Annotated in this window: 124 protein-coding genes and 1 tRNA gene (2 of these 125 running past the window's edge); 52 read left to right on the forward strand and 73 right to left on the reverse strand. The window is 64.0% G+C overall.

Annotated elements, in window-relative coordinates; all coding sequences use genetic code 11:
• Together AAFG13_RS06315 and AAFG13_RS06320 are read right to left on the reverse strand one after the other, a co-directional pair.
• A protein-coding gene (locus AAFG13_RS06315; protein WP_342711468.1) for a dipeptidase crosses the window boundary here: on the reverse strand, positions 1-863 show its 5' portion. Its footprint begins 259 nt before the window's first position; 863 of the gene's 1,122 nt are visible here — the first part of the coding sequence; the start codon lies at positions 861-863; its stop codon lies off the left edge, out of view.
• A gap of 87 nt (positions 864-950) precedes the next feature.
• Positions 951-3,224 (reverse strand): PAS domain S-box protein, encoded by a 2,274-nt coding sequence (locus AAFG13_RS06320; RefSeq protein WP_342711469.1) that lies wholly within the window; start codon positions 3,222-3,224, stop codon positions 951-953.
• 336 nt (positions 3,225-3,560) lie between these two features.
• On the opposite strand from AAFG13_RS06320, the gene AAFG13_RS06325 reads away from it, so the two are divergent.
• Positions 3,561-5,855 (forward strand): NF038122 family metalloprotease, encoded by a 2,295-nt coding sequence (locus AAFG13_RS06325; RefSeq protein ID WP_342711470.1) that lies wholly within the window; start codon positions 3,561-3,563, stop codon positions 5,853-5,855.
• Between the two features lie 63 nt (positions 5,856-5,918).
• On the opposite strand, the gene AAFG13_RS06330 is transcribed toward AAFG13_RS06325, so the two are convergent.
• Positions 5,919-6,689: a gamma-glutamyl-gamma-aminobutyrate hydrolase family protein gene (locus tag AAFG13_RS06330; protein ID WP_342711471.1), complete on the reverse strand. Its 771-nt coding sequence runs from the start codon at positions 6,687-6,689 to the stop codon at positions 5,919-5,921.
• A gap of 276 nt (positions 6,690-6,965) precedes the next feature.
• Here AAFG13_RS06330 and AAFG13_RS06335 point away from each other — a divergent pair, with 276 nt between their 5' ends.
• Positions 6,966-8,129: an AI-2E family transporter gene (locus AAFG13_RS06335; protein WP_229168347.1), complete on the forward strand. Its 1,164-nt coding sequence runs from the start codon at positions 6,966-6,968 to the stop codon at positions 8,127-8,129.
• On the opposite strand, the gene AAFG13_RS06340 is transcribed toward AAFG13_RS06335, so the two are convergent.
• The 5 genes from AAFG13_RS06340 to AAFG13_RS06360 form a co-directional block, all read right to left on the reverse strand.
• Entirely contained in the window at positions 8,122-8,358 is a 237-nt protein-coding gene (locus AAFG13_RS06340; RefSeq protein WP_212314924.1) for a hypothetical protein, read from the reverse strand. The genes AAFG13_RS06335 and AAFG13_RS06340 overlap by 8 nt on opposite strands.
• 44 nt (positions 8,359-8,402) lie before the next feature.
• On the reverse strand, positions 8,403-9,620 hold the full coding sequence (locus tag AAFG13_RS06345) for a GGDEF domain-containing protein (RefSeq protein WP_212314926.1): 1,218 nt from the start codon (positions 9,618-9,620) through the stop codon (positions 8,403-8,405).
• Positions 9,621-9,866: 246 nt separating this feature from the next.
• A complete protein-coding gene (gene rpsI, locus AAFG13_RS06350; RefSeq protein ID WP_092114692.1) occupies positions 9,867-10,343 on the reverse strand; it encodes a 30S ribosomal protein S9 in 477 nt (158 codons plus the stop codon).
• Positions 10,343-10,807 (reverse strand): 50S ribosomal protein L13, encoded by a 465-nt coding sequence (gene rplM / locus AAFG13_RS06355; RefSeq protein WP_050405657.1) that lies wholly within the window; start codon positions 10,805-10,807, stop codon positions 10,343-10,345. Before rplM ends, rpsI begins: the two co-directional genes overlap by 1 nt.
• A 153-nt stretch (positions 10,808-10,960) precedes the next feature.
• The gene (locus tag AAFG13_RS06360) at positions 10,961-11,389 is read right to left on the reverse strand and encodes a PaaI family thioesterase (RefSeq protein WP_092114693.1); all 429 of its coding nucleotides are present in this window, start codon (positions 11,387-11,389) and stop codon (positions 10,961-10,963) included.
• 70 nt (positions 11,390-11,459) lie between these two features.
• Here AAFG13_RS06360 and AAFG13_RS06365 point away from each other — a divergent pair, with 70 nt between their 5' ends.
• The 8 genes from AAFG13_RS06365 to nadC all read left to right on the forward strand — a co-directional run bounded on the left by AAFG13_RS06365 (position 11,460) and on the right by nadC (position 19,378).
• A complete protein-coding gene (locus tag AAFG13_RS06365; RefSeq protein ID WP_212314928.1) occupies positions 11,460-12,287 on the forward strand; it encodes an enoyl-CoA hydratase in 828 nt (275 codons plus the stop codon).
• A 106-nt stretch (positions 12,288-12,393) separates the two neighbouring features.
• Positions 12,394-12,978 carry a CoA-binding protein gene (locus tag AAFG13_RS06370; RefSeq protein ID WP_342711473.1) on the forward strand — a complete coding sequence of 195 codons (585 nt, stop codon included), beginning with the start codon at positions 12,394-12,396 and terminating at the stop codon, positions 12,976-12,978.
• Positions 12,979-13,126: 148 nt separating this feature from the next.
• A complete protein-coding gene (locus AAFG13_RS06375; RefSeq protein WP_212314932.1) occupies positions 13,127-14,407 on the forward strand; it encodes an O-acetylhomoserine aminocarboxypropyltransferase in 1,281 nt (426 codons plus the stop codon).
• Between the two features lie 156 nt (positions 14,408-14,563).
• Positions 14,564-14,968 carry a hypothetical protein gene (locus AAFG13_RS06380; protein ID WP_212314934.1) on the forward strand — a complete coding sequence of 135 codons (405 nt, stop codon included), beginning with the start codon at positions 14,564-14,566 and terminating at the stop codon, positions 14,966-14,968.
• A gap of 14 nt (positions 14,969-14,982) precedes the next feature.
• Positions 14,983-15,942, forward strand: coding sequence for a hypothetical protein (locus tag AAFG13_RS06385; RefSeq protein ID WP_212314936.1), 960 nt, complete (start codon positions 14,983-14,985; stop codon positions 15,940-15,942).
• Between the two features lie 54 nt (positions 15,943-15,996).
• Complete coding sequence (gene nadA / locus AAFG13_RS06390) at positions 15,997-16,983, forward strand: quinolinate synthase NadA (RefSeq protein WP_342711474.1); 987 nt, start codon at positions 15,997-15,999, stop codon at positions 16,981-16,983.
• A complete protein-coding gene (locus tag AAFG13_RS06395; RefSeq protein WP_342711475.1) occupies positions 16,980-18,530 on the forward strand; it encodes an L-aspartate oxidase in 1,551 nt (516 codons plus the stop codon). The genes nadA and AAFG13_RS06395 overlap by 4 nt, the downstream gene beginning before the upstream one ends.
• Entirely contained in the window at positions 18,527-19,378 is an 852-nt protein-coding gene (gene nadC, locus AAFG13_RS06400) for a carboxylating nicotinate-nucleotide diphosphorylase (RefSeq protein ID WP_342711476.1), read from the forward strand. The genes AAFG13_RS06395 and nadC overlap by 4 nt, the downstream gene beginning before the upstream one ends.
• 4 nt (positions 19,379-19,382) lie before the next feature.
• On the opposite strand, the gene AAFG13_RS06405 is transcribed toward nadC, so the two are convergent.
• Positions 19,383-20,468 (reverse strand): COX15/CtaA family protein, encoded by a 1,086-nt coding sequence (locus AAFG13_RS06405; RefSeq protein ID WP_342711477.1) that lies wholly within the window; start codon positions 20,466-20,468, stop codon positions 19,383-19,385.
• A 192-nt stretch (positions 20,469-20,660) separates the two neighbouring features.
• Between AAFG13_RS06405 and AAFG13_RS06410 the strand changes: the two genes are divergently transcribed.
• Positions 20,661-20,870 (forward strand): DUF2842 domain-containing protein, encoded by a 210-nt coding sequence (locus AAFG13_RS06410; RefSeq protein WP_342711478.1) that lies wholly within the window; start codon positions 20,661-20,663, stop codon positions 20,868-20,870.
• Here the strand turns inward: AAFG13_RS06410 and AAFG13_RS06415 are convergent.
• Positions 20,867-21,931, reverse strand: a complete 1,065-nt coding sequence (locus tag AAFG13_RS06415; RefSeq protein WP_342711479.1) for a polysaccharide deacetylase — start codon at positions 21,929-21,931, stop codon at positions 20,867-20,869. The genes AAFG13_RS06410 and AAFG13_RS06415 overlap by 4 nt on opposite strands.
• A 132-nt stretch (positions 21,932-22,063) precedes the next feature.
• On the opposite strand from AAFG13_RS06415, the gene AAFG13_RS06420 reads away from it, so the two are divergent.
• Positions 22,064-23,257, forward strand: a complete 1,194-nt coding sequence (locus tag AAFG13_RS06420; protein WP_212314943.1) for a GNAT family N-acetyltransferase — start codon at positions 22,064-22,066, stop codon at positions 23,255-23,257.
• A gap of 3 nt (positions 23,258-23,260) precedes the next feature.
• On the opposite strand, the gene AAFG13_RS06425 is transcribed toward AAFG13_RS06420, so the two are convergent.
• Entirely contained in the window at positions 23,261-24,199 is a 939-nt protein-coding gene (locus AAFG13_RS06425; protein WP_212314945.1) for a LysR family transcriptional regulator, read from the reverse strand.
• A gap of 333 nt (positions 24,200-24,532) precedes the next feature.
• Here AAFG13_RS06425 and AAFG13_RS06430 point away from each other — a divergent pair, with 333 nt between their 5' ends.
• Entirely contained in the window at positions 24,533-25,861 is a 1,329-nt protein-coding gene (locus AAFG13_RS06430; protein ID WP_312011639.1) for an MFS transporter, read from the forward strand.
• A gap of 86 nt (positions 25,862-25,947) precedes the next feature.
• On the opposite strand, the gene AAFG13_RS06435 is transcribed toward AAFG13_RS06430, so the two are convergent.
• Entirely contained in the window at positions 25,948-28,284 is a 2,337-nt protein-coding gene (locus AAFG13_RS06435) for a Wzz/FepE/Etk N-terminal domain-containing protein (protein WP_342711480.1), read from the reverse strand.
• A gap of 175 nt (positions 28,285-28,459) precedes the next feature.
• Between AAFG13_RS06435 and AAFG13_RS06440 the strand changes: the two genes are divergently transcribed.
• From AAFG13_RS06440 to AAFG13_RS06455, 4 genes are all read left to right on the forward strand, one after another.
• A complete protein-coding gene (locus AAFG13_RS06440; protein WP_342711481.1) occupies positions 28,460-29,098 on the forward strand; it encodes a polysaccharide biosynthesis/export family protein in 639 nt (212 codons plus the stop codon).
• A 3-nt stretch (positions 29,099-29,101) separates the two neighbouring features.
• The gene (locus AAFG13_RS06445) at positions 29,102-30,241 is read left to right on the forward strand and encodes a glycosyltransferase family 4 protein (RefSeq protein ID WP_212314954.1); all 1,140 of its coding nucleotides are present in this window, start codon (positions 29,102-29,104) and stop codon (positions 30,239-30,241) included.
• Positions 30,242-30,356: 115 nt separating this feature from the next.
• On the forward strand, positions 30,357-31,892 hold the full coding sequence (locus AAFG13_RS06450) for an undecaprenyl-phosphate glucose phosphotransferase (protein ID WP_342711482.1): 1,536 nt from the start codon (positions 30,357-30,359) through the stop codon (positions 31,890-31,892).
• A gap of 143 nt (positions 31,893-32,035) precedes the next feature.
• Positions 32,036-33,304 (forward strand): O-antigen ligase family protein, encoded by a 1,269-nt coding sequence (locus AAFG13_RS06455; RefSeq protein WP_342711483.1) that lies wholly within the window; start codon positions 32,036-32,038, stop codon positions 33,302-33,304.
• On the opposite strand, the gene AAFG13_RS06460 is transcribed toward AAFG13_RS06455, so the two are convergent.
• Positions 33,276-33,770, reverse strand: coding sequence for a MarR family transcriptional regulator (locus AAFG13_RS06460; protein WP_342711484.1), 495 nt, complete (start codon positions 33,768-33,770; stop codon positions 33,276-33,278). The two genes, AAFG13_RS06455 and AAFG13_RS06460, sit on opposite strands and share 29 nt — an antisense overlap.
• Positions 33,771-33,897: 127 nt before the next feature.
• Between AAFG13_RS06460 and AAFG13_RS06465 the strand changes: the two genes are divergently transcribed.
• Positions 33,898-35,097, forward strand: a complete 1,200-nt coding sequence (locus tag AAFG13_RS06465) for an FAD-dependent monooxygenase (protein WP_342711485.1) — start codon at positions 33,898-33,900, stop codon at positions 35,095-35,097.
• A gap of 134 nt (positions 35,098-35,231) precedes the next feature.
• Here AAFG13_RS06465 and AAFG13_RS06470 read toward each other — a convergent pair whose 3' ends face one another.
• The 3 genes from AAFG13_RS06470 to AAFG13_RS06480 all read right to left on the reverse strand — a co-directional run bounded on the left by AAFG13_RS06470 (position 35,232) and on the right by AAFG13_RS06480 (position 38,204).
• Positions 35,232-36,407 carry a saccharopine dehydrogenase NADP-binding domain-containing protein gene (locus AAFG13_RS06470; RefSeq protein ID WP_342711486.1) on the reverse strand — a complete coding sequence of 392 codons (1,176 nt, stop codon included), beginning with the start codon at positions 36,405-36,407 and terminating at the stop codon, positions 35,232-35,234.
• Positions 36,408-36,534: 127 nt separating this feature from the next.
• Positions 36,535-37,317, reverse strand: coding sequence for a DUF169 domain-containing protein (locus AAFG13_RS06475; protein WP_298369196.1), 783 nt, complete (start codon positions 37,315-37,317; stop codon positions 36,535-36,537).
• Positions 37,318-37,409: 92 nt separating this feature from the next.
• On the reverse strand, positions 37,410-38,204 hold the full coding sequence (locus AAFG13_RS06480; RefSeq protein WP_212314969.1) for a YdcF family protein: 795 nt from the start codon (positions 38,202-38,204) through the stop codon (positions 37,410-37,412).
• A 66-nt stretch (positions 38,205-38,270) separates the two neighbouring features.
• On the opposite strand from AAFG13_RS06480, the gene AAFG13_RS06485 reads away from it, so the two are divergent.
• From AAFG13_RS06485 to AAFG13_RS06500, 4 genes are all read left to right on the forward strand, one after another.
• The gene (locus tag AAFG13_RS06485) at positions 38,271-39,212 is read left to right on the forward strand and encodes an acetamidase/formamidase family protein (RefSeq protein WP_342711487.1); all 942 of its coding nucleotides are present in this window, start codon (positions 38,271-38,273) and stop codon (positions 39,210-39,212) included.
• An 87-nt stretch (positions 39,213-39,299) separates the two neighbouring features.
• On the forward strand, positions 39,300-41,126 hold the full coding sequence (locus AAFG13_RS06490; protein WP_342711488.1) for an AMP-binding protein: 1,827 nt from the start codon (positions 39,300-39,302) through the stop codon (positions 41,124-41,126).
• 173 nt (positions 41,127-41,299) lie between these two features.
• Positions 41,300-41,500 (forward strand): hypothetical protein, encoded by a 201-nt coding sequence (locus tag AAFG13_RS06495; RefSeq protein ID WP_016844973.1) that lies wholly within the window; start codon positions 41,300-41,302, stop codon positions 41,498-41,500.
• Between the two features lie 48 nt (positions 41,501-41,548).
• On the forward strand, positions 41,549-42,016 hold the full coding sequence (locus AAFG13_RS06500; RefSeq protein ID WP_342713561.1) for a GcrA family cell cycle regulator: 468 nt from the start codon (positions 41,549-41,551) through the stop codon (positions 42,014-42,016).
• A gap of 83 nt (positions 42,017-42,099) precedes the next feature.
• Here the strand turns inward: AAFG13_RS06500 and AAFG13_RS06505 are convergent, their stop codons facing one another.
• Positions 42,100-43,062, reverse strand: a complete 963-nt coding sequence (locus AAFG13_RS06505; protein WP_212314974.1) for an SDR family NAD(P)-dependent oxidoreductase — start codon at positions 43,060-43,062, stop codon at positions 42,100-42,102.
• A gap of 239 nt (positions 43,063-43,301) precedes the next feature.
• On the opposite strand from AAFG13_RS06505, the gene AAFG13_RS06510 reads away from it, so the two are divergent.
• On the forward strand, positions 43,302-43,433 hold the full coding sequence (locus AAFG13_RS06510) for a hypothetical protein (RefSeq protein ID WP_283815120.1): 132 nt from the start codon (positions 43,302-43,304) through the stop codon (positions 43,431-43,433).
• A 143-nt stretch (positions 43,434-43,576) separates the two neighbouring features.
• On the opposite strand, the gene AAFG13_RS06515 is transcribed toward AAFG13_RS06510, so the two are convergent.
• Together AAFG13_RS06515 and AAFG13_RS06520 are read right to left on the reverse strand one after the other, a co-directional pair.
• Positions 43,577-43,756: a hypothetical protein gene (locus AAFG13_RS06515; RefSeq protein ID WP_249132447.1), complete on the reverse strand. Its 180-nt coding sequence runs from the start codon at positions 43,754-43,756 to the stop codon at positions 43,577-43,579.
• 431 nt (positions 43,757-44,187) lie between these two features.
• Positions 44,188-45,726 carry a porin gene (locus AAFG13_RS06520; protein WP_212314977.1) on the reverse strand — a complete coding sequence of 513 codons (1,539 nt, stop codon included), beginning with the start codon at positions 45,724-45,726 and terminating at the stop codon, positions 44,188-44,190.
• Between the two features lie 452 nt (positions 45,727-46,178).
• Between AAFG13_RS06520 and AAFG13_RS06525 the strand changes: the two genes are divergently transcribed.
• From AAFG13_RS06525 to AAFG13_RS06535, 3 genes are all read left to right on the forward strand, one after another.
• The gene (locus tag AAFG13_RS06525) at positions 46,179-46,691 is read left to right on the forward strand and encodes a MarR family transcriptional regulator (RefSeq protein ID WP_342711491.1); all 513 of its coding nucleotides are present in this window, start codon (positions 46,179-46,181) and stop codon (positions 46,689-46,691) included.
• A gap of 568 nt (positions 46,692-47,259) precedes the next feature.
• A complete protein-coding gene (locus tag AAFG13_RS06530) occupies positions 47,260-48,870 on the forward strand; it encodes an anti-phage dCTP deaminase (RefSeq protein WP_342711492.1) in 1,611 nt (536 codons plus the stop codon).
• 5 nt (positions 48,871-48,875) lie between these two features.
• Positions 48,876-49,070: a hypothetical protein gene (locus AAFG13_RS06535; RefSeq protein ID WP_342711493.1), complete on the forward strand. Its 195-nt coding sequence runs from the start codon at positions 48,876-48,878 to the stop codon at positions 49,068-49,070.
• 1 nt (position 49,071) lies between these two features.
• Here the strand turns inward: AAFG13_RS06535 and AAFG13_RS06540 are convergent, their stop codons facing one another.
• From AAFG13_RS06540 to AAFG13_RS06555, 4 genes are all read right to left on the reverse strand, one after another.
• On the reverse strand, positions 49,072-49,362 hold the full coding sequence (locus tag AAFG13_RS06540; protein WP_342711494.1) for a hypothetical protein: 291 nt from the start codon (positions 49,360-49,362) through the stop codon (positions 49,072-49,074).
• Between the two features lie 195 nt (positions 49,363-49,557).
• Complete coding sequence (locus AAFG13_RS06545) at positions 49,558-50,040, reverse strand: hypothetical protein (protein ID WP_342711495.1); 483 nt, start codon at positions 50,038-50,040, stop codon at positions 49,558-49,560.
• A 3-nt stretch (positions 50,041-50,043) separates the two neighbouring features.
• Complete coding sequence (locus AAFG13_RS06550; protein WP_342711496.1) at positions 50,044-50,553, reverse strand: glycoside hydrolase family protein; 510 nt, start codon at positions 50,551-50,553, stop codon at positions 50,044-50,046.
• Positions 50,553-50,768: a hypothetical protein gene (locus AAFG13_RS06555; protein WP_342711497.1), complete on the reverse strand. Its 216-nt coding sequence runs from the start codon at positions 50,766-50,768 to the stop codon at positions 50,553-50,555. The genes AAFG13_RS06550 and AAFG13_RS06555 overlap by 1 nt, the downstream gene beginning before the upstream one ends.
• On the opposite strand from AAFG13_RS06555, the gene AAFG13_RS06560 reads away from it, so the two are divergent.
• Positions 50,749-51,555 carry a GDSL-type esterase/lipase family protein gene (locus tag AAFG13_RS06560; RefSeq protein WP_342711498.1) on the forward strand — a complete coding sequence of 269 codons (807 nt, stop codon included), beginning with the start codon at positions 50,749-50,751 and terminating at the stop codon, positions 51,553-51,555. The genes AAFG13_RS06555 and AAFG13_RS06560 overlap by 20 nt on opposite strands.
• Here the strand turns inward: AAFG13_RS06560 and AAFG13_RS06565 are convergent.
• Both AAFG13_RS06565 and AAFG13_RS06570 read right to left on the reverse strand, forming a co-directional pair.
• Positions 51,552-52,541: a tail fiber protein gene (locus AAFG13_RS06565; protein ID WP_342711499.1), complete on the reverse strand. Its 990-nt coding sequence runs from the start codon at positions 52,539-52,541 to the stop codon at positions 51,552-51,554. The genes AAFG13_RS06560 and AAFG13_RS06565 overlap by 4 nt on opposite strands.
• A 4-nt stretch (positions 52,542-52,545) precedes the next feature.
• The gene (locus AAFG13_RS06570; RefSeq protein ID WP_342711500.1) at positions 52,546-53,244 is read right to left on the reverse strand and encodes a hypothetical protein; all 699 of its coding nucleotides are present in this window, start codon (positions 53,242-53,244) and stop codon (positions 52,546-52,548) included.
• On the opposite strand from AAFG13_RS06570, the gene AAFG13_RS06575 reads away from it, so the two are divergent.
• A complete protein-coding gene (locus AAFG13_RS06575) occupies positions 53,245-53,421 on the forward strand; it encodes a hypothetical protein (RefSeq protein WP_342711501.1) in 177 nt (58 codons plus the stop codon).
• Here AAFG13_RS06575 and AAFG13_RS06580 read toward each other — a convergent pair.
• The 14 genes from AAFG13_RS06580 to AAFG13_RS06645 all read right to left on the reverse strand — a co-directional run bounded on the left by AAFG13_RS06580 (position 53,394) and on the right by AAFG13_RS06645 (position 68,843).
• A complete protein-coding gene (locus tag AAFG13_RS06580) occupies positions 53,394-56,729 on the reverse strand; it encodes a hypothetical protein (RefSeq protein WP_342711502.1) in 3,336 nt (1,111 codons plus the stop codon). The two genes, AAFG13_RS06575 and AAFG13_RS06580, sit on opposite strands and share 28 nt — an antisense overlap.
• Positions 56,730-58,070 (reverse strand): hypothetical protein, encoded by a 1,341-nt coding sequence (locus tag AAFG13_RS06585; protein WP_342711503.1) that lies wholly within the window; start codon positions 58,068-58,070, stop codon positions 56,730-56,732. It abuts the gene before it with no gap.
• A gap of 126 nt (positions 58,071-58,196) precedes the next feature.
• The gene (locus tag AAFG13_RS06590) at positions 58,197-59,063 is read right to left on the reverse strand and encodes a tail fiber domain-containing protein (RefSeq protein ID WP_342711504.1); all 867 of its coding nucleotides are present in this window, start codon (positions 59,061-59,063) and stop codon (positions 58,197-58,199) included.
• Positions 59,063-59,473 (reverse strand): hypothetical protein, encoded by a 411-nt coding sequence (locus AAFG13_RS06595; protein ID WP_342711505.1) that lies wholly within the window; start codon positions 59,471-59,473, stop codon positions 59,063-59,065. The genes AAFG13_RS06590 and AAFG13_RS06595 overlap by 1 nt, the downstream gene beginning before the upstream one ends.
• Positions 59,457-59,765, reverse strand: a complete 309-nt coding sequence (locus AAFG13_RS06600; protein WP_342711506.1) for a hypothetical protein — start codon at positions 59,763-59,765, stop codon at positions 59,457-59,459. The genes AAFG13_RS06595 and AAFG13_RS06600 overlap by 17 nt, the downstream gene beginning before the upstream one ends.
• Positions 59,762-61,015: a hypothetical protein gene (locus AAFG13_RS06605; RefSeq protein ID WP_342711507.1), complete on the reverse strand. Its 1,254-nt coding sequence runs from the start codon at positions 61,013-61,015 to the stop codon at positions 59,762-59,764. Before AAFG13_RS06605 ends, AAFG13_RS06600 begins: the two co-directional genes overlap by 4 nt.
• A 227-nt stretch (positions 61,016-61,242) precedes the next feature.
• Complete coding sequence (locus AAFG13_RS06610; RefSeq protein WP_342711508.1) at positions 61,243-61,872, reverse strand: hypothetical protein; 630 nt, start codon at positions 61,870-61,872, stop codon at positions 61,243-61,245.
• A gap of 100 nt (positions 61,873-61,972) precedes the next feature.
• Positions 61,973-62,440 (reverse strand): hypothetical protein, encoded by a 468-nt coding sequence (locus tag AAFG13_RS06615; protein WP_342711509.1) that lies wholly within the window; start codon positions 62,438-62,440, stop codon positions 61,973-61,975.
• A 34-nt stretch (positions 62,441-62,474) separates the two neighbouring features.
• Complete coding sequence (locus AAFG13_RS06620; RefSeq protein WP_342711510.1) at positions 62,475-63,548, reverse strand: N4-gp56 family major capsid protein; 1,074 nt, start codon at positions 63,546-63,548, stop codon at positions 62,475-62,477.
• A 167-nt stretch (positions 63,549-63,715) separates the two neighbouring features.
• Positions 63,716-64,639 carry a hypothetical protein gene (locus AAFG13_RS06625; protein WP_342711511.1) on the reverse strand — a complete coding sequence of 308 codons (924 nt, stop codon included), beginning with the start codon at positions 64,637-64,639 and terminating at the stop codon, positions 63,716-63,718.
• A 126-nt stretch (positions 64,640-64,765) separates the two neighbouring features.
• Positions 64,766-65,416: a hypothetical protein gene (locus tag AAFG13_RS06630; RefSeq protein WP_342711512.1), complete on the reverse strand. Its 651-nt coding sequence runs from the start codon at positions 65,414-65,416 to the stop codon at positions 64,766-64,768.
• Positions 65,416-66,225: a hypothetical protein gene (locus AAFG13_RS06635; protein WP_342711513.1), complete on the reverse strand. Its 810-nt coding sequence runs from the start codon at positions 66,223-66,225 to the stop codon at positions 65,416-65,418. Before AAFG13_RS06635 ends, AAFG13_RS06630 begins: the two co-directional genes overlap by 1 nt.
• The gene (locus tag AAFG13_RS06640) at positions 66,225-66,644 is read right to left on the reverse strand and encodes a hypothetical protein (protein ID WP_342711514.1); all 420 of its coding nucleotides are present in this window, start codon (positions 66,642-66,644) and stop codon (positions 66,225-66,227) included. Before AAFG13_RS06640 ends, AAFG13_RS06635 begins: the two co-directional genes overlap by 1 nt.
• Positions 66,645-68,843: a phage portal protein gene (locus tag AAFG13_RS06645; protein ID WP_342711515.1), complete on the reverse strand. Its 2,199-nt coding sequence runs from the start codon at positions 68,841-68,843 to the stop codon at positions 66,645-66,647. It lies immediately after the preceding gene.
• Between the two features lie 420 nt (positions 68,844-69,263).
• Between AAFG13_RS06645 and AAFG13_RS06650 the strand changes: the two genes are divergently transcribed.
• Both AAFG13_RS06650 and AAFG13_RS06655 read left to right on the forward strand, forming a co-directional pair.
• On the forward strand, positions 69,264-69,389 hold the full coding sequence (locus tag AAFG13_RS06650) for a hypothetical protein (protein ID WP_342711516.1): 126 nt from the start codon (positions 69,264-69,266) through the stop codon (positions 69,387-69,389).
• A 14-nt stretch (positions 69,390-69,403) separates the two neighbouring features.
• On the forward strand, positions 69,404-70,315 hold the full coding sequence (locus tag AAFG13_RS06655; protein ID WP_342711517.1) for a hypothetical protein: 912 nt from the start codon (positions 69,404-69,406) through the stop codon (positions 70,313-70,315).
• A gap of 48 nt (positions 70,316-70,363) precedes the next feature.
• Here AAFG13_RS06655 and AAFG13_RS06660 read toward each other — a convergent pair whose 3' ends face one another.
• From AAFG13_RS06660 to AAFG13_RS06725, 14 genes are all read right to left on the reverse strand, one after another.
• Positions 70,364-71,689 (reverse strand): phage terminase large subunit, encoded by a 1,326-nt coding sequence (locus AAFG13_RS06660; protein ID WP_342711518.1) that lies wholly within the window; start codon positions 71,687-71,689, stop codon positions 70,364-70,366.
• A 35-nt stretch (positions 71,690-71,724) separates the two neighbouring features.
• A complete protein-coding gene (locus AAFG13_RS06665; protein ID WP_342711519.1) occupies positions 71,725-72,060 on the reverse strand; it encodes a hypothetical protein in 336 nt (111 codons plus the stop codon).
• Positions 72,060-72,695, reverse strand: coding sequence for a hypothetical protein (locus AAFG13_RS06670; RefSeq protein ID WP_342711520.1), 636 nt, complete (start codon positions 72,693-72,695; stop codon positions 72,060-72,062). The genes AAFG13_RS06665 and AAFG13_RS06670 overlap by 1 nt, the downstream gene beginning before the upstream one ends.
• An 11-nt stretch (positions 72,696-72,706) precedes the next feature.
• Positions 72,707-72,835 carry a hypothetical protein gene (locus AAFG13_RS06675; protein WP_342711521.1) on the reverse strand — a complete coding sequence of 43 codons (129 nt, stop codon included), beginning with the start codon at positions 72,833-72,835 and terminating at the stop codon, positions 72,707-72,709.
• Positions 72,832-73,026 (reverse strand): hypothetical protein, encoded by a 195-nt coding sequence (locus AAFG13_RS06680; RefSeq protein ID WP_342711522.1) that lies wholly within the window; start codon positions 73,024-73,026, stop codon positions 72,832-72,834. Before AAFG13_RS06680 ends, AAFG13_RS06675 begins: the two co-directional genes overlap by 4 nt.
• Positions 73,027-73,126: 100 nt before the next feature.
• Entirely contained in the window at positions 73,127-73,591 is a 465-nt protein-coding gene (locus AAFG13_RS06685; protein ID WP_342711523.1) for a terminase small subunit protein, read from the reverse strand.
• Positions 73,592-73,599: 8 nt separating this feature from the next.
• Entirely contained in the window at positions 73,600-74,037 is a 438-nt protein-coding gene (locus AAFG13_RS06690; RefSeq protein ID WP_342711524.1) for a hypothetical protein, read from the reverse strand.
• Between the two features lie 74 nt (positions 74,038-74,111).
• Entirely contained in the window at positions 74,112-75,035 is a 924-nt protein-coding gene (locus tag AAFG13_RS06695; RefSeq protein WP_342711525.1) for a hypothetical protein, read from the reverse strand.
• Complete coding sequence (locus AAFG13_RS06700; RefSeq protein ID WP_342711526.1) at positions 75,032-75,205, reverse strand: hypothetical protein; 174 nt, start codon at positions 75,203-75,205, stop codon at positions 75,032-75,034. The genes AAFG13_RS06695 and AAFG13_RS06700 overlap by 4 nt, the downstream gene beginning before the upstream one ends.
• The gene (locus AAFG13_RS06705; protein ID WP_342711527.1) at positions 75,202-75,498 is read right to left on the reverse strand and encodes a hypothetical protein; all 297 of its coding nucleotides are present in this window, start codon (positions 75,496-75,498) and stop codon (positions 75,202-75,204) included. The genes AAFG13_RS06700 and AAFG13_RS06705 overlap by 4 nt, the downstream gene beginning before the upstream one ends.
• Entirely contained in the window at positions 75,498-75,725 is a 228-nt protein-coding gene (locus AAFG13_RS06710; protein ID WP_342711528.1) for a hypothetical protein, read from the reverse strand. Before AAFG13_RS06710 ends, AAFG13_RS06705 begins: the two co-directional genes overlap by 1 nt.
• Positions 75,722-76,300, reverse strand: coding sequence for a helix-turn-helix domain-containing protein (locus AAFG13_RS06715; protein ID WP_342711529.1), 579 nt, complete (start codon positions 76,298-76,300; stop codon positions 75,722-75,724). Before AAFG13_RS06715 ends, AAFG13_RS06710 begins: the two co-directional genes overlap by 4 nt.
• On the reverse strand, positions 76,301-76,639 hold the full coding sequence (locus tag AAFG13_RS06720) for a hypothetical protein (RefSeq protein WP_342711530.1): 339 nt from the start codon (positions 76,637-76,639) through the stop codon (positions 76,301-76,303).
• A gap of 129 nt (positions 76,640-76,768) precedes the next feature.
• Positions 76,769-76,942, reverse strand: coding sequence for a hypothetical protein (locus AAFG13_RS06725; protein WP_342711531.1), 174 nt, complete (start codon positions 76,940-76,942; stop codon positions 76,769-76,771).
• 86 nt (positions 76,943-77,028) lie between these two features.
• On the opposite strand from AAFG13_RS06725, the gene AAFG13_RS06730 reads away from it, so the two are divergent.
• On the forward strand, positions 77,029-77,205 hold the full coding sequence (locus AAFG13_RS06730; RefSeq protein ID WP_342711532.1) for a hypothetical protein: 177 nt from the start codon (positions 77,029-77,031) through the stop codon (positions 77,203-77,205).
• 107 nt (positions 77,206-77,312) lie between these two features.
• Positions 77,313-78,020, forward strand: coding sequence for a S24 family peptidase (locus AAFG13_RS06735; RefSeq protein WP_342711533.1), 708 nt, complete (start codon positions 77,313-77,315; stop codon positions 78,018-78,020).
• A 28-nt stretch (positions 78,021-78,048) separates the two neighbouring features.
• On the opposite strand, the gene AAFG13_RS06740 is transcribed toward AAFG13_RS06735, so the two are convergent.
• Positions 78,049-78,285: a hypothetical protein gene (locus AAFG13_RS06740; protein WP_342711534.1), complete on the reverse strand. Its 237-nt coding sequence runs from the start codon at positions 78,283-78,285 to the stop codon at positions 78,049-78,051.
• Between the two features lie 152 nt (positions 78,286-78,437).
• On the opposite strand from AAFG13_RS06740, the gene AAFG13_RS06745 reads away from it, so the two are divergent.
• On the forward strand, positions 78,438-78,791 hold the full coding sequence (locus AAFG13_RS06745) for a hypothetical protein (RefSeq protein WP_342711535.1): 354 nt from the start codon (positions 78,438-78,440) through the stop codon (positions 78,789-78,791).
• Here AAFG13_RS06745 and AAFG13_RS06750 read toward each other — a convergent pair.
• Entirely contained in the window at positions 78,737-79,213 is a 477-nt protein-coding gene (locus AAFG13_RS06750) for a hypothetical protein (protein WP_342711536.1), read from the reverse strand. The genes AAFG13_RS06745 and AAFG13_RS06750 overlap by 55 nt on opposite strands.
• A 39-nt stretch (positions 79,214-79,252) precedes the next feature.
• Here AAFG13_RS06750 and AAFG13_RS06755 point away from each other — a divergent pair, with 39 nt between their 5' ends.
• From AAFG13_RS06755 to AAFG13_RS06800, 10 genes are all read left to right on the forward strand, one after another.
• Complete coding sequence (locus AAFG13_RS06755) at positions 79,253-79,564, forward strand: DUF6525 family protein (protein WP_342711537.1); 312 nt, start codon at positions 79,253-79,255, stop codon at positions 79,562-79,564.
• Positions 79,561-79,812, forward strand: coding sequence for a hypothetical protein (locus AAFG13_RS06760; protein WP_342711538.1), 252 nt, complete (start codon positions 79,561-79,563; stop codon positions 79,810-79,812). The genes AAFG13_RS06755 and AAFG13_RS06760 overlap by 4 nt, the downstream gene beginning before the upstream one ends.
• A complete protein-coding gene (locus AAFG13_RS06765) occupies positions 79,813-80,610 on the forward strand; it encodes an ERF family protein (protein ID WP_342711540.1) in 798 nt (265 codons plus the stop codon).
• Between the two features lie 3 nt (positions 80,611-80,613).
• Positions 80,614-81,672, forward strand: coding sequence for a hypothetical protein (locus AAFG13_RS06770; protein ID WP_342711541.1), 1,059 nt, complete (start codon positions 80,614-80,616; stop codon positions 81,670-81,672).
• Between the two features lie 9 nt (positions 81,673-81,681).
• Positions 81,682-82,290, forward strand: a complete 609-nt coding sequence (locus AAFG13_RS06775) for a lambda exonuclease family protein (protein WP_342711542.1) — start codon at positions 81,682-81,684, stop codon at positions 82,288-82,290.
• Positions 82,287-82,481: a hypothetical protein gene (locus tag AAFG13_RS06780; RefSeq protein WP_342711543.1), complete on the forward strand. Its 195-nt coding sequence runs from the start codon at positions 82,287-82,289 to the stop codon at positions 82,479-82,481. The genes AAFG13_RS06775 and AAFG13_RS06780 overlap by 4 nt, the downstream gene beginning before the upstream one ends.
• Positions 82,478-82,882, forward strand: coding sequence for a recombination protein NinB (locus tag AAFG13_RS06785; RefSeq protein ID WP_342711544.1), 405 nt, complete (start codon positions 82,478-82,480; stop codon positions 82,880-82,882). Before AAFG13_RS06780 ends, AAFG13_RS06785 begins: the two co-directional genes overlap by 4 nt.
• Positions 82,879-83,151, forward strand: coding sequence for a hypothetical protein (locus AAFG13_RS06790; protein ID WP_342711545.1), 273 nt, complete (start codon positions 82,879-82,881; stop codon positions 83,149-83,151). The genes AAFG13_RS06785 and AAFG13_RS06790 overlap by 4 nt, the downstream gene beginning before the upstream one ends.
• A complete protein-coding gene (locus tag AAFG13_RS06795) occupies positions 83,148-83,540 on the forward strand; it encodes an HNH endonuclease signature motif containing protein (RefSeq protein WP_342711546.1) in 393 nt (130 codons plus the stop codon). Before AAFG13_RS06790 ends, AAFG13_RS06795 begins: the two co-directional genes overlap by 4 nt.
• A gap of 216 nt (positions 83,541-83,756) precedes the next feature.
• On the forward strand, positions 83,757-84,824 hold the full coding sequence (locus AAFG13_RS06800) for a tyrosine-type recombinase/integrase (protein WP_342711547.1): 1,068 nt from the start codon (positions 83,757-83,759) through the stop codon (positions 84,822-84,824).
• Positions 84,825-85,147: 323 nt separating this feature from the next.
• On the opposite strand, the gene AAFG13_RS06805 is transcribed toward AAFG13_RS06800, so the two are convergent.
• From AAFG13_RS06805 to AAFG13_RS06840, 8 genes are all read right to left on the reverse strand, one after another.
• Positions 85,148-85,303: a hypothetical protein gene (locus tag AAFG13_RS06805; protein WP_342711548.1), complete on the reverse strand. Its 156-nt coding sequence runs from the start codon at positions 85,301-85,303 to the stop codon at positions 85,148-85,150.
• Between the two features lie 897 nt (positions 85,304-86,200).
• Positions 86,201-86,278, reverse strand: a tRNA-Pro gene (locus AAFG13_RS06810).
• Between the two features lie 98 nt (positions 86,279-86,376).
• The gene (locus AAFG13_RS06815; RefSeq protein ID WP_212314981.1) at positions 86,377-86,970 is read right to left on the reverse strand and encodes a MerR family transcriptional regulator; all 594 of its coding nucleotides are present in this window, start codon (positions 86,968-86,970) and stop codon (positions 86,377-86,379) included.
• A gap of 123 nt (positions 86,971-87,093) precedes the next feature.
• Positions 87,094-87,429, reverse strand: coding sequence for an integration host factor subunit alpha (locus AAFG13_RS06820; RefSeq protein WP_021079083.1), 336 nt, complete (start codon positions 87,427-87,429; stop codon positions 87,094-87,096).
• Positions 87,430-87,559: 130 nt separating this feature from the next.
• Complete coding sequence (locus tag AAFG13_RS06825) at positions 87,560-88,537, reverse strand: beta-ketoacyl-ACP synthase III (protein ID WP_212314986.1); 978 nt, start codon at positions 88,535-88,537, stop codon at positions 87,560-87,562.
• A complete protein-coding gene (gene plsX, locus AAFG13_RS06830; RefSeq protein WP_342711549.1) occupies positions 88,534-89,595 on the reverse strand; it encodes a phosphate acyltransferase PlsX in 1,062 nt (353 codons plus the stop codon). The genes AAFG13_RS06825 and plsX overlap by 4 nt, the downstream gene beginning before the upstream one ends.
• A gap of 335 nt (positions 89,596-89,930) precedes the next feature.
• Entirely contained in the window at positions 89,931-90,518 is a 588-nt protein-coding gene (locus AAFG13_RS06835) for a DUF177 domain-containing protein (protein ID WP_342711550.1), read from the reverse strand.
• Complete coding sequence (locus tag AAFG13_RS06840) at positions 90,515-91,066, reverse strand: ubiquinol-cytochrome C chaperone family protein (protein WP_342713562.1); 552 nt, start codon at positions 91,064-91,066, stop codon at positions 90,515-90,517. The genes AAFG13_RS06835 and AAFG13_RS06840 overlap by 4 nt, the downstream gene beginning before the upstream one ends.
• 137 nt (positions 91,067-91,203) lie before the next feature.
• Here AAFG13_RS06840 and AAFG13_RS06845 point away from each other — a divergent pair, with 137 nt between their 5' ends.
• Positions 91,204-91,683, forward strand: coding sequence for an outer membrane protein assembly factor BamE (locus AAFG13_RS06845; protein WP_249132392.1), 480 nt, complete (start codon positions 91,204-91,206; stop codon positions 91,681-91,683).
• 102 nt (positions 91,684-91,785) lie between these two features.
• Positions 91,786-92,793, forward strand: a complete 1,008-nt coding sequence (locus AAFG13_RS06850) for a tripartite tricarboxylate transporter substrate binding protein (protein ID WP_342711551.1) — start codon at positions 91,786-91,788, stop codon at positions 92,791-92,793.
• Between the two features lie 168 nt (positions 92,794-92,961).
• On the opposite strand, the gene AAFG13_RS06855 is transcribed toward AAFG13_RS06850, so the two are convergent.
• The 9 genes from AAFG13_RS06855 to glyA form a co-directional block, all read right to left on the reverse strand.
• Positions 92,962-93,117 carry a hypothetical protein gene (locus AAFG13_RS06855; RefSeq protein WP_171947607.1) on the reverse strand — a complete coding sequence of 52 codons (156 nt, stop codon included), beginning with the start codon at positions 93,115-93,117 and terminating at the stop codon, positions 92,962-92,964.
• A 167-nt stretch (positions 93,118-93,284) separates the two neighbouring features.
• Positions 93,285-95,405, reverse strand: a complete 2,121-nt coding sequence (locus tag AAFG13_RS06860; RefSeq protein WP_212315006.1) for a sodium-translocating pyrophosphatase — start codon at positions 95,403-95,405, stop codon at positions 93,285-93,287.
• Between the two features lie 223 nt (positions 95,406-95,628).
• Positions 95,629-96,630, reverse strand: coding sequence for a thiamine-phosphate kinase (gene thiL / locus AAFG13_RS06865; protein WP_342711552.1), 1,002 nt, complete (start codon positions 96,628-96,630; stop codon positions 95,629-95,631).
• A gap of 148 nt (positions 96,631-96,778) precedes the next feature.
• Positions 96,779-97,273 (reverse strand): transcription antitermination factor NusB, encoded by a 495-nt coding sequence (gene nusB / locus AAFG13_RS06870; protein WP_092114726.1) that lies wholly within the window; start codon positions 97,271-97,273, stop codon positions 96,779-96,781.
• A gap of 2 nt (positions 97,274-97,275) precedes the next feature.
• Positions 97,276-97,767 carry a 6,7-dimethyl-8-ribityllumazine synthase gene (gene ribH, locus AAFG13_RS06875; protein WP_342711553.1) on the reverse strand — a complete coding sequence of 164 codons (492 nt, stop codon included), beginning with the start codon at positions 97,765-97,767 and terminating at the stop codon, positions 97,276-97,278.
• Positions 97,768-97,969: 202 nt separating this feature from the next.
• A complete protein-coding gene (locus AAFG13_RS06880) occupies positions 97,970-98,578 on the reverse strand; it encodes a riboflavin synthase (protein ID WP_342711554.1) in 609 nt (202 codons plus the stop codon).
• Complete coding sequence (gene ribD, locus AAFG13_RS06885; protein ID WP_342711555.1) at positions 98,578-99,738, reverse strand: bifunctional diaminohydroxyphosphoribosylaminopyrimidine deaminase/5-amino-6-(5-phosphoribosylamino)uracil reductase RibD; 1,161 nt, start codon at positions 99,736-99,738, stop codon at positions 98,578-98,580. The genes AAFG13_RS06880 and ribD overlap by 1 nt, the downstream gene beginning before the upstream one ends.
• Positions 99,735-100,217 (reverse strand): transcriptional regulator NrdR, encoded by a 483-nt coding sequence (nrdR, locus tag AAFG13_RS06890; protein ID WP_050400938.1) that lies wholly within the window; start codon positions 100,215-100,217, stop codon positions 99,735-99,737. Before nrdR ends, ribD begins: the two co-directional genes overlap by 4 nt.
• A 26-nt stretch (positions 100,218-100,243) precedes the next feature.
• Complete coding sequence (gene glyA, locus AAFG13_RS06895) at positions 100,244-101,545, reverse strand: serine hydroxymethyltransferase (RefSeq protein WP_212315014.1); 1,302 nt, start codon at positions 101,543-101,545, stop codon at positions 100,244-100,246.
• Between the two features lie 622 nt (positions 101,546-102,167).
• Here glyA and AAFG13_RS06900 point away from each other — a divergent pair.
• Positions 102,168-104,447 (forward strand): TonB-dependent siderophore receptor, encoded by a 2,280-nt coding sequence (locus AAFG13_RS06900; RefSeq protein WP_342711556.1) that lies wholly within the window; start codon positions 102,168-102,170, stop codon positions 104,445-104,447.
• A 256-nt stretch (positions 104,448-104,703) separates the two neighbouring features.
• Here the strand turns inward: AAFG13_RS06900 and AAFG13_RS06905 are convergent, their stop codons facing one another.
• Positions 104,704-104,985, reverse strand: a complete 282-nt coding sequence (locus tag AAFG13_RS06905) for a hypothetical protein (RefSeq protein WP_342711557.1) — start codon at positions 104,983-104,985, stop codon at positions 104,704-104,706.
• Positions 104,986-105,453: 468 nt separating this feature from the next.
• Between AAFG13_RS06905 and AAFG13_RS06910 the strand changes: the two genes are divergently transcribed.
• The 6 genes from AAFG13_RS06910 to AAFG13_RS06935 form a co-directional block, all read left to right on the forward strand.
• Positions 105,454-105,828: a DUF2946 family protein gene (locus tag AAFG13_RS06910; RefSeq protein ID WP_212315020.1), complete on the forward strand. Its 375-nt coding sequence runs from the start codon at positions 105,454-105,456 to the stop codon at positions 105,826-105,828.
• Positions 105,829-105,885: 57 nt separating this feature from the next.
• Positions 105,886-106,890: a hypothetical protein gene (locus AAFG13_RS06915; RefSeq protein WP_212315022.1), complete on the forward strand. Its 1,005-nt coding sequence runs from the start codon at positions 105,886-105,888 to the stop codon at positions 106,888-106,890.
• A 2-nt stretch (positions 106,891-106,892) separates the two neighbouring features.
• Positions 106,893-107,243 carry a copper resistance CopC family protein gene (locus tag AAFG13_RS06920; protein ID WP_212315024.1) on the forward strand — a complete coding sequence of 117 codons (351 nt, stop codon included), beginning with the start codon at positions 106,893-106,895 and terminating at the stop codon, positions 107,241-107,243.
• A 39-nt stretch (positions 107,244-107,282) separates the two neighbouring features.
• Positions 107,283-108,230, forward strand: a complete 948-nt coding sequence (gene copD / locus AAFG13_RS06925) for a copper homeostasis membrane protein CopD (protein ID WP_249132390.1) — start codon at positions 107,283-107,285, stop codon at positions 108,228-108,230.
• A 189-nt stretch (positions 108,231-108,419) separates the two neighbouring features.
• Positions 108,420-108,653: a hypothetical protein gene (locus tag AAFG13_RS06930; protein WP_342711558.1), complete on the forward strand. Its 234-nt coding sequence runs from the start codon at positions 108,420-108,422 to the stop codon at positions 108,651-108,653.
• A 111-nt stretch (positions 108,654-108,764) separates the two neighbouring features.
• Positions 108,765-108,875 carry the 5' portion of a PRC-barrel domain-containing protein gene (locus AAFG13_RS06935; RefSeq protein WP_212315030.1) on the forward strand. It continues 279 nt past the right edge of the window, so the window shows 111 of its 390 coding nt (coding positions 1-111); it begins with the start codon at positions 108,765-108,767; its stop codon lies beyond the right edge, outside the window.

Genomic DNA, 108,875 nt, shown 5'->3' on the forward strand with positions numbered 1-108,875 from the left:
CGCACCTCGGACACACTGAAATTGAAGCCGACGACGCCGCCCGATGCCCCGACGGCATCGAGCTGCCGGTCGGTCAGGTTGCGGGTCGCAGGGCAGACCGCATGCGCGCAGGCGTGGGTTGCCACGATGGGCGCGGTGCTGATCGCCGCCAGATCCCAGAACCCGCGCTCGTTGAGGTGAGCCGCGTCGAGCATGATTCCGAGCTCATTGCAGGCCCTCACCAGCGCCTTCCCCGCGTCAGTCAGACCGGGGCCGGTATCCGGGGAGCGCGGATAGGCGAACGGCACGCCGTGACCGAAGATGTTGGGTCGGCTCCAGACCAGGCCGAGCGAACGCAGGCCGCGGGCGTAGAGCTGCGCCAACCCGTCCAGATCGGCGTCGATCGCTTCGGCGCCCTCGAGGTGCAGCACGATTGAAAATGCCGCGTCCCGCCGTGCCGCCTCGATCTCATCCACGGTCGTCGCGCGGCGGATTTTTCCGTCGGCGCGGGCCACCATGGCCTCGAGCGCGCTCAGCTGGGCATCGATGGTACGACGCGCGTAGGCCGCATCGAGCGGCTCGGCGAGGCGCACCTCGTACCCGTCGGCGGTTCGGGTGAAATCGCCTTGGCGCGGATGTTCTGCCTTGGCGTACATCGCGAACAGGCCGCCAACCATGCCGCCTTCCCGGGCACGCGGCAGATCGAGATGACCATCCTCGGAGCGCGCGAGAAAATCCCGCCCGCCTTCCCGGTATTCAACGAGGTGCTGAGCCGCGTCGTTATGGCCGTCGAAGATCGCAACCTTGCCGCTTTCCTGCACCGCACCGCTCTCCTTCGCCTTGCCAGCGTCGAGCAGCGTAGCGCGCAGGATGGGATGAGCCAACGGGTCCGCGCAGCGCGCGGCCCGACGATAAACTCCGCGATATCCATCGTGTCGGGGCTTGCGAAAGCGATGGGTCCGCGCGGTGGACTAATTCTTCTCGGGCGGGTTCTCGCGCAGGAAGCGTTCCAGATCGGGCTGCACGGAGTAAGGCTGCGGAACCGGATCGCCCTGAAAGTCGACCTGAAGATCTAGGCAGCGCCGCAGCATCCGCGCCAGCTCGCTGCGCCGATAGGGCTTGGTCAGCAGCGGAATGCCGTGGCCGCCACGGCCCTGTTGCGCCGGCAGCGCGCCATCGCTGTAGCCCGAGGTGAACAGCACCCGCAGCGCCGGTCGCCCGGCCATCAGCGTCTCCGCCAATTGCCGGCCATTCATGCTGCCGGGCATCACGATGTCGGTGAACAGGAGATCGAACCCGGTGCCGCGGCTGACGATCTCGAGCGCGGCATCTGCGTTCGCCGCGACCAGCACCTTGTAGCCGAGGCTTTCGAGCTGGCCCATCACGTAGTCACGGATCGTCGGGTCGTCCTCGACGCACAGGATGGTCTCGTTGCCGCCCCTGACCGGCAGATCGTCCTCCTCGGCCGCGCGCTGCGCGACGCCGTCCGCCTTGGGCAGATAGATCCTGAAGATGGTGCCGCGCCCCTGCTCGCTCTTGACCTCGATGCCGCCGCCGCTCTGCTTGACGAAACCGAACACCATGCTGAGTCCGAGCCCGGTGCCCTGCCCGACCTCCTTGGTGGAGAAGAACGGATCGAAGATCTTCTCCAGATGCGACGGCGAAATTCCGGTGCCGGTATCGGTCACCTCGATCACGAGATGGTCGCCGGCGCGCTCGACGCCGTGCGCCACGGCATCGGGAATCCCGAGCTGCATGTTGCGGGTCGCAAAGGTCAGCGTGCCGCCCTCAGGCATCGCATCGCGCGCATTGATGGCGAGATTGACCAGCGCAGCGCCGAGCTGGCTGCGGTCGACGAAAGCGAGCCAGGCGTTGCGGCCGAGCTCCGTCCTGATCTCGATCTGCGACCCCAGCGTCTGCGACAGCAGCCGCACCACTTCGCCGATCAGGTCGTTGACGTCGGTCTCGGCAGGCTGCAACGGCTGCTTGCGCGCGAATGCCAGCAGGCTCGAGGTGAGTTGCGCGCCGCGATCGGCGGCATCGCTGATCAGCTTGGCGATCGCGGCAAGCTGCGGGTTATCCCTGACGCCGTCGGCGAGGATCTCGATCGTGCCGGTGATCACGGTCAGCATGTTGTTGAAGTCGTGCGCGATGCCGCCGGTCAACCGCCCGAGCGATTCCGTCTTCTGCGCCTGGATCAACTGCTCTTCGGCGCGCCGGCGCTGGGTGACGTCCCTGACAAAGGAATTGATGATCCAGCCATCGCCACGGCGCAGCGCATTGAGCGACACCTCGACATAGAACCGGTGGCCGTCGCGGTGCACGGATGCGGTTTCATAGCGCATGCCCATGCCACCGGTCGCGGTCTCTTGCAGGAAGCGGGTGATGCGCTGCCGGTGTGCAACCCGCAGCTCTTCCGGGAACACCAGTTCGACCACGCGCCGGCCAACCGCCTCGGAGCGCGTCCAGCCGGTCAGCACCTCGGACTGCGGGCTCCAGTCGAGCACGATGCCGTCCTGGTCGGTCTGAACGAAGGCGTCGAGCGCGGTCCTGACGATGGCCTGCGCCATCTGCTCGCTCTCCACCAGTGCCTGATGCGCCTGACGCTCCGCGGTGACATCGCGCAGCACGATGACCGCGCCGCGCAAATTGCCGGCATCGTCGCGCAGCGGCCTGGCGTTGGCGACAAGACAGACAGCCGGTTCCGGCCGCAGGGGTTTGACGATCAGCTCGCAATCGTCGACGTCATCGCCGCGCAGCGCACGCGCCATCGGCGTCTCCGCGATCGGCATGACAGTCGTGCCGTCAGCAAAATAGTTCTGGAAGGTGCGAACGCCGGTCAGGGTGTCAAAACCGGGTTCGACACGGTACAGCCGCCGCGCCGCGGCGTTGACGATCACGATCATCGCGTGCTCGTCGGCGACCACCACCGGATCGCGGATGCTCTCGACGGTCTTCTCCAGCAGGTGCTGCCTGCTGCCCAATTGCGCGGACAGTTCGGCAAGCGTCGCAGCGAGCTGAGCGGCCTCATCGTCGCCACTCGGGCGTATCGAGACCGGCTCGCCGCGCGACAGCGCCTCCGCCGCCCGCACCAACTGGGCGGGGGTTCTGGACTGCGACCTCGCAATCATCTCAGCCGTCATCAACACCACCGAAACCACACCACCGGCGAGCAGAATGCCCGGCCAGGCGACGCCATGGATGAAGCCCAACGCGAGCAGGATTGTGACGACGGGAAGCATCATCCCGGCCGCCAGTCGGCCCGACAAATTCATCCCGACCAACTCATCGTGAGCAGTTGCACCGGAAAATGGAAAAGCAAAACAATATCGAAAAGGATCGTCGGCGCCGGGACAATATCGGGTGGCTTGCGCCTTCTTGCTTAGCCGAGTCCGGCTCTGCAATCCGCCACTTTCGTATCCGTATAAGTACGGAGAACGCCCGCCGATGCCGGTTGAACCGCCTCCGGCGCCCGGGAGTCCAAGCCGGCGGCCCCGATTTAGGGCATCTTCGCGCGGTCGCCGGTGCGCACGAGCCGCCTGCGCTCCGCAAAGTCGCTCGCCGTCTCCCGGGAGGCATCGGTGCAGATCAACGTCATCTACGACCCGAGCGTCGCGTCCGCGCCGTCAGGCTTCAAGACCGCGGTCGCCTATGTCGTCAACCTGTTCGACACCGCCTTCACCAATGACGTCACCCTCAGCATCCATGTCGGCTGGGGCGAGGTCGGCGGCTCCGCGATCGCGTCCGGTTTCCTTGGTGAAAGCGAGGAGGCAAAGGCGCCGGCCTATGACTACACAACGATCAAGGATGCCTTGATCGAAGACGGCACCTCCAGCGCCCAGCTCGCGGCCTTCGCGACCTTGCCCGCATCGGATCCGACCGGCGGTGCAACGTTCGATATCGGGCGCGCGGAAGCCAAGGCGCTCGGTCTGATCGGCGCCAAGGACCCGGCCAATGACGGCTGGGTCGGCTTCGATGCCGCGGCGAACTGGTCCTACGACCCGACGGCCACGCCGGGAAGCAATCAATACTATCTCGTCGGCTCGATCGAGCACGAGATCACTGAGGTGTTGGGCCGCGACTCGCTGCTCGGCGTCAATGGCGAGCACTATGCCAATGGCTGGGGCGTCCCCGACCTGTTCCGCTTCTCGGCGCCCGGCGTCCGCGAGCTTGCGCCCGGCCCTGTCCATTCCACCGGCTATTTCTCGATCGACAATGGCGCGACCAGCCTTGCAAGCTGGAACAACCACATCGCCAAGGGCGATCTCGGCGACTGGGATTCCGGCTTCGGCTCCGGCGGGGGTCCGGGCCCGTTCGGCGATGACGCCTTCAACAATGAAAGCAATTCCGGCGTCATCAACGGCTTTACCCAGACTGATTTCATCCAGATGCAGACGCTTGGATGGAATCCGTCGGCGCCGGACAACTTCGTATTCAACGGCGAGATCTATTTCGTCGCAGCCGGCCATACCGCCAACAACCTCGTCGTGCAGGCGGGCGGCACGCTCGGCGTCGCGGGTAACGCAACCGCCGTTGCGCTTGATGGCGGCAATGCCGAGATCGACAGCGGCGGCGCGATCTACGGCATCATCGTCGATGCCGGCAGCACGCTGACCATCGATTCCGGAGGCTCGGCCGATGGCGTGACCATCGCAGGCGGGCTGGTCGACATCGCGAGCGGCGCCGTGACCGGCGGCACACCGATCGTGTTCCAGGGCGCAGGCGGCACGCTCGAGATCGACGGGCACACGCCGCCGGCCAACATCATCAGCGGCTTTGCCATCGGCGACACGATCGATTTGTACGGCGTCAACATCGGCGGCAATGCCGCGGTCACGCTGCTGCCCGGCAACGTGCTCGAGCTCGCCGAGCACAACAGGACCTTCGACTTCCAGCTCGATCCGAACGACAATTTCGCCGGCCAGACCTTTGGTGTCGGCGGCGACGGCTTTGGCGGCACCGCGATCTTCCTGCTGCCGTCGGTGCTGTCGGTTGCGACCAGCGGCGCCGGCATCTCCGGCGGCAATGGCGACCTCAATGCCGGCCATGCCGTGACCTTCACCCTCAACTTGAGCGACGCCGTCAATGTCGACATCTCCGCCGGTACGCCGACCTTGCTGCTCAACGACGGTGGTGTCGCGACCTTTACGGGCGGCAGCGGCAGCGACGCCCTGACCTTCAGCTTCACTGTCGCTGCCGGCGACAACACCGCCGATCTCGCGGTATCAGGTTTTCTGTTGCACGGCGCGTCGCTGACAGACAGCTACGGCCATCATGCGAGCCTTATCGGTGCGGTGACCAATCCCGGCGGCATCCTGCAGATTGACACCACTGCGCCGGAGTCCTCCGGGGTCAGCGCGGCACCGGCGACCGGCATCGAGACCGCTGGCGCGTCCGTCGCCTTGACACTGGCCTTCAACGAAGCCGTCACGGTGTCCGGCGGCACACCGACGCTCACGCTCAACAACGGCGCGAACGCGATCTTTGATGCGGTAGCGACCGCGGCGCTGCACGATCCAACCAAGCTCGCCTTCGACTATCTCGTCTCAGGGACCGACAATCCCACCGCGACGCTTGCAGTGATAGGCCTCAACGCGAACGGCGCTGCGATCGCCGACCTTGCCGGCAACGCCGCCGATCTCTCGCATGTGAATGCGAGCTTCAACGGCCTGTCCGTCAACGATGCGCCGGCCTTCTCGGCAGACGGCTTGGCCCGTCCCGAGCTGCATTTCGGCACAGCGGGCAACATCGTCCTCGACGCCGCAGCGTCGAGCTTCGCGGCGGCTTACGGCCTCGAATATCTCTATCTCGGCCTGCCCGCCGGCACGCCCTACCCGCCGGTGCCCGACACCAGCAGCGGGTTTCATCTGGTCTAGGCTCGCTTGAAACACGTTCGCGCCTGACATACCGCTGCCCAAACTGTGCGGTGAGCGGGCTAGCTACGCTGCCCGCCGCCGCTCGCGCAGTGCGTCGCCGAATGCCTCGAACAGCGCGCGGTTGATCGGGTTGCGTTGCGGATCGTATTCGGCGTGCCATTGCACACCGAGCGCAAAGCCCGGAGCATCGGCGATGCGGATCGCCTCGATGGTGCCGTCCTCGGCGATGCCCTCGATCACGACGCGCCTGCCGGGCTCGAGGATGCCCTGGCCGTGCAGCGAATTGACCCGAATGGACTCGCAGCCGAGGATCCTTGCGAAGGCGCCACCCGGCGTCAGCGCGACGTCATGACGGTCGGCGAACACGACGGTGGGATCGGGATGGATCTCGCCGTTCTCCAGCCGCGGCATCCGGTGGTTCATGCGGCCCGGGATCTCGCGGATCTCCGGATGCAGCGAGCCACCGAAGGCGACGTTCATCTCCTGCAGGCCGCGGCAGATGCCAAAGATCGGCACGCCGCGCGCGACGCAGGCCTCCGACAGCGCCAGCGCGACGTCGTCGCGGTGGATGTCGTAGGGCTCGTGGGCGGCGCAAGGCTCGGTGTTGAAGCGGGTCGGATGAACGTTGGCACGCGCCCCCGTCAGCACCACGCCGTCGACCACGTCGAGCAAGGCACCGACATCGGTGATTTCGGGGCTGCCCGCGAACATCAAGGGCACGGCACCCGACACCTCGGCAACCGCGCGAAGGTTGCGCTCTCCGACCATCTGGACTGTGAAACGATTTTCAATGCGATGGGCGTTTCCGATCACGCCGACCACGGGCCGTCTCATTATTGAAGTCTCGCGCAATGATTATTCTAAGTTTGCGACTTTGCGGAGACGATCATGCCTTCGAGTTCTCCCCGGATCAACTGCCTATATCTGCACAGGGGACCTTGCAGTCCTGCACAGATTCGCAGCCCTCGAGGCCTCAAATCCGGCCTGGCGCCCCACGGTCGCGCCCGGACCACGGCGCGTCAGCGGCAAACCGGCACGGTCCGCCCAGCTTGATCCTGGCGGGATTTTCGCCAAAGACTGCCGGACACCGTCGCGAAGGGGGAATCACCCGTGACAGACCCGGCTGACAATCGCCTGCAGGCCCGCAACGACATGGCGTGGGCGATCGCCGTCGGCGGCATCGGCATCGTGCTGTTCGCCGCCCTGTTGACCTTCGCCTGGCAGTTCGCGGCGACCCTGTTCCTGCTTTTCGCGGGCATGCTGCTCGGGGTCGCCCTCAATGCCATGACCACCCTGCTCGGCCGGCTGACCGCGCTGCCTCACGCGTTGCGGCTTGCGATCGTCTGCCTGGCGATGGCCGGGCTATTGTCCGGCATCGTGTTCCTCGGCGGCACCACGATCGCGCAGCAGGCCACGGTGCTGAGCAACACGATCAAATCGCAGCTCGGCAACGTCAAGGAGTTCCTCGAGCAGCGCGGCGTCGATACCAGCTATCTTGACTTCACCAATGCCGCCGGCGAGGCGAAGGGCGAAGGCTCCGCCGTGACGACGACGACACCGCCAGCGTCGCAGTCGCATGGCATCCCCGGCGCCGGCGCGCTGGCCTCGAGCGGCGGCGCCATCATCAGTCAGACGCTGAAGGTGCTGCTCGGCACCGTCAGCGTCGTCGGCAATTTCTTCATCGTGCTGTTCCTCGGCCTCGCCTTCGCGGCCCAGCCGAGCATCTACCGCGCCGGATTGTTGTTCATCGCGCCGGCCAAATACCGCGCGCAGGCGACCGTCATCGTCGACCGCATCGGCGAGACACTGGAGCGCTGGCTGATCGCGCAGATCATCACCATGACCGCGGTGTTCCTCGTCACCTGGATCGGGCTCGCCATCATCGGGATTCCGAGCTCGTTCATCCTCGGCATCCAGGCCGGCCTGCTCGCCTTCATCCCGACGGTCGGCGCGATCCTGGGCGGGCTGATCGTGGTGCTGGCGAGCCTTGCGACCGGGTGGATCGCGGCGCTGTCCGCCTTCATTCTGTTCCTCGGCGTCCACGCGCTGGAAAGCTACGTGCTGACGCCGATCATCCAGCGCCAGGCACTCGACATCCCGCCGGCAACGCTGTTCGCGTTCCAGATCCTGCTCGGCGTCGTGTTCGGCATCTGGGGGCTCGCGCTGGCGCTGCCGCTGATGGCGATCGCCAAGGTGATGATCGACCACTTCAAGGCGGAAGATCAGGCGCCGGCGCAGACACCCGCTCCGTCGAACGTGCCGCAGCTCAGTTGAACAGCAGGACGGTACCGACGACCATCAGCATTACGCCGACCAGCATCATGATCGGCCAGCGGCGCCTCGCCGGTTGGTATCGTCCCTGCGCGCGGCGTTCGGCGATCAGCGCGGTCTCGTATTCATCGGAGTCCGAGAACAGGCAGGCGAAGCCGCTGCGCGCCGATGCCGCGTCGGCTTCGAGCGACATCAGGGCTGAATGCGGGTTGCGGGTGCTGATCGACTCCACGCCCGAAAGCATGGGATCGAATGGTTAACCAGTCGTTACCGCGCTCACGCGCGGGCAGGCGCCGGCTTTTGCCGCGCCGATGCCGGCAGGCCGGCGGTCTTGCGCCGCCAGTTCTCCAGCGACAGCGGCAATTCCTCCGCTGCCTCGACGCGGTTGCGACCGCTGCGCTTGGCCTGGTAGAGCGCGGTGTCGGCCGACGCCAGCAGCACCTCGAGCTCGGTCCCGGCGGGTCCACCGGCCACGCCGATGCTGACCGTGGTGTCGACCGCGCCGTCCTCGCAGCTGATGTTGCTGTTCTCGAACGCTTCGCGGACGCGCTCGGCGACCAAGACGCCCTCCTCCAGCGAGCACGGCAGCAGCGCCGCGAATTCCTCGCCGCCGATCCGGCCCGACAGATCGCTGATCCTGAGACTGTTGACGACCACGGCGGAGAACAATTTCAGGATCTCGTCACCCGCGGGATGGCCGAACCGGTCGTTGATCGACTTGAAGTGGTCGATGTCGAAGATCATCACGGTGACCGGCCGGCCGGCCGTGGCCTCCCGCTCGATCACCCGCGTGCAGGCCTCGGTGAAGCCGCGGCGGTTGAGCATGCCGCTCAACGGATCGATCGACGCGGCCGTCTTGTGAACGGCGACCGCGCGGTCCGACACCATCATGAAGATCACGAACACCGTGCCGATCGCGTACAGAACGAGTTCGATCGAGAACAGCGTGACCCAGAAGCTGCTGACGAAGTTCTGGCCGTTCAGCCGCAGCACGTCGCCGACCAGGATCGGCAGCATCAGGACGCAGCCATGAGCGACCGGGATCGCGATCGCAATCCAGCGCCTCTGCATCGAACGGCGGCGCTCGCTCCAGAGTTCGGAGGCGGTCAGCGCGGCGTAGATCGCGACGATCCCGGCGCCGATCGTCAGGCGCATCGCCGGATCCGCGATTGACGTCGCGGCGCCGATCCACACGATCGGGCCGAGTACGAGACCCGGCAGGTTGGCCTTGCGGCCGTGGAAGATACGCGCTGCATTCCAGACCATGCCGCAGGCAGCGAAGCCGATCGCATTGAGACCCAGCAAGACGAGCGGATCGAGCGTCGAGCTGCCGACCGTCCAGAGCGCGACGGAGGCCGCGCCGAGCAGATAGGCGGTGCCCCACCATTTCAGCGCGGCAATGTTCTCCTGCCTCCCGAACAACCAGAGCATGGCGCCGAGCATGCCCGCGACCATGGTGGCGAACAGATAAAGCGTCGATGGATCGAACGACATAGAGTCACCCCAGCCCGGTGATGCAACGTTCGCAGGCGCAAATAATACGGTGATGCAGCGCCAGTGCGAGCCCGCAAGCTAGAAGGCCCGAGTTCCAATTTCGTTTGCACGCACACGCAAGTTTTCATGAAAAACTGCGCTAATTCGCGTCGAAGCACGCCCGGTCGAGCGCAGCAAAAAGGGCGCCTCGCGGCGCCCTCTGCAACTCGATGCACGCGGCAATTGCCGCGAATTTGAGGACTCGAATTAGCGCTTCGAGAACTGGAAGGACTTGCGGGCCTTGGCCTTGCCGTACTTCTTGCGCTCGACCGTACGGGAGTCACGGGTCAGGAAGCCGCCCTTCTTGAGGACGCCGCGCAGCTCGGGCTCGAAGTTGGTCAGCGCCTTCGAGATACCGTGGCGGACCGCACCGGCCTGGCCGGAGAGACCGCCGCCGGCGACGGTGCAGATCACGTCGTACTGGCCGTTACGGGCGGCAGCGACCAGCGGCTGCTGGATCATCATGCGCAGCACCGGGCGGGCGAAGTAGATTTCGATGTCGCGGGTGTTGACCGAGATCTTGCCGGCGCCCGGCTTGATCCAGACGCGGGCGACCGCGTCCTTACGCTTGCCGGTGGCGTAGGCGCGGTTGAACTTGTCGACCTTCTTGACGTACTTCGGCGCATCGGGAGCCGCCGGCTTGACCTGCGAGAGCTGGTCGAGGGACTGCAAAGTATCGGACATTATGCGGCCCTCGTGTTCTTGCGATTCAGGGAGGCGATATCGACCTTCTCGGGGCTCTGGGCCTCATGCGGATGCTCGGCACCCGGATAGACGCGCAGATTGCCCATCTGCATGCGGCCGAGCGGACCGCGCGGGATCATGCGCTCGATCGCCTTCTCGACGACGCGCTCGGGGAAGCGACCCTCGAGGATCTGCTTCGCAGTGCGCTCCTTGATGCCACCGATGAAGCCGGTGTGCTTGTAGTAGACCTTCTGGTCGCGCTTGCGACCGGTCAGCACCACATGCGCGGCGTTGACGATGATGACGTTGTCGCCGCAATCGACATGCGGGGTGTAGGTGGGCAGGTGTTTGCCGCGCAGGCGCATCGCGACGAGCGTGGCGAGGCGACCGACGACCAGACCCTTGGCGTCGATCACGACCCACTTCTTCGTCACTTCGGCGGGCTTGGCCGAGAACGTGCTCATGTGTGAAATCCGTGAAGAGGAAATCGGCGCCGTATGCGCCGAACTGCGGGGGTTTCTAGAGAAGCCGCGGGCGCGCGTCAACGTCGGCGCGCGCGATTTAAATCAACGAAAACAATAGCTTGTAAATATGGTGTAATAATACCGCGAAAAAGCCTATTGATTTGGAATGGAATAGGTCGCCGTGACATGGGCGATCGGATCCGGAGAGGTGCCGGACAGCAGGTTCACCTCGCCGACCGCAAGCCGCTTGCCGAGCTTGAGCAGCCTGGCGACCGCAAGCACGTCCTGCCCTGGCTGGCCCTTGCGCAGGAAGTTGATGTTGAGGTTGGTGGTGACGGCAAGGCCGATCGGCCCGATCGCCGACAATAGCACCACGTACATCGCGAAATCCGCCAGCCCCATCAGGGTCGGTCCGGACACCGTGCCGCCCGGCCGCAGCATGCGCTCGCTGTAGCGCTGGCGCAGCAAAGCCGTCTCGCCGTCGGCGCTTTCGATCCTGATGTCGTCGTGGGTGAATGCCTGCGGAAATTCCTTGCGCAGGAACTCCTCCAGATCAGCCACGCTCATTTTCGCAATCGCCATGCCGCCCCTGCCCTCGCTTCAGCCTGCCTGTTACATTAAGTTGTCATACAGACCAAAGTGGAATTTCACCATGTCCGCCCAAGCCGCCCGCGCGGAAGCGCCGCAACACCAGCCGATCCTGCTGCGCGAGACCGTGGGCAGTATCGCGTTACTGACGCTCAATCGCCCCGCGGCGCGCAACAGCCTTTCCGAGGGCCTGATCGGCGAGCTGCACGCGGCGCTGAACGATATCGGCGCTGACAAGAGCATCCGTGCCGTCGTGCTCGCCGCCAACGGCCCGGCCTTCTGCGCCGGCCATGACCTCAAGGAGCTCACCGCGCGCCGCACCGACGCCGACCGCGGCCGCGCCTATTTCGCAGAGATCATGAACGCCTGCAGCGCGGTGATGCAGGCGATCGTGCACCTGCCGAAGCCAGTGGTCGCCTCCGTCCAGGGCATCGCCACCGCCGCCGGCTGCCAGCTCGTCGCGAGCTGCGATCTCGCGGTCGCCTCCGAAGCGGCGGCGTTTGCGACGCCGGGCGTCGACATCGGGCTGTTCTGCTCGACGCCGATGGTGGCGCTGTCGCGCAACGTGCCGCGCAAGCAGGTGATGGAGATGCTGCTGACCGGTGAACCGGTCTCGGCGGCAACGGCGCAGAGCATCGGCCTCGTCAACCGCGTGGTGCCGGCCGGCACCGAACGCGACGCCGCGATCGCGCTGGCGCAAAAGGTCGCGCTGAAATCGGCCTACACCGTCAAGCTCGGCAAGGAGGCGTTCTATCGCCAGGCCGAGATGAGCCTCACTGAGGCCTATCGCTTCGCCGCTGAGGTGATGACCGAAAATATGATGGCGCGCGACGCCGAGGAAGGCATCGGCGCCTTCATCGAGAAACGCGACCCGAAATGGCATGACAAGTGACGCCCTCTTGGGCGTCATTCCGGGGCGATGCGCAGCATCGAACCCGGAATCTCGAGATTCCGGGTTCTCACTTCGCGAGCTCCGGAATGACAAACCCGGAAGACAAATGAACCACGACGCCTACGACGACAACTACATCCGCAGCATCCTGAACAGCGTCAAATCGATCGCGATGGTCGGCGCCTCGCCGGTCAATGTGCGGCCGAGCTATTTCGCGTTCAAATATCTGGCGCAGCGCGGCTACGACATGATCCCGGTCAACCCCGGCCATGTCGGCAAGGCGCTGATGGGCAAACCGTTCGTCGCGTCGCTCGCGGACATCGATCGCCCGATCGACATGATCGACATCTTCCGCAATTCGAGCCACATCATGCCGGTCGTCGACGAGGCGCTGAAATTGTCGCCGCTGCCGAAGGTGATCTGGATGCAGCTCGGCGCACGCGACGATGCCGCCGCCGAGAAGGCGGAAGCCGCGGGCCTCAAGGTGGTCATGAATCGCTGTCCGAAGATCGAGTATGGCCGGCTGTCGTCGGAGATCTCCTGGATGGGCGTCAACTCGCGCACGTTAAGCTCCAAGCGCGCGCCGATTCCGACGCAGGGCATGCGGCTGTCACTCAACCGCACGAGCTTTGGCGGCGGCCAGACTGCGGCATCGGACCGCGCCGCGAAAAACAAGACCGAGACGACCTGACATCGCGGCGGAATAATCGTTCCGCTTGTCCGGTATGGCGTAGGATGCCCATTCCAAAGAATGGCGGCGTCCCCAACTCGCTTGACGGCGAGCGCCGCCGCCATCAGCATGCCGCGCGTTTCGACCAGGCCACAACAGGATACAAAGAATGACCGATCGCCTTCCGGGATTTTCCACCCTCGCCGTGCACGCCGGCGCACAGCCTGATCCCACCACCGGCGCGCGGGCGACGCCGATCTACCAGACCACGTCATTCGTCTTCAACGACGCCGACCATGCGGCTTCGCTGTTCGGCCTGCAGGCCTTCGGCAACATCTATACCCGCATCGGCAACCCGACCAACGCCGTGCTCGAGGAGCGCGTCGCAGCGCTCGAGGGCGGCACGGCAGCGCTCGCGGTTGCCTCCGGCCACGCCGCGCAGCTCGTGGTGTTGCAACAACTGCTCCGGCCCGGCGACGAAATCATCGCTGCGCGAAAACTCTATGGCGGCTCGATCAACCAGTTCACCCACGCCTTCAAGGCGTTCGGCTGGAACGTCGCCTGGGCCGATCCCGACGACGTCGCAAGCTTCGAACAGGCGGTGACGCCGCATACCAAGGCGATCTTCATCGAGTCGATCGCCAACCCTGCCGGCAGCATCACCGATATCGAGGCGATCGCGGCCGTCGCGCGCAAGGCCGGCGTGCCGCTGATCGTCGACAACACGCTGGCCTCGCCCTATCTGATCAAGCCGATCGACCATGGCGCGGACATCGTCGTGCACTCCCTGACGAAATTTCTCGGCGGTCACGGCAATTCGCTCGGCGGCATCATCGTCGACGCCGGCACCTTCGACTGGTCGAAGGACAACAAATATCCGATGCTGAGCGAGCCGCGGCCGGAATATCACGGCATCCGGATCCAGGAGACCTTTGGCAATTTCGCCTTCGCGATCGCCTGCCGCGTGCTCGGCCTGCGCGACCTCGGCCCCGCGCTGTCGCCGTTCAACGCCTTCATGATCCTGACCGGCATCGAGACGCTGCCGCTGCGCATGCAGAAGCACTGCGACAATGCCAAGGCGGTGGCGGAATTCCTCTCCACCCACCCCGCCGTGTCAGCCGTGAATTACGCCGGCCTGCCCGGCGACAGGTACAACGCCCTGCAGCGCAAGTATGCGCCGAAGGGCGCCGGCGCGGTGTTCACCTTCAGCCTCAAGGGCGGCTATGACGCGGGCGTCAATCTGGTGTCGAACCTGAAGCTGTTCTCGCACCTCGCCAATGTCGGCGACACCCGCTCGCTGGTGATCCACCCGGCCTCCACCACCCACAGCCAGCTCGACGACGCCGCCAAGGTGAAATCGGGCGCCGCGCCCGAGGTGGTGCGGCTGTCGATCGGCATCGAGGACAAGGAAGACCTGATCGCGGACCTCGACCAGGCCCTGCGCGCCTGATCCCGCCTTGGTTCCGGAGCGGTCCGCCCGCATCGCTCCGGCAACCTTGCCCGAAACAACCGTCTCGTTAACGCTTAATACCGACGGGTCTCTCGTTAACGCTCAATCCGGCATAAAGTGGCAGTGATAGGCTCCGGATGATTCGGGAGACCATTGATGCTGCGCTGGATATTGCCGCTCGCGATCGCGCTGTTTGCGATTTCGCCCGCTGACGCCGCCGACGGCCCTGTCGTCACCAAACGCGCCACCGTCAAGGCCGCGCGCCAGCTGCCGGCGGGCCTGCCGCGCCGGCACTACGCCTACCGCACCACCATTACGTCACCGACCTATGTGCGGCGCGGACGCCAGCTCGTGGTCGTCGAGCCCACGGTGATCCCGCTCAACTCAGAGCCGTACGTCCCGTACATGCAGGGTGAGCCGCTGCTGCCTGGATCGTCGTCATTACCCGGCTATTACGGCAACTGGCACTCCTACAATTATTACGGCCCCTATTACGGCGGCGCCTATGTGACCTACTGGGACCGCCTGCCCTACGCCTGCGGCGTCTACGGCTACTGCTAGCCCGGGACGCGCGCGTGGCCAGATCGCCGCAGAAGAAAACCAGCGCACCGGCTTCGGGCAATGCTGTCACCGCCGACCTCGTCGCGGTGCTGGTCGCCGTCACCGACGGCACGCCGAAGATCATGACCATCGCCGGCGGCTCCGCGCTGCCGAGCGGCCCGTTCGAGTTCACCCACCGCTCGCTGCAGACCGCGCTGCGGGCCTGGGTCGAGGCGCAGACCGGCCATCCGCTCGGCTATGTCGAGCAGCTCTACACCTTTGCCGACCGCGGCCGGTCCGGCGACGCCAGGACGCCGCACAGCGTCTCGATCAGCTATCTCGGCCTGACCCGCGAGGACCAGGTCGGCGAAGGTTTTGAGGCGCATTGGTCCGGCTGGTACGACTATTTCCCCTGGGAGGATCATCGCGCCGGCACGCCGGTCTGCCTTGCGAAGATGATCGCACCGAAGCTGAAGACGTGGGCGAAGGCGGCCCCGTCACCCACGCTGCAGCGCGAGCGCTGGCAGCGCTGCGCGATCACCTTCGGTCTCGATGACCGCGACTGGAACGAAGAACTGGTGTTGCAGCGTTACGAACTGCTGTACGAGGCGTTGCTGATCCCGGAAGCCGGGCGCGCGCATGACCGCGAGGCGCCGATCGTGCCGGGCAAGCCGATGACGGCGGATCATCGCCGCATCCTCGCGACCGGAATCGCGCGGCTGCGCGCCAAGATCAAATACCGTCCGGTGGTATTCGAATTGATGCCGGCCGAATTCACCCTGCTGCAACTGCAACGCAGTGTTGAAGCCCTCGCAGGCCGGCTGGTCCACAAGCAGAACTTCCGCCGGCTCATGGAGCAGCAGGAACTCGTTGAAGAGACTGGCGCAATGGCCGCCGATACCGTCGGACGGCCGGCCAAGCTGTTCCGCTTCCGCCATGCCGTCTTGGCCGAACGGGCCGTCGTCGGCACCAAGCTCCCGCTTTCGCGCACTTGACACGCCTTATGCTCAGGATAAGTATAAGCCATCTTATGCTCAAGGAGAGTATAAATGGTTGCACTCGATACCGATCTGCTCACCCGCACCGCGCCGATATATGAGCGCGTCAAGCGCGTCATCCCACCGTTCGAATGGGCCACTTTCGCCGAGGACGTTGATGCGATCCTCGACCTGAAACGCCGCCGCAACGCGGTGGTGCTGGCACACAACTACCAGACGCCGGAGATCTTCCACGGCGTCGCCGATATTGTCGGCGACAGCCTCCTGCTCGCGCGTGAAGCGACCAAGGTCGACGCCGACATCATCGTGCTCGCGGGCGTGCACTTCATGGCCGAGACGGCGAAGCTGTTGAACCCGGCCAAGACCGTGTTGATCCCCGACCTCAAGGCCGGTTGCTCGCTGGCGGATTCCATCACGGCACAGGACGTGCGGCTGATGCGCGCTCGCTACCCGGACGCGCCTGTGATCGCCTATGTCAACACCTCGACCGCGGTGAAGGCGGAGTCCGATATCTGTTGCACGTCAGGCAATGCGCTCAAGATCGTGGAATCGCTCGACGTCGAACGCGTCATCATGCTGCCGGATGAATATCTCGCGCAGAACATCGCCAAGCAGACCAGCAAGAAGATCATCGCCTGGAAGGGCCACTGCGAGGTGCATGAGCTGTTCACCGCCGATGACGTGCGCCAGCTGCGTGAAAATTATCCCGATGTCACCATCCTGGCGCATCCGGAATGCCCGCCCGAGGTGGTCGCCGAAGCGGACTTTTCGGGGTCGACGGCAGCGATGCAGTCGTTCGTCGAGACCAAACGTCCGCCGCGGGTCGTGCTGCTGACGGAATGTTCGATGAGCGACAACATCGCGGCCCGCAATCCCGATGTCGACTTCGTCCGCCCCTGCAATCTGTGCCCGCACATGAAGCGGATCACGCTGAAGAACATCCGCCACGCGCTGGAGGCCAATCAGCACGAGGTCACGATCGACCCCGCGATCGCCGATCGCGCGCGCAGGAGCGTCGAAAGGATGCTGGCGATATGAGTACCGATATCTCCGATCTCAGCGGCCGCCCCGTCATCATCGGCGGCGGCGCCGCCGGGCTGATGACCGCACTGCAACTGGCGCCCGAGCCGGTCGTGCTGCTGTCGAAATCGCCGCTCGGCGCGGAAGCCTCCAGCATGTGGGCGCAGGGTGGCCTCGCCGCGCCGGTCGGCGCGGATGACACCCCTGCCCTCCATCTCGCCGATACTCTTGCTGCGGGTGCCGGCCTCTGTGATGCGGCCGCAGCATCCCGGATCGTCCATGCCGCGCCTGCCGCCGTGGAGCATCTCGCCGAGCTCGGCGTCGCCTTCGACCGGCGCGCCGACGGCAGCTGGCGTCTCGGGCTCGAGGCCGCGCACGGCCGCAACCGCATCGTGCACGCCACCGGCGACGGCACCGGCCGCGAGATCATGCGCGCGCTGATCGCGGCGGTCCGCCAGACGCCGTCGATCACCTTACTGGAAGGCGTCGAGGCGCGCCGGCTGCTCGTCGAGGACAATGCCGTCAGGGGCGTGCTCGCAGCCAGCGACCGCGGTGCGCTGACGATCGTCACCAACCGCGTCGTGATCGCGACCGGCGGCATCGGCGGGCTGTTTTCAGACAGCACCAACCCCGGCGGATGTTTCGGCCAGGGGCTCGCGCTCGCGGCCCACGCTGGCGCAAAACTGTCGGATCTCGAATTCGTCCAGTTTCATCCGACCGCCTTCGACGGGCCGTCACGGCCGATGCCGCTGTTGACCGAGGCGATCCGTGGCGATGGCGCGCCCCTGATCGACGAGACCGGCCGGCGCTTCATGGCCGACCAGCCCGGCGCCGAACTTGCGCCACGCGACATCGTCGCGCGCGCGGTCTGGCGTCACCGCGCTGCGGGACATCGCACCTTCCTCGATGCGCGCAAGCATCCGGGCGCGGATTTTGCGCAGCGCTATCCCGTGATCAGCGCGTTCTGCAAGATGGCCGGCATCGATCCCGTCACGGATCCGATCCCGATCCGGCCGGCGGTCCACTACCACATGGGCGGCATCGCGGTTGACGGCTATGGCCGTAGCACGGTGCAAGGCCTGTGGGCCTGCGGCGAGGCCGCGCGCACCGGGCTGCACGGCGCCAACCGGCTCGCCAGCAACTCGCTGATGGAAGCGATCGTCTGCGCGCGCTGGGTCGCCGAGAGCATCGAAGGCGTGAGCGCGGGTCCGCGCGCCATGCTGAACGACGACACGTTGCCGGCCGCCGCCGATCCCTCCGCCGTGCGTCCGATCCTCACCCAGGGGCTCGGCGTGCTGCGCGACCGCGACGGGATCGCACGCGCGATCCGGAGCCTCTATCCGCTCGCGCGCAGTCCGAGTGCGGCATCCGACGCAGCATTGGTCGGATTGATGATCGCGATTGCCGCCATCAGGCGTGAGGAAAGCCGCGGCGGTCATTTCCGCACCGATTTCCCGCACACCGCTTTGTCGGCGGCGCCGTCTTCCCTCACCCGTGCCGAGGCGCTCGCCGCCGCGCACGACATCGTTGAATCCAAGCTACCAACCAGGAGTGCCCGCTCATGACCCTCAATCCCCTGTTGCCGCTGCTGTATGAGCCGATCGTGCAAACCGCCTTGCGCGAGGATCTCGGCCGCGCCGGCGATATCACGGCAGACGCCATCGTGCCGGCCAGCCAGCAGGCCCGGCTGGTGATGCGGGCGCGGCAGCCCGGCGTGATCGCCGGGCTCGACATCGCACGCACCGCGTTCCAGACGGTGTCGCCGGCGATCGAGCTGCGCGCCGAGCGGCCTGACGGCAGCGCGGTCGAACCCGACCAGGTCATCGCGATCATCGACGGTCCGGCCCGCAGCCTGCTCACCGCGGAGCGCACCGCGCTCAACTTCCTCTGCCATCTGAGCGGCGTCGCGACCGCGACCGCCACGCTCGTCAAGGCTGTCGCTGGCACGCGCGCGCAGATCGTCTGCACCCGCAAGACCACGCCGGGACTACGCGCGCTGGAGAAGTACGCGGTGCGCGCCGGCGGCGGCGGCAATCACCGCTTCGGTCTCGACGATGCCGTGCTGATCAAGGACAACCACATCGCGCTCGCCGGCGGCATCCGCCCTGCGATCGAACGCGCCAAGGCCAATACCGGTCATCTCGTGAAAATCGAGGTCGAGGTCGACACACTGGCGCAGCTTGAAGAGGCGCTGGCACTCGGCGTCGACGCGGTCCTGCTCGACAACATGACGACCGAGCAGCTCAGCCAGGCGGCGGCAATGGCGCGCGGCAAGGCGCTCACCGAAGCCTCCGGCCGCATCACCGCTGCGACCGCCGCGGCGATTGCCGCCACCGGCGTCGATTTGATCTCGGTCGGCTGGGTGACCCACAGCTCGGCCGCGCTCGATATCGGGCTCGACTATCTGTCCTGATCGATCAAAGCGACTGGCCGACCGGAACGAGGGTCGGCTGGTCCCGTTCGGTCCGACGCGCCGCGAAGCGCTCGGCTTGCAGAACCGCGAGCGTCAGCACGACGATCGCGACCGCCTGGTGCGTCAGCGCCAGATCGATCGGCACCTGATGCAGCAGCGTCAGGATGCCGAGCGTCGCCTGCAGCGTGATCGCCGCAACGAGCCACCGTGCGCCTGCGATCACCGCACTTCCGGCGCGTGCACGCACCGCATCGATCGCATGCGCGATTGCCAGCGCAAACAGCAGGTAAGCGGTCATGCGATGCTCGAACTGCACCGTCAGCGTGTTGTCGAACAGATTGCGCCACCACGGCGTCTCGAACCACAGCCGGTCAGCCGACGGAATCAAGCCGCCGTCGATCTCAGGCCAGGTGTTGTAGACCCTGCCCGCGCGCAGGCCCGCGACCAGCGCGCCGAAATAGAGCTGCACGAAGGTCAGCACGAGCAGCACCGCGCTCGTGATCTTCAGCCTGAGCGGCGCGATCACGGATGGACGGTCCGTCAAGCGCCGCAGCGTCCAGACGATGGCCGCGAAGATCAGGAGCGCCAGCACCAGATGCGTCGCCAGCCGATATTGCGACACCTCGACGCGCTCCGAGAGGCCGGACGCCACCATCCACCAGCCGACGCCGCCCTGCAGCGCGCCGAGGCCGAAGATCACCCACAGCCGCCGGCCGAGCTCGCCGCTCACCACGCCGCGCCACAGGAAATACAGGAACGGCAGCAGATAGGCGGCGCCGATCACCCGGCCGAGCAGCCGGTGGCTCCACTCCCACCAGAAGGTCGTCTTGAATTGCTCGAGCGTCATCCCGGCGTTGAGCTCGCGATATTGCGGGATGGTCTTGTAGCCCTCGAAGGCCTTCGTCCACTGCGCCTCGGTCAGCGGCGGCAGCGCGCCGGTCACCGGCTTCCATTCGACGATCGACAGGCCGGACTCGGTGAGCCGCGTGGCGCCGCCGACCAAGACCATCAGCGCGATCAGGGCGGCGACCGCGATCAGCCAGACCCTGACGGCGCGGAGCTGCGATGGTTGTGCGGAAATACCGGCCATTTCGCCCTGACTTGATTGGATTTTCGGGCCCCTTATAGTCCGGCCCGCAAGCGGCGCAAGCGCCGCCTGAGGCCTCGTTCCGGTCGGTCGGAACGAGGCCTCAGCAATCTTTGTTTTGACGCGTTTACTTTGCGCGAACCGATGTCCGCTTCGCTCGAAAACGCTCTGGATCACGAGTCATACATATCCGCCATGGCCATACGCACCCGCAAATTGCTCGGAACCATCGCCCTGCTGATCCTGGTCGTGGTGTGGTCGCTGCTCGGCATGACGGTCGCCCAGACCCCGTGGCTCGCCAATTCGGGGCTGCTGCAGGCGATCTTCTACGTCGTCGCGGGGCTCGGCTGGGTGCTGCCGGCGATGCCGATCGTCTCCTGGATGTCGCGGCCCGACAGCGCCTAGATCGCGCCCTCGTCGCGCGCATGCCGCGTTGGCCGAACCGGTGCGAACATCACGCCCGAGAGCAGCACGCGCATCATCCGCAGCGACCGCACACGGCCGTCCCATGCGATGCGCGGCAATGCGTGGAGATTGGTGCGCCCCTGCGCCTCGACCACACCTGATATGGTCGACACCGCGCTGGCGAAGCCGGCCTCCTCGGCCATCACGACATGCGGACGGCGGAACGCGTCGCGGTCCCCGAACGGGAATGCAAAATGCTTGATCGGCCGCCCCAGCGCGCTCTCGGCGACCGCCTTTCCCATCGCCATCTCGCGCTGCGCGTCGGCATCCCTGAGGCTCGACAGGACGGAATAATTCACCGTCGCGCTGCCGAAGGTCACGTTCGGATCAGCCGCCAGCTTCGCCAGATCCTGCCAGTCGAGCGACGCGCCGCGTGACAATTGCGCCGCATCGGCCGAATAGCGCCGGCCGAGATCGTTCACCGCATAGGACAGATCGGACGGCGACAGCTTGCGCAGCCAGCCGGACAGGAAATCGAACAGCTCGTATTTGTCCGACAGGCTCGTGACCACGAAGTGCCGTTCCCTGCCGTCGATCATCAGGCTGATGCGGTTCTCGCGCGCGATGATGTCCTCGAGCACCAGCCACCACGCCGTGCCCACGCCATCCGGGAAAGCCGTCGGCAGATAGAGGGTGAGGGGGACGCGGTGCTTGGCGAGCACGGGATAGCCATACGTGACGAAGTCCTTGGTCGCACCGTCGAAGCTCAGGCAGGCAAAGCGGCGGCGCTCCGGCAGGGTCACCGCGCGGCGGCAGGCCTCGTCGATCCCGACGATGTCGTACTTCCAGCGCTTCAGCGCGCGGAGGGTGCGATCGAGGAAGGCAGGCGTGATCTCCTGGGATTTCAGCGGCTGAAACCGGCCCCGGCGCGCAGGACGGACGCGCGCGAAGCGCAGGATCACCCCGGCGCCCCCGGCCTCGTGTTCCCGCAGCCTGAAGGCGCCGCTGAAATAGGCGAGCTCCATCCGGGCCCGCCGCAAAATCCCGTTGTCCGGCGTCAAGATCCCCGCCTCTGCCCGGCGGTTCCCACACCCCGCCGCGGCATTGTTATTACTCTTTGTTGACATTTCCCTGCGAAGGTCGGCCGCAGCCGAGACCTGTAAATTAATACCTTAAAAAATTTGGGCTCCGAGATGATCATGGCGGCGGCAGTTGAAGGCCAGACGGCGGGGACGCGACCATGGCCGAACGCAGTCCGCGTTGCTGGCGTCGACATCTTTCATGACCTCACTGCGGCCGAGGCGACCTGGCGCAGTCTCGAGACACCGCAACACAGCTACACGCCCTATCAGCGCTTCGATTTCCTCGCCAACTGGCAACGCCAGGTCGGCGAGCGCGAGGGCCTGCGGCCCTTCATCGTCGTCGCCCATGACAGCGAACGCCGTCCGCTGCTGCTGTTGCCGCTCGCCATCGAGTCCCGCCTGGGCGCGAGCTGCGCGAGCTTCATGGGCGGCAAGCATGCGACCTTCAACATGGCGCTGTACGACAAGGACTTCGCCGCCAACGCAACCGAGGCCGACATCACGGCGCTGACCGGATCGATCGCCGAGCGGTCTCGCGTCGATGCGCTCGTGCTGTGTCAGCAGCCGCTGCGCTGGCAGGACCAGCCCAATCCGCTGGCGTTGCTGCCGCACCAGGCTTCGGTGAACGACTGCCCGCTCCTGGTGATTGAGCCCGGCGCGGCACCCGCGGCGCTGATCAGCAACTCGTTCCGCCGCCGCCTCAAGGGCAAGGAGCGCAAGCTGCAGGCGCTGCCCGGCTACCGCTATCATGTCGCGGCCGACAGCGCCGACGTCTGCCGCCTGCTCGACTGGTTCTTCCGCATCAAGCCGCAGCGCATGGCCGAGCAGAAGCTGCCCGACGTATTCGCCGAGCCCGGCGTCGAGCAGTTCATCCGCAGCGCCTGCCTTGCGCCGCGTGCCGACGGCAAGGGCTATGCGATCGACATCCACGCGCTGGAGTGCGACGAGGAAGTGATCGCGATCTTCGCCGGCGTCTCCGACGGTCATCGGTTCTCGATGATGTTCAACACCTATACGATGTCGGCCAATTCCAAGTTCAGCCCCGGCCTGATCCTGATGCGCGACATCATCGATCGTCATGCCGGCCTGAACTACCGCGCCTTCGATCTTGGCATCGGCTCGGACGAGTACAAGCGGCTGTTCTGCAAGGACGACGAAGCGATCGTCGACAGCTTCATTCCGCTCAGCCTGCGCGGCAAGCCGGCTGCGAGCGCGCTGTCGGCCATCAGCCGCGCCAAGCGCGCCGTGAAGCAAAATCCGGCGCTGTTCGAGATCGCGCAGAACCTGCGCAGCATGTTCCGCTGAGCCTCAGCTCGCCGCTTCACCCTGCTCTGCGCCGCCACTCGGTACGCCGAGCCGCCTCATCGCGTCGAATAGAAGCGCCGCGGCAGGTGACAGCGCACGCTTGCGCAGCTTGATCAGGCCATAATTCTCCAGCAGGAGCCGGTCGCGAAGACGCAGCATCTTGAACCGCTGCGGATCGACCAGATCGAACACCAGCATGGGAACCGGCACGACCGCGTCGATGCCGGCGGCAATCCCGACCGAGGCGAAAAACGACTCGGTGTTGATGACCCGGCGCGGCGGCGTCACGCCGCGGCTCATGAACAGCCTCTCCAGCGCCTGGCGCATGAAGGATTCCCGCGGCTGGCAAATCCACTGCTGGTCGGCCATGTCCTCCAGCTCGACGGTCTCGCGGCCGGCCAATGGATGCTCGGCACGAACCAGCAGCACCGCCTCTTCTGCGCCGATCTCATAATAGTCGAATTGCCGGGGGTCGATGCCGGCCGGAATCCTGGCGACGACGAAGTCGAACTCGAGCGCGAGCAGACGCGTGATCAATGGCGGGCTGGTGCTGACATCGAGCGAGATGTTCACCCGGTTCAGCTTCTCGCCGAGATACTGGATCACGTCGACGACCAGGTCGATGCTGGGCTTGGCGACTGTTCCGACGGAGACGGTGCCGAGCTCGCCGGACTTGTAGCCCGCGAACTCGTCGGTGACCTGGTCGAGATCGGCGAGCACGCTCTTGCCGCCGCGAATCAGGATCGAGCCATAGGCGGTGGGCTCGACGCCGCGAGCCGTCCGCTCAAACAGGGGAACCCGCGCCAGCGCCTCGATTTCGGCGAGCATCTTCGATGCCGCAGACTGGGTGATGTTCAACCGCTCGGCCGCCAGCTGCAGCTTGCGCTCATTGTCGAGAGCGACCAGCAGGCGCAGCTGGCGCAATTTCAGGTTATTGATCACGGCCTGCTACCATCCTGCCCGGCAAGGGCCTCTTCGTTCCGATTAGATCGGAACGGGGCTCCAAATTCTGTCCTGACGCGTCTTCTTTACGCGAACCGGTGTCCACTTCGCTGGAAAACGCTCTGGGGTTCCCGCGCTTATACCGCGGTGCATCATGACAGTTTCGCCGTGGCTCCATTCCCAAATGCCATTAGGCACGCGGCTGTCGATTACACAACAATGAATGCAATACTTGCAAGGGCAAGGCGACGGACCGCTGCGGCCGCACGAAGGTGCCGCCCGGACAGCGCGATTACCGTGCGCCGAATCGAAAAACCGGAAGGGATGGGAACGATGAGCGACGATATCGAGAAGCGCGCAATCGGAAAGATGATGCGGCGGCTGATTCCGTTCCTCATCCTGTGTTACTTCGTGGCCTATCTCGATCGCGTCAATGTCGGCTTCGCCAAGCTGCACATGAATACGGCGCTCGGCCTCAGCGAAGCCGCCTACGGGCTCGGCGCGGGCCTGTTCTTCGTCGGCTACTTCTTCTTCGAAGTGCCCTCCAACATCCTTCTGGAACGGTTTGGCGCGCGGCGCTGGATCGCCCGCATCATGATCAGCTGGGGTATCGTCTCGGCGGCATTCGCGTTCATCCCACAGATGTCCGCGGCGAGCGGTCTCTCGAGCGAGTGGATCTTCTACTTCCTTCGCCTGCTGCTCGGCGCCTGCGAGGCCGGCTTCTTCCCCGGCATCATCTTCTACCTGACGCTCTGGTTCCCGACGATCTATCGGGCCCGCGTCATCAGCCTGTTCATGCTCGCGATCCCGATCTCGAGCATCATCGGGGCGCCGATCTCGGGCCTGCTGCTCAACCTGTCCGGAGGCGGCCTGACGGGGTGGCAGTGGCTGTTCATCTGCGAAGCGCTGCCGTCGGTCCTGGTCGGCTTCGCTGTGCTGGCCTTCCTGCCCGACTTCCCGCGTCAGGCGAGCTGGCTGCAGCCCGACGAGATCAAATGGGTCCAGAACACCCTTGAGATCGAGCGGCAGAAGAAGGAAGCGGTGGAGCACATCTCGGTGCTGCAATCGCTCACCGATTCGCGTGTGCTGGCCTGCGCCTTCGTCTACTTCTGCCTCAATGCAGCGAGCTACGGCGTCGCGTTCTTCCTGCCCACCATCATCAAGGCGTTTGGCGTCACGGACACCCAGACCGGCCTGATCGCAGCGCTACCCTTCGTATTCGGCGCGGTCGGCATGGTGCTGCTCGGCCGCCATTCCGACAAGACCGGTGAGCGGCGCTACCATGTCGCCGGCGCACTGGTGCTGGCGGCTGTCGGCATCGGCCTGGCCGGACTGGTCTCAAGCCCGGTGCTGATCATCGGCCTGCTCTGCCTCGCGCAGATCGGCGTTTCGGCGGTGCCGCCGATGTTCTGGCCGATGCCGGCCAGCATCCTGAACGGCGCCTCGGCCGCGGCAGGCATTGCCGCGATCAACTCGCTCGGCAATCTGTCGGGCTTCGCGGGCCCGTTCGCGATGGGCTATCTGAAGGACCTGACCGGTGGATTCACCGCAGGCCTGTTGCTGCTCGCGGTCGTCGGATTGATCGGCGCGCTGGTCACGATCAGGCTGCGGATCGATCCGGTCCTCGAGCGATCGATGCGCGAGCCGATGATGGCGCACTGAGGCGCCATCAGGAAGCATGTGAAGCGGCCTCCAAAGCGAAGCGCGATGACGTCTCAAACTGAGCTCATCGCGCCCTGGAGGTCCGGTCAGGCCGCCACTACGCGCGGACCCGCCACGACCGTTTCCGACGGCGCGCAGGGCTTGCTCAGCATCGTCACTTCGGAGAAGCCGACGGCCCTGAGCTGATCGACCATCGAGCGGCGGGCATCCTGCGCCATGCCGGCGTCGGGCACGACCACCGCTTGCGCCTTTGCGGTCAGCAGCTCGGCCGGCAGGTCGACGGCCGTGCCGGCGTCGAGCAGCACGTGGTCGTAGACCCGCAGCAGCGCGTCGATCGCAAGCGCCAGCCGCGGCGATTGCAGATGCGAGCGATCGAAGCCCGGACGCCCGGCGCTGACGATCTGAACCCGCGACTGCCGATCCTTGGTGATGATCTGTGCGAACGTCGCCTCACCCTGCATCAATTCGGCAAGGCCGGGCGCGCCGGGATCGACCGTGGCCGCCGTCAGCGCCGGCGAGGACGCGACGAGATCGACCACCACGACCTTGGCCTGACGCGCCATCTGACGGGCCAGCGTCAGCGCGGTCAGCGTGACGCTCTCGGCGGCAGCCGGGCCGAGCACCGTGACCTTGTGGGCGGCGGGACCGGCCGCGACGAGACGCCCGGCCAGCTCATCGATCTCGTTGGCCATCCGGGCGGGCGCAGGCTGCGGCTCGCTGACGACCGGCTCATATGCTACTGCGGGGTCGGGCCGCAGATCAGGCTCAGGCGACAGGCTGGGCGCGAGCGGCGACGCGAGCTCAGGTTCAGGCGGCAGCGTCAGTGCGGGCTCGTCGACGGTTGCGGTCTCCATGACCGGCTCGCGGCGCCGGATCACTGCGGCGGCCGGCGCGAAGGCACGGCCTACCGCGCCGGGCGCGGAGATGCGCAGCAGCTCGCCGGTGATGATGATGCCGGCTGACAGCAGCAGCGTCGCCAGCGTCGCGATCAGCACGATCGGCAGCTTCTTCGGATAGGCCGGCGTGTTCGAGACCGTGGCGCGCGAGATGATGCGGCCGTCGGTCGGCGCGGCCTCGATGTTCTCGCGAGCGGTCGCCTCGCGATATTTGGCGAGATAGGCTTCCAGCAAATCGCGCTGCGCCTTGGCTTCACGCTCCAGCCCACGCAGCTGCACGTCCTGGCTGTTGCTCGACGACGCCTGCCTCTTCGACTGGTCCAGGCCCGCCTGCTGCGCCTGGACGCGGGCATCGGCGACGCGGGCATCGTTGTCCAGCGAGCGCGAAATCTTGCCGGCCTCTTCGCGCAATTGGCGGTCGAGGTCGGCGATCTGCGCCTTCAATTCCTTGATGCGCGGATGGTTGTCGAGCAGCGTCGACGACTGCTCGGCGAGCTGTGCGCGCAACGTGCCGCGCTGTTCGGCGAGCCGGCGGATCAGCTCGGAATTGAGCACTTCCGACGCCTCGATCGGCTTGCCGCCCTGAAGCATCTCGCGGATCAGGCGCGCCTTGGTCTCGGCATCCGCCTTCAGCGCGCGGGCATTGTTGAGCTGCGTGTTCAGCTCGCCCATCTGCTGGTTCGACAGCGGGATGTTGTTGGTGCCGACGAACAGGCTCGACTTGGAGCGGAATTCCTCGACCCGCGAATCCGCTTCCGCGACCTTGCTGCGCAGCTTGTCGATCTCGCCCAGCAGCCAGGTGCTGGCGGACTTGGCCTGGTCCTGCCGCGCCGCCTGCTGCAATACGAGGTAGCCGTCGGCAATCGAGTTGGCGACGCGCGCCGCGAGCTCGGGATCCTCCGACTGGAATTCGATCACCATGACGCGCGACTTGTCGACCGCATAGGCCTGGAAGCGCTCGTAAAAGGAATCAAGCACCCGCTCTTCCGGCGTCAGGCTGAACGGGTCACGGCCGATGCCGAACAGCGCCAGCAGCGACTTCAGCGGGGAAAAGCCCCGCAGCACCGGATCGAACTCGGGGCGCTCGGCGAGCTTGTTCTTCTTGATGATGTCGCGGGCAAGATCGCGCGACAGCAACAGTTGCACCTGGCTGGTCACGGCCTCGGCGTCGAGCGAGGTGCGCTCGAGGTCGCGCTCGCCGTTCGGACGCAGGAAGGCGTTCTCGCGGTTGTCGATCAGGATTCGCGCTTCCGACTTGTAGCGCGGCGTCACGACGTTGACGGCGGCAAGCGACACCGCAAACACGAGCACAGTTGGCACGATGATCCAGCTTCGCTTGCGCGCCAGCGCGCGCCCGAGCATATGCAGATCGAGATCCGTCGCCTCCGCCGGACGCGTTGGCTTGTCAGGAGCTGATATCGGCGAAGCCGGCCTCGCAACGGCTTCGGCGGCAACGGGCGCAGACTTCGGCAACGCCCGTTGCACCGCAGCCTTTTCCTTGCCTCTACGCCAGAATGCAAAACGCATAACCAACTCCCGCGGACGCCGCGATTCCATCTCAATGGCGGCGATTACAGTCCATTAAGGTTGCTGCTGGGTTAATCGGCGCGGTTGACGGATGCGGCGGCCACCACCGCTCCGTCATCGTTTGTTAACCATGAGTGCCGTTAATCGACGCCGATATTGTTGCGGGATTCCTCACATGCGCGATCTGCGCGCTCCCCTCGTTTGTCTGATTGCTGCGCTCGCGCTGTCGGGCTGCATGGGCCGGACGTCGCCGATTGCCGGTGACCCGGCCCTCGATTCGATGGCGTATGGGCAGCCGGCCTTTGCTGCGCCCGCGCCGATGGCCGTGGCCTATGCCGACCCCGCGCCGACGCGTGAGGCCTATAATCTTGGCCCCGGTGACAGGCTTCGCGTCGTGGTCTATGGCCAGGAAGGCCTGACCAATTCCTATGCGATCGATGCAGCCGGCGCGATCACGATGCCGCTGATCGGCTCGGTGCCGGCACGCGGCCGCACCCCTGCCGGGCTCGCCGCCGAGATCACGGGACGGCTGCGCAACGGCTACATCCGCGAGCCTTCGGTGGCGGTCGAGATCGAGGCCTACCGCCCGTTCTTCATCCTCGGTGAGGTCGCAGCCCCCGGCCAATATCCCTATGTACCCAACATGACGGTCGAGAGCGCGGTAGCGATCGCCGGCGGCTTCTCGCCGCGCGCCCGGCGCGACGAGGTCACCCTCACCCATACCGATGCATCGGGCGCCGGCCGCTTTGTCGTTCCCTTGGGCACGCCGATCGGGCCCGGCGACACCGTCTTCGTCGGCGAACGCTGGTTCTGATCGATGGCACAGGATCAAAATGAGGAACGGCTGCTTCGCATCCTGCACGTCGTCCGCGCCCCCGTCGGCGGCATCATCCGTCACATCCTCGATGTCGCCAACGGCCAGATCGAACGCGGTCACCATGTCGGCATCGTCGCCGACAGCCTGACCGGCGGCACGCGGGCCGATGCGGTCCTCGCCGAGATCGAACCGCGCCTCAAGCTCGGGGTCCACCGGGTGGCGATACGCCGCGAGCCGCGATTTGCCGACTTCATGGTCTGGGCGCATATCGCCAGCCTGATCCGGAAACTGAAGCCCGATGTTGTGCATGGTCATGGTGCCAAGGCCGGCGCCTATGTCCGGCTGCGGCGGCGCTCGAACAAGGTGATCCGGGTCTACACGCCGCATGGCGGCTCGCTGCACTATCCGCTCGACACCTGGAAGGGCCGCTTCTACAGCCAGCTCGAGCGCACGCTGATGAACAGCACCGACCTGTTCCTGTTCGAGAGCGCGTTTGCCCGCGACACCTATCAGCGCACCGTGGGCAAGCCCTCAGGCCTCGTCCGCTGCGTCTTCAACGGCGTCACGTCGGAGGAATTCGAACCGGTCGCCAAGGCCGACGACGCCTCCGACGTGGCTTATGTCGGCGAATTCCGGCGCATCAAGGGTGCCGATCTCCTGATCGACGCGGTCGCCAAGCTGCGCGCCGACGGCAAGCCGGTGACGCTGACGCTTGGCGGCGACGGCGAGGAGTTCGAACGGCTCAAGGAGCAGGTGAAGCGGCTGTCGCTCGGCGACGCCGTCCGCTTCATCGGCCACGTCAAGGCGCGCTACGGCTTCTCGAAGGGCAGCGTTCTCGTGGTTCCGTCACGGGGCGATTCGATGCCTTATGTGGTGATCGAGGCCGGCGCTGCGGGAATTCCGATGATCGCCGCCAATGTCGGCGGCATCCCGGAGATCTTCGACACCCACACCGACGCGCTGTTCGCGCCCAGCAACGCCGGCGCGATGGCCGACGCCATCAAGGCCGCGCTCGACAATCCCGCCGCGACCGTGGCGCGCGCCGAGCAACTGCGCGAACGGATTTCCGAACATTTCTCGCAGGGTGCGATGGTCGAGGGCGTGCTGGCCGGCTATCGCGACGCATTTGCCAAATATTAACCATTTCTTACACACGTAACCGTTTCTTCCGATTTGTCCCCTTAACTCGCGTCCAGGGGAATTTCGCTGCTGCGCGCGGATGCTCATCTGCAAGCACAGGAATGGACGTGGACTCGTGGAACCGTTTAACGCACGCTCGATGCTGGATGCCGCTGCGTCTGCGACGGCCGCTCAGCCGCAGGTCGAACGCCGCCGCCGCCTGTCGCCGGCCGCGCTCGCCGTTACCAGTCAAAAAGTCCGCAGCGCCTACTCGCCGGTCGTGATCACTGGCGTGGTTCGCCTCGCCGATTTCGTCTTGCTCAGCCTGGTCGGTGTCGGGCTCTACTTTGCCTATGTCAGGCCGCTCGCCATCCATTGGGGTTATATCGCATCGATCCTCGGCATGTCGGCTGCGGCGGTGGTCTGCTTCCAGGCCGCGGACATCTACCAGGTGCAGATCTTCCGCGGCCAGCTCCGCCAGATGACGCGGATGATCTCGTCATGGGCCGTCGTGTTCCTGCTGTTCATCGGCGTCTCCTTCCTCGCCAAGCTCGGCGGCGAGGTGTCGCGGGTCTGGCTGTCGTCGTTCTTCTGTGTCGGCCTTGCGGTGCTGATCGCCGAGCGGCTGGCGCTGCGCTCGATGGTGCGCGCCTGGGCGCATGACGGCCGGCTCGACCGCCGCACCATCATCGTCGGCGCCGACCAGAACGGCGAGAAGCTGATCGAGGCGCTGAACGCCGACGACGATACGGATATCCACGTGCTCGGCGTGTTCGACGACCGCAATGACGCCCGCGCGATGGACACCTGTGCCGGCTCACCGAAGCTCGGCAAGGTCGACGATATCGTCGAGTTCGCCCGCCGCACCCGCGTCGACCTCGTGCTGTTCGCGCTGCCGATCTCGGCGGAGACCCGGATCCTGGAGATGCTGAAGAAGCTCTGGGTGCTGCCGGTCGACATCCGCCTGTCGGCCCATACCAACAAGCTGCGCTTCCGCCCCCGCTCCTATTCCTATGTCGGCAAGGTGCCGACGCTCGACGTGTTCGAGGCGCCGATCACCGACTGGGATCTGGTGCTGAAATGGCTGTTCGACCGCGTGGTCGGCGGCCTAGCCTTGCTTGCGGCACTGCCGGTGCTCGGTCTGGTGGCGCTTGCGGTGAAGCTCGACAGCCCCGGCCCGGTGCTGTTCCGCCAGAAGCGCTTCGGCTTCAACAATGAGCGGATCGACGTCTACAAGTTCCGCTCGCTCTACCATCACCAGGCCGATCCGACCGCCTCCAAGGTGGTGACCAAGAACGATCCGCGCGTCACCCGCGTCGGCCGCTTCATCCGCAAGTCCTCGCTCGACGAGCTGCCGCAGCTGTTCAATGTGGTGCTGAAGGGCAATCTCTCGCTGGTCGGCCCGCGTCCGCACGCCGTGCAGAGCAAGCTGGAGAACCGCCTGTTCGACGAGGCCGTCGACGGCTACTTCGCCCGCCACCGCGTCAAGCCCGGCATCACCGGCTGGGCGCAGATCAACGGCTGGCGCGGCGAGGTCGACACCGACGAGAAGATCCAGAAACGCGTCGAATACGACCTCTATTACATCGAGAACTGGTCGGTGCTGTTCGACCTCTACATCCTGCTCAAGACCCCGTTCTCGCTGCTGACCAAGAGCGAGAACGCGTACTGAGAATTGAACTAGCCACCGTCATTGCGAGCGAAGCGAAGCAATCCATATCGCAGCTCGGAGATAGGTGGATTGCTTCGTCGCTTCGCTCCTCGCAATGACGAAGCATCTGTTGCGTGTATTGTATCGAGTTGCGTGAGTATCCGATGGCCTATGCGGCGACAGCCGGGACGTCCCATTCGCCGGCATCAGCGCCGCCAGGCGTGCTGGCGCTGCAGCGGGCGCTGGTGTGGCTCGCCGGCGCGTCGATCGCCATCGTATTCATTGAGCCGAGCCCGTATGAACTCGTCACGCTGACCGCCTGCGTGCTGTTCTTTGGCACCGGCCTGCGCATGCAGCTCGTGTTCATGCCGCTGCTGTTCGCGCTGATCGTGCTCAATGTCGGCTACAGCATCGGCGCGGTGCCGTTCCTCGACAAGCCGGAGGTGGTGAACTGGGTCCTCACCTCCTGGTACATGGCCGTCACCGTCATCTTCTTCGCGATGGTGATGTCGGAGGATACCGAAGCGCGGCTCGACATGCTGCGCCGCGGCCTGATCGTCGGCGCGATGATTGCCTCGCTTGCGGGCATCGCCGGCTACTTTCATCTGGTGCCTGGCGGCTATGATCTGCTGACGCTGTATGACCGCGCCCGCGGCACCTTCAAGGATCCAAACGTGCTCGGCGCGTTCCTGATCCTGCCGGCGCTGTTCACGCTGCAAAGCGTGGTCACCGACCGCTTCGGCAAGGCGTTCCGCAACGCGATCGCCTTCGGCATCATCTCGCTTGCGATCCTGCTCTCGTTCTCCCGCGCCGCCTGGGGCGGCCTGATCGTCACCGCGGCCTTCATGCTGGCGCTGATGGTGTTCACCAGCCGCTCGCAGGCGCAACGCTCGCGCATCATCGTGATGACCCTGATCGCCGCGATCCTGGCCGTTGCGCTGATCGCGGTGCTGCTGTCGATCGGCTCGGTCGCCGACATGTTCAAGCAGCGCGCGAGCTTCGACCAGAGTTACGACGAAGGCCGCTTCGGCCGGTTCGGCCGCCACATCCTCGGCGCCCAGATGGCACTCGAGCTGCCGTTCGGCATCGGGCCGCTGCAATTCCACACCTACTTCCCCGAGGACACCCACAATTCGTTCCTCAACGCCTTCATGTCGGGCGGCTGGATCTCGGGCATCTGTTATCCGGCGCTGGTGTTCGTCAGCGCGATCGTCGGCTTCCGCTATGTCTACAAGCGGGTGCCGTGGCAGCGCGACTATCTGGCGATCTTCTCGGCATTCCTCGGCATCGTCGGCGAGAGCTTCATCATCGATACCGACCATTGGCGGCACTTCTGGCTGATGCTCGGCACGATGTGGGGCATGTACGCGGCTGCCGAGCGCACCCGCGCGACACCGGCCGAGGTCAGCGGCGAGATTTCGGCGGCAGCTTGAGATTGGCGCGCCGCTCTGGCGGCATGTCGATCACCGCCTTCAATGCGCCGGTCGCTTCCAGCACGCCCTTGTAGCCGTCATTGGCGAAGCGCAGCAGCAGGCGCAGTTCGTCATCGGTGTAGCGGCTCCAGAGCTTGAGCATCGCCTCCTGCATCGGCACGTAGAACTTGCCGATCTCCGCCGCCTTCTCCTCCACCACCGAGATGAAGACCTTGCGGCGGTCGCTCTCGTCCCGCTCACGGCGCACGTAACCCGCCTTCTCCAGCCGATCGACCACGCCGGTGATCGCGCCGGTAGTCAGCCCGGTGACTTCCGCGAGACGCCCCGCGGTCACGCGCCCTTCAAGGTGGAGGATGTCCATGCATTCCATGTCGGAATTGGAAATTCCGGCCATGTTTGCAACGGCTTGGCCGTACATCACGCCCTGCGCGGATGACCGGCGCATCGCCTCCTCGAGTTCCTGCATCAGCGCTCCGCGCGACTTCCCGCTTGACAAAGCTGCTCCTGTATCTTACTCGCCTAATATCTTATATACTAAGATAATTAGCAACTGACCTTTCGTAGGTATCCCACACGGATGCATGGAGCAAGGCATGACCTCACGTCCCCGTAAAGCTCTGATCATCGGCGCCGGCATCGCAGGTCCGGTGACCGCGATGTTCCTGACCCGCGCCGGCATCGAGGCCGAGCTGTATGAAGCATGGCCCTACTCCACCGGGATCGGCGGGGGCTTGCAGATCGCGCCGAACGGCATGCATGTGCTGGCGGAGCTCGGCCTCGCCGACGAACTGATCCGCAGCGGCTCGGTCGCGGAGTCCTTCGATTTCTATTCGCAGGCCGGCAAGAAGCTCGGCTCGCTCAACCAGAACATGCAGCAGCGTTTCGGCCAGCCCGCGGTGAACATGTGCCGCGCGACCTTGAACGAGACGCTGATCGACAAGGCCTGGGCCTCCAACGTCTCGGTGTTCTTCGAGAAGAAGCTGGTCAAGATCGAGGACCGCGGCGACCAGGCGGTCATCGCCTATTTCAACGACGGCACCACCGCCGAGGGCGATTTCGTGATCGGAGCCGACGGCGTGCATTCGGCAGTGCGGCGGCATGTGATCCCGGATGGCCCGACGCCGTTCGACACCGGGCTGATCGGTTTCGGCGGCTTCGTGCCGCGGGCCCTGATTGAGCACCTGCCGGTCGGGCAAAAGATCGCGTCTACGTTCGGGCAAAGCGGCTTCTTCGGCTACGGCCTGTGCAGCCCCGATCCGGACACGGGTGCGATGTGGTGGAGCACGCAGCCCTCGCACGGCATGACCGCGGCGGCCTACCGGCTGCAGAGCCAGGACGCGATCAGGCAGCATCTGCGCGATTTCCACGCCGGCTGGCATGCGCCGATCCCCGAGATCATCGAGGCCGCCGAGAATATCGTGGTGACCGACACGCTCGACGTCGCGACGCTGCCGACCTGGTCGCGCAAGCGCACGCTCCTGATCGGCGACGCCGCGCACGCCACCAGCCCGCATGCCGGCCAGGGCGCGTCGCTCGCGCTCGAGGATGCAATGCGGCTCGGCATCCTGATGCGCGAGGGCCAGGAGCTCGGCATGACGTTCCAGGCGTTTGAGCACGAGCGGCGGCCGCGCGCCGAGAAGATCGTGGCGATCGCCCGGCGCAATGGCAACAGCAAGCGCGAGTTCGGCCCGACCGGCGCCTGGCTGCGCGATCACCTGCTGAAGCTGCTGCTGCCGGTGTCGTCCAAGGGCATGGACTTCATGTACGCGTATAATCCGCGCGCGGCGGCTTAGGCTCTGGCTGTCATGCCCCCGCGAAAGCGGGGCATCCAGTACGCCGCGGCGCATCCGCTCAAGCACAACAGTCTCTGGAATACTGGATCGCCCGGTCGAGCCGGGCGATGACAGCGAGCGTTGTTACGAGAAGCTTACTTCTCGACCTCAAACGTCAGCCCGGCGTGATCGACCAGGCGCTTGATCAGCTTGTGCTGCATCGCCGCTCCCGGCGTCCAGAAGCCGGCGGCGACGTCGGGCGTATCGCGCAACAGGCAGATCGCGCATTCCGAGATCATCTTCGAGGTCGAACCGTAGCCGGGGTCGCGATCACCTTTGATGCCGGCGCGGACCATGCGGCCGTCGGGCGCGACCGCGAGATAGAGCAGATCGTAGCGGCCGTTCTCGCGCTCCTCCTTCGACGGTCCCTCGCCCGGCTTCGGCGCGCTGGGACCGGTCTTCTCCGAATTCAGCGCCATCACCCGCTTGGCGTTGGCCTCGCCCTTCTCGCCGGGACCGGTCAGGACCATCTCGTCGTAGATGAATTCCTTGCCGTAGGGAAAGCCCATCAGCATGTTGGAGCGATGGACGTTGCGCGTGTTGATCAGCGCCATCATGAACGGCGCGGCCCATGAGTGCAGGTCGTCCTCATAGGCCGGCTTGCTGCCGCGCGGCTGCTTCGGGCCCTCGAAACCCGGCGTCAATGCAAACGGGTTGTTGAGGATCGCAACCAGGCTCAGATCCTTGGCGACGGCATCGAAGGTTGCCTTGGCGCTCGCGGCCGTGCCGCCGGACAGCGTGCCGCGCATGTCGCGCACGCGGCCCTTGACGCGCTGCGCCGGCGCACCGAACACCCGCTTGGCTTCCTCCTGGACGAAGAAGGCGCCGAGCTCGAACGGCACCGAGTCGAAGCCGCAGGAGAACACGATGCGCGCACCGCTGGCCTTTGCGGCCGCTTCGTGCTTGTCGATCATCTGCCGCATCCAGACCGGCTCGCCGCAGAGATCGAAATAGTCGGTGCCGCTTTCCACGCAGGCCGCGATCAGCTCATTGCCGTAGAGCTGATACGGACCGACCGTCGAGATCACAGACTTGGTCTGCGCCAGCATCGCCTTCAGCGATGCGGTGTCGCTGGCATCGGCAACGATCAGCGGCGTGTCGGCGGGCGCGCCGATCGCGTCACGAACCGACGCGAGCTTGTCCTTGCTGCGCCCGGCCATCGCCCATTTCAGGCTGCCGTCGCGATAATGCGCCGCGAGATATTCGGCGACGAGCTGGCCAGTGAAGCCGGTTGCGCCATAGACGACGATGTCGAGTTTCGACGAGGACATGGATCGGGCTCCCAGAGGCAAATTTGCCCCGTTTTGTCATTGCGAGCGAAGCGAAGCAATCCATAATCACCGCGCGGTACGATGGATTGCTTCGTCGCTTCACTCCTCGCAATGACGCAGGATGCAGCTACTTCTTGTAGGACACGCCCATGCCGGCGCGGACGTCGGCCTGGATACCATAGGGTGCGATCGGGTAGCGCAGGCCGTTCTTGGCGAGCTGCTTCATCCCCGCGATCGCCTTCACCAGATAGGCCGGCGGCAGCGCCATTAGCATCTCCTCGTCGGGCACGCCGCCATAGCGGCGCTCGGCAAAGCACGGCAGTGACAGGCTCGGCTCACCGGTCTTCAGCGCCCGGCCCCAGGAGTCCGCGCACGCGGTTTCGCCGACCACGCCCCACTCGAACTTCTTGTAGCCGGTATACTGCAGCCCGTTGATCAGGATGATCATCTGTCCCGGCGTCGCATAGACGAGGCAGATGTCGGGCGGATTGAGACGTCCGCTGGTCAGCGGGCTCACCGCCATTGCCTGGTACTGACCGTAAGGCACCACGTCGAGCGCCTCCTGGCGCTTGCGCGCGTCTTCGGCCGTGCCGTGCCAGACGCCGACATAGTTCTCGCCGGCCAGCCACTTCTCGTCCTGCGGCGCGAGCCCGATCACCGCGCGGCATTGCGCGCCGACCAGATCATCGCCGGTGATGCCGACGGTCCAGCCAAGCCGCGAGGCCATGCTGACGATCTGGTCCGTGGTGTGGACCGCCGACGGGCGGCGGATCTTCGGGATCGCCTCCATCTCCTCGACGCGCGCGAACATCTTGATGCCGATGACCGTGGTCTTCAACCGCAGCAGGTTGTTCAGGTCGGCCACGATTGCCGAGAGGTCGAACTGTTCCGGCGGTGTCTGCTGTTGCATGGCGAAAACTCCCGTGATCGGCGGCTTGGCGCCGCCTGTTGATTTGATGTTAGCCGGATTGGCCGAAGGAAGCGACAAGCTCGTGGTGCGGCTCAACGTGCGGCCGGTCCCGGCAGCAGATCGTCGGTCTTGCCCGCGAGATGATAGGCAACCAGCCCGATCCACTCCCGTGTGCCGAGATCGGTGCGCGACAGGCCGTCGATCGCAAGCGTTGCAAAGCTCATGACATTGCCGACGCGCCAGTCGACCGGATAGGCCTCGACATTGAAGCCCGCCTTGCGGAACAGCCCGACCGACCGCGGCATGTGATAGGCTGACGTCACGAGCAGCCAGCGCTCACCCGGCTTGGGATCAACCAGCGCCTTGGAGAACTCAGCGTTCTCCACCGTGTTGCGCGAGCGGCGCTCGATGGTCAATCGCGACTTGGCAATGCCGAGGCTCTCGAACATCTCGGCGGCGTAGTCGGCTTCGCGCGCGTCGTTCGAGATCAGGTTCGCGCTGCCGCCGGTGAACACGAGGCGCGCGTTCGGATATCTGCGCGCGAGCGCCGCCGCCGCGATGACGCGATCCGCCGCAGTGCGCACCACCGGCGTGCCATGCGCGACCGACAGATCGGCATCGATCGAGCCGCCGAGCACGATGATGCCGTCGGGCGCGCCGCGCGAAGCGTCCCATGGCGGGAAGCGCTGCTCCAGGACGGAGATCAGGACATTGCCGAGCGGCGAGAAGCCGCAGATCGCGAGCAGCAGCGCTGACGCCACCATCAACCTGCGGCCGAGCCGGGCAAACCGTGTCAGCAGCAGAACGGCGCCGATCACGCCGATACCGATCAGGAAATTGATCGGCAGCAGTATGATGCCGAGCGTCTTGGAGAGCACAAAAAACAAGCGAAGCCTCTGCGAAGTTCTGCTACAGCGTCATACGCTGCCCGAAGTGCAATCAAAAGCCGTCACATGACCCATCATCATCTGAAATCCAGTCCCGAAACCTGCCATTGGGGCTTCTTCGAAGCAAAGCTGAAACCGGTCCTGACCATCGCGAGCGGAGACGAGGTCACGATCGAGACCATCAGCGGCGGCCCCGACGTGGTGCCGGACCGCGGCAAGTTTTATGTGCCGCCGGAGCTCGACGACATTCATGCGAAGTGCGAGCGGATGGTGCCCGGGCATATCCTGACCGGCCCGATCGCCGTGAGCGGTGCCGAACCCGGCGACGTGCTGGAGGTCGATATTCTCGACGTCCAGCTCCGCCAGGACTGGGGCTACAATCTGATCAAGCCGCTGTCCGGCACCCTGCCCGACGACTTCCATGAGACCCGCATCCTCAACATCCCGCTCGATCGCGCGCGCATGGTCGGCCGCATGCCATGGGGGCTCGACCTGCCGCTGAAACCGTTCTTCGGCGTGATGGGCGTGTCGCCACCGCCGGCCTGGGGCCGCATCTCCTCGCTGATCCCGCGCGCGATGGGCGGCAATCTCGACAACAAGGAGCTCGGGGCCGGCGCCAAGCTGTATCTGCCGGTGTTCGTGCCGGGCGCGCTGTTCTCCTGCGGCGACGGCCATGGCGTGCAGGGCGACGGCGAGGTCTGCGTCACCGCGATCGAGACCGCGCTCACCGGCCGCTTCCGCCTGACCCTGCGCAAGGATCTCAAGCTCGCCTATCCGCGCGCCGAGACCGCCGACCATTACATGACCATGGCGATGGATCCCGATCTCGACCAGTGCGTGGTGCGGGCGCTGCGCGACATGATCGTGCTGCTCGGCGAGAAGCGCAATCTGTCGCGCGAGGACGCCTATACGCTGTGCAGCCTGGCCGCCGACCTGCGCGTCACGCAGACGGTCAACGGCTCCAAGGGCATTCACTGCATGATCGCCAAATCGGTCGTTCACGGCTGACGGCCGGTCGATAAGCCGCACTTGTGTTCCGCAAGCGCGGCTCGATACAATCCCCGTCCCAACGAACAAAAATGGACGGGGACGGATATGCTCAAGGACAGGCTTTCGCCGGCCGACGAGGCTACGCGCGACAAGGAGATGCAGGAGACGCTCGCCGCCTGCCCGCGCATCCTCGATCTCATTGCCCGTGGTCCCCAGGGCGCGCCTGAGGCGGAAGCCGCGATCTATCTGCGTTCGCCACTCGATCCCAGCCCGGTCGTGATCTCGAACGATCATCTGATGGGCTGCATCAAGGCCGCGGAGAACTACTTCCGCAGCCAGGGCATCGGCAAGGACGACGCGGTCGCCGTCCTGCTCCCGGCCTGCCCCGCGACCGTGGTCGCGATCTTCGGCGCAGCCGCCTGCGGTGTCGCCGAGCCGCTCAATTTGCTGTTCACACGCGAGGCGATTGTCGCGCAGCTCAACGCCATCAAGGCAAAACTGTTGCTGGCGCCGCCGCCAGGCATGCCGGGCGGGCTCTATGAAAGAGTCGAAGGCTTGCAGCGCGAGGTGCCGTCGCTGCAGCGCATCGTGATCGTGCCGCTCGACGGCAGCATCGCGTTCGACGGCGAGGTGCTGCGGCCCGATCCTGCGTGGCGCGACGACTACGGCAAGTCCAAGGATATGAGCGAGGCCGACCGTGTCGCGGTGATGCTGCCGACCGGCGGCACGACAGGTCATCCCAAGGTGGCGCGGCTCACCAACCGCGCGATGGTCGCCTCCACCGTGTCCTCACGCATGGCACTCGACTTCCATCGCGGCGAGCGCGCGATGATCACGATGCCGCTGTTCCATGTCGGCGGCCTGTTCTGCACGACGGCCAATTGCCTTTCCGCCGGCACGACGATTTTCATCCCCGGCCCGGCCGGCGCACGCGATCCATCCCTGATCACGCATTTCTGGAAGATCGTCGAGAAATACCGCGTCAACATCTCCGGCAACGTGCCGACCACACTCGGAGCGCTGGCCGACATCCCGGTCGCGGACAGCGACATCTCGACCCTCCGTGTCACCGCCACCGGCGCCTCGATCTGCCCGCCGGAGATCGAGCGGCGTTATCTCGCGACCTGGGGCGGTGCCTGCATCCAGCAGCTCTACGGCATGACCGAGCTCGCCGGCGCCATCACGCACGACGTGCACGGCGTGAAGCCGCGCGCCGAGAGCGTCGGCACCCGCAATCCGCTCGTCGAGCTCGCAATCCTCGACGGCGGCAATTTGCACACCGGGCCGTGGCCCTCGCCGGTCGGCGAGCTCCTGACCAGGGGTCCGCAGGTGTTCGCCGGTTACGTCGACAAGAAGCAGACCGAAGAGGCGTTCCGCGACGGCTGGCTGCGCACCGGCGACATCTGCCGGATCGACGCCGACGGCTTCGTCTACATCCTGGGCCGCGCCAAGGACGTCATCATCCGTGGCGGCCACAACATCGACCCGCGGGCGATCGAGGATGCCGCGCTGGCGTTTCCGGGCGTGGCGCTGGCCGCGGCCGTCGGGCGTCCCGACGCCTACGCCGGTGAAGTGCCGATGCTGTTCGTCTCGGCGCAGCCCGGCGCCCATATCGATCCGAACGCGCTCGCCGCCTTCGTGCAGGACAACATCCTGGAGCCGCCGGCGCGCCCGCGCGTGGTGTCGGTGATCCCGGAAATGCCGGTCACGCCGGTCGGCAAGATCTTCAAGCCGAAGCTGCGCCAGATCGCCGCCGGCGAGGCCGCGCGCGAGCTGCTGGCTCGAGAAGGCTTGTCCGGTGAGGTCAGTGTCGAGGCCATCACCGACCCGTCCCGCGGGCTGTACCTGAGCGTGAGCGCGCCTGCGGACAAGGCCGAAACCGCTGAGCGGCTTCTCAAGAAGTTCCCGGTCAAGGTCGAGTTAAGATCCTAACCCACTCATTCGTCTAGCTAATTTGACCGCAGCGCCGCGCCGAAACCAGCTTCCGGCGCGCGCGAGCGTGCGCGTCCAGTTTCGCAGCTCGTGGCTTGACGGACCGTCATATTCCTAAATAGACTCTAAATAGATACTTTTAAGTGCCTGCGTTCAGGGTTAAGCGTTTTCTCATGGCTACAGAAAAGGCCGAAACCGACCGCGTCCCGGTCACATTGGCGCTCTCGACCATAGGCTACCTCGAGAAGCTGGTGAGACAGGGCACCCACGGCACGAGCGTCCCGGGCGTCGCACGGACATTGATCGAGGAAGGCATTCGGCTCGCCATCAAGGACGGGTTGCTTGCAATCCGCGACAACGGACGCACGCCCTGACGGCGTGTGCGTCGGCGCGGCGGTTCAACAGAACGTGGAACCGTCAAAATGATTACCATCGAGCCGACCTGGACGCCGGAGCGCGTCGACCAACTCAAGATCTACTTTGAAGCCGGTCTCTCCTGCCGCGACATCGCCGTGAATATCGGCGTCAGCCGCAATGCCGTGATCGGCAAGCTGTCGCGCCTGAACCTCACGCGCACGACGCCGGACGAACGCCGCGCCCGGCGGAAGAAATCCAGCGCCCACGCCGCGCAACGGGCGACCGCGAAGCAGCAGCTCCGGTTGCTTCAGGCGGTCTACGAACAAGTGCCCGACGATGCGCCGATCGTCAGCGCCAACAACTGCTCGCTGTTCGAGCTGAGCGAGCAGCGTTGCCGCTGGCCGATCAGCACGCCGGGCGCAGATGATTTCTGCTTTTGCGGCAACACGCCGCTCGCCGGCATGCCCTATTGCTCGGGGCATTACCGCCTTGCGTATCAGGCAGGATCACGCCAGCGCGCGATGCGCGGGTAGTCTGACCGCAAGACGGAAGCGCTTATCCCGTCATCCCCGCGCAAAGGCTTGGCCTTTGCGCGGGGGTGACGGGTCTTCTGTAATCACCCGACCTTCCAGCCGGTCGCTTCCACGATGCCTTGGTAGAACTCCGGCGTGTAGGCCTGCTCCGGGGTCTTGCGCACGCGCTCGTCGAGCAGATGCGCATCGTCACCGACCAGGATGCGCCAGCGATCGGCCTTCACGCCGTCGAGGATGATCTTGGCGGCGGCGGCGGCCGTGGTCGGTGCCTCGTCGTGGAAGATGCGCGCACGGTCGAGCGCGAGCTCCTGGATGTCGGCATCCGACATCTTGGCGACGTCGATGCCCTGCCCTTGCAGACGCTGGCGGGCCTGCCTGAGCTCGTCGGGATTGAGCTGGTCGGCGCCATTCTGCACTTTGCGCGAGTTCGACACGATCGAGGTGCCGATGTGGCCAGGCATCACGACCGAGCATTTGACGTGCGGCGCGTTGAGCCGGAGATCGTTGATCATCGCCTCGGTGAATCCCTTCACCGCGAACTTCGCCGCGCTGTAGGCGGTGTGCGACACGCCCATGCCGACCGACGCCCAGAAGCCATTGACGCTCGAGGTGTTGACGATGTGCGCCTCGTCGGCCTTCACCAGCAGCGGCAGGAAGGTGCGAACGCCGAGATAGACGCCGCCCCAGCAGATGTTGAAGGTGCGCTCCCACTGCTCGCGCGTGTTGGTGAACAGGCTGCCGCCACCGCCGATGCCGGCGTTGTTGAACAGCAAATGGATCTTGTCGGTCGCCTGCTGCTCGATCAGCTCATCGCGAAAACGCTTGTAGTGATCCTCGATCGAGACGTCGGCAATGTGGGTGGTGATGCGCAGGCCCTGCGGCAGCTTCTCGACCTCGCAGAGCCGCTTGGTCTCGGCCATCGCCTCGGCCGAGACGTCGCACATCGCGACGTTGCATCCCTCGGCAACGAGCTGCCGCGCCAGCTCCCGCCCCATGCCCGTGCCGCCACCGGTGATGACGGCAATCTTTCCGGCAAAGTCCTTCATGTGAGATCCGTTCCTTCCTTGGTTCTTCTTGCCCTGCTTGTTCTTGGTTTCGGCAGGACGGCGGATCGCAGTCCCGGCCGCTTGGCTGCGGCACTCTACATCACCGAATTGTCGCGCAGCAACGGCGCCTGCCCTTCACGCGCAAGTGTGCCGTCAGCAGCAGATCAAGGCAGCCGGCGCTGTAACGAAATCATTCCGCGTAGCGAACAATCCAATATCGACAAGCGGAGACAACGATCATGCAGACCCTGAACAGATTGGTCGCAACGACGCTGATGGCGATCGCGGCCGGCATTGCCGCTGCGGCCGCTGTCGCCGAGGTCACACCGCCGAAGCCGCGCGACGGCGCCTGTGCCGACAACTCACACTGATCAGTGTCAGACAAGCGCAGAAGCGTGGCACAACACATCGTCATCGCATGCGCGCTCTCGGATGCCGGGATGATCTCGCTCGATCTCGAACGCTTGTCCGCGAACCGCGTGAACGCCGGGTCGGAGCGCGGGATCGCTCCGCGCTATTCGGCTGTCTCGATCTGCACGGGCGCGCGCCGCCGCAGAACGCCGGCGGCAGCGCTCAAGACAAGCTTGAGCAAGCCGCGCCACGAGAAGTCGATGACCACCTCATGGTGCCGCAACCCCTTGCCGCCCTTCACCAGCCCGAGATCCCGGATCAAGCAGTAATGGCCGCTGCTCATCCGAGCGAGGCGGCTGTTCTTGAAGCGTCCCATGAATGACGAGAATGCACTGCGGATCGATTCCGTCAAATCTTGACGACGTCGAATCGGCGAGACGGTGTCAGCCCGGCCTGCGAGCAGTTGTTGCGATGGCCGCGCGCGTCACGATCGTCCGCGCCTTGAATCAAAAACCTCCGGCAGGGCATTGCCGGAGGTTTGGGAGGCTTAGCATGGGCTAAGAGCCATCATTCTATGTGTTGGCCGCCACGTATATAGTTTAGTAGATCAGGTAAGTAAATAAATTTGCCGCGAATGAATCGCATGGCACGTCTTCGTTGTTCGCCTGGACCGAAATGACGCAGCCCACCTTCGTCTGCTGATCTCTCGCCAAAAGAAAAACCCCGGCAGTTGCCTGCCGGGGTTCTGTAGGATCGTGATCAGATCAACCGGTATTACCAGTTGCGCTGAGCGCGGAGGAGCATCTGGACGGTGTCTTGATCCTTCAGCTCGTAGATCGCCGCAGGCTTGCCGACCGAGGCAGCGGACGTCGTGATAACGCCCGAATACTTCTGATCGAGATGCGAGTAGGTCACGTCGGCCGAGAAGGTCAGGTTCTTGACCGGGGTCCACCGCGTGATCACACCGATCTGCGCGATGTTGTAGTCGGGGTTGCAGTTGGTTACGCCAGCGCCACCGGCGAACGCAGCACGGAAGGTACCACCCACGCCGCCAACGCCGCAGATGAGAGCCTTGGACGTGTCGTTGTACGAGATCGCAGCGTAAGCACCGTAGATGCTGGTGTTCCAATAGGGATCCCAGTTGTGGGTGTACGCACCGCGCATACCCCAGGTCTTGATGCTTTGCTGCTGGCCGCCGGGGCCGAACACCGTGTCAGGCGCAGTGCCGAAGCCGACGCTGCCATACGCACCCGGGAGGTTCGAACCGCTGTAGATCGCGATCGAGCCGGCCTGGCTGGCCAGATCCTGGATGTTGTAGCGGGTAGCACCGTCCGTGTAGACGCCCTGGATGTTGATGGTGTCGCCGGGTCCGGTCGGGATGTTCTTGATCGACAGGGCCAGTGCACCAGCCCAGCCCCACTTGTCGTCGGGATGACCGGTCAACTCGGTGCCGCCGTAGTAGGCCGCGTGGTTGTCATGCGCCGCGATCGACGCCTGGAAAACACCCCAAGCCTGGTCGACCTTCAGCGCGGCGATGAAGTCCGGCGCGATCGTGCCGGCGGTGTCGTTCGAGCCATAGGCACCACCAGCGCCGAGGTTGTTCACGCCAGCCTGCGAGTACTGCACCTGATCCTGCGCCGACAAAGCCAGCGAGACGCCGTTGCCGAACTGCGCAGTGTAGGTGAACTGGTTCACGCCGTTGGTGGTGTTCACGCCACCGACGAGGCCGTCGTAGTTGTTGCCCGGATAACCGTTCCAGGGAGCAGCGAACTGCGAGACCGCCTTACCCATGGTGAAGCCGGCGAACTGGATGAAGGCGTAGTAGACGCCGACCGTACCGGCGGCAACGTTGCCGGAACCAGCGTTGTTCGGCGCAGAGGCCGTGCCGATCGGCGAATAGATCGTCGAACCGGCGGCGGCGCCCGCACCGTAGCTGTCCGAGGTCCAGGTGAACACCGCATCGAAGTAGGTGCGGACCACGCCGTACTCGGTCGCGGTGCGCGTATCGATGTTCAGGTCTTCACGCGAACGCCAAGTGTAGCCGTTCGTGAAGCGGTTGTTGGCGCCGCTGGCACCGTTGTAGTTCGGGCCGTAGACGCTGTTGCCGTTGATGACCAAGTCAGCGCGCACGTAGCCGCCGAGCTTGATGCAGGTGTCGGTGCCGGGGATGTAGTAGAAGCCCGGACCATAAAGCGAGCAAACCTTCACGTATTCGACCGCTTTGGCCTTAACGGGAAGATCGGCCGCCTGTGCCCCGCCGACCGCGACCAGCGCAGCGGCCGAGCCCAGAATAAGGCTCTTCGCCAATTTCATATCAAACCTCCAAGTTGCTCATATGCGTAGAGTCCGGGTCGCGAGCGCCCCGTGATCCTCCCGCATTGTCCAAGACCGCTTTCCCCAAACCTCGCACCCTCAGATCTATCTGTGGTGTGCGACGGACTTGAACGATCACCGCAACGGGACGATCGAGATTCCCCTACCGCCGGGTTCAATATGCATGGGCGAGTTGCCCAATCAAAATAGTTTATAAAGTCAGGAATGCGAATGCGGCCACACTGTGTCTCGCCGGCAACGCTCGACTTAAGCCCCTTACCTGCATGGGCAAATTTGTCGCACCCCAAATAGCCGAACCGTCACATACGCATCATAATTGCTTTACGTTCACTTGCCTTCCTGAGCGACTTACTAGAAAAAAAGTCCGCCGACGCGGGAATCAAGAAATAAATCAGCACAAAGCTGAGTCGGCACCTAGGGAAGGGGAAGCTGTGTCAGTGACCAGGAAGGATCAGGCGCGCCTGCGCGCCATCGAGAATCTCGACATCATCAAACGCTTTACGCTCGAGATCTCGTCCATCAACTCGCATCTCGAACGGGTCCGCCAGCTCTGGGGCAAGGCGCTTGGCGCCAGCGGTCCGCAATGGATGATCCTGATCGCGATCTCGGACCTCGACAAGGATGACGGCGTGCCCATCAACGTGGTGTCGAAGCTGCTGCATGTCGATCCGTCGTTCGTGACCACGCAGTCCAAGCTGCTCGAGCAGAAGGAGCTGCTGCGCCGCGCGTCCTCGCCGGCCGATGCGCGCGTGGTCCGTCTGTCGCTGACCGACAAGACCCGAAAGCATCTGGCGGGCCTCGCCGACCAGCACAGGGCGTTCAAGAAGACCGTGTTCGAGGAATTCAGCGAGCCCGAACTGGCCGAGTTCACGGCCAAGCTTGCGATGCTCAACAACCGCATGGAAAAGGCATGCCTGATCGCCGCGATGGATTTCGAGACCTGACGATGGCCGCATCTGGGCGTAAACAACGCCCGAATGCTCTCAAACATCGCATGCTTTGAAAAATGGTCGGAGCGAGAGGATTTGAACCTCCGACCCCTAGTCTCCCAGACGCGGGAAGATACTTGAAATAGCTCAACTTTTTTGACAACTGCTACATTCTAAGGGCGCTGAAAACAAACGGTTTTCTATTCCGATTGGCAACCGGAATTTCTATGTTTCGCCGATGACTTAACAGCTCCTCCTGCGGCCTACCGTGATCGGCGGCGAGACCGCGCCCGACGACCACATAGTGATTTGGGACGGCATCCAAATAGGCCGCATCTACCGGCAACAGGGCATGCAAAGGGGAAGCGCGGCCGTGCGTGGAACGTGAACTTCCCGGGCGGCAGCGCGGCAACTGCGCCGACGTCGAGGAATGTCAGCGGATGGTGAAGCTGATTTGGGCCGCGATCCGCCCCATTCTCACCTAGGACGATATTCGCAAGGCTCGCGAGAGCAACGGCGCAGCGTTTTGAAAGCAGGCCAGAAGGTCCGCGGCGGGACAGGTCGAAAGTAGCATCCGAAGCGCTTGCAAAACCACAAGAATCCTTGCAGGTTAAAGCTTTGCCGCTGGTTGGATGAAATTTTAGGTTTAGGTTCAATGGTTAGAGTGAAAAGCGCTAGCGCGTCAAAAATTACAGCCGCCAGCAATACCGACAATATCGCGGAGATTAAAGACACCCATACGAGCGAGCTCGTCATCGCCCTCTGCGGCCCAATCGGATCACCCATCCAAGACGTTGCCAAGGCGTTTAAGGAGTGCCTCGAGAAGAGCTTTGGGTATGACTATGCCGAGATCCTGAAACTCAGCCGCCAAATTGAAAAACTTAGCGGATCGGCCCCGGCCGGAAACGAATATACGCGGATCAAATACCTGATCGATAAAGGCGACGAACTTCGGGAAAGATACGGCGCCGGCGTACTGGCAGAGCTTGCCGTCAGTGAAATTGCCCTTGATCGGCAGAAACACAAAAAAAAGGACGGCCTCGAAACGTTCGAGCCGCGGCGGGTTTGCCACATCATCGATTCGATCAAGAATCAGCAGGAACTCGACTTGCTCCGCTTGGTCTATCGAGACATGGTTTACGTGGTGGGCGTGTACGCTCCTCAATCGCGCAGGACTAAGGCGCTCGAGCAGAAGGGCATGAGCCTGCAGCAGATTTACACGCTCATCGACCGCGATTCGGGCGAAGAGTTCGCCCACGGTCAGACCGTCAGGGATACCTTCCCCAACGCCGATTTCTTCCTCCGAATCGATTCGAACTCCGGCAGCCAGGTGAAAGCGCGGGTCGAACGCTTTCTGAACCTCATCCTGGGCGTCAAGGTCATGACGCCCACCTACTCAGAAACGGCAATGTATGCTGCCGCCTCAGCTGCGGGTAACTCGGCCTGCCTTTCCCGTCAGGTCGGTGCCGCGATCACGGACACACAGGGTGACGTAATCGCGACCGGCTGGAACGATGTCCCCAAGTTCGGTGGAGGCCTCTACGCAGCCGACCCCAATGGCGACCCTAAGTCCGACCACGACCTACGCTGCTGGAACAAGGGCGGCAAATGCTACAATGACGACGAGAAGCACCTGATCGCCGAGATGCTCGTCAACGAGCTCGTAGGAGCTAAGACAATTGTGGAGGCAGACAAGGAAAAGGCGAAAAACGCAATCCTTGCAAATGGAAAGCTAAAAAACCTCATCGAATTTTCCCGCTCGGTTCATGCCGAAATGCACGCTATTATCAATGCTGGGAAAAACGGAGTGGCTCTAGGGGGAAGCAAGCTGTTCGTCACGACCTATCCGTGTCACAGCTGCGCTAGGCATATCGTCGCTGCCGGTATTTCGGAAGTTTATTTCATCGAACCTTATAGAAAGAGTTTGGCAACCAAGCTCCACGATGATGCAATTACCGAAGACGAGTCGGACATGAAGAAGGTTCGCGTGCTTCCATATGATGGAGTGGCGCCCGCCCGATATTTAAAGCTGTTCCGGGTACCCCCGGACAGCCGCAAGTCCAAAGGCGTACTTTTGGCGATCGATCCCCGCCATTCCCAGCCCCGTTTCGATAAGACGGTGGAAGCTCTGCCGACCCTTGAGGCAGTCGTTGTAAAGAGGCTAAGAGAGAAGAACTTAATTGAGGCGGGGTAACGCCAATGGCCAACAAATCGGACGGACAGCTCAGCTTGGACCTAAATCCTCCTATTTCCGTCTCAAGCGAGCCCAACGAACGCGGCAAGAGCTCCATACTCTCGCTTTCCGCCCACCGCGAACGCAGAGAGGACGCGGAACGCGCCCGGCACTTCTCCGAAATCATCAAGCTTGCCGATCACCTCCAGCGCAAGGCCTGAACTACCGGGAGCCGCCCGGCGCGGAGATCGTTGACGGCGCCGCTGCGCTCGCCTTGAAGCCCGTCCAGAACGCCCAGACGCCGCCGCTCACGGCCGCGCCGAGCACGCCGGCAATGATGACGTTCCGAACGTGGCGCATCCCGTAGTGGATGTTCCGGAGCGTCGCGAATTGGTTTTGAACGGAGATCGGGTCTTTCGTGTCGAGCCCGAGCGTGAGAAACGTTTCTGTAACGGCCTCTTTCGCGGCCATCTTCGCAATCTTCTCAAGATCGGTGTGCGTCGCGGGCGGCATCACCGAGCCCCGTAGCTGCGGCGCACGTCGTCATACCAGGCGGGCACCCCTGCAAGCCGGGCCTGCAGCTCGATTGCGTAAGAGGTCGTTAGCTCGAGCATCGCGCGCGCGTCCTTGTCCTTGCAGCCCGCGACCCCACGCCAGGGGAAACGGCATCGCGTATCGAGGTACGGCACCGGCGGGACTTTCGCGAGCTTATCGGGCGCCGCTGGAAGCTGGCGCTGCACTTCCCGCGGGGGCGGAAGATCCTCGCGCGGCGCGCTCGCGCACCCTGCCAAAAGGATCAAACTTGCAACGATCGTCAGCCTCAAGCTGCCCGATATATTCAACGTCGGCTGCATATTGTGCCTGTGCCCCTTCGGCGATTGCGTCGGCTCGCGCAGCCTCATCAGCGCGTGCTTTGCGTGAATTTTCCAAGTCGAAATCGCGCGCCGCGAGGGTTGCCCGCAGGCTTTTCGCCACTTCGCGCTCATCCGAGACGCGAAAGCCGATCATGAAGAACAGGAGCGCGGCGACCAGGACGGAGACGAGCCGGGCAACGTTGACGTAGGGCGCGAGCTGCGCCGAGTAGCGCAGCAGCGGGAAATGCCCGATGACGAAAGCCACGACGAAAACGAGGCCGTCGAGCCCGAGCGCGAAATACGACGTTGCAACGTCCCAGAAGAAATCGCCGAGCAAGGGTCAATCCTCCCGGAGACACCACGGACGTTCGCCCCACATGGCATCGGTCCGGCGGTTGTAGAGGCCTTGGAGGAAGGTGCCGTTGGCGTTTACGTACTTCACCATCGCGTCGCACGCCTGCTTGACGCGGCCTTCGCGCAGATCGCGGCCGATCGACGTCCCGCAGATTTTCCCCTTGCCGAGATTGACCGCGAACGACGCAATCGAAGCCTGACGGTGCGGCGGATAGGTGGACAGTTCCGGGAGACACTCAGTCGCAACGTCGCTCGCATAGCGCTGCCCGACCGTGGAAAGCGCCTCCTGACATTGGGCCTTCGTGTAGACGTCGCCGACCTTGAGCCACGGCCAATCGTAGTTCGTGATGCCACCGCACACCGTGATCACGCCAGGCGGATCAAACGGCAGGTGCTTCGCAACGAGGTTCATGCCCTCCCAATGGGAGATCAGCACGCCAGCCAGGGCGGCGGCCGCCGCAGACAATCCGACGACACGTTTTCGCGCAACAGCCATTACTGAGCCCCCGGGCGCTTGAGGTAAACCGCAACCCCGTTCGCGACAGACAGCAGGACGCCGCCGACGATGTAGGTTCCGGAAGGAAGGGCTTCGGAGAGGTGCGGCCAGATCAGCAGGAGGCCACCCACGGCGCTCCAGAACACGGCCTGTTCAATCGCGATGCGCCGACCATGCCGGCGGCGATATGCATTGATGTTGCTGACGAGCTTCACATGGCACCCGTTCCCGAAAGGAATTGCGTTCTCGAAAAGGGCTACCGCGGCGCGGTTAGTGGATGTTTCGGCGACCGGTACGGGGTTACTAAATGCTGCTGTGGCGTTGCCAAATATTGTCAATCATGGGTTGTGGTGCTACGCAGATCGGGAAATGAAGCGTGCCCTGCCCTGGTTGTTATCCGCCGTTCTGTTCGTCGCCTTCGGCGCGAGCTTTTCAGAACTCCAGCGCATGCGAACACGGTTTGGTGAAGTCACCCGGCACAGCTTCCATGACCATCAGGACGTCCGGAAAACAATGATCCGGTACGCTCTGAGCGGCTTGGATCGCCCTATCGTGTTCATGGGCGACAGCATCACGGAAATGGCGCGCTTGCCCGAGACAATCAACGGGCGCCCGGTCGTTAACGCCGGGATCGGCGGCGCAACGGTCGATGACTTCGATGCGGTTGCACTCTCACTGCTGGATGATCGCAAGCCGTCCGTGATCGTCGTTGAGCTTGGCACGAACAACGCAGCGGGGACGATCGGCGCTCGCTACCGCTCCCTGTTGCGCAAGCTGAAAGGCACCTCCGCAACCCTTCTCGCCATCGGCGTGACGCCGCAGGCCGAAGCCGCCGAAAAGAACGCCGAGATCGAAGCGGCGGCCAAGAGCGAAGGCATCCGCTTCCTCGCCATCGACATTCCGGCCGGGTCGACATTCCCGAACGACGTCCATTTGAACGCCGCCGGCTATGCCGCATGGACGCCGGTGATCGCCGCCGCAATCGCGGATCTAATCAGCTAGATAATCCGCATGATATAGTTGCAGACGATCGACGGTTGCACCGTCGCAAATGGCTGGCTACTGCCGCCCTGTGGCGAGCCCGAGAAACCTGCGGAAACGTTCAAGCCTGCGGTGAATGCCCCTTGGTTGTTTACCGAGCCCGGCGGCTGCGCAACCTGCACGCCACTGGCGCTGCCTTGACTGATCGCCGATGCTACGAGCGTCGTGATTGTGCCAGATGCAGAAACGCTGCCCGCCGGCGTATAGGGCGGAAGATTTGACGTGTTGAGTGTCTGCGTCTGCGAACCGCCAACGCCGCTAAGACCGACATAATTAAAAGCGGCACCGCTGATCCGTCCAGCGCCACCATCAGCCGCAACAGAAGCGCGCCCGCGCTTGTCGGGCAAGTTGAAGGTGGTCGATCCATCCCCAACACCGAATGTAGTCCCAACCATCGCGAAAAGCGCTGAATAGGTGGTTCTTGAGATCGCTTGCCCCACCGGGAAAGCGAATGAACTATTCGGGGTCGAGAAGCCCCAGTAGTCCATGCCGGCGGCGAGCGGCACATTGTACGGGTTGCCGTAGAGACCCCGCAAATAGAATGCATTGTCCGCGTTCCGATAGAAAGCAACGTAGGGCGTCCCTTGAATGAGAACGCCAGAAAGCAGCTCCGCACCGGGTGCGGTCCGCAATGGCTGCACCCCGAGCCCATCAACGTTGAGCGTCACCGGACCGGCCGTGTTGGTCGCATGGGGCGTAAACGCGATCATTGCGCCGTCCATGTGCGCCAGCGTGTCAAAGCCCTGGTTGCTCGAAATCACGTAGGCCGTTGCCGACCCTGTGGTGACGATCGCGCCCGAAATGTCGTCGCGATATTTCGCCGCGGCGGCCATCATGCCGCGCGTGCCGTCATTCAACGCCGAAGGCGCCATACCTTCCGGAAACGGGCAAGTGCTGTCAGCCGTCGCGTTCGCACCGGCGGTCTTACTCCACTTCCAAAACGTCATTCCTTCATCCCCTCAACGAAAACGGCGCGAGCTTTAGGCCGTAGACGTTAGGGCGTGCCGGCAAGAAATTTGTGCCTTGTGGGACCGCCGTGAGCTGCGCCAGATTCATGGCTGGCGCGCCGCCGCCCGAGCCGGTGATTTGCACCGCAGGCGACGCCGGCTGCGCTGGTGCAGTAGCGGACGCGCTCGCGCCAGCAGGAGCAGCCGCCGGCGCCGCGGCCGCGGCCGGCCCGGCGATCGACATGGGCGCGGCCGAGCCCTTCCCGCCCATCTTCCGGTCCGCCCAGGCGGCGAGATCGCCAGCCGACATGTTGGCGACGAACGGGTTCGCCTTGACCACCTTGGCACCGAGCACGGCGCCGGCCGGCGTTGACGGATCGGCGCTCAAGATCCCGACCGCACCTTGAGGCCCGGCGAAATGTGCGAGGTATTGCGTTCCGGGCGTGACAGGAAGCCCGGCGCCCTTTAGAATCCCGCCATTGTCAGCGGCGTAAGCCGCCGTCATTTCGCGAGAGAGGGCCGGATCGGTCTTGAGCGCAAGCAATTCGTCACGTGAGCCGGTGATATCCGGCCTGTGCTTGGCCAGCATGTCGAGCCAGGTGCCGTCAATGAATTGCCCCGGCCCCGCCGCGGAAGAGTTCGCGTTTCTTGCGTTCGCGTCCCCGCCGCTTTCCACACCCACAATCTGATCAACGAGGTTCATTTGCGCACCCGAATTCTTGCCTGTGTCGTTCTCTTCGCCGTCGCAATGGAAGGCATCCGGCTTGCCGCTAAGGGCATCGTCGGAGAGTTCGGTATCATCGGCGGGTTAGTGACCCTTGCGCTCATGTACGCCGCCGCCTCCTGGTACGATCACCGCGAAGAGCGCCGCCGCTGCTGATCCTCGATCGACAACAGGCCGCGCCCGAGAATGCCGGCGCCCGTTGCAAATCGCGGATCGACCGCGCGCCGCGGCTGATCGCCGAAAAATAGCTCCGTTGCCTTGCGGGCCTGGTTGGCGTTCGCGACCCGGCTCAAGCCCTTGTCGACGCCGAGTGCGACGGCCGCGCCAGGAAGCCCCGCGGTGTTGAAGCCGAGCAGCGGCAGGAGCGACGAGCGCGCGCCGTTTGCGATCCGCGCCAGCATCGGCGCCGTCCCTGACGGGTTGGTGGTGCCCTTGACCGGGATCATCTGCTTATAGACGGCCGCAAGCTGCTTCATCAGCGCGCGTTCCTGTTCGGAATAGAGCACGCCGGCGAGCTGCGAGCCCGCGCCGTTCAAGAACTCATGCAGCCGTTGCGAGAGGGCTTGCGCCTCGTACTGGATCTTGCCCTCGCCCGCATTCGTGAGCTTTTCCCACACGCCCTGACGCAGCGACGTCCACCCTTCCGGCGAAAGCCGCTGTTTCAGCGCCGAGGCGATCAGCGGCGCGTTGACGCCGTTACCCTTGCCGGTCGCGCCCATCAGATCGTTTATGATCTTGTTGGACGAGGCCGGCGGCGCGCCATCGGTGCCAGCGTAGCGCCGCAGGACCGCAGCAACAGCACCGGGCTCGTTCGGTTTCGGCGCGAGGCCGGCGAGCCGATCCGCATAGCGGCCGAGCGAAGCACGTTCCGCCGGCGACAGCACCGTTTGCGCAAGCAAGCGGCCCTTGCCCTCGAGGAATGTCCGAATACGCTCCGCAGCGACTTCCGGTTCGCCCGCCCGCAGATGCGCGAAAAGACCCTGCTTATAGGCGCCGAATTCCGCCGAGTTACGGCCGAAAATGCTTTCAATCCGCTGGGCAATCTGCACCGGCATTTGACCGCCCGGCGAGCTCGCCGAGCCATAGGCCAGCTTGACAACCTCGTCCGGCGTTGCGCGCGTATCGGAGAACCGGCCAAGGATCTTCTCAACCGCCGCGCCGATCGTGTCGCCAGGGCCGCGCTTTGCGAATTTCGCCTTGTAGTCGGCGAACGCCGCGCGCGCCTCTTGCTGCATTTTCAGGACAGCCGGGCCATCACCGGAGAACTTGCCTTCCGCGAGCATCTTTTCTACCCGCGCGTCGAATTGGTCGCGGATGTGCTCGAGCGCGTGAAGATCCGAGCCCGAGCCACCGCCGAGCATGGCGCGGCGCGCGTCGCCGTACAGCGTCGAAATCTGCTTTCGGACGTGTTCGACGTCGCGCATGGTGAAGCCCGAGCCGGCGGCCGGCGCCGCAGCGGCCGGCGCCCGATCGCCGGGGAAGTCAGAGCCGTGCACCGCCGCGCGCGCCGCGTCCTCTTGCTCGAGGCGGTGCAGGGCGTGCTCTACCGCGTCATCGGCGCCCATGCCTTCGTCAGCCATCAGGCGAATGGCGCGGCTCTTGACCTCCGGACCCAATTCACCATGACCGGCGGCGGCTAGATCGTCCTCGAGGCCGCGCATGTGCGCGTCAAATTCGTGCTGTTCGCGCTCCGAGCGCGCGGCACCCTCGCGCTTGCCAACGTGCCCCTCGAAACCCTCCGGAAAGCGCTTTTGGCCGCGCATTTCCGCGTCGATCGCGTCGAGAAGATCGTTGACCGTCGACGTTCCGGTGTGGTTTCCGCGGAGATAACCGGCCTCTTCCGCCGCCTCGCGCGCGTAGTCGAGCGGCCAGCCGCCTTGCCGAACCAGCTTGCGGCGCCCGACGCCCTCGACGTTGACGGTGTGACCCTCGCCGCCAATCGCCGCCAGTTCAGCATCAGGCCCCAAGCCGCCCTTGGACGCGATGAATTCGAGCAGGCTTTGTGCCTTCGGCGCCGCGGGAGCAGGCGCAGCCGGCGGCGCGGCCGCGGCCTTCTGCCGATCATATGCCGCCGCGACGTCATCGCCGAACTTCGCGCGAATGTCCGCGACGTCCTGCGCGTGCGTCGCCGAGCCGCCCGGCAATTCGCGAGGCTGGCCCGGCGCCACCCCGTTCAAATGCTCATCAATGACGCGAAGCGCGTTCAGCGCCTTCGGCGTGTTGGTCTGATCGAGCGAGACCGCCGCCGAGCGCAAGCCCTGTTGAACGTCGTTTCCGAACCCGCCGGCCGAGCCCGGCGCGAACTCGCCAGGCGCCGCATCGACCGCCGCATACTTCCCGCGATAGTCCGCTTTTGCCGCATCGCGCGCCGCCGCGAAGCGATCGGAGAGCACTTCGCCCGCGTCGATCGGTGAGGCCGCGCGCAACTGCCCGTCAGGCGCCAGAGAGCGCGCCATATCGGCGCCCTGCTGCGCCGGCGACATCGGGCCGGCATGAACGCCGGCCGCCGCCGCTTGCTGCACCTGTTCCTGCGCGATCAATTCGGCAGCGATCCGCTCCGCGGCCTCGTTCGGCGTGGTGCGCGCCGCGGTCCCGGTCGGATCGAGGCCGGCGGCGATTTGGTCACCCGCCTGCCCTACCCGCTCGTCTTGAAGCTCCTTGAACGACTGCGCGCGCGCCTGGGCGGGTTCACCGCGACCACCGCGAAGCAAAACCTGTTCCTCGGCCGAGAGCGCCGGATTTTGCGTGATTTGGGACTGCGAAAGCGGCACATCGACGCCGCCGACGTTGACGACGTTGCGAAGCGTCGCCGCGGCCGGGTTGAAGCGATCGGCGACCGCGGCAACCACCTTGCCGACGCCCTTACCGACCGGGCCCGCAGCACCGCCGATGACGCCGCCAACAGCCGCCGCCGGGCCGATATCCTCGCCGCGCACCGCCGCATCAGCACCGGACAGCGCAGCGCCCGAGAGCGCGCCATTGCGCACCATCTCGCGCATGGTGCCCGTGACGCCGAAAGCCTTCGGAGCCGCCATGACCGCGGGCGCCATCGAGGCGACGCCGCCAGCAAGCTGCGCCGCCGTGTCAACGATCGGATGTTCAGCCGCGAATTTCTTGTCAGCGCCTTCCTGCTGGCGCAGCGAATTCTCGTAACGGTCATGAAACGTTTCGCCCTGCAACTGATCGTCAGGGGCAAAAAACCGATTGAGGAGCGGCGCGAGCGCGGCATTCGTCGCCGCGTCGAGCTTGTTCAGCGCGCCGCCGACGATCGGAACGCCGGTTGCGGCCGAGCGCGCGACATTGTTGAGCGTGACCGGAGCCGCCGGCGGTTCGGCCGGCGCCGGCGCCTTCGCGCCGATCGAGGAAGCGATTTCCTCAACGGTCGTGTTTTGCTGGTCCGGCGAGAGCTTCAAGAACTCATCGCCGACCGTCACCGATTTATCGCCGATCGTGAGAACAGCCATTTAGTTCACGCTCCAGGAAACGCCGCTTGAAGTCTTGCCGCTCGCCGCCGGCGCAGCCGCAGACGGCGGCTTGTAGCCAGGCCCGGCCGCGCGCTGCATTTGCTGGATGGCCGCCGCGCGCATCTGCGCTTTCTGCTGCACTACGGCCGGCGCGTCGCCAGGCTGCGGGAACATTTCCTTTTCGTAGCGGTCGAACTCGCTTTTGTTGATCGCCGCGCCGCTCTCCTGCCGCAGCATGGCGGTGATGAACGCCGAGGCCGCCGTTTTGTACTTCTGGTAATCGGTCGATTGCAGGTAGTTGCCGGCGAACGGGATCTCTCCAGCGATCTTTTGCCCCGCGCTCAAGCCCTGATTTTGCAGGCCGCCGAGGATCGCCTCGGACTGCTGCATGCGCGCAGCGAAGGACGAGGCCTTGGCCTGCGCTTCCGTGGCTTTGCCCGTCGCCGCATCCGCGTTCGCTTCCGATACCCGCTTGACGAACGTCTTGCGATCGACGCCAGGCGGGATCGCAATCGGCTTTCCGTCCGGCCCCATGACGGTCCCGGGCGAGCCCGCGCCGGCAGGCGCCGCGGCAGCGGGGATCGGTCGCAGCGTTCCATCCAACTGGTTTTGCTGCATGTAGATTTCGTTGCCGTCCGCGTCCTTACCGGTCTTGACCACGGACCACTTATCCTTGCCGTAATACTGGTCAATCAGTGCCTTTTGCAGCGTGGGATTGTAGCGAGCGGCCTGCACTTCTGCCGCCGACGCGCCCTTTTTCAGCAGGGCTTGAGCGGTCAAACTGTTCTGTTCCGCAGCGATCGAGGACGGGTCCGTGTTCTGCCCGGTGATGAGAGCGCCGAGGCCGCCAGCAAGCGCGCCAATCGGACCGTTTCCGAGATTGCCGAGGAAGCCGCGCGTTGCTTTTCCGAACCGATCGCCGACACCAGCACCGGCGAGCGAGAACGGGGCCGAGGCCGGCGCGCCAGGAGCAGCGGAGACCGGCGCGCGCGTAGCGGGAGCCGGCGGCGTGCTTTCCTCATCATCCTCCGCGGCCAAAGGAGCCGGCGCACCATTCCGGAAAGCCGGCATCTGGTAATTGCCGACCGGGATGTAATCGTCCGGAGCGCGGCCCGGCCGGTTGACGGATGACGCATCCGTGAGAGGCGCCGCAGCGGCAGGCGCAGGCGCGGCAACAGGAGGTGCGACCGCCGCGGCCACCGCAGGAGGAGGCGCCGAGAGCGTCGACGGATCGACATTCATCGAGCCGGGCCCGGCAAAGCTGAAAGGCGTTGCGCCGGCGCCGAACGTATCGGGCGCAGGCGCGGAGCCGCCACCGCCGCGAAAGCGCCGCGCGAGCACCGACGCGGCAACGTCGCGCGCCTGCTGCGCCTGATCCGCCTCGCCTTGCAGCGGCGACGGATAGAGCGCGCTGAATGGCGAGGCGCCGGTTTGCCCCGTAAGAAAATCGAGAAGCCCAGGCATTCACTATCCCCCGAACGAAATATTACCCTTCGGCCAAAGCGAGCCGATGCCGCTCGCGATCGTCGCGAACTGCTGCGCGCCCGACATCTGGCCTTCCGTGTTCGACGTGCCGTTTTGCGTACCGAACTGCGCGGCAACCGGCGCAACCGAGCCGAGCAGCGTGGTGAGCTGCGAGGCCGGAATTCCGAACCGCTGCGCTTCCGCCGCGAGCGTCGCGTTCGCTCCCCAATTCTGACTATCGAGCGCCGTTCCAGCCGTCCCCACGCCGTTGGCGAAGTTCTGGTTTGCCGTCGCGTTGTTCGCGTTCAGAATGCCGTAGGTCGTGTTTCCGGCACCGTAGAGCGTGTTCGCGGCGTTGAGCGCATTGGTCGTGTCAGTGTTGTACTGCTGCGCGATCACCGGAGCGACGCCCGACGCGATACCGCGCCCGAGCGCCTGGGAGTTGCCCGGCGAGCCGTCGCGGCCCGCCGCGGCCCATGCCCCATTGGTCGAATTGGTGACGTCCGTGGTGATTTGGTCGAGCTGGGCTTTCAGCGCCGGATTGTTGCCGATATTCGCGCCGCTCGCGGTCTGCCCAACGATGCCGTTTTGCAGCATCCCGAGGTTCGACTTGATCGCAGCATCGTTGTTCGTCGCACCGCCGCCATTGAGCAGCCCAAGCGTCCCGGACGTCATCGGCGAGGCAAACGGGTTGTTGTTCGCGTTCGCCTCGATCGTGTTGAGCGCGCCGTTCTGCGCCGGCGTGGCGCTACCGGCCGAGCCCGCCAGATTGGAGATCCCGCCGAGAAGGCCCTTTAGCGCGCCCGACGCCGGATCATACGGCGACAGCGAGGACGATTGCGTGGTGGTGCTGGAGCTCTTGCCGCCCATCAGAGCGCCCTTTCCATGACGATGTTCGAGACGTGATAGCCTTTGAGGACACGCGCCCAGCCGGCGCGACCCATCAGGCGCAGCCGCTTGGCGCCTTCCGCCCGCGCCCAATCCTCGATTTGCTCGAGCAGCGGCACCCAGCGTTCCCGGTTTTCGCCGCCGAGCGCGGTAATCAGGCAGACCAAATGCCGATCCGTTCGCGTCAAGAGCGTAATCGCCGCGGCCTCGATCTTGTCGCCGTCGCAGGCCAGCCAGAGCAGCCCATCGCCCTCGAGGACGTCGCGCGCGATGTCCGCCGTGTGGCTGAGATCGGTGCGCAGCACTGCACGCCCAAGCATCGCCTCGACGCGCGGCCAGATTTCATGGACGCGCTGCGGCGGGACGCAGATCAGATCAGCCAAGGCAGACATAAAAGAATGTGCGGTCCGTTTGAGCGTTGTTCGCGTGGGTGATCGTGAAAGACTGCTTGCCGGCAGTCCCCACGAACGTTCCCGACAATGCCGCCGCGGCGTTAGCAGTTCGTGGGAAGAGGAAAACCGCGCTCCCGGACGCGCAGTTGATCGCCGAGACCGTCGTTGACGTCGCCCCGCTGGCAAGCGTCACCGAGCCCGTCGCGTTTGACCGCCCGTTCGCCAATTGCTGGAGCGAAATCGCGTATTTCGACAGATCGCGCTCGTTGGTATCCGGGAGAAAAACGCTCATCGCTTGCCCTTCGCGGCCAGGTCGACCGGCTCAACCCCATTGATGAACGTCCAAACCGTGCCGGCGGGGATCCGGCAGCGGAAACGGCTGTAACGAGTGTCGACCAGCATGTTGCAAATGCCCGTCACGGCATTGACCAGCCGCTCAACGCCGGCCTGCACGGTCGCTTGCAGGTTTTCGCGGCGCGAGGCCGAGCCGTAGACCGCCGGCGCATCGGAGACCGGCCGGAAGCCGATCTTGAGCTTGACCCGGCGCCCATCGGTCCCCTGTTCGGCGGTCTCAAGCGTCGCCTCGAGGTTCGGACCACGGAAAAACGATGCCTTGTGATCGGTCGAGAACGCCGCCAGCTCCGGAACGATCACCGTCGACAGGCTGTCAAAGGACTGGACGATTGCATCCAGGTTCGACCCGATCAGCGTATCCACCGCCTCGAGCGTGATGCCAGGCTGCGCCATCTTGAACAGAAACTCACCCGAGATTTGCAGCGGCGTGAATTTGTCCAATACCTGGTCGTAGACCAACGCCTTGTCGAACTGGTTCACCACGCCGTTGACCGACTTGTAAGCCCAGAGGACGCGCGAGCTGCGCGGATCGGCGAAGCCTTGGAAAAGCTGCGGGTTCGTCGCGTCGAGATCGGTGGAAAACGTGCGGTCGACGCGCTCGCGGCCGATCGGCACCGGCACCCCGCCGGGGTCGATCCGGTGGAAGCCCTTCAACGAGTAGAAGAAGATGCTCGAGCCAGAGCGCACAAGGCTCCCGGGCCCATACACGCCGAGCCCTTCGGCGATCTTCTGGATTTGGAACACGCGGGGATCGCCCGGCAGGTAGATCATGCGCCGGATGATGTTGTCTTGCAGGATGACGCCCGTTTCCCCGCCGGCGATGCCGCGGCAAAAGCCGCCGTCCGCCAAATCCTGGTAATCCGCCGAGTTGATGCCGGGCGTCCATGAATTCGGGCCGTTCACGTCATTGAGGCCCGACCACTGCACGCGGTTCGGATTGGACAGCAGGCCGCCCAGGACCACGAACCGACCCACGATGTCGATGTAGCGCGCCTGCGGCGGATTGCCGGCCACGTTCGCGAAGGCGGTCGAACTGGAAATGTCGAAATATTGCAGAACGACGTTCGCTTGGGTCGCGATCACCAGGTTGTTGAACTGGACAAACTGCCAATTGTCGTTGGCCGAGACCGCGGCATATGGGCCGCCGGCAAGCGACACCTTCGAAAATCCATAGGTGGTGTTGTCCATCAGCCAGAGATCGGACGCCGTTGCCGCGAACACGACAACAGAACCGTCCGTCTTATAGGCGGCGAACGCGCCGCGGCACTGTGCGCCGAGCGCCTGCGAGAGCGCGGTGAGGCTTGGAAACGGCCCGTAGCCGTCGCCGCGCGGCACCACGTTGAGCACGTTGCGGCCGGTCTGCGCCTGGTAGTCGCTGAGATCGGGACGGTAGTCGGGAAACGGGATGACCGGCATCAGAACTCCGTTGCCTTGATCTTGCCCGCCGACATGCGCGCCGAGGTCTCATAGTCGAGCTTGCCTTTGTAAGCGGGGATTTGGAGCTGCATGCGCTGCATCCCGTCCGTGTCCTCGATGACGTTGGTGTAGAGCAGCAATTTCGCGTGGGCGCGGATGAGCTGTTCCGCGTCGTTCGTCCAAGCGTTGCTGTCCGTGTCGGCCGAGAGCGCCGCCAAGCGATAATGCATGTGCGGACGGATCGTGTAGACGGCGATCGGGATCGGCCAGAGCATGATTTGGCCGTCGATATAGGTGAAAACGTTAGGCTTGCCCGGCCCCGTGTTGTTGCCCTGCAGCCACTCGAATTCATCCGGCTCGAGGCGATCGAGATCGTAGGTCGACACCGTGTCCCGCAAAAACAGGTGGTCAATCCGGATGATGTTCGGGATTTGGGAGAGATCGGAGCCAGTATAGGCCGTTCGGCCAATGACGGTCGGAAAGGTCAGCGAGCGCGTGACGTTGAAGTAGAAGCGATCACTTTCGTAGTTTTTGATCGCGTCGCCGATTGCGTCCTTGATTTGGCTTCCCAGATCGTCGCGCGTCAGGTCGCCCGCGATCCGGTTTTGGAGGTCCAAATAGCTCGCCATAGTCCACCGCCGGGCGCTGATAGGTGACAGGAGACGGAAGCGGCGCAGGCTCGTTTAGAACCCGCGCCGCCCCCGCGATATGAAGCCAAGCGTCCACGACTTACAGATCGTTGTCCGGAACGTACTTGATGACGATGATTGCCTTGCCGGCGGTCGCCGCGGCGCCGGTCTGGGTGAACTGCGCGAAAACCTGAGTGTCGGCCGCCAGGGGAACGAGCATCGCGCCGGTCGGCTTGATGTTCTGGGTCAGGCCGGCCGCGGTTTCGGTCACGTCAGCGCCGGCCACAATGTCCGCGTTCGAGCCGGCCGCCGAACCGACCGTCAGAACGTTCGTGGTCGCGGCGTTGAACGCGGTCACGATGTTGACATCCGTACCGATGATGACCGCGCCGGCGGGCAGAACCTGCTTGCCAACGCCGGCGGCAATGCCGGCATCGTTGAAGTTGACCGCGATGCGCAGATAGTGAACGAGCTGGAGAGCGTTCCTGCGGGCCGTTGTGCCGCGAATACCGGTAGTCATGGGAGATTGCCCTTTCCAAGAGCGTTGAATTGACGGGACGAGATCCAAAGACCGCGCCGGTTAGGGCGCGGCCGTCAGGTCATTAGGTGCTGTGCTGGACCGCGTAGGTCGGGACAACGATTGTTCCGAAGTCCTGGGCGTTGTAGACGGACTTCTTGATGCCCCACACGGTCTGGGCGGAAACGCCAAGCTCGCGCTCGTAATCGAACAGCTCTTCCACCCACTTGAAGTGGGAGCCCTTCGAAAACTCCTTGCCGAAGCCAACCACGCCAGCCTGCGCGCCGGCGAACACCGCGCGGCGAACGTTGGTCTGCGCCGCGCCGGCATTGGAAATACCGACCGGAACACGGGTCCACTCATGCAGGATGACGTCCCGGTACTCGCCGAGCGCATCCGCATAGATGGCGCTGTCCTTGCCCGCACCGCCGGCGAGCGCCGCCTTCTGGATGTCGAGCCACTGGCCCGCACCGGCATCCGTGCGCAGATCAGTCACCTGATAGCTGTGCAGGAACATCAGGTATTTCTTCTTGCCGTTGACCATGACGGGCCGGATCATCGGCGACATGGTTTTGGCGCGCTCCACGCAATACTCGATATACTTGAGCTTCATGGTCGCGGTGTTGTCGCCGTTCACCGTCGCATCGTCGGTCGCCGCGTTGGCGCGGACAAAGTTCGTCGCCGCGCTCACCGCGTTGTTGCCGGTGTATCGGGGATCCACCGCGAGGATGTTGCCGGCCAGGTGGTTAGCCATGCAGGTATCCAAGCGATCGCCGTACCAGTCGGTCAGACCGTCCTTGCCCTCGCTGCGCATGTTGAAGGGCACGCGCTGTGCGTCGATCGTATTCTTGTTGCGAACACGGACGGCGTGAGCCAGCTCGTTGATGCGGAACTTGTCGTTGTAGGTCGAAAGCGCCTCTTCGTTGCCCTGTAGGGTCTGACCCTCGGTGGTGCCGTCGCCCTTGAGCTGGACGCGCAGGCCAATGGTCAGTTCGTCGCCGGCGCCCTTCTCGAAATCGGTCTTGAGCTGGATCATGCTCGAGGAGCCCTCGCCCATGAACTTGCCGAAATAGGTTTGCTTGAGCGCTTCGACGTTGAGCTTTTTCGCCCAAAGCTTGTTGGAGAGCGTGTCATTCAGGCCGTAAGATGTCGTAGACATTTCGATGCCTCGATAAGGGTTAATCTCGGTGTTGGGGGTTGACCGCGATCCGCCGCGATCGAGCGCAACACCGAGATTTCCCGCCTTCGGTGGAGGCGTGGCGCGATGACGGGCGCCACTCGAAAACGGATTGAGGCTCCGCGGGCCTTACTCACTCAATAACGGTATCAACCGCCGAACAGTCGCTTCGCCTTGGCCGGGTTTTTGTTGCACCAGGCCTCGAACTCATCCGCCGGCATCGCGATCAGTGCTTCCGCGGTCATGTCCGCGTCGCCTGCGCTGCCGCCGGCGCTGGACAGGCTTTTGTTGGCCGCCTGTCCTCGCTCGATTGCGTCGAGCTTTTCCGCGCCCTTGCCCTTGGAGGGATCGGCCGCGGCCTTCGTGTACCCGCGCTGCTTCGCAAGCGCGTAGATCATTTCCGCCGGGCTCTTTCCTTTGGCGAACGCCATCTCCGCGATGGCGGCCTCGTCCGCGATAAGAGCCTGATGCAGGGCCTCCGGAGTGTCGAACCCGATCGCCTGCAACTCGCCTGCCCGCGACTGTAGGAGGAAGTCATAAGCGGTTCGATAATCCGGGTTCGACTTCTGAAACGTTTCCGCATCGCTGCGGTAACGGTTCACGAATTCGGTTTGAGCGGTCGCGGTTTCTTTGGCCTGCTTTTCGGCCGCGGCCTGGTCATCGAGCCGCTTTTGCATCTGGGCGACTGTCTCGCCTACATGCTTCACCGCGCCGAAAATATCCTCTTCGGGCGTCGGAGGCGCCGCGGGCTGCTCGGGGCCGGGATCTGCGCCGGCGAGCTTGAGCCGGTCGATGATCGCGAACTTTCCGCGCAGTTCGGCGAGCTGCTTTTCGGTCTCCTGGTAGCGGGTCGCCAGCTCCTTGCGGGCCTTCTTCTCCTCGAGGAAGGTTGCGAGCGGGACGTGATCGTTCTTCGGCGCGCCGTCGCCGGGCTTGGCCTCACCACCGGCGGCCTTTCCCTCGCCGCCTTCGCCACCGCCAGCGGCGCCGCCAGCATCGGACCCGCCGCCATCGCCGGTCGGGATTTCCTTTTCGCCACCGCTTGAGAAAAAAGCCTCTTCGTCCGCCGTCATGGTCGGACCGCCGCCGCCGGCGCCGCCCTCGATCCCTTCGAAATTCATTCGGTTTCGCTTTCTGCCGGTGCTGCCGGCGCAGAGAACACGGAAACGCCGTGCGCGCGGATCAAGCGTTAACCGCGCCTAGCAAGCGAGAAGTAACAACGCCTCTTCGTCCCGCCGTTTTTTCTGTGCAGCCGCAGCCGCCATCTGGGCCGCCATGCGCTCGCGCTCGACCGCGCGCATATCCACCGCCGGCGCCGGCGGCGCGACCAGCGGCCTCCCGATAGGCTGGAAACGAGGCCGCGAACGGCGGTCGATCGGCACGCCGGGATTGCGCGTGATCCGCGCGAGCTGGCGCGCTCGCTCCATTTCCTCGAGGTAATGGCCGATACCGCCCTGTTGGACCTCATAGTCAAAGCCGGTTCGGATCAGCGGTGCATCGTTGCCGGTCCAAACAAACGCGCCAGGGTCTGCGTCCTCGACCACGGGTTCATTCGCGGCATAGCCGGTCAACGTGAATGCGCCAGGCGCAGCGCTGATTTTCCGATTGAAGGGCGCCGCCTTCAACGAAAGCGCAAAGGCCCCAGACGAAGCTGTTTCGGTGATCTTGCCGCCGGCCGCGACGCCGGCCAGGACGTACCCGCCAGCCGTTGCGACCTCTAGCAGTTTGAAAGTGACGGCTACACCGGCGAGCGCAAAGCTGCCCGTTGCGGCAGGCAGACTGATGTTGACCGGGCCGGTCTGCTTGACCTGTCCGAGAGCAAGCCGCCCTATCGCATCAAAGCCGAGCATCAGTCACCGATTCGGAAGCCGTACATGAACGTCCTATCGACCAAGCCGAGCAGCGTCGTGAGCCCGGTCGGCATATAGATGAAGCCCTCGATGTAGTCGGTAGTGCCGTTCATCGGGATCGCAGCCACGACCTCGGTGTTCCAGCCGCCTGCGCTCGATACGTTCAAGTAGTTCGAGACTTTGAGCAGCGAGCCGTTCTTGTAGATGCAGGCTTGGCTGGTCTCTCCATTGGTGCCGGTGAGTGTGCCGACCGCAAGGCCGATTTGATAGGTACCGGCGATCTGCGGCATGTAGCGAAAGTTGGTGACCCCATCGAACCAGCTGTTCGCATCCTTCACCTTGTTGGTGAACTGAATTTTGTTGTAGCTCGCTGCTGTCAAGCCCGTTTGGTTAACGCCGTTACGATCAACGGCGAACACGCCGCTGTCGGCGCCGATGTTCTGCCGTGCCTGCTTTTGCTGTGCAGTCGTCAGCGACGGCATGCCCGCATTGAACAAAAGCAAATCCTCCGCGAGCGCGACAATCGCGACTTGCGGCGCTGCTGAGAAGCTTATTTTTGCCGTGGTACCAGCGGAGTTGAAAAGCACGGTTCCGCGCGTCAGAACGCCGGTCGACGTGCTGTAGGTACCGAAACCCACCTCCCATTGCGACAGGTCCGCGCTTTCGGCGCGATAGCTGTAGATCGCGCCATTGACCGCACCCGCTGCCGCCGGCGACTGATAACCGGTGACCGGGGTCGAATAGGTCCAATCCGTGGTCCCGCCAGCGGTCGGAGTGAAACGACAAACGTCGAGGAAAGAGCTTGCCATCAGGTGAGCGTGAACACGCCGTTAGTGGTGTCGAGTTGGACGGCGATGCTGTTGCCGTTGGTCAAGTTGACCTCGGCGCCATAGTCCCACCATCCGATTAGGTTTCCGCTGGCCGGCGTCGAGTTGTAGAGGACGGCATAGCGGAATTGCGCGATGTTGCCGCCGGTCGCCGTGAAAAGGACCGGCTGCAAGACGAGCTTCCAGACGCCGGCCGCCTGCGTCCAGGACGTGAACGAGGCCGCGCCACCGCCGGCCGTGTAGCCATTGCCGGCGGCGATCTCCGTCAAGTTCGCCTTCACGGTGTTGGTCGCCACGGGCGCGACGTCGGTAAGCAGGATCTTGAGCGCGTCGGCAGTCAGGTTGTGCACCTTGCTACCGAGGTCGCCCATGAAGATGTTGAACTTGTTGAAAGCGGCCATTTAGTTGGTCCCTACGGGTGCGATGCCGACGATTTCGCCGGTCTGCGGATCGCGGATCAGCTTTTTGGGCGTGTTGAGCGCGGTCGCGAGCGTGTTCATGTCGCGCCGCATTTCCTGCATGAAGCCCAGGACGAGCGCGGCGATATCGCCGCCACCGCCCGCGCCAGGCACCGGCGCACCATCCGGCCCGACCGCCGCCGGCGCCGTGAACGCCTTCAAGAGCGCGTCGTTCTGCGCCTTCTCGCGCTCGAGGGCGATCGAAGCGGCGGTTTCCTCGCGCATGTTCTGGATTTTGGCCTCCGACGCGGCCTTGTCGTTGGCGATTTTGGCCTGGGCCTTGTCGTTCTCCAGCTTCAAATCTGCGTCGCGCTTCTGTTGCTCCGGGTCCGGCTGCTGCTGGGACTGCTGGATGCTGTCCGAGATCGCCTTTTGCGCCGACGTCGGCAGCGGCGAATACTTGAGCAGCGCGAGCCAGGTTGCCGGCGGCAGCATCTTGCCAATGACCGGCAAGAGCTGTTGCAGCATCGCCCAGGTGGCCTCTTTCTGGTTCGCCGACGTCGGGCTTTCGTCAACGATGACGTCATACTGCGAGCTGTTGCCTACCGCCTGCTGGCGGATCAGCGGCACGTACTGTGCGTTCTCCTCGCCCTCGATCTTGATCAGACGGCCGTCCGACAGATAATGCTCGATCAGGTACAGCATGAGCCGGCCCTGCTGCTTCCGGTACCGGCGCAGGCTGTCAAACAGCGGTTGCAGGATGGTCAGCGCCGATTGCTTGCGCTGTAGATCAAGGCTCGCCGCCTGCCCGGCCGCGCTCTGCATGCCCAGGATCTCGACGTTGACGCCCGAAACGTCACGAAGCGACGTAACGGCGTACTGCATCAGTTCGAACGACGATTGCGGGAATTGAGACGTCGGCTTTTGAACGAATTTCGGGCTCGCGCCGAGTGCGCCGGGCTTGAGAAACGTCACCGTGTCCTGTTTCGCCCAGGACGCCTCGCCGTCCGCGTCGTTGTCGAAGAACTGGCCGCGCTCGACCGCCACGCCGCCCTTTGCGGTCGTGTTCATGATGTGCATGGTCTGCGACATCCACTTATTCGACCAGCGCGCCGGGTCTTTCATGGCGCGAACCAGGCCGAAGAAGGTGTTTTTGTTCCGGTCCCGCTTGCCGGTCATGCACTGGAACGAGAAATGACCTTCACAGGGCGCGTCGCCGATCTCGAGCAGCACGGAGCCAAGATAAGCCTGCCGGTACACCTTCCGCGTCGACTTGGTGAAGCGCAGCGAGCCGCCGGCGAGCTTCGCCTTGGCGCTCAAGTCCGCGAATTGGTCCTTGTCCAGCGTCAGGATTTTTTCGCCGGTCGGGTCGGTCGGATCCAACACCAGGTAGACCGGCACCCGCTCCCACCACTGCGCGCGAACGAGCGTCACGCCATCGTCGCTGTCCTCGCCGTCGCCGGTGCTGTCCTTGTTGTAGAACCGATTGTCGTTTTCGTGCGGCTTGCCCTCGTCCTTGGCGCCGACGTCATCAATCCATGAGGCGTTGTAATCCGCGTCCTCGAACGGCCGATCGGGATCACCCGGGCAAAGCGCCTTGGCCTCATCCAGCGGCACGCCGCGGCGGATGTGGAAAACCCGGCGCATGTCGCGCAAGTTTCGCTTGGACGCGCCGCTGTCCCACACCATTTCGAGCGGGTCGCGCCGCTCAATCTTGGGATCGCCCTCCGGATTGTCCTCGTAGTCCAGGAGGGTTTCGGTCCAGCCCATGCCGCAAACAATCATGTCGCGGAAGGCGTCGCTTTCCTCGTCCTCAGCGTCGCACTGTTGCCGGAACCACTTCGCGGCGGCCGTCAGCAGCTCGTTGACCTGAACGTCACCCTCGGTGCGCGGTAGATACTGAACTTCCTGCCGGTTGCCGACCTCTTGGCCGGCGACGCTATCGACCACGGGCCCGACGCGGTTGAAAATGACGATCGGTCGCTTTGCATCCGCGAGAATGTTCTTGTCGTCCTCGGTGAGCTGTTCGCCGGCCTCAAAATCGAAGTCCTCGCGGGCGTCACCGCGCCATTTCGTCTGGCCCTTGCTGTTGAAGTCGCGCTTGCACCACTTCTGGAGCTTGTCGAAAATCTGATCGGCATCGGCCGGCGCGTCGCGCTCGTCCTTGTCGCCCGCACCGTAGCCGCCCGCGTCGTTCAGCATCAAAATTCATCCGTTCGGATTGAATTTTGGTCCTAACATCGGGGTGGAAATGATTTTCCCGACCGCTTGACCGCCCTCCGGCGCTCAGCGAAAAGAGCGCGGATGGGGAGCTATCGGATTGATCGAGCTATCAATTTTTCGGTGGGGTCTCTACCGACGCAACCCGGCGCCGGCCTGATTTGTGAATCGCGCAGGATTTCGCTCGTCTGCCCAGACGCTTACCGCTATGCCTTTGCGTCGCGCGGGGCATCAGCGCTCTTTTCTCATGAGCGCTGATGGGCCCCATCCTTCGACATCTTATTGATTCTACGTCGGTTCTCACTTTTTTCGTTGAGCCTGATTGCTTGAAGCGCGGATCGAATGTCACCCATTAGGCGGCGTCCACTTGGGCAGCCACATTCTCGCAGAGGGAGATAGATCGTGAGCGAAACACCGCGCATCGAATTCAAGTTTGTAGGAACATACGTTCATGCCGAAGGCATTGCAGGCATCGTCGGAGCAGTTACGATTGCCGCCATTGTGCTGGCTTTCTACTTCGGAAGTTGAAGCCGGAGACGCGAATGAAGCTCGGAAAGCTGATTGAGGAATACCGAACAGATCCAGACTCCGACTTTCGCAAGCTTAAATACGAAGTCCGAGTCAAACATGAGCGATTGTTATCGCGAATTGCTCGCGAACATGGGAGCAGCTCGCTCGAGCGCATTCGAATGCGCAACTTTATCTCCTGGTACAACGAATGGCTCGGCGACGACGACAAGGTAGCAATGGCCCATTCGCTTGTGGCGCGGCTTCGCGTCCTGTTTCGATTTGGGGCAACTATACTTGAAGACAAAGAATGCGCCCGGCTGTTCGATGCATTATCGGGCGCGCGCTTTGAAATGATAGGTCCTCGCTATCAAACCATGACCTTAGATCAGGCCAACGCAATCCGCTTAGCGGCACACGATTTTGGTTGGCCATCGATAGCACTCGCACAGGCACTCCAGTTTGAGCTTCTGCTGAATCAAAGAGACGTGATCGGAGAATGGGTACCCCTTACCGAAGAAGGTGTATCCGACGTTGTATGGCGAGAGCAAAAGTGGCTACGGGGCCTGCGCTGGTCGAACATCAATTCGAACAATGTGTTGCGGCACTCCGTTGGCAAACGACAGCGGCAGATCCAAGTCGATCTTCAGACGGCCCCTATGGTCATGGATGAACTACAGCACGTGATCCACCGTACAATCAGCGGACCTCTCGTGATCAACGAGATCACCGCCATGCCGTGGGGCGCAGCGGAGTTTAGACGCAAGTGGCGCATTGTCGCTAAGGAGGCTGGCGTACCTGACGATATCACCAATAGAGATAGTCGACCTGCGGGTATGATTAGAGGAGGCGGTGAGCGAGCGCGCATTGTTCACGGGGTCACGCTACGAATGCTTCGAGAAAGCATCCGCGCATCGCGCCACAGAAAAGAGCTGTTATCCGAATAGATGCCGTAGTCTGGTCAGACCAGATAGCGGACGATCTTAAAGAGCGGCCTAGACACTTTGCCACGAGCCTCCACCTGAATTGCGGCCACGATCGCGATAGCGCTCGCGCGGCGACGGTGCACCGGCCGGCTGGTCATAATGAATGCACATCAGGCCGAAGGCGTCGGCGCAATGCGAACTCCAGTCGTGATTTGGCCCGAGGCCCACGTTCCGGTCATCATCCGATTTCTTTTCGTGGTACCAGCCGAGCGCGTCGCGGCCGTCCTCTGTGGTTTCCTCGTTGAAGAATACCCGAGGGAAGTGACGACGAGCCGTCTCAATGCGCGCCGAGGCCGCGCCCTGCCCCTGGTTCGGGATCACCAGCACGTCAAAGCCAGCTTCCCGGATCGCGCTTTCGTAGGACGTGGCGAATACCTTGTCCCCGTGGGCGCCGTCATGCGGCAGGATCACCCAGGCGCTGCCCCACTTCCGATCGCGCATCCATTGCAGATGAACCGATAGCTCCTGCCCCTGCGCCTCGTAGTAGTCCAGGACGTTGATTTTCTGCCCGACGAACTGAGTAATCCAGATCGCCACCGCGTCGGCGCGCGCGCCAGTGCCGCCGATGTCGAAATAGGCGCGTACCTGCATGAGCGGGTCGCGCGGGACGAAGGTAATCCGCTTTTGCTCTTTGGCCTCGAGCAGCGCTTTGGAGTAATAGGCGCCGGCGACAAACGTCCGGAAGCCGCCACCCCAAACCCACGGATATTCGTCAGGGCGGTTTTTGAGGTCATCGAGCCGCGTCGTGTTGAGGATCTTTGGAAAGAACGGGTTGTCCTGCCAGTTCAGCTCAATGATTTTCGCGCCGTCCGGCGGGCTCGCGCGAAACCGGAGATGCGTCGCGCTCTTCTTGCGCTCCGGGTTCCAGGTGACCCAGATTTCCGCGCCTTCCTCGCGCACGGTCGGGATTGAGACCGTCCAGGCGGTCGCGCTCACGTTCTCGGCTTCATCCACCCATAGGAGCAGGATCTTCGCCTTGGACTTGATGCTGTCCAGGTTATGGCGAAGGCCCGCGAAGACGTAGTAAATCCGCCGGCATTTGGTGCGGATGTAGGTTTCGCCGACGTCGAAGAACGCGGCAAGGAACGGCTCCGAGGCGATAGCCGCCTTCACTTCCGCGAACGAGCTGTCCGCCAGCGAATTCATGAACTCGCGGCCGCACAGAATGATGCCCTCGCGGCCTTCCGTGGCCCACATCATCGCGCGCACTGCCGTCATCTTGGCAAACGAGCGCGTCTTAGCCGAGCCGCGGCCACCATAGGCGCCGCGGTACATGGCCTCGCCGGTGAATACCGGGACGAGCTTCGGAGGCAGGAGGATTTGAGCCGCGGTCATGCGAAACGTTATGAAACGCTAGAGGAAACGTTTCATCAGAAGTGCCCGCGCCGAATGTCGCCTGACATCGTTGCGACATTGCCCCCGATCGGCCCGCAGTCGACATCGCCGGACATCGTTTGAACCGATCCGCCGACCGCGCCGGACACGCTGACATCGCCCGATTGCGTGCTGACGTTGCCGACATCGCCGGCAACCGAAATGAGGTTGCAGGCGTCCGCCTCGAGGCGATCGACATTGCCGGAAACCTCAATCCGAATGTCCTTCGCGTCCGGCGTCACATCCTTGCCGTCGACAAAGACGCGATTTCCGTTGATCGTGATCGACCGGCCGGCGGTGATCGTGGCGCCGTTGATCCTGATGGTAGCCATCACGCGCCCTCCAGAAAGGCCATGCGGCGCTCGCGGATCGCTTCCCGCTCTTCCTCGTTGGCGAACTCCCAAGCCTGCCGCGGCTCGTTGCCTGACACCGGCGGACAGAAAGCCACACTTCGCCGAACGCCCGTTGGCATGGCCCCGCGGCGAGCTGCGGGCACCTCCACAGCGCCAGGCGCGGGCATAGGCGACGGCCGAGGCGCCGCGAGAGGCACGGCCGCCGGCGGCGGCTCGCGGCCTTCCATCATGGCGCGAAGCCTCGCCTTGTCTGCGCGCGTGAGAGACCAGCCGCCGGCGCCCCATTCGGTGTGGACGGTGATACCGACCTTTTCGAGCGCGGCGCGGACCTTCACCATCTGCACGTCGATCAACTTCATTTCCGGCTTGTCGCACTCAGGCCGAGCGCCAAATAGCACCGTGAACATGGCCTCACGGCCGGCGACAGCGCGTTTGAGCATGAACCCGACCATTTCGCATTGCTGCGGCGTGGCATCGAGCACCGTCAACAGCCGCGAAACGTCGTCGTTGCCGACGCCTAGCAGCGCCTCAAGCTCTTGTACGCGGTCCTGCAACTGTTGTTCGGTAGAGCTCAAATCATCCCCCTTGGTTTGCGTGAATGTTGCTGGCTTCAATGTTGCTGGCTTCAGGTGCCTTCGATCAGGAACACGATGAAGAGGCACCAACCCCACCCATCATGGCCCGAGCAGCCGATCACGGCCGCAGCCGCGACAAGCGCGAGCGAAACCCAATGCCTATTGATCCCGGATGTCATGCGATCTCCCTTGTTTTGCGATCGACGGTGCTGCACTCAGCGTGAAAATGGGCGCTCGCCGCCGACCAGGACGCCCATTGAATTGGCCTCATCTCGCCGTGCACGAACACGGCATAAAATTCGTTGTCGACGCGCGCCGGCGACGTCGAGATTTTGACCAGAGCAACGCCGTGGAGCGGTTCGCGCTTCATCCGAAGATCCCGTGAACCAGGAGGATTGCCGCCACAGCGGCGCCGATCAGGATCAGGTAAGCCCAAATCAGGCACCCGCCGGCATGAGGCCCAACGTTCATCAGCCTTCCCCCATGTTCGCGGGGAACGGCGCGGCGACCAGCTCAATGCGGCTGACCTCCTGCTTGATCGGGCCGCCATCCGCGCCGGTATGTTCCTGAGTGATCTTGTCGCCGTACTTCCGAGGCGCCAGGCGAGCCGCCAGCCATTTCCGGCTGTCGACCCGAAGCCGAGAACGAGCGATCACGTCATGATCGGTCATCACGTTCCCGTCGCTGTCCCGGTAGGTATCGTTTGAGCCATCATCCGAGATCTGGAGGATTTCTTCCGCCAGGAGGTGCGCCCGAGCGTCGGTCGCGCGCGCGTAAAGGTCCGAGAACTCTTTGTGAGCCGCCAGCCACAGGAACACGGTCGATCGGGCGGGCATATCATCGGCCTTGCAGATGGTGCGCAGGCTTTCGCCTTCCGCCATCCGGTCGCAGATCAGGGCAGCGAGTTCGAGGGAGTAATCGGACGGACGAGCCATAGGGGGCCTTACTCGCCCCCGTTGGTGAACTGACCGATGTCGGCCAGGAGAGCATCAGCTTCCGCGCTCACGGTATCGGCGAGTTGGTTATGAGCGGTCGCGGCCTGGTCCATCTTCGCCAGCGACGCGGCCATCTTGGCTTGTCCGTCCTGCATCTTCTGGCGGATCGCGGCGAGTTGGGTCTTGAGATTGCCGCCGGCAAAGCCAGCGCCGGTAACGCTCATGGTCGCTCCTTGTGAGGTTTCGGGGATGAGCGCGACGGACGGAAGCCGATGCGCGTTGCGGATTGCGTCCTCAATGTCCTGGTCCGAGGCGAAGGCGCCGACGTTTGCGGACATGGAGCCATCGGCCCACGTCAAACGTTGATGTCCGGCCGAGAGCGCAAGCGTGAGCGTTTCGATACCGGGCACATCCGGCAAGCGGGACTTGAGGTCTGCGATGCTCATGGGTTTTAGAGAGCGGTTGATTTGGTAAAAGCGCCTAGTGAAAAGCGAACGGTTTTAAGATTTCTCGGGATAACTCACGCAGCAACGACCTCGAGGCGCCGCCCGTCGATCGTCAATCCGTGTTTCGCGAGCAACTCAGCCGACGCGCGACAGCCGGTGAGCCCGGGCGCCGGTCCGGCGTGGCGCGACCAGAAGCCATTCCGCGCAAACATCCTCACGGCATCCTCGATCGCGATTTCGTGCGCGGCCTCGCCGCCGATCGTTTGGAGCGCAAAGACCGCCGCATGATCCGACCAGCGCTGTTGATTGAGCCAGGTGCAGGCCTGCGGGATGAAGCGCGTCCCGACGTTGCCGCGCGCGCTCTCATCGGCTGCGAGCTTCCTCGCTGCGGCGATCAGCATTGCCGGGTCGAGGCCGGTTTTCACCAGCGAGTTGAACCGAGTTTCCGCCGGCTTGCGCGGGTTCGGACCATCCCGGCGAGGATAGGCCTGCCAAAACTCATCGAAGCGAGACGGTTCAGCACCGCGCTTCGCCGCAATCGCTTCCTCGAGGTCGATCTGTTCGGGCTCACTCGCCGATCGGTCGACAGACCGAGAGCTATGTTTCTGTTCTGCTCTGTTCTGTTCTGGGGGCGTTACGGAAACGTTTCGCTCTTCCGATGAAACGTTTCCTTGCTGTTTCAACTTGTCCCGGTGCTTTTGAACGCGCGCGGTCGAACTGTCAGACTTGTACTGATGCGCCTCCCAATTGTGCGCGGCATAAACGCCCGGTTCGATCTCATCGAACAGCACAGCGGCGTGCAGATGGCGCAGCGTCGCAGCGGCATCATCCTCCGATATGCGCAGCGAGAACGCGATGTCAGCGACGGAAGGTAACAGCCCGTCATCCGACGTCAGGCACAACATCGCCGCCCAGCGCCACCGCATGACCTCCGGTAGCCTCATCACCTTCGGGTCGTTGATCGTTGCCCGATGCATCCGAAACCAAGGATTGCTCATCGGCGCCCCGCGTCGCGCAGTTCGGCCAGGCGATTTGCAACGAAATACTCAGGCAAGCGCAGACACCGCGAAATCGCCTCAGTATCCAGTTTGTTGCCCCACAGCCGCAAAACGGCCTCGTCCGTCGTCTCGGCGCGATCGGCCGCGGCCACGTCCCCCACAACGCTCATTCATCGACCCTTTCGCGCAGTTCAAAGAAGCCCTTGGCTTCCGGATGGATTTGGAGGAACCAGCGCGCCAGCGGCGCGGTCCAATGATCGTTGCAGCGGAAAGCGCGGTTGCCGCGCTCAATCCGCTCATGCCAGCGGATGCGATGCAGGATCGCGTCCGCCGAATATCGCTCGTAGCCAACGTTGCGGACCTCGAGCGCCAGGCGCTCGAACTGCCGGCAGACATCCGGCGGCACGCCATCTGGATAGGATGGCGGCGCGGTGATCAGCTCGAGCAGCGGCGCGTCCGCCATCAGGCGCCCGGTCCTTTCGTCAGCCGCACGCGCCCGCGCCCCTTGCCGGCGGGGTTGTAGAACTCGACCAGGCCGACAGCGGCGAGCGCGTTCCAGGTCGACCGCATGAAGGGTGCCAGCTCGCCGGCGGCAAGCAGCACGCCGTTCCGGTCAAAGCAGCCATCGCCGTTGTGTTCGGAGAGCCAGCGGAGCGCTTCGCGTTGCGCATGGGTAAGCTGCGGCCTCAATCGCAATACTCCAGCTCTTCGCGCAGCGACTTCACCAGATCGGCGGTTTCGACCTTGAAACACTCGGGGGGTGACGGATCGTCGCCGCACTCGCGTTTGATTTTCTTGATCGCGTGCAAGATCGTGGTGTGATCTTTGCCGCCGAACCGGCGACCGATTTCCGGCGTGCTACGACCGGTCAACACCTTGGCGAGATACATCGCGACTTGCCGCGCGTGCACCAATGGAGCGTTGCGGCGCTCGCCGAGGAATTCGGCCAAGGTCATCCCGACGCGATCACAGACCGCAATCTGAATGTCCCGAATGGTCAACGGCTTGACGAGCGTCGCGCCCTCGATCGAAAACCAGGGCTCTTTCATCGGCGGGAAGTTCAGCAGCACATCTGCGGCGATCGGCGCAGCGTGGATCGGCGCCGGCTTTACCGTTGCAGGCGTCGGGCGCGTCGCTTCGATTGCGGCCCGCAGCTTGGATGCTGCCAGTTCAGCGGCCTTTGTCTCAATAGAGGCCCGAAACGCAGCGCGCCGACGGTGCGCCTTCAATTCCGTTTCGGTTGGTTGGTGCAACGCGGGGGTCATCTACCCCCCGTTCTGGCGAACCAAAGCCTTAGCCTGCACCACAGGATCCGATGCAGCGCCGCACGCCGCTTCGGTGATCGCAATTTCATGCTTGAGCATCCTCAATTGACGTTGGCACTCGGCCTGGTAGGCCGCCTTGAGGCGCATGTACGCGGTGACGCCGATGTCCTTGAGCTGAGATCGCCGATAGCGAAGCCGCCACAGAACCCCGTATTCCACCCCGTACTCACGCTCTATCGAACGCATCGCGCGCTCGGTGTCTCCAGGACCTCGAACCCGCATTTTCGTAAGGTCTTTTGACCACTTGACCGCTTCATCCAGATACGCAGACCGCGGCATTTGCTTTCGCCTCCAAAACAATTTGCACACTTGCAAAAGGCGTCATGTTGCACTTCCGGCATGACGATCCCGGACAACGAGAACGAACCCTTCCCCTTCCAGCCGCTCGCGGCATTCGCCGCGCGCGTGCTAGCTCCCCAGAACCAAAAACAGAGCGATGATGTTGAGCGCGAGCGAAGCGAGCCACGTGCCGACGAAAAGCAGGCCGAACAGCACCGCGCCCACGTCGATCAGGGCTTGCGCCAGATAGCTGCGTTTGAACGGCGCGCCCGCGGGCTGAAACGTTGGTGAAACGTTGCGCATCAGGCGGCATCCCGCGTTACGGGAACGGCAGGCCGCTCAACCAAATCGGGCCAAGCAACGCCAGGCGCCCAATTTCGCGAGAACCAGTGCAAGATTTCGTCGTACTTGCGGACGGTAAAGCTGCGACCGCTATCGTGCATCTGCGAGAAGAACCGGCTGTCATTGACGACAATCCGGCCCAGGGTCGTAAGCTTGATATTTCGCTGCCTCGCGTATGCATCGGCACACGCCAACAGCTTTTTTTTGCAAACTTGTTCGAATGATTGCTGCATCACCCAAACAGAATAGTGGAATAAATCCTACTTCACAAGGGGATTTAGTGGGATTGTTTCCATTTGGAAAATCCCACCCTAAGTGGGATAATTTCCACATGAAGGACAATGACTTAAAACCCGATATGCGTGCGCGGATGGCTGCCAGGCTCGCCGAGCTGGACCGCTCGCCTATCACGGCCGCAGCAAATGTCGGGCTCGAACGCACCTACATTCGCGACTTCATCAACGGGAAGAAGGCATCCATTCGCTCGGATAAGCACGAGCAAGTTGCCCGCGCCCTTGATTGGACGGTCGCGGACCTTTTGGGCGCGGGAGCTTCGCGGATCAAGGTCGCGCCAGGGTTTACGGCCGCCCTCGCCGAGCCGCCCCCGACTACCTTTGTCCCCGGCAATCAGCTAGTTGGGGTCCGCGATTTCCCGATCTACGCCGCCGCACAAGGCGGCGAAGGCTTCATGATCGTGCACACTGACGTAATGGAGTGGGTCAAGCGGCCGGTCATCCTAGAAGGCGTGCCGGACAGCTATGGCGTCCTGGTTGTTGGGGAATCGATGGTCCCAGCCTATCGTCCGGGCGATATGGCACTTGTCCACCCTCGCCGGCCACCCGAACGCGGCACCGACGTAATCCTGTACGATCATGACCCGCGCACTGGCGACGCCAAGTCGATGATTAAACACCTCTTGGGCTTCAACGACCGATCGTTCAAACTGGAGCAATACAATCCAGCGAAGACGTTCACTGAGCACCGGGCCGACTGGCCTATCTGTCACCAAGTCGTCGGGCTCTACAAAGGCCGCCGTTGAAGCCGGCGACCCTTGTTCGTTGTAGGACTTAACCGAAATCGTCGGGGATCTGCCCGAAGGTTTTCAACACAACTGCATCTTCAAAGTCGCCAGTGGACAGATCGCCTGTCCTACTGAATGCGACCGCGCCTCCCTTTCTCGCCAAGTTCTCGGCTCTTCGGATGGCCGCTGATGCGGTCTGCGCCTGTTGCGGCGTGCCTGCTACCAAATGCCCCGCTTTGGTCAATTCAAACGGCTGTGCGACATAATAGGTCGCTGTACTCATGACGACTGCACTCCCATTTTTGGTTGTGGGAGATCGTGCCTTTTGAGAAAGAACAAATCAAGAACTTTAAGTTCGGGGGATTTTTCCCACTTTCCTATTGAATAGTGGGATTTCTTCCACTATGTGTTTCCCATCAGCACGGGGAAACGCCGATGTCCTACTACTCACCGAACCCGCACTTTGCACCCGACGATTTCAGCGCCGATCGCGAAAAGCTCGAGCGCGTCGAGGCCGAAGCCGGTTGGTATTTCAATTCCGCGACCAAGCAGCAGCAGGCCCGTTTTACGGACCGCATGTCCGCTGCATTCGCCTACAGAGGCTCGCCGCGCTGGGAGCGCGAGCGCGAAGCCGCCCAGAAGGAATTCACCGAAACCACCGCCGCCGCGTCCGCACTGTGCGCTGAAACCGCGCGCGAGCTGATGGAGACCGGCGAGGTTTCGGAAGCCCTCTCCTATCGCTGGGACGAGCTGGCCGTGGCCGACGCAATGGCACAGGCCGCGGAGTAACCCCCATGAAGCATTTCCGTTTTGACGTCCGCTGCATCGACGGCCGGCTTTTCCAGCACATCCCGCAGCACGATGACCCCGAGTTTGAGCGCGACGTTGGCCGTTGCGAGGAATGCGAGGGCGCCGGTTGCGATCGGCTGCACCGCCAGGAAGCCGAGAAGAAGGTAGGCGACAAGATCGTGACGACCAACGTTTTCCCGCCGATCCCGGACCGCCGTTACGATTGGTGCGCCACGCGCGACAGCGACGAGCCCGACGACAACGGGCACATGTTCCAGGGTTTCGGCCGCACCGAGCAGGATGCAATTGACGACCTTGTGGCCGTCATCGAGGACGCGCGGGGCTGACATGATCAAGTTCATGAGGCGCCACGGCTGCGACAGCACCGATATCCGCGACTTTTTCATCATCACGGCTTTCATCGGAGCGCTCGCGATTTGGGCAGCGATCGGGGCCGGCGCATGAGCAACACCAACGCCGCGTCCCGCGTCGCCTACGAAAAGCGGACCATGGCCTACTTCGACCGCTTGCCGCGCTCCGTCCGGCACGCCGTCGCAAATGCCCGGTTCGACTGGACGCTAAACAAGCTGCTCCGCGCGTACGAGCGCGGGCACGCCAGCGCCCCCGAGTTGGTCGCCGCCGTCGAGCGCATGGACAAGGAAGAGACCGCGAAAACGCGGTTTCGCGCATGGGGCGGCGAGTATCCGATTTTCGCGGGCGAACTGACCCACATCCCGCTTGCCCGCAAGCCGAAGAGGAAGAACCGCCGATGACCGACCAGCAGCAGCAGCACGCCGGCGAGGCGGAGGCCGCCCGGAACAAGCGGGTTGAAGGCTACGCTTCTTGGCTCGCCGACGACGTGGACGGGCTGATTTTCAACGTGGCACCGCGCGAAGGCGCGCCCTGCCGGTACTCGACCGCAATTCTCGCCGAGGCCCGCGCGGTTGTTGCGCTCGCCTTGTCGAAGATCGACCTCGCGATTGCGAGGGACAAAGAAGCCCACAGCCAGGAGGCCGCATAAATGTCCGCCGAACCGCTCCCCAACGAGAATATCAAGCCGCTCACCGTCCGGCGCCCGCGCGCCGTTGCGCCCGCCGCCGCGCCCACAAGCCCGATGGACATTGTTCGCGCCGCGCTCGCGACCGGTGACGTAGAGCTCTACCGCGAGGCCGTCGTGCTCGCGAAGGAAATGGACGCCCTCGCCGCCCGCAAGGCGTTTGACGTCGCGATGGCCGACGCGAAGGCCGAAATCCCGGTCATCAAGAAGAACCGCCGGGTTGGCTTCGATCACAAGAGCGGCGGCGACCGCACCGAGTACAGCCATGAGGATATGGCCGAGATCGCGCGCACCGTCGACCCGATCTTGAGCCGGTACGGCCTTTCCTATCGGTTCCGGGTTTCGTCGGAGATCAACGCGCCGGTCCGCGTCACTTGCGTTGTGTCGCACCGTGACGGGCATTTTGAGGAAACCACCCTCACCGGCGGACGCGACGACAGCGGCAAGAAGAACGCTATCCAGCAGGTGGGATCAACCATCACCTATTTGCAGCGGTACACGCTCAAAGCCGCCCTTGGCCTCGCAGCGTCCGCTGACGACGACGGCCGCGCCAGCGAGCAGCCCGCCGAGGAAGCCACTTACACGCCGCCGCCCGGCTCAATCAGCGCCGACCAGGTCGCATTCATCCGGGACGAGCTGGAAGCCAAGGGCGCCAGCGAAACCGCATTCCTTGGCTGGGCCAAGCAGAAGCGGATTGAGGACATCCCCGCAACCCACTTCGGCGCCTGCGTCAATGCGCTCGCCAAATTCCGGAAGGCCTGATCCATGAACTCGATTGTAACCCTCGACAGCATTCTTGAGCCGGCCGTTGTCCCGGCGATCACTGCCGCCGAGCTGTTCGGCACCGGTCGAGTTGACGCGATCCTGACCGCGATCGAGACGCAGGTTCGCGGCGAGATTATCGACATTTCGACGGAAGCCGGCCGCAAAGCGGCAAAGTCGCTCGCCTACAAGGTGGCCCGTTCCAAGACGATCCTCGATGAGATCGGCAAGGAGCACGTCGCCGACATCAAGGCGAAATCCGCCGCGATCGACAAGGAGCGCAAGACGCTGCGCGACCGGCTCGACCTCCTCAACGAGGAAGTCCGCAAGCCCGTCACCGATTGGGAGGAAGCCGAGGCGAACCGCGTCAGCGCGCACGAAGGCGCGATTGTCGCCGTGATCGAGGCCGCCCGACAGGCCGCAGGCAAGCCGGCGAGCCTGATCCGCGAGCTAGTCGACATCGTTGCAGGGTACGGGCGCCGCGACTGGCAGGAATTCGGAGAGCGCGGCACCGCCGCCGTTGTGGAGGCGCTGAAAACCCTCAGCGAAGCACTCACCACCGCCGAGACGATCGAGCGCGAGCGCGCCGAACTGGAAGCGCTCCGCGCCGAGGCCGAGGCCCTGCGCGCAGAGAAGGCCGCCCGCGAGGAAGCCGAGGCGCAAGCCAAGCGCGACCGCGAAGCCGCCGAGCGAGCCAAGCGCGACCGCATCGAGGCCGAGGCACGCGAGAAGGCCCGCGCCGAGCAGGCGAAGCGCGACCAGGAGGCCGCCGTTGCTCGCGTGCGCGAGGAAGAACAGAAGCGCGCCGCCGAGGCGATCGAGCGCGCCCGCAAGGCCGAGCGCGAGCGCATCGAACAGGAAGCCCGCGACGCCGCGGCGAAGAAGGCCGCCGAGGAAGCCGCCGAGCAGAAGCGCCAGGCGAACAAGCGCCACCGACAGAAGGTGCAGGCCGAAATCTGCAACGCAATCACGATGGAGTGCGGCCTTACCGAAGAACAATTGAGCTTCCTGTGGAAGGCGCTCGACGCCGGCCGCATCCCCCACGTTTCCGTCAACTACTGAGGCCAGCCAGTGCAGATTATCAACGTCGAACAGAATTCCCCCGAGTGGTTCGCGGCGCGCCGCGGCATCCCGACCGCCTCGCAATTCAAGGCAATCTTGGCAAAGGGCGAAGGCAAGACCCGCCGCGCCTACATGCTGAAACTCGCCGGAGAGATCATCAGCGGCGAGAAGATGGAGAGCTTTTCCAACGACTACACCGAGCGCGGGCACGAATTCGAGCCGATCCTGCGCGACCTCTATTGTTTCGAGACCGGCGCGCAACTCGAGCGCGTCGGCTTCATCCGAAACGGCCGCGTCGGTTGCTCGCCGGATAGCCTGATCGGCACCGATGGCGGCTTGGAAATCAAGAGCCAGTCCCCGCACCTGTTGATTGAAACGATCCTCAAGGACGAATTCCCGCCCGAGCACAAGGCCCAGGTGCAGGGAACGCTTTGGGTCACCGGCCGGCAATGGTGGGACATCGCCGTAGGCTACAAGGGCATGCCGCTGTTCCGGAAGCGCACGCACCGGGACGAGAAGTACATCCAGAGCCTCGCGACCGAAGTCGACCGGTTCAACGCCGAGCTTGACGCCGTTGTGGCGCAGATCCGCCGGCATGGCGAGGCGGTGGCGGCATGAGCGTTGCCAGCATTCCCGACAGCGAGCTTTTACGCCGCGCCGTGATCCAAAGCCGCGCCCGCGACTGCCGGAAGGGGCAGCAGCACGCCAGGTGGGAAGCCGTCATGGACAATTTTCTACTCGGCTCGAGCTATGCCGTCGAGCTTTGCCGGCGGTTCGATCTCGACCCCGACGAATTGGTGAAGCGATGACAGGCCGCGCCCTCCTCGTCCTCTCGTCCCGCGCGATCCGGGAGAAGGCCATTGACTGGATAATGCGCCTTCCCCCGGGAACGCGCGTCGAGTTCAAGGAGCCGCAGCGCACGCTTGAGCAGAACGACCGCATGTGGGCGATGCTGACCGACATCGCCCGCCAATGCACCCTCAACGGGCGTCGCTGGTCGACCGATCAGTGGAAGGTGATCTTCCTGCATGAGCTGGGCCGCGAAGCGCAATTCATCCCATCGCTAACGGGCAGCTTCATTCCCTACGGGCAATCCAGCTCTGACCTTGGCGTCAAGGAAATGTCCGACCTCATCGAAAGCATGTTCGCATATGGCGCCGAGAACGGCGTTCGCTGGAGCGATCCGAAGTTGCAGGAGAACGCCGCTTGACCGACACCGGGCAACTGACGTTCACGACGCTGGGCGGCGAGACCGTCACCGTGAAGAAGCGTGGCAAGCACTACATCCAGCCGCGCGGCTATTTCCAGCCGCCGGGCACCGGCCCGGGCGGCGAGACGTGCGGGAGCTGCGAGCACATCACCCGCAGCCGCCATTTTGCCAAATGCGAACTGTCCCGCGGTCGATGGACCCGGAGCCGCGGCACCGACATTCTGGTGAAGGCGCCGGCGTGCCGCCGCTGGGAGGCCGCCAGCGAATGAGCCGCACCGTCGCCGAGTGGATCGGGAAAACCGACGACAGCCGGCCGCCGCCGCATGTCCGCCTGCGCATTTTCGAGAGCTTCGGCGGCATCTGCCATTTTTCCGGCATCAAGATCCGGCCCGGCGACCATTGGGACGTCGACCACGTTAAGGCGCTCATCAACGGCGGCGAGAACCGCGAAAGCAATATGGCGCCGATCCTGCGCGGGAAACCGCACAAGGAGAAAACGGCCCAGGACGTCGCCGAGAAATCCCGGAACTACCGAAAGCGGGCAAAGCACGTCGGCGCACTCCCGCCGTCGCGTCAGAAGATCCAGAGCCGCAGTTTCGCAAAGGCGCCGGCCAGGCGCACCGCATCATCACCGATCGAAAAATGGAGGGGATATTGAAGCGCGGCCTATCGAAGCAGGAAGCGGCCCATTACTGCGGCTGCGAGACCCTCGCTGCCTTCGATCAGTGGCGCGCCAAGGGCATTGTGCCAGGCCCTATCCCCGGGACCACCCGATGGGACCGGAAGGCACTGGACGCCGCCCTAGACCGCGCCAGCGGCCTTGTGACAGCATCCGAGCCGGAACTGTCCCCCTATCAGCGGTGGAAGGCCGAGAATGCGCGTAAGACAGAAGCCGCTTAGGCTAAAGGGCATCAAGCGCACCAAAAAGCGCATGGCTGACGGTTCGATCAAGGTCTTTCTGTACCACCGCGCCACCGGCCTGCCCCTCGACCCTGACCGCCTCGTTGAAACCTACGCCGAGGCCGAGAGGAAAGCCCGGCGCGCCGGCGAAAAGACGCTGACGGATCTGATCCGCTTTTTCGATACGTCAGAGACGTTCAACACCCTCAGCGAGGAGACCCGGAAACAGTATCCATGGAAGCTCAAAAGGATTGAGACCAAATGGGGCACCGTTCCCGAAGACACGTTCAACAACCAGGATGACGCCGACGCCTTCGCCGCCGACGCGCTCGCGTGGCATCAGGAGATTGGCAAGGCTTCGCGCCGATCAGCCGACAACCTCATGTCGGCACTGTGCCGCGTGCTCAGCTTCGCGAAGGAAAAACGGCGGATCAAATATCATCCGATCCCCTCGTTTGAGCGGCTGTACAAGAGCAACCGTTCCGAACAGACGTGGGCGGAGGAGTTGCAGCAGAATTTTATCCGGACGGCCCGGCCGGCGATGCAAACCGCCATGATCCTGGTCCGCAACACGGCAATGCGGGCGATCGACATCCGGAAATTCCCATGGACGCGCTACGACGGCCAGCGCGTGCAAATCCGCTCCCAGAAAACCGGCAAACTGCTCTGGATCCCCGCCACACGCGAGCTGCGCGCCCATCTGGACTGCCTGACCCGCACCGGCGCCCTGGTGATGCTCACACCCACAGGGAAGGCCTATACACGGCGCTATTTCAATGAGCACTGGCGCGAGGACGCGGACGCGGTTGGTGCAGGTGAGCTCAATTTCCATGACAACCGAGGCACCGCCGCTACGCTGCTGGCGGAGGCCGGCGCGACAGCGCCCGAGATCGCCGAGGCGCTTTGCTGGACGGTCGACAAGGCGCAGCGCGTGATTGACATGTACCTTGCTCGTCGCGGCGTGCTTGCGGCCAATGCAATCCAGAAGCTGGAGGACTACCGAGACAAGGCGAGCCGGGATGGAAAAGAGGCCGCCAACTGAGGCGGCCTCTGATTGAGCGACCCCAGCAACCATTGGGGGCCTATGTGAAGGAAGGCTAGTTGCTGGGGCCATCTACCCGGCTCGATGCGCCGAGCGAGGTTGCGTTTAGCCGAAAAGCAGAGCGGCGGCCGCCAGTGCAACAGGGCAAAGTCCGAGAGCGATGGCAAACACCTTGTAGATGTCAGTCATGACGCAACCCCAGCGCGTTTGGCAAATAGCCTACGCCGATAGAGCAGTTGCGCCAGTGCAATTAGTGCCCAGCCGTACATGGGCGAGAACGACACAAGAGGCCACCAACTAAGGCGGTCTTACTACATTTTATCTCATCGCTTCCGCTTCGGGGGTGGATCGGACTCCTCCAGACGTTCTTTCAAAACCGTCTCAATAAAATTGGTCAGCGTTCGGTTCTCTAGCTCTGCCTGCTCATGCGCTCGCGCCAGCAATTCAGCTTCCACGCGGATCGTCATCACTTGCTTCATGCCGGTTTCCAAGGGGACCACAACTGAGGCGGCCTCAACGGACCATCAGCATGGTAACGCTGGCGAAGAGAATGCAGGTACTCAGCGCAACTGCTAGAAGCGATTGCGCTTTTAGCCGATCAAGTTTGCGTTCCATGATTTTTCCCGCCTCGTTACCAACCTGCCTTAAGTTACAAAGTGAACACTTGTTCCTAGGGCGCGCAGTAATCCTCACATGGAACGATTTTCGGTGAGACGTCAGACGGGCGCGTGCAGCTCCCCGCGAAGCCAGCGGTTTGTCTTTAGGGATTTCATGGGGTCAACCAGATCGGCGACAATCTGGTGGATGTCCTCGCACACCTGGCACTCATAGGTGCGGATTTGAAGGCCCCGCGGCCGTCGGGTGATGCGCACCAGCGGCATTGCCGTTAGACATGCCGGGCATAAGTCGTCTGAATGGTAGGCCATGTTTTCGCGCCTTAACTCAGGCGGGAGCACGATACTCTCAGTCACCAATTGTTGCCGTTGATGGTTCGGTGATGGGGCAATGCTCGCATGTCCGGTAGCCGTCTTACTGGTCAATTGAGAACACATTGGCAAAAAGTTAACGAGGCGCTGCCAGCCACCAGAACAGAAGGCGCCCTATGGAATTTGATGGGGGCAGAACATCCAATTGGGTTCTCTGTGTCCTACTGAGAACATCGCCCAAGCTCCGGTTTCCGCTCGGTTAGTTCAAAACAGGCCACTCCCAAATTCAACTTAGGCCACTAGGGGATAAAACCGGCCAGCACCCTTCGTTCCCATGAGAACGGACTCGAAAATCAGAACGCTGCGCGAACGAAATTGACAACCAAATGGCAACGGGCGGTGCGTTGGCAACCGCCCGTCCCGATCCGCCATTGAATGCATTAAGGAAAATGGTCGGAGCGAGAGGATTTGAACCTCCGACCCCTAGTCTCCCAGACTAGTGCGCTAACCGGGCTGCGCCACGCTCCGATGCCGTTCCATTAGCTGCGATCCTGCGTTCGCGCAAGGCGGAGCAGGCCCTTTAAGGGCTGCAATCCGGCCCCGGTTCCCATGGCAGCTTCCTTGGCTCAGCCGTCCTTCATCGCCGCGTCGATCAGTTGCCGGCAGGCGACCAGCTCCTGCAGCGCGCGTTCGAGCCGCTCCCGATCGACTGGCGGAACGGTCGGGCGCACCGGCGGCGTAGCCGACGCCTTGCCCGGGTGGGCGTGCGCCTTGTAGGTCGACAGGATCGGATCCACATCGGGATCGACGAATCGGTAGTCGATTCCCCCCTCGTCGCCGTCGCCCTCCTCGCCGTCGAAATCGAGGCCGTCATTGCTCTCGAGATCGTCGGGCTCGGCCATGCTGTTGCCGACCGCCTCCTCGACCGCGCCGAACGAGACGGCGGCGGTCTGGTCGGCGATGCCCTGCACAGACTTGATGCCGTGCTCTTTCAGGATCCGCTGCACGCCGCGGATGGTGTAGCCCTCGCCGTAGAGCAGCCGGCGGATGCCCTTGAGCAGGTCGACGTCGTCGGGGCGATAATAGCGGCGTCCGCCGCTGCGCTTCATCGGCTTGATCTGCGCGAAGCGCGTTTCCCAGAATCTCAGCACATGCTGGGGAATATCGAGCTCATCTGCGACTTCGCTGATGGTACGGAACGCATCCGGCGCCTTGTCCAAATGCCCGCTCCTCTGGCTTCAATGCCTGGAGCCCTTTCCGTTCCGATCGAAACGGGGCTCCGGATTCTGGTTTTGGCGCGTCTTCTTCACGCGAACCGGGTATCCACTTCGCTTGAAAACGCGCTAGTCGGCCTTGCTGCCGTCGCCATTGGTGACGGCATGGCCATTGATCCGCTGCTTCAGGATCGCCGACGGCTTGAACACCATCACCCGCCGCGGCGAGATCGGCACCTCGGTGCCGGTCTTTGGATTGCGCCCGATACGCTGGCCCTTCTTGCGCACCATGAAGGAGCCGAATGAGGACAGCTTCACCGTCTCGCCCTTTTCCAGGCAATCGGTGATCTCCTTCAGCACCAACTCGACAAACGCCGACGATTCCGTGCGCGACAGACCTACCTTTTGGTAGACCGCCTCACACAAATCGACGCGCGTCACTGTTTTTCCGGTTCCCGTGGTCATCGCCTGCCCCGCACTCTCGGCGAACAATTTCTTGACTGAAATTAAAAGCTTAGCGCGCAATGGTCAACAGCGACCAGCATCCGGGCGCTGGAAAGATGCCGGCAACCTGCCGATACTCTTTGCCGATGCGCTACCAGCGCACGAGCGCCGAACCCCAGGTGAAGCCGCCGCCCATCGCCTCGAACAGCACCAGATCGCCCTTCTTGACGCGTCCGTCCCTCACGGCAACCGATAGCGCGAGCGGGATCGAGGCCGCCGAGGTGTTGCCGTGCTTGTCGACTGTCAAGACCACCTTCTGCGGCGCAATATGCAGCTTGTGGGCCGAGGCATCGATGATTCGCTTGTTGGCCTGGTGCGGAATGAACCAGTTGATGTCGTCGGCGGTAAAGCCGGTGGCATTGAACGCATCGACGATCACATCGGTGATCATGCCGACGGCGTGCTTGAATACCTCGCGGCCCTCCATCCGAAGATGGCCTACTGTCCTGGTCGAGCCGGGACCGCCATCGACGAACAACTTCGACTTGTGACGTCCGTCCGAGCGCAGATGCGTCGTCAGCACGCCGGGATCGTCCGTCGTGCCGGAATGCTGCTGCGCTTCCAGCACCACCGCGCCGGCGCCATCGCCGAACAGCACGCAGGTACCGCGGTCGTTCCAGTCGAGGATACGCGAGAAGGTTTCGGCGCCGATCACTAGGGCCCGCTTGTGGGCCCCGGCGCGCAGGAAATTGTCCGCGGTGGTCAGCGCAAAGACGAAGCCGGAGCACACCGCCTGCAGATCAAACGCGACGCCGTGGTTGATGCCGAGCGCGTGCTGGACCGCGACCGCGGTCGCCGGAAACGTGTTGTCGGGCGTCGAGGTCGCCAGCACGATCAGGTCGATCGACTGGGCGTCGATCTTGGCATCGGCGAGCGCGGCGCGCGCCGCGTTGATCGCGAGATGCGAGGTGAACTCGTCATCGGCGGCGATGTGCCGCTCGCTGATGCCGGTGCGCTGCACGATCCAGTCATCGGACGTGTCGATTCGGCTCGCCAGTTCGGCATTGGTCAAAACCCGCTCCGGCAGATATGAGCCGCAGCCGAGCACTACCGAACGTATCGCAGTCACGAGACAGCCTCCTGCGCGGTCTGCGCCTTTACCAGGGCGCCGCCATCGCGGTTGAGCATCTGATTGATCTTGGTGAGGAGATCGTAGTGGGCCATCTCATAGCCAACATCCACCGCATAGGCAAAGCCTTCCGCGTTGATACCGCCATGGCTCTTGACCACCACGCCGTTCAGGCCGAGCAGCAGGCCGCCATTCGACTTGTTGGGATCGAGCTTGTCGCGCAGCTTCTGGAACGCGCCGCGGGCAAACAGATAGCCGATCCGCGCCAGCCAGCTCGACGACATCGCCTCGCGCAATAGCGTGAACATCTGGCGCGCGGTTCCCTCGGCGGCCTTGAGCGCGATATTGCCGCTGAAGCCTTCCGACACGATCACGTCGGCGAGCCCCTTGCCGATCGCATCGCCCTCGACAAAGCCGATATAGTTGAACTGGGGCGCGTTCATCGCGCGCAGCATCTCGGCGGCCTCGCGGATTTCCCCGTGACCCTTGATCTCCTCGGACCCGATATTGAGCAGGCCGACGGTCGGCCGTTCGAGGTTGAACAGCACGCTCGCCATCGCGCTGCCCATCACCGCGAGCGTCGCCAGATGGCGGGCGTCGCCGCCGATCGAGGCTCCGAGATCGAGCACCACCGAATCGCCGCGCAGCGTCGGCCACGCCGCAGCGAGCGCCGGGCGGTCGACGCCCGGCAACGTCCGCAGATTGATGCTGCCCATCGCCATCAGCGCGCCTGAGTTGCCGGCGGAGACCGCGACATCGGCCTCGCCGTGCTTCACCGCATCGATCGCCAGCCACATCGACGACGCCCTGCGGGTCCGCCGCAGCGCCTGGCTCGGCTTCTCGTCATTCTTCACCGCGACGTCGGTATGGATCACCTTCGATACCGCCTTCAGCGCAGGATGTTTCGCAAGCTCCGGCTCGATCAGGGCCCGGTCTCCGACCAGCAGAAATTCGCTGTCGGGATGACGGCTCAACGAGATCGCGGCGCCGGGAATGACCACCGATGCGCCGACATCGCCCCCCATGGCGTCAAGCGCGATTCGAACCTTATGAGGCATGAACGTCCCGGAAGCCTGCTCTCCCACAGCCCTTCAGATGAAGACCGCGAGCTTGAAGTCACCGCCGTCACCGGCGCGCGGCGAAACGCCGGGCCGCGACAATAGCGTGTCCGCGGTCCGACACAACCTCTTGACCACAAACAAGCAAGGCGCAGAACCGTCACGCAACACATCAAGAATTACCAGAAATACATGACATTTCAAACCATTATGACGCATACTTGAAGTAACTGGAAATCCCCCTCGCGCAGGCCTGCAGGCAAGCCATCCCCTCAAATGTTGGAGCTGGCTGCCCTCAAGTTCCGTCTGCTTCCCTCAACTCCCCCCAACTTCGCTCAACTTCCCTTGGGCTTCTTGCCGTCAGCCTTTTCCTTCAGCGCCTTGAGCGCGGCGAAGGGATGATTTTCCGGATCAGGCGCTTCAACCTCTTGTTCAAAGACCGCATCCGCCTTGCGCGGATAGGGGTCTACGCCGAGAAACAGCGCATCGGTGGCGAGCCGCCCGATGTCGATGAAGCCGCCGACGATCGGCTCCGGCGGATCCGGCGTCTCCTCATCGCCCTGCTCGGCGTCGTCGACGAGGTCGGCCATCTCGGGGATCTGCTCGGGCGGCGCGAACAACACGTCGATCGGCTCGTCGATCTCGTTCTCGATCGGATCGAGCGTCACCACGCAGGTCTGCCCGACCCTGGCCCAAACCCGGCCGGTGACGTGGCAGCTGCCGTCGCGCTTGGGCTGCAGATCGAACGCCGCCCGCGCGGAGACGACCTCGCGCAACTCGCCGACCTCGGCGATCGCCTTGCGCGTGGCCTCGTCGGCCACGATCTCGCGATGCAGCCCGGTATCCGGGATCTGCGCGACGCTGACGAGAACGCGCCAAGGGTCCCGCGCGGCATTGGGCCGCCCTGTGCTGCCGCCGCTCATGCCGTGGTCCTCGCAGCCTGCGGCGCCGGGAAGCGCCATGCCCCCTTGGTCAGGGCCGCGAGGTCCGCGCGCGCCAGCACTGCCATCGCTTCTCTGGCATAGACGACCAGTTCGCGGGCCTTGTCGATGTTCTGACCATTGAAGATGTTCTTGCATAGCGACTGGGCCAAGGCCTCGTCGCTGTCGGTCAGCGCCAGATCATAGGCCGCGGTGCGGCCGTAGAAGGCCTCGCCGAACGCCTGCATCCGCTTCGGCACCGTGAGGTCGCCGACGCCCATTTCCCTGAGATTGTCGTCCATGTCGATGCAGAAATGATCGAACAGGGCCTGCGACAGCCCGACGCCGCCTTCCGCGGATTTCAATCGCCGCAGTACCAGCCACAGATGCATCAGAAGCAGGTCAAAACGGCCATTAACCGTGTCCGGAACGCCCAAGTCACGGTAAAACAACGGTTCTCGCGCCTGCGTCACGATCATGCCATAGATGATCTCAATGGTGCTGCGCGCGGGCACCCGGGGTCTTCTGAAGTGATTGAACGGCCAAAGCATAGCGGGTTCCGGCTGCCGGCCCCCCAAAGGACGCCTGTTGAGGGTTCGCCCATTGGAGCTCGGCATGATTGCAATCCATTGAGCTGCCCGGTACGTCAATGCTCCGGCCGATGCAAGGGGACGGATCAGTTCCGCCGATGAACCACACTCTTCCAAGACAGTCTCGCACGGCTTCCGCGCGCGGGTTCTTCACGCGCTTCCGCGCCTTCGCGGTCGTTGGTCTGTTCTGCGCTGCCGCGCTCGGCGGCTGCGCCGGCGAGCAATTCCAGAAGGGCTACATCCTGCCCGACGGAGCGCTCGAGCAGATTCCGATCGGCGCGAGCCAGGATCAGGTGCTGATCGTGCTCGGCACGCCCTCGACGGTCGCAACCCTCGACGGCGAGGTGTTTTACTACATCTCGCAGCGGACCTCGCGCCCGGTCGCCTTCATGAACCAGCGCGTGGTCGACCAGCGCGTCATCGCGGTCTATTTCGACAAGAACCGCCAGGTGCGCCGGCTCGCCAATTACGGCCTGAAGGACGGCAAGATCTTCGACTTCGTCAGCCGGACCACGCCGACGTCGGGCCAGGAAATGTCCTACCTGACACCGCTCTTCAAGCTGCTGAGCTTCAACTAGAGCGCAAGCTAGACTGCGCCAAGTTGCCGCGCTTGCCCGACGGGCAAGCGGTCCCCTAGGCTTGCTCAAAATCAAGAGAGTTTGAGCAGGGGGTAAGCGCGCGTGAGAGCCAAGAGATTTTCCCGTCGTACGGTATTGTCGGGTGCGGCCGCATTGTCGGCGGCGGCGATCCTGCCGCGTGCCAGTCTCGGTGCCGGCGACTGGCGGCCGTCCGAGACGGTCCGGATCATCGTGCCTGCGGCGGCCGGCGGCTCGACCGACGTGATGGGGCGGCTGCTGGCGGCGCATTTGCAGCCGCTCTGGGGCCAGTCGGTCGTCGTCGAGAATCGCTCAGGCGCCGGCGGCACCATCGGCACCGCGGAGGTCGCGCGCAGCAAGGGCGACGGCCACACCATCCTGATCGGCAATCCCGGCCCCAATGCGATCGCCTTCAGCATCTTCCGGAACCTGACCTACAAGGCCGACCAGCTACAGGCGGTCTCCAACATGATCCGGATCCCGAACATCGTCTCGGCGCATCCATCGACCGGCATCAAATCGATCCCCGAATTGATCGCGTACCTCAAGAAGAACCCCGACAAGCTAACCTACGGCTCGTCCGGCACCGGGCAGAGCCCTCACCTCACCGGCGCCTGGTTCCTGCAACTCACCGGGCTGAAGATGACGCATGTGCCGTTCCGCGGCGCCGGCCCAGCGCTGCAGGCCGGGCTCGCCGGCGACATCCAGATCCTGTTCGACAATCTCTATCCGTCGCTGCCGCAGGTGCAGGACGGCAAGCTCAACGGGCTCTGCGTCACCACGGCCGAGCGCAGCGAGTCCGCGCCCAATCTGCCTGTGATGCGCGAGGGTGCGCCGGAGCTTGCCAAGTTCGACGTCGCCTCCTGGTTCGGCGTGTTCCTGCCGAAGACGGCGCCGGCGCCCGCGGTCGACGAGCTGAACCGTCAGATCAAGGCGATGCTGGAGCGCGACGACGTCAAGAAGAACATTGCCGGCATGGGCGCGCGCGCCGACTACGGCACGCCGCAGCAATTCTCCGATTTCGTCAGCGCGGAGACCACGAAGTTCGCCGGCATCATCGAGAAGGAAGGCTTGCAGATGGAGGTCAAGTAACCGCCGCTGTCACAGCGCCGTAGGGCGGATTAGCCGACCACGTCCGCCGTGGCTCAACGAGCGAAGGCGGAAGGCGTAATCCGCCGCAGCGGTTAGACCTTATTGGTGGATTACGCTTCGCTAATCCACCCTACAATTCTGTCACTCCGGAGCACGGTGCGGCTAGTGTTACGATGACTTGTTGATCTTCTTGATCTTGGCGTCGGTTGCTTCCATCGACATCGCCAGTTCCAGGATCGCCTGCGACAACAGCTCGATGGCCTCCTTCTGATCCTGCGACTTGGAGGCGCGGAGCGCATAGTTCCGTGCGGATGAGAGCGACATCGATTGATCTCCGTTTTGTTCGCGTCTGGTTCTCGGCGGATCTCGTTGGCGGAAAGCCGATCAATTCGGCAGTACACCGAACCAAGTCCATGCAAAACAAAAACCCCGCGGCTTGCACCGCGGGGTTTTGCATTCGTTCGTTTCGCGCCGCTCAGTGCGCCAGGAACTTAGTGCGCCAAAATCGCCAGCAGCAGCAGCGCCACGATGTTGGTGATCTTGATCATCGGGTTGACCGCCGGGCCCGCCGTATCCTTGTAGGGATCGCCGACGGTGTCGCCGGTCACCGCGGACTTGTGGGCGTCGGAGCCCTTGCCGCCGTAGTGGCCGTCCTCGATGTACTTCTTGGCGTTGTCCCATGCGCCGCCGCCCGAGGTCATCGAGATCGCGACGAACAGGCCGGTGACGATGACGCCGAGCAGCATGGCGCCGACCGCGGAGAACGCCGCCGACTTGCCGGCCGCGCCGCCGCCCGCGATCGCATAGATCACGAAGTAGACGAAGATCGGCGACAGAACCGGCAGCAGCGACGGGATGATCATCTCCTTGATCGCCGCCTTGGTCAGCAGGTCGACCGCCTTGCCGTAGTCCGGCTTGTCGGTGCCCTGCATGATGCCGGGCTTCTCGCGGAACTGACGGCGCACCTCTTCAACGATTGCGCTGGCGGCACGTCCCACCGCCGTCATGCCCATCGCGCCGAACAGATACGGCAGCAGGCCGCCGAACAGCAGGCCGACCACGACGTAGGGGTTGTTGAGCGAGAAGTCGGGATGGACCCCCTTGAAGTAGAGGTGGTTGGCGGAGTCTGCGATGAAGAATTTGAGGTCCTCATTATAGGCCGCAAACAGCACCAGCGCACCGAGACCGGCGGAGCCGATCGCGTAGCCCTTGGTCACCGCCTTGGTGGTGTTGCCGACCGCGTCGAGCGCGTCGGTCGACTTGCGCACCTCCTTGGGCAGACCCGCCATCTCGGCGATGCCGCCGGCGTTGTCGGTGACCGGGCCGAAGGCGTCGAGCGCGACGATCATGCCGGCCAGCGCCAGCATGGTGGCGGTCGCGATCGCGATGCCGAACAGGCCGGCCAGGCTGTAGGTGACCAGGATACCGGCGATGATGACGAGCGCAGGCAGCGCGGTCGCCTCCATCGAGATCGCGAGGCCCTGGATCACGTTGGTGCCGTGACCGGTGACGGACGCGGCCGCAATCGACTTCACCGGACGATAGTCGGTGCCGGTGTAGTACTCGGTGATCCAGATGATCAGGCCGGTGACGACGAGACCGACCACGCCGCATTCGAACAGCGCCATGCCGGTGTAGTCGACGCCATCGAGCTTGCCGAAGCCGATCAGCCAGTTGATCACGGCCGCAACACCGACCAGCGACAGGATGCCGGTGGCGATCAGGCCCTTGTACAGGGCACCCATGATCGACTGGCTGGCGCCGAGCTTGACGAAGAAGGTGCCGATGATCGAGGTGATGATGCAGATGCCGCCGATCGCGAGCGGCAGCGTCATCATGTTCACCAGGATCGGCGTCTTGGCGAAGAAGATCGCCGCGAGCACCATGGTGGCGACCGCGGTCACCGCATAGGTCTCGAACAGGTCCGCCGCCATGCCGGCGCAGTCGCCGACATTGTCGCCGACATTGTCGGCGATGGTGGCCGGGTTGCGCGGATCGTCCTCAGGGATGCCGGCCTCGACCTTGCCGACGAGGTCGCCGCCGACGTCTGCACCCTTGGTGAAGATGCCGCCGCCGAGACGGGCAAAGATCGAGATCAACGAGGCGCCGAAGCCGAGCGCCACCATGGCGTCGACCACGGTGCGGCTACCGGCTTCCAGCCCCATGAACTTGACCAGCACCATGAAGTAGATGGTGACGCCGAGCAGCGCGAGACCGGCCACCAGCATGCCGGTGATCGCACCCGCCTTGAAGGCGAGTTCGAGGCCGCCGGCAAGCGAAGTGGTCGCCGCCTGCGCGGTGCGGACGTTGGCGCGCACCGAGACGTTCATGCCGATGAAGCCGGCCGCCCCCGACAGGATGGCGCCGATCGCAAAGCCGATCGCCACCAGAAGGCCAAGGAAGTAGGCCAGCACCACGAAGATCACGATACCGACCATGCCGATCGTGGTGTATTGCCGCCGCAGATAGGCTTGTGCGCCCTCGCGCACCGCGCCCGCGATTTCCTGCATGCGGGCATTGCCCGCATCCGCGTTCAAGACCGACTGCGTCGCCCAGATCGCGTAGACGATGGAAAGCGCCCCGCAGAGCACAATCAACCATAAAGCTGTCATTGAATTTTGCCTCAGATCCTTGATGTAACCCCCGCGCCTTCTTTGTGCCGCTAGGGGGCGACAGGCGCTTATTTTGCGAGGACAATCCTCCCCAAAAACGGATTGCCTCAAATCGGGCGCGACCTTGCCAAAATCGTTACCGCTGTGCAACGCCACCTACGGCCGAAAACGCCGATATCGGCAGCAATTTAGAAGGAAAGTCGGCGCGTTTCGGCCGGACGTTCTAGAAATGGCTGTAGGACAGCCGCTTCAGCGCCAGTTCCCTGCCCTGTCCGTCGAGAAAGCTTGGCGGTGACTGGCCTGCAATGAGGCCACCGATGGCGGTGACAGCGACCTTGGCCAGCCGTGCCTCGCGCACAAAGGCGTCCGCGCGATCGCCCGGCACCGCGCACAAGAGCTCATAGTCATCGCCGCCGGCGACCAGGGTCTCGATACCGATCGCCTTGCGCGCGAGCAGCCCCGCTGCCGCAGGCGACAATGGGATGCTCGGCACGTTGATCACGGCCGTCACGCCGCTGGCTGCGCAAAGCTTGGCCAGATCGCCGGCGAGACCGTCGGACACGTCCATCGCCGCGCTGGCGTAGCTGCGGACGGCCTTGGCAAGGGCGTTGCGCGGCTGCGGAACACGGTAGCGGGCGGCAAGAAAATCCCGGCCGGCGGCATCGTCGGCCAGTGCCGCCGCGACGGGACCGCCCCGGAGCACATCGAGGCCGAGCGCGGCATCCCCGATCGCGCCGGTCACAAACACGCGGTCGCCGGCCTTTGCCCCCGCGCGGTGCACCATCTTGCCCTGAGGTAGCCGGCCGAACGCGGTGATCGAGATCATCAGCGGCCCTGGTGTCGAGACCGTGTCGCCGCCGAGCAGCGGGCAGCCGAAATGGGCGGCGTCCTCGCCGAGCGCCCGGGCAAACGGCTTGAGCCAGGCCTCCTCGGCGTGGCGCAGCGCCAGCGTCAGCACGAAGCCGGCCGGCACCGCGCCCTTGGCCGCGATGTCGGACAGGTTCACCCGCAGCGCCTTGCGCGCCAGCGTGTCGGGCGGATCATCGGCAAGGAAATGCACGCCCTCGACGATGGCATCCGTGGTGACCACGATGTCCTCGCCGGCCGCCCGCAGCGCGGCCGCGTCGTCGTCGAGCCCGAACGCACCGGGGTCGGTCGCAAGCGGCCTGAAATAGCGCGCGATCAGGGAGTCTTCGCCGGAAATCGGTTTGCTTGCTTCGGTCATCAACCCGTCATCCTGAGGTGCGAGCGGAGCGAGCCTCGAAGGATGCACGGCCCGGCTCCGCCACCGAGCTACGCCGCCACCCTTCGAGGCCTCCGCTTCGCTACGGCACCTCAGGATGACGGCTACGGCAAGAGCCGTCGTCTAGAGCTTAACCCCGCACAAACTCGTCGCCGCGGAACTGGCGTGCGATCTGGTCGAGCACGGCGTTGACCATGCCGGTCTCGTCCTTCTCGACAAAGGCGTGCGCGACGTCGACATATTCGGAAACCACCACGCGGCCCGGCACATCCCGGCGATGCTCGAGCTCGTAGGACCCTGCCCGTAGCACCGCGCGCAAAATTGCATCGATCCGCTTCAGCGGCCAGCCCTTCGACAGCGCCTCGTCGATCAGCGGATCGAGCTTGGCCTGGTCGCGCACCACGCCGGAGACGACATCGCGGAAGAACGCCGCTTCCGCCGGCAGGTATTTCTCGCCCTCGACCTCGTTGCCGAGCCAGTGGCTCTCGAACTCGGCGAAGATGTCGTTGATACCCGCGCCGCCAATGTCCATCTGGTACAGCGCCTGCACGGCCGCGAGCCGTGCCGCGCCGCGCCGGTTGGCTTTCCTGTCGGGGGCTTTCGCGGGCTTCTTGTTGTCAGCCATGGTCAGGCCTTTGCCAGACGGCGTTTGATCCGCAGCATCGCGATCGCCGCGCGCGCGGCGTCGCCGCCCTTGTTCAACTCGCTGGCACGCGCACGCGCCCAAGCCTGCGCCTCGGTGTTGACGGTGAGGATGCCGTTGCCGAGCGGGAATTTCCGGCTCACGGCCAGATCCATCAATCCGCGCGAGGACTCCTGCGAGACGATCTCGAAATGGATGGTGTCGCCGCGCACCACGCAGCCGAGCGCGATCGCCGCGTCATAGGGCTTGCCGTTCGCCGCCGCCGCATCGATCGCAATCGCGATCGCGGCCGGAATCTCCAGCGCGCCCGGCACGGTGATCACGTCATGGCTGGCGCCGACCGTCTTCAGCTCGGCGAGCGCGCCTTCCAGCAGCGCATCCTGGATGTCGTCATAAAACCGGGCCTCGACGATCAGCACGCGTGCGCCTGTGATGTCGGTCTGGTCCTTCAGGGGTGCGCGCCGCGCGTCAGCCATTTAGATATCCATTCATTTTGTTGACATTTTCCGAAAACGTTGGATGTCAACGTGTTGCGAGTTTGTAGTCGCCGCAACGACTGAAGCCAAGCAGGGAATGCTTCAAACACGGTCATTCCGGGATGGTCCGTAGGACCAGACCCGGAATCTCGATATTCCGGGTTCGATGCTGGCGCATCACCCCGGAATGACGGCTACGCCGTCATTTCATCTCCGACAGCCGCGCCGCATAGCGGGCCATCAGATCGACCTCGATATTGACCTCGCTGCCGGCCTTCCAGCCGCTCAGGGTCGTGACGGACAGCGTGTGCGGGATGATCAGCACCGAAAAGGTGACATCGTCGACCGTATTCACGGTCAGCGAGACGCCGTCCAGCGTGATCGATCCCTTGGCGGCGATGAAACGCGCCAGCTCGCGGGTGGTTCGCAGCTCGAACCGCGCCATGTCGGGTAGATCGTCGCGCTTGACGATGGTGGCGATCCCGTCGGCATGCCCGGCCACGATGTGACCGCCGAGCTCGTCGCCGATCTTGAGTGCGCGCTCGAGGTTGAGCCGGCCACCCTGTGCCCAGTGCCTGGCGGTGGTCATGCCGAGCGTCTCGGCCGCGGCATCGACATCGAACCAGGTCTTACCGTCAGCGGTGCCGGAGGCGACCACGGTGAGGCAGACGCCGTTGCAGGCGATCGAGGCGCCGTCCGCGATCGTGGTCTGGTCGTAGTCGCAGGCAATCCGCATCCGGTGCAGCTGCCCCTGCGCCACGGGCTTCAGGCTGGTGATCTCACCGATATCGGTGACAATTCCGGTAAACATTACGCACGCTCGTAGATCATGAGACTGTCGTTATCGAGGGTTTCGCTAGCACGAAGGCGGAAGGCGGGCGACTGCGTGATTGCGGCGAGCGGCATTGCGTCCAGCGCGGGAACGCCATCGGCACCGATCGGTTCAGGTCCGCGTAACAGCCAGATTTCATCGACCAGGCCGGCTGCCACGAAAGAATTTGCCACGCGCGCGCCGCCCTCGACCATCAGCCGTGTGACGCCCTTCTCCGCCAGCGCATGCAACACCGCCGGCAGATCGAGCCCCGGCTGCGCGCCTGAGGCAACGCGGATCACCTCTGCCCCGGCAGCGCCGAGCTTCATCGCAGCCGGCGCCTCGGCAAGATCCGACGTCATCACCCAGAGCGGGGTCTCGCGCGCCGAATGCACCAGGCGGCTGTCGCCGGAAATCCGCAGTGCGCGATCGAGCACCACCCGCACCGGCGAACGCGCCGCCATGCCGGGCAACCGGCAGGTCAGGAGCGGATCGTCGGCCTTCACTGTGCCGATGCCGACCAGGATCGCATCGCTCTGCGCGCGCAACAGATGCACGCGCCTCTGCGCAGCCTCGCCGGTAATCGCTACCGGCGTGTGGCCACCCGCTGCGATCTTGTCGTCGGAGGACACTGCGAGCTTGAGGATCACGTGCGGGCGCTGGTCCGTGATCCGGCGGAAATGCCCGGCATGGTCGCGCGCAGCCTCGGCCGCGCACAGCCCGACATCGACTGCGATCCCCGCAGCGCGCAGCTTGGCGTGCCCCTTGCCACCGACATCCGGATTGGGGTCCTCGATCGCCGAGACCACGCGGGCAAGCCCGGCCGCGACGACGGCATCCGCACAGGGCGGCGAGCGGCCGAAATGCGAGCAGGGTTCGAGCGTGACATAGAGCGTGGCGCCGCGCGCCGCCTCACCCGCGCGCCTCAGCGCCTCGACCTCGGCATGCGGGCGGCCGCCGGGCTGGGTCCAGCCGCGGCCGACAATCACGCCATCCTTGATGATGACGGCGCCGACCGCCGGATTGGGCCAGGTGCGCCCGAGCCCGCGGCGGCCGAGCGCAAGCGCGAGCTGCATGAAGCGCAGATCGGCGGCCTTTGCAGTTTCCTTCGCCTCTTTGGCTTTCTGCCCGAGCTGCTCTTCCAGAATGCGGAAGATCATTTTCGCAACGTCGCGATCCGCGGGTCCTCTTCGCCGGTCAGCTCGTCGAGCACGGCCTCAAAGTCCTTGGCCTCGCGGAAATTGCGGTAGACCGAGGCGAAGCGCACATAGGCGACGTCGTCGAGCTGGCGCAGATGCTCCATCACGATCTCGCCGATCGCCTCCGAGGAGACCTCCGCCTCGCCGCCGCTTTCGAGCTCGCGGACGATGGTGGACACCATCTTCTCCACCCGCTCCGACTCCACCGGGCGCTTGCGCAATGAGATCTGCAGCGAGCGGACCAGCTTGTCGCGGTCGAATGGCACGCGGCGGCCGTTGCGCTTGATCACGGTCAGTTCGCGCAGCTGCACCCGCTCGAAGGTCGTGAAGCGGAAGTTGCAGGCCATGCAGACGCGCCGCCTGCGGATAACCGCGGAGTCCTCGGTCGGACGCGAGTCCTTGACCTGCGTATCAAGTGAATTGCAGCTCGGGCAGCGCATCCGACGGGACCTTTACGAACGAACGGCTACTGGTAGATCGGGAAGCGATCGGTCAGCGCCTTGACGCGTTCCTTGATCGCGGCCTCGACCAGCGGCGCCTTGCCGTCCGGCGACTGCGCCAGCGCGTTCAGCACTTCCGCGATCATGCCGCCGACCTGCTTGAACTCGGCGACGCCGAAGCCGCGGGTCGTCGCAGCCGGCGTACCGAGACGCAGGCCCGAGGTGACGAACGGCTTCTCGGGATCGAACGGGATGCCATTCTTGTTGCAGGTGATCGCAGCGCGCACCAGCGCCTTCTCGGAGATGTTGCCCTTCAGGCCCTTCGGCCTGAGGTCGACCAGCATCAGATGGTTGTCGGTGCCGCCGGACACGATATCGAGGCCGTGGCTGCGCAGCGTCTCCGCCAACGCCTTGGCGTTCTCGACCACGTTCTTGGCGTAGACCTTGAAGTCCGGCCGCAGCGCTTCGGCGAACGCCACCGCCTTGGCGGCGATGACGTGCATCAGCGGGCCGCCCTGCAGGCCGGGGAAGATCGCCGAGTTCAGCTTCTTGGCAAGCGTCTCGTCATTGGTGAGGATCAGGCCGCCGCGCGGACCGCGCAGCGATTTGTGCGTCGTGGTGGTGGTGACGTGGGCGTGCGGCACCGGCGAGGCATGCACGCCGCCGGCGACGAGGCCCGCGAAATGCGCCATGTCGACCAGCAGATACGCACCGACCGAGTCTGCGATCTCGCGGAAGCGCTTGAAGTCCCACGCGCGCGAATAGGCCGAGCCGCCGGCGATGATCAGCTTCGGCTTGACCTGTTCGGCCTGCTTCTGGACTTCGTCCATGTCGATGATCTGATCCTCGCGGCGCACGGTGTAGTGCGCGGCCTTGAACCACTTGCCGGACATGTTGACCGGCGAGCCGTGGGTGAGATGGCCGCCGGCGGCGAGGTCGAGACCCATGAAGGTGTCGCCCGGCTGCAGCAGCGCCAGGAACACCGCCTGGTTCATCTGGCTGCCGGAGTTCGGCTGGACGTTGGCGAACCCGGCGCCGAACAGCTTCTTGGCGCGCTCGATCGCCAGGTTCTCGGCGACGTCGACCCACTCGCAACCGCCGTAGTAGCGCGCGCCCGGATAACCTTCCGCGTATTTGTTGGTCATCACCGAGCCCTGCGCCTCCAGCACCGCGCGGCTGACGATGTTCTCGGAGGCGATCAGCTCGATCTCATGGCGCTGCCGGCCGAGCTCGCCCTTGATCGCGGCGGCGATCTCGGGATCGGCCTCGGCAAGGGTTGCCGTGAAGAAGGAATCGGGCGCGGAAGCGGTCTTGGAGGATGAGGTCATCGGCGAAATATCTCCACCGCCGCAAGCCTTTAGGTGGGATGCGGACGGTCACGAGTGGCGGTCGAAGCTGGTGTCAGAGGGTTATCACATCACCCCAAAATGGCCAAGCCGTTGCGGTCCCCGGCGGTCAATTATGCCAGATATGGTGGGGATGCCGGGGATTGCCAGCCGGCGGGGCCGCCCCGCCCGCTGCCCGGTTCCGGTCCCCGCAGGCCGTGGCTGACGGGGCCCGCGGGGGCGGACGGGACGCCCCCTTCCCGATCGCGCGACCAGCCGAGGCTGACGCCTCAAGGCGGGCCGCGCCCTCGAGCTTCACCAGAGCGCCCCACCCAATCACGCGACGTCCGTTTCTCTCGATCATCACGTGCACGATCATGATGCATCGAGTCACGAGATGATTTTGAAGCGTTCGATTTTTGAATCGTTCGATCTTTGAATCATTCAACACTGGATCGATTCAAGCCTCTCACGCGATGCGTGCAATTGTACGTCGCACTCCGTTGTCTCCCAGTCACACACACGAGCTTTGCGTACAGCTTCGATAGCTTCTAACCGCGCGCGGGCTGTTCGCGAAAATCACCGTGATAACGACGCCGAAGACAATTCTCTTTGGGGGCGTTGAATGACGGACGGATGGATTCGGCCGCAGCGGTTTGCTGCTTCGGCTCTGGTGGTGCTTTCGGTTGCTGGTGCGGACGAGGTGTTCGCGCAGACGCAATTGCCGTCCGTGACGGTCGATGCGCCGCAGCACCGGCAAGCGGCGCGATCGCAGCAGCCTTCGCAGCGGACCACGCGCACACGAAGCGCCGTGCGCCGCGCAACAGTTGCACCAGCGGGAGCGCAGCCACAGGCGGCACAGCAGGCCGCAGGCTCAGGCGGCGGGCACGAGCGCGCCAACGGCCCGGTCACCGGCTATTTGGCGCGGCAGAGCGCCAGCGGCACCAAGACCAGCACGCCGATCATCCAAACACCGCAATCGGTGACGGTCATCAGCGCCGAGCAGATCCGCGACCAGAAGATCGTCAGCAAGTTCGACGAGGTGCTGCGCTACACGCCGGGCGTCGTCGGCGGCACCTATGGCGCCGACTTCCGCAACGACTGGTTCATGATCCGGGGCTTCCCCGCGCAGAACGAGTCGCTGTTCCTCGACGGCCTGCAGCTGTTCTACACCTCCTATGCAAGCTGGAAGCTGCAGCCGTTCAATCTCGAGCGCGTCGAGGTGCTGCGCGGTCCCTCCGGCATCCTGTATGGCGGCTCGGCGCCGGGCGGCCTCGTCAATGCGGTGAGCAAGCTGCCGCAGGCGGAGCCCATTCGCTACATCGAGGCCGGCGTCAATAATTTCGGCAACACCTATACCCAGTTCGACATCGGCGGCGCGACGGCGCAGCCCGGCGGCGGCCAGGTGCAGTATCGCCTGGTCGGCCAGGCCCAGGGCGGCGGCACTCAGACCGACTATGTCTACGACAACAATTTCTTCTTCGCCCCGTCGGTGACCTGGCGGCCCGATGCCGACACCAGCCTCACGGTGTTCGGCATGGCCTCGCACAGCAACACCCGTGCGCTGAACTTCCTCCCCTATGTCGGCACCGTCACCAACGCGCCGTTCGGCCGCATTCCGACCAGCCTGTTCGTCGGCGACCCCAGCGTCGACCAGTTCCGCCGCGACCAGGAGATAGTCGGCTACCAGTTCCAGAAGAGCGTGACTGACAGCGTCGACTTCCGCCAGAACGCGCGCATGGCGCATGTCGACGTCTATTACGCCGGGCTCTACGGGCTCGGCTACGCCACGACGCCGGCGGCGGCCGACATCACCCGCGGCAATTTCTACACCCGCGGCATCGCCACGCAGCTCAACCTCGACAATGAGCTCGAATATCGCTTCTCAACCGGCGCGCTGCAACACACCGCGCTGGTCGGCGTCGACCTGAAATATTACGGCATCGACGATCGCCAGGGTTTCGGCATGGGCACGACTCTCAACGTGTTCAATCCGGTCTACGGCAACAACCTGCCGTATAGCGGCTCGCTGTATCAGAACGCCTATCTCACCCAGGGCATGGCCGGGCTCTACCTGCAGGACCAGGTCAAGCTGGATCGCCTGACGGTCGTGCTGTCGGGACGGCAGGACTGGGTCGACCTCACCAACAACAACCGGATCGGCGCCGATCAGAGCCGCGACGACAGCAAGTTCTCCGGCCGGGTCGGTGCGATCTACAATTTCGACAGCGGCGTTGCGCCCTACGTCTCCTACATGACCGGCTACAATCCGGTCATCGGCACCAACGCCGCCGGCCAGTTGCTGCTGCCGGAGACCTCAGAGCAGACCGAGGTCGGCGTCAAATACGAGCCGGTCGGCCTCAACGCGCGGTTCGGCGCCGCGCTGTTCGATCTCAAGCGGAAGAACGCGCTGACCACAGATCCGAACAACACGCTGTTCCAGACCCAGAATGGCGAGGTCACCTCGCGCGGCGTCGAGCTCGAGGCTGTCGCGAACATCACGCGGGATTTCAAGCTGGTGGCGAGCTACACCAATTACGAGCTGTTCGTCAGCAAGGACCTCAATCCCGCGCTGATCGGTACCGTGCCGACCAACACCCCGCGGCAGCTCGCCTCGGTCTGGACCGACTACACCTTCCGCGACGGCCCGCTGAACGGCTTCGGCTTCGGCGGCGGCGTCCGCTATGTCGGCTCGTCCTTTGCCGACACCGCGAACACCGCGCGCGTCCCCGGCGTCGTGCTCGGCGACCTCGCCTTGCACTACGAATGGGACAACAACTGGCGCGCGGCGCTCAATGTCGTGAACGTCACCGACAATATCTACGTCGCGAGCTGCGCAACGATCAGCTCCTGTTACTACGGCGATCGCCGGCGCATCACAGCAAGCCTCACCTACAAATGGTGAGCGCGCCGCGAAACATTCCGTTCACAAATCCATCAATGAGACTGAGAGGCGGCATTCAGCCGCCTCTCCATTTTCTTGACGCCGTCAGGGCGGTGTCAGCATGTCGCGCTAGGTTCGAACAGCGGCTACACTTGCCGCGCCCAGACTGGCCCGCTCCGAATTGCGAGCCCCGGAGCGGGCCTTTTACATGGCGAACGTTTCCCACGACAACCCAAGGGCATCCGAGCCCGTCGCACGGGCCGCGCGCGGGCCAACGTCAGAATGCACTCCTGAACTGCGCGACATAGTCGGAGCTGCCATAGACCCACATGGGCTCGTCGCATTGTCGTGGGCCCGTGTCGTTCGTGCAGGCGGAACTCCACGGCGGAGCCGCGATCTGACGACCGACGATCCCGTATCCCTGCAGTCCGTTGCCGATTGTCGGTCCCGTGCCGACATGCGCTCGATCGCTGCCTTTGCCGGTTCGTGCATGAGCGAAGGCCTCGGTCGCAGGAGATGGCGCCAGCATGAGCGCCGCCAGAAGGTAGATCATCTTCATCGTTCAGCCGCCCTGATTGCGCCTCGCGCGGGCGAGGCATGTGTACGTTGCTGAAATGAAGACCGAGATCGGAGCCCGGATATTTCCCAATCACACAAATGTTGGCGGTGTTGCTACAGGGCTCGACGAGACGGGCATCGCGCCGCAGATCCAGGGCACTATCGCCGCAGGTCGGATTCTCGCACGCTGGCTCCCGCCGCCACAGGCGCTACGCTGGCGACCAGGACGCCCGACAACACGACATTGAGGACAAGCGCATAGGCCGCAATGAATGCGGCCAGCCGACCTACCTGTCACCTGAAAACAAATCGGCTCATCAGACTGATCCCCCCTCAGGCCGTACCGCAGCGCGTATGCGCGCCGTTGCCGACGCACAACACGCTCCATTAAATCGTCAACCTTCCTCCCTCCATTGTCACTTGGCTCGACGGCAGCCCTCCCTTGCGATAGATTGTCGCGGGTGGACCGATGCGCCGACAGCTGAAGAGATTTCTACCCCTAGTTCTGGTTGCCCTGCTGGTGCAGATCTTTGCACCGATCGGCGCTTGCTGGGCGGCGAGTCTTGCGGCCTCGGATCCGCTTACAGGCGCGGTCATGTGCCACGGCGGCGCGGTACAAGCGACCGGCCAGGACGATCAGACCGGTCACCGCGCGCACGAAGGCTGCTGCGCCGCCTGCAGCGTGCTGCAGACCGGCGCACCGATCACTTCGCCGCAGACATCAGCCGCGATCGCGATCGATCGCGTGACGAGCCAGGTCACCTGGCTGGATTTCGCGCCGCGCCTCTCCGGTCCAAGAGCCGCTTCCGAGGCCCAGGCGCGCGCTCCGCCGTTTCTGTCGTAAAGCCGCGCGGCCACCGGCCGCTGAGACCTTTACACATCAACGCCCGCGGAGATTCCCATGTTCATCCGTCATGCGCGCGCAGCCCTATCTGGCCTTGCCGTCGCGCTTGTTCCACTTTCTTCCAGCAACGCGCACGAAATCGTCGGCAACCGCTTCTTTCCGGCCACGCTCGGCATCGACGATCCCGGCGTGAACGACGAACTCTCACTGCCCACCGTATCCAGCTTCCACACCGGCGATGATCTGTCGTTCCGGCAGCGCGACTTCTCCGGCGAGTTTTCCAAGCGGATCACCGAGGCTTTCGCGATCTCCATTGGGTCGACGTACAGCTTCCTCCATCCACCTGGAGGACCGACCGGAACCGGCGCCCATGGCTTCCAGAACGTCGACACCACCTTCAAGTATCGTGTCTTCAAGGACGCCGAGCATGAATTCGTTATGTCGGTAGGGCTGAGCGTCGAATGGGGCGGCACCGGCGCCGGCAGCGTCGGAGCTGATCCGTTCAACACCTACACGCCGACCCTCTATTTCGGCAAAGGCTTCGGCGACCTGCCCGACACGTTGTCATGGCTGCGCCCCGTCGCGGTCACCGGACAGGTTGGCTACGCCATTCCCGGTAGGTCATCCACCACGACCTTCGGGGTCGATCCCGATACTGGTGATTTGACCTCCGATACTGAGTTTCATCCAAGGGTGCTGAACTGGGGCGCCACGATCCAGTACAGCCTGCCCTATCTGAAATCCGCGGTCGTCGATCTCGGTCTGCCGGATTTTATCAATCGCATGATCCCGCTTGTTGAGGCGACGTTGCAGACCCCGGTCGGAAACACGTTGACGTCGGGCACGATGACGACTGGGACCATCAACCCCGGCGTTCTCTGGGTCGGGAACACCTATCAACTCGGGGTCGAGGCGCTGATCCCGATCAATCGTCAAAGCGGAACCCGGGTCGGCATGATTGCGCAGCTCCATCTTTATCTCGACGATATCGATCCCCGGGGCATCGGCAGGCCGATCTTTGGCGGTCCGGTGCAGCCCGCCAGCCCGTTTGCGAGGAATTGATCATGCGACGCTCATCCCTGATCATCGCGCTCTTGCTGTCGCTTGCGGCCGGCAAGGCAGACGCCCACGCCTTTCTCGATCATGCCGAGCCGCGCGTCGGCAACAAGGTGGCGAGCCCGCCGCGCGAGGTGACGCTCACCTTCACCCAGAAGCTGGAGGCAGCATTCAGTTCGGTAACAGTCACCGGTCCATCCGGGCAGCGGGTCGATGCCGGAAAGGCGCGCGTGAACGGCAACCAGATGTCGGTCTCGCTGAAGGGCGGCGGTGTTGGGACCTATCACGTCAATTGGCACGTGCTTTCCGTAGACACTCACACGACCGAGGGGAACTTCACCTTCCAGGTTGGCCAGTAGAGCTTAGTCGCAATGGATTGGTCCGCAGCAGGAGCGCCGTTGATCGCGACGCGCGCCGTGCACTTCGCGGCAACGGCGATAGCGGTCGGAAGCGTTGTTTTCGGCCGCCTGATCGCCATGCCGGTCTTGCACAACCGCACCGCGGCGATGCCTGCGTTTCGGAGCCGGACGCGGCGGCATATCTGGGCCTGTCTTGCCCTCGCGGTGATCTCGGGCGCGATTTGGCTTCTGCTGCAGGCGGCGTCGATGAGCGGAATGCCGCTCATCGACGCTTTGACCGCCGACATCCTATCAACCGTCATCAACGAAACCCAGTTCGGTGAGATGACAATCATCCGCGCAGGTCTTGCGATCTGCCTGGCGGCCTGCCTCATCTCAGACCGCGCGGTGGTCGCACAATGGCTGGGGCTGGCTGCAGCGATCGGGCTTGCCGGCAGTCTTGCCTGGACCGGCCACGCCGCCTCAACCATTGGTCCGACCGGCTATCTGCATCTTGCAGCGGATGCGTTGCATACCGTTGCTGCTGCAGCCTGGATCGGTGGTCTGGTGTCACTGATCACCTTCTTGGCCACTCCCAAGGTCCGTGAGAGCATGTCGCTGGTCCGCGATGCCACCGAACGGTTTTCGATACTCGGCATCGTCAGCGTGGCCACCATCCTGCTCAGCGGCGTTGTCAACGCCGCCATTCTGGTCGGCTCGCTACATGGGCTCGTCGCCACCGAATATGGGCGGCTGCTGATGCTCAAGATAGCGATCTTCGCCGCGATGCTCGTGTTCGCGGCGATCAACCGCTTTCGCTTGACGCCGCAGTTCGCCGCCATCGAAAGCGAACAATCGTCTGTCGCCCTTCGTCAACTGATCCGTAACAGTGCGATCGAGACAACACTCGGACTGGGAATCATCGTCATTGTTGGGCTGCTCGGAACCCTGCATCCCGCCATTCACCTGCAAGACGTTTCCGACCTCTTGCTGACCAGGCAGCATTGACGCAACTTGCCTAGTCCTCATTCGCCCTGAACCGCCCGAGTCCCAAGCCGTGCTGCATATCGCCGCACCTCGACATTGGTTTTCGCTTGCCTTGACTCGAGTCAGGAGTCAGCGGGCTCAGCTCTAGGAACCATTGCTAGTTCTTCCCGTTCCACCTGCGCCGATAGATACGGCATTGGAGGAGAGAACATGAACGTTAAATCGATTGTCGCGGCAGCGTTGCTTGCCGCTTTTGTCACGCCGGCATTTGCATCGGACGAATTCTACGTCGTGCAGGACGTGAAGACGAAGAAGTGCACGATCGTCGATCAGAAGCCGGCCGACACGACGACCACCGTCGTCAGCCCGTCGGGCACCATCTACAAGACACGCTCCGAAGCCGAGACCGGCATGAAGAGCGTCAAGATCTGCACGTCCGACTGACAGGCGCTGAGCACGCCAGTCACCATACTTTGGGCCGAGCCGGCAGTCGTCATCCTGGGCGGTGGCGTCTGCCTGGTCGGTCATCTCCACTGAAGGCGAGGAGTTTCTCTTATGAAAAAGTTTGTTATCGGCTGCATCTCGGCTGCGGCGTTCGCTACCGCCGCGCATGCGGCGACCACGATGCCCGCCGCCCCGACGGACAGCTGGACCATCACCAACTAC

The organism is Bradyrhizobium sp. B124 (genome assembly GCF_038967635.1).
Classification (GTDB): Bacteria; Pseudomonadota; Alphaproteobacteria; order Rhizobiales; family Xanthobacteraceae; genus Bradyrhizobium.

Excerpts from the sequence above, each read along its gene's own strand:
- AAFG13_RS06320 (WP_342711469.1), bottom strand. The coding sequence starts at position 3,224 with ATGATGCTTCCCGTCGTCACAATCCTGCTCGCGTTGGGCTTCATCCAT.
- AAFG13_RS06330 (WP_342711471.1), bottom strand. The coding sequence starts at position 6,689 with ATGAGACGGCCCGTGGTCGGCGTGATCGGAAACGCCCATCGCATTGAA.
- AAFG13_RS06345 (WP_212314926.1), bottom strand. The coding sequence starts at position 9,620 with ATGTCGTTCGATCCATCGACGCTTTATCTGTTCGCCACCATGGTCGCG.
- rpsI (WP_092114692.1), bottom strand. The coding sequence starts at position 10,343 with ATGTCCGATACTTTGCAGTCCCTCGACCAGCTCTCGCAGGTCAAGCCG.
- rplM (WP_050405657.1), bottom strand. The coding sequence starts at position 10,807 with ATGAGCACGTTCTCGGCCAAGCCCGCCGAAGTGACGAAGAAGTGGGTC.
- AAFG13_RS06360 (WP_092114693.1), bottom strand. The coding sequence starts at position 11,389 with ATGGCGATTGCGAAAATGAGCGTGGCTGATCTGGAGGAGTTCCTGCGC.
- AAFG13_RS06365 (WP_212314928.1), top strand. The coding sequence starts at position 11,460 with ATGTCCGCCCAAGCCGCCCGCGCGGAAGCGCCGCAACACCAGCCGATC.
- AAFG13_RS06370 (WP_342711473.1), top strand. The coding sequence starts at position 12,394 with ATGAACCACGACGCCTACGACGACAACTACATCCGCAGCATCCTGAAC.
- AAFG13_RS06375 (WP_212314932.1), top strand. The coding sequence starts at position 13,127 with ATGACCGATCGCCTTCCGGGATTTTCCACCCTCGCCGTGCACGCCGGC.
- AAFG13_RS06380 (WP_212314934.1), top strand. The coding sequence starts at position 14,564 with ATGCTGCGCTGGATATTGCCGCTCGCGATCGCGCTGTTTGCGATTTCG.
- nadA (WP_342711474.1), top strand. The coding sequence starts at position 15,997 with ATGGTTGCACTCGATACCGATCTGCTCACCCGCACCGCGCCGATATAT.
- AAFG13_RS06395 (WP_342711475.1), top strand. The coding sequence starts at position 16,980 with ATGAGTACCGATATCTCCGATCTCAGCGGCCGCCCCGTCATCATCGGC.
- nadC (WP_342711476.1), top strand. The coding sequence starts at position 18,527 with ATGACCCTCAATCCCCTGTTGCCGCTGCTGTATGAGCCGATCGTGCAA.
- AAFG13_RS06405 (WP_342711477.1), bottom strand. The coding sequence starts at position 20,468 with ATGGCCGGTATTTCCGCACAACCATCGCAGCTCCGCGCCGTCAGGGTC.
- AAFG13_RS06410 (WP_342711478.1), top strand. The coding sequence starts at position 20,661 with ATGGCCATACGCACCCGCAAATTGCTCGGAACCATCGCCCTGCTGATC.
- AAFG13_RS06420 (WP_212314943.1), top strand. The coding sequence starts at position 22,064 with ATGATCATGGCGGCGGCAGTTGAAGGCCAGACGGCGGGGACGCGACCA.
- AAFG13_RS06430 (WP_312011639.1), top strand. The coding sequence starts at position 24,533 with ATGAGCGACGATATCGAGAAGCGCGCAATCGGAAAGATGATGCGGCGG.
- AAFG13_RS06435 (WP_342711480.1), bottom strand. The coding sequence starts at position 28,284 with ATGCGTTTTGCATTCTGGCGTAGAGGCAAGGAAAAGGCTGCGGTGCAA.
- AAFG13_RS06440 (WP_342711481.1), top strand. The coding sequence starts at position 28,460 with ATGCGCGATCTGCGCGCTCCCCTCGTTTGTCTGATTGCTGCGCTCGCG.
- AAFG13_RS06445 (WP_212314954.1), top strand. The coding sequence starts at position 29,102 with ATGGCACAGGATCAAAATGAGGAACGGCTGCTTCGCATCCTGCACGTC.
- AAFG13_RS06455 (WP_342711483.1), top strand. The coding sequence starts at position 32,036 with ATGGCCTATGCGGCGACAGCCGGGACGTCCCATTCGCCGGCATCAGCG.
- AAFG13_RS06460 (WP_342711484.1), bottom strand. The coding sequence starts at position 33,770 with ATGCAGGAACTCGAGGAGGCGATGCGCCGGTCATCCGCGCAGGGCGTG.
- AAFG13_RS06465 (WP_342711485.1), top strand. The coding sequence starts at position 33,898 with ATGACCTCACGTCCCCGTAAAGCTCTGATCATCGGCGCCGGCATCGCA.
- AAFG13_RS06470 (WP_342711486.1), bottom strand. The coding sequence starts at position 36,407 with ATGTCCTCGTCGAAACTCGACATCGTCGTCTATGGCGCAACCGGCTTC.
- AAFG13_RS06475 (WP_298369196.1), bottom strand. The coding sequence starts at position 37,317 with ATGCAACAGCAGACACCGCCGGAACAGTTCGACCTCTCGGCAATCGTG.
- AAFG13_RS06485 (WP_342711487.1), top strand. The coding sequence starts at position 38,271 with ATGACCCATCATCATCTGAAATCCAGTCCCGAAACCTGCCATTGGGGC.
- AAFG13_RS06490 (WP_342711488.1), top strand. The coding sequence starts at position 39,300 with ATGCTCAAGGACAGGCTTTCGCCGGCCGACGAGGCTACGCGCGACAAG.
- AAFG13_RS06495 (WP_016844973.1), top strand. The coding sequence starts at position 41,300 with ATGGCTACAGAAAAGGCCGAAACCGACCGCGTCCCGGTCACATTGGCG.
- AAFG13_RS06500 (WP_342713561.1), top strand. The coding sequence starts at position 41,549 with ATGATTACCATCGAGCCGACCTGGACGCCGGAGCGCGTCGACCAACTC.
- AAFG13_RS06505 (WP_212314974.1), bottom strand. The coding sequence starts at position 43,062 with ATGAAGGACTTTGCCGGAAAGATTGCCGTCATCACCGGTGGCGGCACG.
- AAFG13_RS06510 (WP_283815120.1), top strand. The coding sequence starts at position 43,302 with ATGCAGACCCTGAACAGATTGGTCGCAACGACGCTGATGGCGATCGCG.
- AAFG13_RS06515 (WP_249132447.1), bottom strand. The coding sequence starts at position 43,756 with ATGAGCAGCGGCCATTACTGCTTGATCCGGGATCTCGGGCTGGTGAAG.
- AAFG13_RS06520 (WP_212314977.1), bottom strand. The coding sequence starts at position 45,726 with ATGAAATTGGCGAAGAGCCTTATTCTGGGCTCGGCCGCTGCGCTGGTC.
- AAFG13_RS06535 (WP_342711493.1), top strand. The coding sequence starts at position 48,876 with ATGGCCAACAAATCGGACGGACAGCTCAGCTTGGACCTAAATCCTCCT.
- AAFG13_RS06540 (WP_342711494.1), bottom strand. The coding sequence starts at position 49,362 with ATGCCGCCCGCGACGCACACCGATCTTGAGAAGATTGCGAAGATGGCC.
- AAFG13_RS06550 (WP_342711496.1), bottom strand. The coding sequence starts at position 50,553 with ATGGCTGTTGCGCGAAAACGTGTCGTCGGATTGTCTGCGGCGGCCGCC.
- AAFG13_RS06560 (WP_342711498.1), top strand. The coding sequence starts at position 50,749 with ATGTTGCTGACGAGCTTCACATGGCACCCGTTCCCGAAAGGAATTGCG.
- AAFG13_RS06565 (WP_342711499.1), bottom strand. The coding sequence starts at position 52,541 with ATGACGTTTTGGAAGTGGAGTAAGACCGCCGGTGCGAACGCGACGGCT.
- AAFG13_RS06570 (WP_342711500.1), bottom strand. The coding sequence starts at position 53,244 with ATGAACCTCGTTGATCAGATTGTGGGTGTGGAAAGCGGCGGGGACGCG.
- AAFG13_RS06580 (WP_342711502.1), bottom strand. The coding sequence starts at position 56,729 with ATGGCTGTTCTCACGATCGGCGATAAATCGGTGACGGTCGGCGATGAG.
- AAFG13_RS06590 (WP_342711504.1), bottom strand. The coding sequence starts at position 59,063 with ATGGGCGGCAAGAGCTCCAGCACCACCACGCAATCGTCCTCGCTGTCG.
- AAFG13_RS06595 (WP_342711505.1), bottom strand. The coding sequence starts at position 59,473 with ATGTCTGCCTTGGCTGATCTGATCTGCGTCCCGCCGCAGCGCGTCCAT.
- AAFG13_RS06600 (WP_342711506.1), bottom strand. The coding sequence starts at position 59,765 with ATGAGCGTTTTTCTCCCGGATACCAACGAGCGCGATCTGTCGAAATAC.
- AAFG13_RS06605 (WP_342711507.1), bottom strand. The coding sequence starts at position 61,015 with ATGGACAACACCACCTATGGATTTTCGAAGGTGTCGCTTGCCGGCGGC.
- AAFG13_RS06610 (WP_342711508.1), bottom strand. The coding sequence starts at position 61,872 with ATGGCGAGCTATTTGGACCTCCAAAACCGGATCGCGGGCGACCTGACG.
- AAFG13_RS06620 (WP_342711510.1), bottom strand. The coding sequence starts at position 63,548 with ATGTCTACGACATCTTACGGCCTGAATGACACGCTCTCCAACAAGCTT.
- AAFG13_RS06625 (WP_342711511.1), bottom strand. The coding sequence starts at position 64,639 with ATGACGGCGGACGAAGAGGCTTTTTTCTCAAGCGGTGGCGAAAAGGAA.
- AAFG13_RS06630 (WP_342711512.1), bottom strand. The coding sequence starts at position 65,416 with ATGCTCGGCTTTGATGCGATAGGGCGGCTTGCTCTCGGACAGGTCAAG.
- AAFG13_RS06635 (WP_342711513.1), bottom strand. The coding sequence starts at position 66,225 with ATGGCAAGCTCTTTCCTCGACGTTTGTCGTTTCACTCCGACCGCTGGC.
- AAFG13_RS06640 (WP_342711514.1), bottom strand. The coding sequence starts at position 66,644 with ATGGCCGCTTTCAACAAGTTCAACATCTTCATGGGCGACCTCGGTAGC.
- AAFG13_RS06645 (WP_342711515.1), bottom strand. The coding sequence starts at position 68,843 with ATGCTGAACGACGCGGGCGGCTACGGTGCGGGCGACAAGGACGAGCGC.
- AAFG13_RS06655 (WP_342711517.1), top strand. The coding sequence starts at position 69,404 with ATGAAGCTCGGAAAGCTGATTGAGGAATACCGAACAGATCCAGACTCC.
- AAFG13_RS06660 (WP_342711518.1), bottom strand. The coding sequence starts at position 71,689 with ATGACCGCGGCTCAAATCCTCCTGCCTCCGAAGCTCGTCCCGGTATTC.
- AAFG13_RS06665 (WP_342711519.1), bottom strand. The coding sequence starts at position 72,060 with ATGGCTACCATCAGGATCAACGGCGCCACGATCACCGCCGGCCGGTCG.
- AAFG13_RS06675 (WP_342711521.1), bottom strand. The coding sequence starts at position 72,835 with ATGACATCCGGGATCAATAGGCATTGGGTTTCGCTCGCGCTTGTCGCG.
- AAFG13_RS06680 (WP_342711522.1), bottom strand. The coding sequence starts at position 73,026 with ATGAAGCGCGAACCGCTCCACGGCGTTGCTCTGGTCAAAATCTCGACG.
- AAFG13_RS06685 (WP_342711523.1), bottom strand. The coding sequence starts at position 73,591 with ATGGCTCGTCCGTCCGATTACTCCCTCGAACTCGCTGCCCTGATCTGC.
- AAFG13_RS06690 (WP_342711524.1), bottom strand. The coding sequence starts at position 74,037 with ATGAGCATCGCAGACCTCAAGTCCCGCTTGCCGGATGTGCCCGGTATC.
- AAFG13_RS06695 (WP_342711525.1), bottom strand. The coding sequence starts at position 75,035 with ATGAGCAATCCTTGGTTTCGGATGCATCGGGCAACGATCAACGACCCG.
- AAFG13_RS06700 (WP_342711526.1), bottom strand. The coding sequence starts at position 75,205 with ATGAGCGTTGTGGGGGACGTGGCCGCGGCCGATCGCGCCGAGACGACG.
- AAFG13_RS06705 (WP_342711527.1), bottom strand. The coding sequence starts at position 75,498 with ATGGCGGACGCGCCGCTGCTCGAGCTGATCACCGCGCCGCCATCCTAT.
- AAFG13_RS06715 (WP_342711529.1), bottom strand. The coding sequence starts at position 76,300 with ATGACCCCCGCGTTGCACCAACCAACCGAAACGGAATTGAAGGCGCAC.
- AAFG13_RS06720 (WP_342711530.1), bottom strand. The coding sequence starts at position 76,639 with ATGCCGCGGTCTGCGTATCTGGATGAAGCGGTCAAGTGGTCAAAAGAC.
- AAFG13_RS06725 (WP_342711531.1), bottom strand. The coding sequence starts at position 76,942 with ATGCGCAACGTTTCACCAACGTTTCAGCCCGCGGGCGCGCCGTTCAAA.
- AAFG13_RS06735 (WP_342711533.1), top strand. The coding sequence starts at position 77,313 with ATGAAGGACAATGACTTAAAACCCGATATGCGTGCGCGGATGGCTGCC.
- AAFG13_RS06740 (WP_342711534.1), bottom strand. The coding sequence starts at position 78,285 with ATGAGTACAGCGACCTATTATGTCGCACAGCCGTTTGAATTGACCAAA.
- AAFG13_RS06745 (WP_342711535.1), top strand. The coding sequence starts at position 78,438 with ATGTCCTACTACTCACCGAACCCGCACTTTGCACCCGACGATTTCAGC.
- AAFG13_RS06750 (WP_342711536.1), bottom strand. The coding sequence starts at position 79,213 with ATGAAAGCCGTGATGATGAAAAAGTCGCGGATATCGGTGCTGTCGCAG.
- AAFG13_RS06755 (WP_342711537.1), top strand. The coding sequence starts at position 79,253 with ATGAGCAACACCAACGCCGCGTCCCGCGTCGCCTACGAAAAGCGGACC.
- AAFG13_RS06760 (WP_342711538.1), top strand. The coding sequence starts at position 79,561 with ATGACCGACCAGCAGCAGCAGCACGCCGGCGAGGCGGAGGCCGCCCGG.
- AAFG13_RS06765 (WP_342711540.1), top strand. The coding sequence starts at position 79,813 with ATGTCCGCCGAACCGCTCCCCAACGAGAATATCAAGCCGCTCACCGTC.
- AAFG13_RS06770 (WP_342711541.1), top strand. The coding sequence starts at position 80,614 with ATGAACTCGATTGTAACCCTCGACAGCATTCTTGAGCCGGCCGTTGTC.
- AAFG13_RS06780 (WP_342711543.1), top strand. The coding sequence starts at position 82,287 with ATGAGCGTTGCCAGCATTCCCGACAGCGAGCTTTTACGCCGCGCCGTG.
- AAFG13_RS06785 (WP_342711544.1), top strand. The coding sequence starts at position 82,478 with ATGACAGGCCGCGCCCTCCTCGTCCTCTCGTCCCGCGCGATCCGGGAG.
- AAFG13_RS06795 (WP_342711546.1), top strand. The coding sequence starts at position 83,148 with ATGAGCCGCACCGTCGCCGAGTGGATCGGGAAAACCGACGACAGCCGG.
- AAFG13_RS06800 (WP_342711547.1), top strand. The coding sequence starts at position 83,757 with ATGCGCGTAAGACAGAAGCCGCTTAGGCTAAAGGGCATCAAGCGCACC.
- AAFG13_RS06805 (WP_342711548.1), bottom strand. The coding sequence starts at position 85,303 with ATGAAGCAAGTGATGACGATCCGCGTGGAAGCTGAATTGCTGGCGCGA.
- AAFG13_RS06820 (WP_021079083.1), bottom strand. The coding sequence starts at position 87,429 with ATGACCACGGGAACCGGAAAAACAGTGACGCGCGTCGATTTGTGTGAG.
- plsX (WP_342711549.1), bottom strand. The coding sequence starts at position 89,595 with ATGCCTCATAAGGTTCGAATCGCGCTTGACGCCATGGGGGGCGATGTC.
- AAFG13_RS06835 (WP_342711550.1), bottom strand. The coding sequence starts at position 90,518 with ATGAGCGGCGGCAGCACAGGGCGGCCCAATGCCGCGCGGGACCCTTGG.
- AAFG13_RS06840 (WP_342713562.1), bottom strand. The coding sequence starts at position 91,066 with ATGCTTTGGCCGTTCAATCACTTCAGAAGACCCCGGGTGCCCGCGCGC.
- AAFG13_RS06845 (WP_249132392.1), top strand. The coding sequence starts at position 91,204 with ATGAACCACACTCTTCCAAGACAGTCTCGCACGGCTTCCGCGCGCGGG.
- AAFG13_RS06855 (WP_171947607.1), bottom strand. The coding sequence starts at position 93,117 with ATGTCGCTCTCATCCGCACGGAACTATGCGCTCCGCGCCTCCAAGTCG.
- AAFG13_RS06860 (WP_212315006.1), bottom strand. The coding sequence starts at position 95,405 with ATGACAGCTTTATGGTTGATTGTGCTCTGCGGGGCGCTTTCCATCGTC.
- thiL (WP_342711552.1), bottom strand. The coding sequence starts at position 96,630 with ATGACCGAAGCAAGCAAACCGATTTCCGGCGAAGACTCCCTGATCGCG.
- nusB (WP_092114726.1), bottom strand. The coding sequence starts at position 97,273 with ATGGCTGACAACAAGAAGCCCGCGAAAGCCCCCGACAGGAAAGCCAAC.
- ribH (WP_342711553.1), bottom strand. The coding sequence starts at position 97,767 with ATGGCTGACGCGCGGCGCGCACCCCTGAAGGACCAGACCGACATCACA.
- AAFG13_RS06880 (WP_342711554.1), bottom strand. The coding sequence starts at position 98,578 with ATGTTTACCGGAATTGTCACCGATATCGGTGAGATCACCAGCCTGAAG.
- ribD (WP_342711555.1), bottom strand. The coding sequence starts at position 99,738 with ATGATCTTCCGCATTCTGGAAGAGCAGCTCGGGCAGAAAGCCAAAGAG.
- nrdR (WP_050400938.1), bottom strand. The coding sequence starts at position 100,217 with ATGCGCTGCCCGAGCTGCAATTCACTTGATACGCAGGTCAAGGACTCG.
- glyA (WP_212315014.1), bottom strand. The coding sequence starts at position 101,545 with ATGACCTCATCCTCCAAGACCGCTTCCGCGCCCGATTCCTTCTTCACG.
- AAFG13_RS06900 (WP_342711556.1), top strand. The coding sequence starts at position 102,168 with ATGACGGACGGATGGATTCGGCCGCAGCGGTTTGCTGCTTCGGCTCTG.
- AAFG13_RS06905 (WP_342711557.1), bottom strand. The coding sequence starts at position 104,985 with ATGAAGATGATCTACCTTCTGGCGGCGCTCATGCTGGCGCCATCTCCT.
- AAFG13_RS06910 (WP_212315020.1), top strand. The coding sequence starts at position 105,454 with ATGCGCCGACAGCTGAAGAGATTTCTACCCCTAGTTCTGGTTGCCCTG.
- AAFG13_RS06915 (WP_212315022.1), top strand. The coding sequence starts at position 105,886 with ATGTTCATCCGTCATGCGCGCGCAGCCCTATCTGGCCTTGCCGTCGCG.
- AAFG13_RS06920 (WP_212315024.1), top strand. The coding sequence starts at position 106,893 with ATGCGACGCTCATCCCTGATCATCGCGCTCTTGCTGTCGCTTGCGGCC.
- AAFG13_RS06930 (WP_342711558.1), top strand. The coding sequence starts at position 108,420 with ATGAACGTTAAATCGATTGTCGCGGCAGCGTTGCTTGCCGCTTTTGTC.